The organism is Bacillus sp. BS98, from assembly GCF_008432245.1.
Classification (GTDB): domain Bacteria; phylum Bacillota; class Bacilli; order Bacillales; family Bacillaceae_G; genus Bacillus_A; species Bacillus_A toyonensis.
The window spans coordinates 2311929-2427271 of sequence record NZ_CP043830.1 but is presented as its reverse complement, the minus strand read 5'-3'; the positions used below and the strand labels follow the sequence as shown (position 1 = coordinate 2427271).

The following is a 115343-nucleotide window of genomic DNA, read 5'->3' as shown; positions in this document are numbered from 1 at the left end:
ATTTTTTGATACATGTTAGCAGTAACTAGCAAATAAGTGTGATGATTCATATTTTATGCTACTCCCCAAAACTATTACCTGTATATTCAAATAATATGTGCTATTCATGTTAAATTATGGTATTATTCTTAGAAGTTTATAATTTTTATTGATAAAGTTTTTCCGTTTCTACTTATGAAAAAAGGAATATGTGTTTATTCAACTATCACGCACAACTGTAAGGAGGAAGAATATGACTAAAAAGCTCAGTCTAGTTGAGATAGAGTACATTTGCAATATGTTTTTCCAATCTTTTGAAATTCCAGTTTGTTTTTTAGATTGCGACAAAAATATTCTTTTAGCTTTTACATCAAAAAATGATTCACTTTCATTGTATACATCAAAAATAGAACAGTTACATATGCTTTATCAGAAAAATGATTCATATAATTCTCCCATCTTCAGAACTCACCAACAACTAGGGCACTTCATTTTAATTCACATAAAGAGCGATTATATGGTGAACGGCACTGTTATTATTGGACCTGTAACAGATGTAAGCTTTTCTAAAAACGAAACGGATAGCAGCTTTCATTTTATGCCGAATTATAAAAAAACAAGAGACTATTACTTTTCATTGTCACTCAAAGATCAATATTTCTTTGTAAATATGGCGATTTTGTTCCATAACATTCTTTATAAAAAAATTTCAAATGTAAGTACATTTGCAAATAAAAGTGACTCATTTCATGTAAGTCATAGCAGTATCTTAAACGAAGATGTATATATTTCAATGCAAAATAACGAATCTATCTGTCATAATTTGTATTTAGAGCAACAACTACTTGGAGCTATAGAAAACGGGGATAAAGAAACAGTACTCAAATATTATTATGTATTTCAACATGAGATTCTTTCATCCTTACCTTCATTCCATCAATTAAGAAGACATAAAAACATTTGTATTTCATCCATTACACTCGCTACTAGATATGCGATAAAAGGAGGGCTTCCATCCGGGATTGCTTACAAGATTTATGATCTACACATCCAAAGAACAGAAAATTTAAAAGACAAAGAATCTGTTTGGCATTTATTAAAAAATGTTTTCTGTACTTTTGCAGACCGTGTGAAGGCACAAAAAACACAGCAACATTCACAGACTATTGCTATTTGCAAAAACTACATTTTCAAAAATATTTACAATCCAATATCTGTTAAACAACTTGCTACATTTTCAAACGTGAATTCGGATTATTTATCTATATTATTTAAAAAAGAAGTTGGTATTTCATTAAGTGAATATATTCAGCGTGAACGAATCGAAGAAGCAAAGAAATTATTAACTTTTACAACCTATTCTTTATCTGACATCTGTGCTTCACTCAATTTTACTGATCAAAGCTACTTCACTAAAATTTTTAAAAAATTCACTAACGAAACGCCTGGTAAATACCGGAAATCTCATCTTGTCATATAGGTGAAACTTCCATTAATACAAAGTGTTTTCAGTAATTAATGAATGGCTATTTAAAACTACTCTAACATTCATGAACTTTACGATTCAGGCTATTTTTAAACAACAAAAACACGTTACTATTTTTAATGAGAATAGTAACGTGTTTTTTACGTAATATATTTCTGTAGACAGAATCACATCCAAGCGCAAAGTTTTATGGAAGCCAAATGTACCACTTAGCTACTAACATCTTAGTAAGTAAAAACTTCATCTAAAAATTATTGTGTGTAAAAAAAAGCCAAACTATTTTTCAGTTAGTGATATTCGCCCCTCGGTACCAATAATATAATTTACGCTTAAGACAAACTGCCTTTTTTGTTTTACTTATTTTTCACTTTATTTTTTCTGGATTATGAATTCTTTTCTTCAAATGAATGATGCCTATGCCTGCCATTATTTTTGTATCTTTCTACATTTACGAACCAAAGTGAGTACTGTTGCTGCAATAACCATCAACATGCCCATTATTGCACTGTTAGTTGTACTTGCACCCGTTTTTGGAAGCTCTTTATATGTATATTCTTTTTTATCATAATTACTATTACTAGCAAGACCATTAGCTTTGCTAGTGTCTTTATCTTTCACTAGTACTTTTTGTATTGCCTTTACCTCATTACCTACGGAATCTCTGACACTATATATTATTTCATAAGTATCAGCTTTAGATGTATCTACTTTACCATCAACTTTTACTTTAGAAGTAAGGTCATCATTCTTTTTATTAGTAGCTGATACTCCTACCATTGGGTCAAATTGATCATTCTCATTAATTGTAGTTGTAGCAGGTACTTTTAGTATTGGGTTGTCATTTTTAACTTCTTCTCTAACTTTAACCGTTACAGTTTGTTTTGCAGTTACTTCATGACCTTTAGAGTCTGTAACTGTGTATGTTAATACGTAAGTACCAGCTTTAGATGTATCTACTTTACCATCAACTTTTACTTTAGAAGTAAGATCGCCATCTTCTTTATCAATAGCTAATACTTCTGTCATCGGAACAAATGAATCTCCTACATTAATAGTCACTCCAATAGGCGCTGTTAATTTAGGCTCTATATCTAATATTTCTTCATTTTTCTCTACAATTACAGTCTGCGTATCCGTTGCATTCCCCCCTTGGGAATCGACAACCAAGTAGTTCACAATGTATTTACCTGGTTTAGATGTATCTACATCGCCTTTATGCTGTACACTATTTGTTAAATCACCATCTTCTTTATCAGCAGCTGTTACATTTCTCATCGGGTCAAACGTATCACCTACACGTAGTGTAATTGTAGACGGTACAGTTAACTCTGGGACTTGGTTTTCGGCAGTTTTTTCGTTTTCTTTCACTGTTCCCTTAATTTTTGCTGCATCAAAAGCTTTTTGGACCGCTTGAACCTCAATTGAGTTCGCTCCATATTTGTTTGTTGCAACTTTAAGGCACGCTAATCTCAATTCTGAGAAATTAGAAGTCATGTTCAATTCATCAGTATTTGCATAGTAGAAAATATCAAACATTTTATCTTCACCAATACCATTTACAGTTACACCGTTATGAGTACCACCTTGAGCAATTAAATACGCAACTTTATTAATAATACTTGAGTTGAAATGAATGCCTCCATTATCCTCTCCATTTAAATCATTATATTTACTATAATCATCTGGATATGGTACTCCATTTGAATAATTGATTGAAGATGGATTTTTCATATTACGGAAAACCGATCCAGTTTGTTCTCCTGTTGTCCAGTTAAATTTTCCGTTATTTATGTATTTCTCAATAGCCGTTCCCATAATATCAGATAACGCTTCGTTAATTGCACCAGATTCTCCGAAAAATTCAAGGTTAGATTCGCTAGAGGTAACCGCATGTGTAAATTCATGGCCCACTATATCGAACGATTTCACCATGGGGTCACCATATATAAGCATACTAATATTATTAATATTAGCACTAAATGCATTCTCCCAATTTTTAGGGTTATTTGTTCCTCCAGAATCCCATGCATGTACAACTGATACTACTTTTTTTCCCTTATTATCAAAACTATTACGCTTGTATTTATCTTTATAAAAATCATATACCTTTGTTGCTAAAAAATGAGCACTTACCGCCTTTGGATCAGTAAATGTTGGTGAAGTGCTAGTTACTAATATACCAGGATAATATTTTTCTTCATTTGTAATATCTCTATAATTTACATCATATGTCTCAATTCCTTGCCCTCTTGTGTAATCAGCAAGAGCATATTTCCCATTACTTTGTTCAGAAATACCAAAAGTGCGAGTTATACCTAAATCATCTTTCCCTGTTCCAGTTAGTGATACGAAATTGTTTTTTTTACTTTCCTTTAAAGGTTCAACATGCTCTTCACTTACTTTTAAACCTGATTCTTGTACCATATTTTTCAACATTTCACCATTATCGGCATTCACTAAATAAGTTCCAGATACATAGCTTGGTGTTGCAGCAGCAAATGTAACTTGATATGCATTTGAAGCTTGTCCATTATTTTCATCCACAAAAATAACTTCCTTAACTTCTGGTTCAGAAATGAACTTGATATTGCTCCCGTACTTCGTATAAATATATTGTTTGGCTTCTTCTTTTGATAGCTTAATAGGCTTTTTCAAATCTTCTTGTTTTAAATTTTGCGCGCTATCGCCTGAAACACTTTTAATAACACCCTTATTATCTACGTGTGCAGTTAATTGATGGCCATATACTTCTTTTCCTTCGTATGTTTGCTGCATACGTACGAGTGTAGTCCCATCATACGAACCACGTTTTTGAAAGACTTTATAATCTACTCCTGTTTCTCCATTGACTTGCTTTGGAGAAAGCGCTTGTTCTGTTTTCTCCTTAAGTGCATCCTTTACTACATTTTCTGGTGTCTTTTGTGACGGTTGAGTAAGTTCACCTGAGCGGAACGATTCCTCCTGCATTTGAACTTGTAGTTGATCTGTTTCCTCTGCATGACCTATTCCGTATGGCGCTACAGCTGTTAAAGCCAATCCTGTTGTTAATGCAACTATAGCTATTTCTTTTTTATTTTTCATGATATTTACCTCTTATAATTTCCTAAAATATAAAACTGCTAAAAATTATACTATTCATTCGTATCAAAAAAAAGAAAATAAAAAGTATATAAAATTAAACAAAATCGTATAATTCAATGATGTTAATTCATTATTTAAATATAGTTATTCTAGAAAAATCACTACTTTTAATGAACTTTTCTTTTATAGATATATATAATGGCTGCACTACATCGCTATATATAAGATTCGATAAATTAAATTTCACGTGTAAATTCTCTTTTTTTAAAGATCCAGTTTGAGTTTTCTAAAGTTATCATAGCAAATAAGCCTTAGTAGGTTTCTATTTGCAGATCTTTCTATTTTAATTTTCATCAATAAATGAAGTCATATAAAAGTAAATTGTGTAACACAATATATTAATTACAGATATAAAGCATATTATAAAAAGGTGACTTCTGTAATCAACAAAAGTCACCTTCTTACAATAGATTCGCAATACATATTATCCCAAAAATGTTTATAATGTATAATTTCTATGTAACAAAGAAAAATAATTTATTAACGAGCATTTTCCAAAACTTTTATTAGGTCATTTATATTTTCAATTTTCTGTTGAAACTGATCAAATTTGCTATGTAGCAATGAAGGATTTTTATCTTCTCTTGAAATAACTTGTTTTAATTCGTGTTCTAATTTATCATACGCATCAAAGAAATTATCAAATTCTACACTTACAAGCTCGTCATTTTCACGATAAAATCTTTTTGCTTCTATATAAGTCATATATGATTTATTCAAAAATCCTAATGAAATTAAATATTTAGAAGTGTTTTCTTGATAAATAGCAATATCACATGCTGTTTTAATATCAGAATAAGTCTTTTGAATGAAGCATTGTAATTCAAGAATCTTAAACTTTAAACCATAATTCATTTCATTCCCTCCCATCCTATCTATTCTACATAAAATAATAATATTTTACAAAATAAAATATTATTATGAAAGTGACATTTAAAAAGATAACGAAAGAAGAAACAAATTCAAACTTTTCAATCCTTACTTTTAATCTTCAAATAATCTCTTAATTGTTATATAATAAACTAAATATATAATTAGGAGTAGATGTAATGCCAGAAACATTAGAACTCATTCTTTTCATACTTATAGCAATTAGTGCTGTAGGTTATCTAATAAAAGAAATTCAAAAACCTAAGAAAAGAACGCTTGGAATTTCACTAGAATTTTTAGTTTTTTTCTGGTCAATATGGAGAATATCGACTATCATAATTTAATTTATATAATTCCTCTTCTCTCGATAAACCTTACTATTCAATCAATACTGTAAACAAACCATTGCTTAACCATATGCCTTTAATGGAGCAGATAACTTTTGCTAGCTGCTCTTTTCTTTGTAACCATTATACACAAATTTTCATATAATATAGTCATTCCTTTCTTATAAATTAAGCTCGTCACTTCGGTTATAAAAATGGGATTATATCCTATAACTTTTTTTAGAATCATCCATAATTTATTTCTGAAAAAGTGCTTTGTTTTACTGAAAGGTGGTTGCGGAAACAACCGCCTTTTTATTTTCAAAAAAATCTAATTTCCAAAAAACTATCCACTGCTTTCTGGAACAGTTTTATAATTTCTAACCTGCTTCCTCGTTTCTAATTCAATATGTAATCTCTCGTTATTTTACTGTCACTTTATAAATAACCTTCTAATAAAAAGACCTCCACATATAGTATGTTGGGACTTATTCACGGATTATATATGAGAAATATTTTACGCTCATAGTGCAAAAATAAAAAGCGCAAAGAATAATTCCTTCCGCTTTTTATAACAATAAATACATTTCATATTGTGCTAAAGAATTCTTTTTAAACCCAGATTTCTTTAAAAATCCTTCTAGTAAACTGTTGTTTGGAAAACCAATAGATAAACTTGATAAATTTGATTCTACTCTTGCTACTTGTAATAATTTCATCCCAATCCCAATATTTCTATAATCTTTATCTACGAAAATATAACTAATTTTACCTTGTTCATTTACACATACAGAGCCTTTTAAATCATTATCAACATATGCACCGTAATACGTATTATTTGTTTTTTCAATGTAATCAATATCATTTTGCCAATTTATATGGAAGTTAAGCCATTTCTGAATTTCAAGTTTAAATGTTTGAAATTCTAATCTTTGCACTTCAATATTTTTATTATCTTTATTTGTTAATTTAGTTACATCATTTAAATTATAATAAGAAAGATCATACACTTTTTCATAACCTAATTTGTTATAAAAATGAATCGCCCTATCATTACCTACAATAACTTCAAGAAAAAGTTGCTGGCATTCATTTTGTATCGCTTCTTCTTTATGTAGCTCAAATAACTTTTGACTTACTCCAATGCCGCGAAACTCTGGATGAACAGCTAATGTTCCACAACGCATTGTTTTTATAGTTTCATAAACCTTTATACCACCAAGTATTATGCCAACAGATTTGTCACCATCTAAAGCAAGAAAAGAGTGTTCTAGCGAGTTACCTTCTGGTCCAAAAAATCTTTGTATAAAATCTTCTTTTGAAACATCCATTTTAATAATGTAATCTGAAAATCCATCCTTAAAAGCTCCATACACTAAATCTATACTTACTTCACTACATCTTTTATATTGAATCATATAAATATAATCCTCCGCTTTGGCTTGTTATATACTACATTCAAATACATGAAATGAATTCCTTTCACCTGAATCTTTTAACTATCTATTATTTACTACAGTAATCTCATAAACACGTAAAAAAGCAATTAAATGCTCACATGCTCGTTCACATGCTAACATTTTAAAAACCTTTTGTTCTTCTTTCGTTTTATCATTCGCTTGATCTGAAGCAGCTTTTAAACATAAAAATGGTTTTTTATTTATATGACATACGTAAGCGAAAGCAGCGACTTCTTGATCAACCGCCAATGCTCCGTATACAGTATGCAGTAAATATCTCATTTCGGAACTACGAATACGCTGATCTCCAGATAAGAACGTACCGAAGTGAACTGGATCATAAGATCTTATTTTTTTTATTTTTCTTACAATTGACTTTGTTGTTTCAATAGGTGCTGTTCTACCATCATATAAATTAAAAACATCTTCCCCTGAACCAGCAGCAGTAACATCGTGTTGTATTGCATTAAGTGCTACTACAATGTGACCATTTTTCACCTTATTTGATAAACTTCCGCATATTCCTGTCATAAATAGCTCGTCCGGCTGAAATTCACTTATTAATAATTGTACACAACTAGCACAACTTACTTTGCCAACACCAGTTATTACTGAAATAATTTCCAGATCATTTATATAATGAAAATGAAATTCCCAAGCTGCTCTTTTTTCAATGCGTTCACTCGGATAATGTTGATGCAAATACGTAAGTTCTGGTTCCCATGCGGATACGATTGCGATACGTTTCATTACACACTTCACTTCCCCTACTGTCATTTAAATAAGCTATCTATACTTTCTCGTTCATAATCTGGAATCCACTCTTTGTATTTTTCATATAAGCCTCGTATTATTTCTTTATTCTTCGCAATGACTTCACATCCTCTATCATCATAAATAAACATGACAATATCTTTCGTTGCGTTAATGAGAAATACGTCTGGATAAAAAAACTCTTTTTTGCGTCCAAAACGAGGATAAAGATCTGGAAAATCCTCATGATTAACAGCTTGAATAAGTGGTTCATATTTAATATCTTCCGCAAGACATTTTAAAGAAAATTGAGATGTACAATATAAATCTGCTTCTTCATCTTCAAATAGAAAAGGTAACGTTTCTTGTCTTATACGAAACTTTAAATCTCTCTTTTTAATATATTTATTGTATATATTTATTTTCTGTGGAGTTTTTATATTTTCCTTTTTAAACCGATAAACATTTGCTACTACAAACACTACATCTTCTTTTAAAAATATATCTTCAAATAAGTATTTATTATATGTATATAGTTGAGAGAAGTATTCCATATTTAAATCGTCGGTTCCTTCTACAATTTGATATTTATCTTTCCCAAAATCAAAATGTAGATGATTTTCCCACTGAGAGTATATGGACGGTACTAACGTAACTCCTGGGAATATTTGATTCATATATTCTTTTAACTGCATTTTCATATCCTTTCTACTCTACAAGTTCTTTTAAATACCAATAAGCTTCTTCTAGCCACGGATGTATAACTTTCAATGTATCTTTTCTTTCCCACAAATATGAAATATATACAAAAGCAGCATGTTCTAAAGATTTTTCTAATCCATTTTTTATACCTACTAAGTATGATGGTGTCCCATTTTGATCCCATTCTATTTTATCTGCAACAAATAACACTAAATCCATCTTCGTTGCATGTTTACGCAATGTAGTATGGCAACAAATTGCATCTAAAATCTCTTCATCTTCCACTTTAAATATCTCTTTTACGATTACTCTCGATAGTTTTTGATGAATAATCATTGGAAATTTCCGTTCTTCTTGTAATATTTCGATTCCAACTGCTTCAGCAACTTTAATCCGTTCCTCATTCGGAAAGATTGCACTTATATCATGTAAATACCCTGCAATTTCTGCTTTTTCTTCATTTTCATGAAACATTATCGCTATTTTTCGCGCTTCATTTGCCACACGAATTGAATGTTTATATGTAAATTCTTTATTGTATTTTAATAGAAACTCTTTTATATCATGTTCTATTTTCCCAGTTGGAGTAAATGAACATATTTCATTATATAACACGTTAATCTCCTCCTTATTACGTCCCTTCAATATAATAGGAAATTCAAATAATTCTTCTATTTTTAATTCGTTATGAATGCTTTAATTCCTTTTTAATACGTTACATGAAATTTTATATAAAATCATTGCTACAAAGTACATAAATGTTTGTTATTATAGTAGTGTTGATGATTTGTAAGGAAAGGAACTAACTATATAATGAATAAAAGCATATTAATTATTGATGATGATAAAGATATTGTAGAGTTACTCGCTGTTTATTTACGAAATGAAGGATATAACATTTTTAAAGCTTATGACGGTGATGAAGCAATACAAATGATATCTGCATATGAAGTTGACCTCATGATTTTGGACATTATGATGCCAAAGCGAAATGGATTAGAAGTTTGTCAGGAAGTGCGTGAAAATAATACTGTACCTATCCTTATGCTGAGTGCAAAGGCTGAAGACATGGACAAAATATTAGGGCTTATGACAGGTGCAGATGATTATATGATTAAACCGTTTAATCCACTAGAATTAGTCGCTAGAGTGAAAGCTTTGCTGAGAAGATCCACTTTCCAAAACGCTGCTACTCAAAAGAAAGACGATGGTATCATTCGTATTCGAACAGCTGAAATCCATAAGCATAATCATACTGTTAAAGTAAATAATGAATATATTAAACTTACATCTATTGAATTTGATATTTTATATTTACTAGCGAGCAATACAGGAAGAGTATTTAGTTCCGAAGAAATATTCGAACGTGTTTGGAATGAAGATGGTTATGGTTCAAATAAAACTGTAATGGTTCATATTAGTAATTTACGGGATAAACTTGAAACAGTAATGAATGGAGAAAAATTTATTCATACTGTATGGGGAGTAGGCTATAAAATTGAGAAATGAAGCATTTGATATTTTAAAAGATATCCCAAAATGGAAGATAATTTTTTGGTTTTTATTAGCTATCACTCTTACACCTATTACTGAATTAATTATATATCGCCTCATTACGAGTGTAATCGAGAGTTCACTTACTCTAACCGAACTCGGTAAAGAATTCATTCGGATTTTTGGTTATGAAAAGTATAAAGGGATTAAAGAATCTTTATGGATGATGATTGTTTCTTATTTATTTTTATTTTCTATTTTTTCATCCTATCTATATATTTTTTATCGTCACGAGAGAAAGCTTTACTATGAAACTTGTATAAAAAAAATGATAGAAGAGATTCGTTATATTGCAAATGGAAATTTCAATCATAAAGTTTCCATCGTAAATCATAATTATTTAGAAGAGTTAGCGACTGGGGTCAATCAAATTGTTGAACAATTAAAAGAGTCAATTGACGAAGAAAGACAGGCAGAACAAGCAAAAAGCGAACTAATTACAAATGTATCACATGATTTACGTACTCCCCTTACATCAATAGTTGGATACGTGAATTTAATCCATCATGATAATTATAGAGATGAAGTGGAATTACGTCATTACATACAAGTCATTTATGGTAAAGTAACACGTCTAAATGCATTAATGAATGACTTGTTTGAATACACCCGTGTTCAAAATAAAGAGTTAAGTTTATATTCTGCTCCCATTGATATTGTAGAGCTACTTGGACAATTAACTGTTCAATTCCGAATACAAGTGCAAGAAGCAAATATTCAATGCCGTCCTTCTTTCCCCTCTCAAAAACTCATGGTATTAGCTGATGGAGACAAATTAGTGCGTGTATTTGAAAATCTTATTATAAACGCTATCGCTTATGGAAACGAAGGTGGTTATATTGACCTTACCGCTTATGAAAGCAATAATATGATTACAATTGATATAACAAATTACGGACAACCTATTCCTAGTACAGATTTACCTCATATTTTTGAACGTTTTTATCGTGTTGAAAAATCACGTTCAACAAACACTGGTGGATCAGGACTCGGATTAGCAATTGCAAAAAGTATTGTCGAACTGCATAAAGGAACGATTGAAGTATATAGTGATGACAAGAAAACAACTTTCACTGTAAAACTACTACCATATAAAAATTAATACACCATAATTTTAGGTTCAATTTCTAATATGATAAGAAATTGAACCTTTTATTTTCCATCAATATCCAAAGTTTAATAATCTTTTATAATTCTTTAGAAATTCTTTACCTTTTCTTTCTTCCTAATTAAGCATTCCTTTTTACAATATTATTATTGATGTCATAGTAGGAGGATCGCTTATGCAATTCTTGAAAAAATTCACAATTTTATTATTATCTTTTATTATTACTGCACTTATCGTTTTATATTTTTATCTTTATGTAAATGGTCCAATTATTCAAGCTAAATCAGCTATTTTAATAGATGCTAATTCAGGTGAAGTTATTTATAAAAAAAATGAAGAAACCCCTATACAATCAGCTACTTTGTCTAAATTAATGACAGAGTATATCGTATTGGAACAACTAAATGACGGCAAAATACAGTTAGATGAATCCGTAAAAATAAGTAACGAATTATTCCAAGCGGAAACGACTCCTATGCAAGTAACAGCAAAGGATAAAACGACGGTTCGTGATTTACTTCATGCATTGCTTTTAACAGGAAATAATCGTTCTGCACTCGCACTGGCAGAACACATTGGTGGCAATGAAGATAACTTTACAACGTTAATGAATGAAAAAGCAAAACAGCTACAGTTATCACAGCCATCTCCTTTTCTAAACTCTACTGGAGCTAATCAAGATACAAATAAACAATCGAATACAACAGCGAAAGATGCAGCTAAACTAGCAACGCATTTAGTAAAAGATTTCCCTAATGTACTGAATATGACGAAACTAACCTCTTACCAATTTACCTTCAAAAATTTTCAAGTTTTCAACACAAATAAAATGATTTATTCCCTCAATGAAAACATTAAATTCCAAGGTGTTGATGGCTTGCAAACTAGTTTTTCAACTAACGGTAATAATAGTTTTGTCGGTACTGCAAAACTAGGAGATACTAGGCTTATTTCAGTAATATTAGAATCCGATGAAGAAAACACTACTTTTATTGAAACAAAAAAATTACTTCAGTACGGTTTTGAACCTTCCTCGTACTCTGCACTCCAAGCTTTTAAAGATACTCTTACATCTTGGGCAATATTGCTACAGTTTAAAAATTTAATCATACAAACGATGATGATCTTTTTCATTATTACAATTTTAATGTTTTTACATTTACGTCAAAGAAAATCCGAGGATTTCAACTAAGAAATCTTCTTACATATAAAAACCGACTTGCGTTTACAGTACAAGTCGGTTTTTACGTCTATAATCCTCTTCCAATTAAATTCGCTGAAACGGGCTGAAGATTTAACTCTCTTGCCCATATTGATAGCTGACCTATATGATGAATTTCATGTACGACAACATGTCGTAACACTTCACCATACTTGTACTCTTTATCCGTCCATGAAACTTTTAATATTTTATTCTCTAAGTCTTCTGTCCACGATTGTAAAAATCCCTCTAAATCCTTATTATACAAATGAGATAATGCTTTCACTTTTTGAATAGATTGATAATCCTTAAATTGCGGCTCATCTACTTCTTTTCCTTTCAAATCACAAATCCAGCTATACTCAACATCTACAATATGAAATAATGTTTCTAATATACTTCCAACACCACCAACACGTTTGCGAAGTAATTCTTCCACTGTAAGTTGTTCACACCACTTAAACCAATCTTCTCTTACTTGCCAGTTATATTGAAATACAGTGTACACATTTATCTCTCCCCTACCCCAAGTATCCACTTAACAGCACCTATAATATAATGTGGCTCATCCTTTTGAATATAGTGACCGCTATGTTCTGCAATTATAAATTTACTTTTACTGGATAATTGTAATAATTCTCTTTGTAATTGTAACCATTTCAGTTGTGCAGCTTGCGAATAAAAAGCTTTTTTACCAGCAGCTAGCACGACAAGGGGAATATCGTTCATTGATTTACAATGTCTATCTGCTTCACCTAGACTAAACATAAACTCTTCATATGAACTTTCATATGCAAATTGTTTATAGTAAGCTTCTTGAAATTCTGGAGACATGATTGGCAAAAATACTTCTTTATAATTTTCTGGTGTCGAATCAACCAAAACTGTTCCCAACATATCCTCGGGATAAAAAACCGTAAATAACCGTGCATTTATACCACCAAAAGAATGCCCTACAAAAATATAAGGTGGCTTCAGTTGTAAAAGATTTAAACATGTTCTTAAATCTTTGACCATTTCAGAACTAATACGTTGCTTGAAACTCTTCCCACTTTTCCCTAATCCAGCTCGATCATATGTAAGTATCGTCCCAAATTCCGTCAGTCTTTCAGCAATATAATCCCATGCCTTTGAATAATCCCCGTAGCCTGATTCCATTATAATAACAGGCTGCCGCTTTTTTCCTTGAAATACTTTCGTATACATTTTAAAATCATCAACTTGTACATATTCCTCTATACATTTAACCATTGACAATCACTTCTCTTCGGTCAAGTTCCTCAACAACATGATCAATTATTTCACTTACAGAAAAAGATCCATCCAATACGATATCTGAATTCGGTTTAACAGTATGAATTGCCTCTAAATAAGCTTTTCTCGCATGTGCCATGTAATGTTTTAAATCATTATGTATTTCACTCATAGTATCTTCTTTAAAATCTCGTAAAATTCTTCTAGCCATTGCAATATCTAAAGGTGTGTCAATAAATATAGTTACATCAATGAACTGCCCCATTTCTCTATTTAAGTATGCAAAAGGATAATCTACAATAATATAGTCTAATTTACTATCTCGTATAAGATGCTGAATATCATGAATTAATGGTGTAAGTACCCACTCGTCATAATTCGCTCCATCATCAATCCATTTACAAATATCAGCAGGACAGTTATCAAAGTTATAACTATCAAAAAATAGCGCTTTTGAATTTGTTAACTCATGAGTTAAACTTTCTGTAATAGTAGTTTTACCTCCCCCTGAAACAGCTGCAATTGTGATTACTATAGTCTTTCTATTCATAATTTCCCACCAATCCCTTTTAATTAACATAATAAAATTATAAGAAACTATTATTTTTTATTATTCCATTCATATTCTAGCATACTCATTTCCCATAAATTCCAATACGTTTCTCCTACTTTTTTTGAATCTCTTAATAAACCTTCTTTTACAAATCCTATTTTTTCATAACAAGAAATGGCCGACGTATTAAAATCATACACGCCAAGAGTTACTCTATGTAGTTTTAATTCTTCAAACGCAATATGAAGTACTGCTTTCATCATATGTTTTCCTATTGAACGCCCTCTCATTTTCGTATTACCAACTAACACTTTTCCAATTCTCGCAGACTTATTTATATCGTCTATTTGACCAAGTGAAATATGACCAAGTACTTCTTCAGTCTTTTCATCTATTACTTTGAAAGCGAGTGTATTTGCACTTTCTATATATTTCTCTAATTGCTGTTCGTTTAAAGGATATGTAAATGCATTTCCTGACCACTGTATTAAAAATTGTTCGGAATGAATCCAATTTATTAATTGTTTGAAATCAGATCTTTTAAAGGGCACCAATTTAATCACTCTCATTCTCCTTTCGTACATCACTCTTTATAGCCTCAAACTTATTTCTATATAAAGAATATATTCTCCTTTTATACGAAATTAAAATAAAGCCATTCATCAGAATGGCTTTACAAACAAAGCATAATTATGCTTTATTTGCTACGTCAACACCATTAAAATCAAACTCTGCAGTAATCGTTGTAACAGGAGGGAAAATTGCTTCAATTTTGCAAATGGAGATAATTACTGCAACAGATCCAGGAATAGCTGCAAGCTTAACTACATCGCAACTTACAGACGCAACAGTACCTACATAAGTACGTCCCTCTGTATTAATTTGAACTGTTCGATTAATTAATTTCTTAAGCTCATCTCTAATTCCTTGTACACAAGAATTATCACATTTCTCATGCTTTTCCTTTTTACACTCTTCGAATATCTCCCAACAATCATCCTGTTTACATGTACATTTCTTTTTACAATTATTAAATCGAGAACCCAAAACCTCACCCCCTAATCCTTTCTATTAGTAAAGTATGTCCACTAGCTTAAAAGTGTACGAGGCAAACACATAGAAAGAAAAAAACAAACAATTGTACTAAACATTTTTTTCTTTATTAATTATAAAAACAATTCTTTAACAGTTAGCGGCTTGTTTAGTGAGGGGACTTGGATTTAATTCTGCTGAATTTAAAGTTTAGATAACCTCTTTATCAAAAGAATCTTTTTTTCTTTTAATAAGCCAGCTCCTTTAAGAGTTAGCTGTTTTTCCTATTACTTTACATATACATAGGCTTTGTTTGTAGCAATATAGTATATTTTTTCTCCGCTGTTTTGAAATATACATTCAGAAAAACGTACTCCAAAATAAGATATTATTTATAATCAGAATGTTTTCTTCAACATGTGTTTATTGATAAATGTCATAACCAGTAATTCTCTTCACTATCTCTTGGAAATTAGCATAGTTTTTATGAATTCTATATGTAGTAGAAAGCACTCTATCATATAAAGGTAAAATAATAGGTTTATAAACAAGCCATTTCTTCACTAAAACATAGAATGATAGTAATCCTATTGAAGGGAGGTATAAAAAAATGTCCTGGAATAATGATTGCTGGAGTTCTAAGAAACAGCATTGTTGTGATGACTGGTGGAAGTCTAAAGAAAAGCATCATTGTGATGATGATTGGAGTTCTAAGGAAAAGCATTGTAATGATGATTGGTGGAAATCTAAAGAAAAGCATCATTGTGATGATGATTGGAGTTCTAAGGAAAAGCATTGTAATGATGATTGGTGGAAATCTAAAGAAAAGCATCATTGTGATGATGATTGGAGTTCTAAACGAAATAAGTGTCGTTGTAAATGTTTCTTTATTTGTTGTCATTGTAAAAGAAAACATTGGTAAGATTTTAATGTCAACTTAACGGAAAGAATATGTCTTTTGGGATCGATAAATACTAGAATATAATATACAAAAAGCTGACTGAGTATAGTCAGCTTTTTGTATATTAACACATAAAGATTTAGACTGCCATCTATAGTTACAAGTTGAGTGGAGTGTCGAAATATAAGCTGACTCTTATAAATCGACTTTGTAATTATTTCACATACACTTTATTTACAGTAGTAAGTTTTCCTTTTGTTATTGATGCAAAATTAAGTCCTGTAACACTTAATTTTGCATCAATAACAAACCCTCAGCATACTCACTTAATCGCTGCGACAACATAGGGTTTATCATTTCACGTTTACTATGAGTTACCCATATCTTATATTTTGTGTAACTAGCCCAAACGCTAAATTCCTTGTTATTCATAGCATCATAACATTTTATCTTTCTAGTTACACAATGCATTAACAATGAGCAACTAGAAATTAGCATCCGTGTCATTCTTCCCTGTCTATCGCATGAGCTCTTCTATGTAACTAAAAAATACACCTTAAATGGGTGGTCTTTTATGTAAGTGAATAAAAAGATTACATTATCCCTCCAAATGTAATTGTTCCTAGTAAGCCTAATAAAACAAATCCTGTCAAACAAAATCAGCAAGACAAATGGAAGACTGTGATAAAGGAACAAATGACCTACTTGTATTAGATCCATAATGTTTTATTTTCTCATAATTTATTTCTAACATTACGTGTAGACATGATACACATTCTTCAGTTGTTTGAATAGATTCATCTTCTAATCGCTCCAATAACCTACTATTAAGAGCAAACGGAAGAGAATACTGCTTGTCTAATTTCATATTTTGGTACATTAATTGTAAACGGGATAACATATTATTTTTCTTTTTGTCAGACTTCAGTTTACTTTTCATATTATTAAATTCATTTAATAACATCGTCAACTCATCTCTGCTGCCATATAAATCTTTAGCTATTCTTCTTTTTAGTTTGTACGAATAAATCATAGATTTAATCTCAATCATTGTATTACACTTCCTAATTAAATTTTATTTAACCCAATATGTTAAAAACAGTACTTTCAAATCCTATTAAAAATACACTTAAGTATCTTGATTTACTATCGATTAATATTACATTAACCTTACACAGTTGTAATAATTTCTTTAACACCCCTCCCGAACAAACATACATTTCTTTCCGGTCAGTTTTAATTCGGAAGTTAATTGCGTCATTTATAAAAATAACCCTGATCTATTTTGTTAATAAAAAATAAAAAAGTGGCCACCAAACTACAGAGTAATATAACAACTCCCTTTTTAGTTTGATGTCCACGGATTCTTCCAGTAGGACTAAATTTATAATTATTATTATAGCCTTTTCTCATATTTTAGTATATTTCTCATTAGAAAAAGATTATTTTATATAGATTACTATAAGCATCCATAAAGCCAAGGCGCCAATGATAGCGAGCGCTATACGTGTAGATAGTATCCTTAATTCAAAATCAGTTTTCTTGGAGGGTTCAGGATATGCAATTATGTAAATTCCCTTTAATAATGCAAGCCATGCAATAACCGTTAGGAACCCCTGCCAGTTGAATGCCCATACATTATGTAAGATTACAGTGCCTAGCCCTAGGAAAATCGATAAAAAACCGTACATAATACCAAACCCTCTGTCTTCAACCACTAATTTTTTCAATTCACGTAATACCGATGGGCGTACGAAAAGTATTCCCGATACGATAACCGTGATCCATCCCCAAAACAATCCTAAAAAAGTGCTAGTTTCCATTTTTAGTTCACTCCCCTCAATTATTTATATTTCAGATATCCCTACCTTTAGAACAATTTCAGCACCTATATATTGGCTATATTCTGCTCTTTATTCATACAAATATGGCATATTCAATACCTATCCTTAATCATCTCATTCTTCGTCATTATCTATCCGAATCAACCGAAGTCGCTTTATACTATTCCCGCACACTTTTTCATAACTTGGAGCTATCATGCACTGGAGCCAATATAATGATTTATTTGCCTTTTCACTAACCTCTACAATTGTCCCCTCTGTAATAAAATGATCACCTTGATACAATGTATACTCGCTTATCCCATGGAATCATCATTATTCCCTTCCCTATTAAAATAGCGTTTTTATTTCAAATGATACTCCTATTAATTTAAACGGATTTTTCAGTGTTTTTACCCAAAAATTCGTGATATCGTTAATTAGTCGAGTACTTCATTACTTGATGATTATCCTTAGGAGCCTCGCAGACAATCGGTGTTTCTTTTATGTAAATAAGGATTTTGTTTAAACTTTACGATATGCAACTATATTAAAATATCTTCTAAAATTCCCATTAAACATTTATAATACTTTTAAACGGTTTAAATTCTACAATCAGTAATGGAGGCATTTTAATGGGAAACATCCCAAAAGTATCATCACACCAATCAAGTCCTAATATACCCTCACAGCAAGTGAACCCTAATACACAACAAGGCAATAGAAAAAAAACAAGACGCCGTATTATAACTACTTTGGCTATTATGGTACCTATAATTTTTGTCCTTCAATATTCTCTGAATAACCAACAAGAAATGATTAAAGAAAAACAAATCACGCTGAATACGGAACAACAAAAATTATCTTCTGTAAAGAAGGATGGCCATTCCCTTAAGAATGATGTTAAAGCTTTAACAAGTAGTGAAGAAGAAATTTTAAAATTCGCAAGGAAATTGTATGGATTTTCTAAACCGAATGAAACTATATTTCAAATAACTGAATAAAATTACACTGCATTACCCAAAAGGCGATTTGAAGATAATCGCCTTTTTATATTTAATTTCTAAAGGAATCATACTACTCTCTCTTTCTATCAAATAACTATTTTGTTTAATTTATTAAAATACAACCGCTTGTCCATTTCAGTTTGCTCTGTCAGTACATTTACTAATAGTAATACAATTTTTAGAGGTGATAAATTATGGACGAGTTTTTATCTTTTGTTGCACATAATCCCGGTTCTATTGGACCTACACTTCCACCTGTTCAACCCTTTCAATTCCCTACTGGTCCCACAGGTTCTACAGGAGCTACTGGTTCAACTGGACCAACCGGATCAACCGGACCAACTGGACCAACTGGACCAACTGGACCAACCGGACCAACCGGACCAACCGGACCAACCGGACCAACTGGATTTAATCTTCCTGCTGGACCTGCATCTATTACCTTGACTTCTAACGAAACCACAGCATGTGTATCCACTCAAGGAAATAATACTTTATTTTTTTCGGGGCAAGTATTAGTAAACGGTAGTCCTACTCCAGGGGTAGTGGTCAGTTTTTCATTTAGTAACCCTTCTCTTGCTTTCATGGTTCCTCTTGCTGTCATTACCAATGCTTCAGGTAACTTTACCGCTGTATTTCTAGCCGCTAATGGGCCTGGAACAGTAACCGTTACTGCTTCACTTCTTGATTCTCCTGGAACAATGGCTAGCATCACTATTACCATTGTGAATTGTCCGTAATGGTTTTGTTTTTAAGGACTAAGCAGTTTCTGATAAGATGAGCACTGATTTACAGTGCTCTTTTTTATCATTGGGATGTTCTTTTTAAATGAAATTTCGTAACACCCTACTAAAATAATGCTTTTATTAATCACTAATGATCTTTATATTTCTTCAGCTTGTCATCACAGGTAATTTTTATAAGTAGTTAACTTCTCAATGTAGTTTGTGTATATAATTCCATTCAAAGATACATAATACCCACGTAACTATTTAAAAACACTTCGTTTTTATATCAAAGTTCAAAAAGGAGCTACATAACATGGATAAAAAAGATTTATTAAGTCAACAACTTGATCATGTATCATCTGATGCGCTGAATACTCCTAGTAAAGCCCAAGAGCAAATGCAAGAAACATCTCAGAAGGCACATAATTCAAACAAAAAGGGCAATACTCAATCTTTACATGTTGAAGATTTACCAAATTAAGACGTATATAGAATAACGAACAAATACTAAATTTTAAGGGGAAAAATTCTTAAGAACGAGTGAACTTAATTTTTTCCCTTTTCCTATTTACATAACACTTTAATAGGAAATACGTACACATTTTTGACACATTCCCTATTACAATCTCCTGAAAATTCGTGATAATATTAATTTGTCGAATACGCCAAATTTCGACATCGCACGACAATACTATCTCCCTTAGTGAATCCCTGTCCCCCAGGGATTTCTCCTTTTATTCATTACTTTTCGCTTCACTAAATTTTCATCCTTAACACAATTCAATCACTCCAATGAATAGACACGCCACAATCCTATTTTGATAAAAACTATAAAACAAACATACGTCGTAATAATACAAGTAGAATTTTACTACTTCAAATTTACTTCTTCTCTTTTTATAAACATGAAAAATGAGCTCCATTTACATAGAGCTCATTCCTACATTTATAATTTACTAGACTGTAGACCCTGAATATGTGGAACTACTTCTGGATTTACAAGTGATGATAAATCTCCTAATTCTTTTCCTAAGTAAGCCGCTTTGATGACGCGTCGCATTACTTTAGAATTACGTGTTTTTGGCAAATCCGCTACAACGTGGATATCCTTTGGACATAATGCTTTTCCGATATGAGAATTTACTAAACTCATTAATTCTTTCTTTAATTCTGCTGTAAATATTACACCATCTCGTAATACTACAAAGCAATGACAAACCTCACCTTTTACATCGTCAGGTACACCAATGGAAGCTGCTTCTATTACATTAATATGTTTCACAAGAATAGACTCATATTCAGCAGGCCCAATACGTTTACCAGCAATATTTAGCGTATCATCTGAACGCCCTGTAATGATATATTGTTCACCATCATAAATAACCCAGTCACCATGAACCCATTTATTTTCAAATCGTGACCAATATGTGTTCACATAACGCTCATCGTCTTCCCAGAAACTTTTCGTCATTCCAACCCAAGGTTTCTCTAAACATAATTCTCCAACTTCATCACGGATTGGTTTACCTTGATCATCAAGTACAACCGCAGCCATACCTGGTAACGATGCGTTAAAACTAATTGGTGCGATTGGCTTAATCAGAACATTACCGAAAATCCCACCAGAAATTTCAGTTCCGCCTGAATAGTTACAGATTGGCACTTTTCCTTTTCCAACTGTTTCAAACAGCCACATCCATGGATCAGGATTCCAAGGCTCTCCTGTTGATGCGAATACTTCTAAACTCTTTAAAGAATGTTTATTCACATACTCATCACCTTTTGCCATTAATGCACGGATTAACGTTGGCGAAATACCGAGATGAGTAATTTCATATTTATCAACCGTCTCCCATAAGCGATCTGCTTCTGGAAAGTCTGGAACACCTTCGTACATAACCATCGTTGCACCATTTATGAGTGAACCGAATAATAAAAATGGCCCCATCATCCAGCCCATATCAGTTACCCATAATACACGATCACCTTGTTTAATATTCATTCCAAATCCTGCATCAAAAGCTGCTTTCAAAGGAAATCCTGCATGCGTGTGTACCGTTCCTTTCGGCTTACCAGTCGTTCCTGATGTATATATGAGCATTAAAGGATCATCACTATGCATTTCTTCGGCATGTATGAATGGTTTTTCTTTTTCTAGCGTACTCCATGAAAAGTCATAATGATGCGGTGTAAAATTATTTCCTGCATGACGAACAATTACCACCTTTTCAACAGTCGGGCAATGTTCACAAGCTTTATCTACTTCATCCTTTAAAGAAACAATTTTCCCGCGGCGTGAAAATCCATCTGCGGTAATAATCATTTTTGAACCAGCTGCTTGTACGCGTGTCATAACTGCATCCGAAGCAAATCCCGAAAATATTGGTGAAATAATTGCTCCGATTTTCATTACAGCTAGCATCGCAACAACTGTTTCCGGAATCATCGGCATATAAATTGTTACACGATCGCCCTTCTCAATACCCGCTTGTTTCAAACCATTGGCCACACGGCTTACCCAATTGTCAAGCTCTTCATATGTAAATGATTTTGAAGTTCCATTTTCCCCTTCGTACTGAAGTGCTGGCTGTTTTCTTGTCACTTCATCCGCAATCCAGCGGGATAAAGCTGATTCTACAACGTTACATGTTCCATCATTATACCACTGTGCAAATGGCGTACCATTTTCTAAATCTAACACTTCTGTATAAGGTTTCATCCATTGATAGCCAACTGCTTTTTCTGCCTCTCCCCAAAACCAAGCTGTTTCCTCAATAGATTTATTATAAAAAGTTTCATAGTCTTCATATCCCAATGATTTCATCCAACCATATAAACGTGTTTTTTCCTTATACTCTTCTGTTGGAAACCAAACTGCTTGTTTCAATGTTTTCCCCTCCTTGACTTTTTGAGCAAGAAAGCCCTAAATAGGGCTTTTAAACTGGATATACAGGATGTTTACGATCCGTGAATACTTGATATTTACTCATATACATTTCGAAACGCCCTTTTAACTCTTCACGTAAATTGTTTGGATGAACAATACCATCAATCACCATCTCTGATGCTAAATGATAAATATCAATATCTTTCTTATACTCTTCACGTTTTTCAGCTATGAAGCTTGCACGCTCTTCTTCTGGTAAAGCCGCAATTTTATTTGCATATACAGCATTGACCGCTGCTTCTGGACCCATTACAGCAATAGAAGCTGTCGGTAATGCTAAGCAGCAATCTGGTTCAAATGCCGGACCTGCCATTGCATATAAACCAGCTCCATATGCTTTTCGAACAATGATAGAAATTTTCGGTACAGTTGCTTCACTCATTGCAGAAATCATTTTTGCACCGTGACGAATAATACCAGCGCGCTCTACTTTTGTACCAATCATAAATCCTGGTACATCTGCAAGGAATAATAATGGAATATGGTATGCATCGCATAAATTAATAAACTTCGCTGCTTTATCAGCTGAATCGTGGAATAAAACGCCACCTTTCATACGCGGCTGATTTGCAATAATACCTATTGGCTTACCATCAATGCGTGCTAAACCTGTAATGAGTTCTTGAGCAAATAATTTTTTCACTTCAAAGAATGAGCCGTCATCTATAATTCTGTTAATCAGATCTTTCATATTGAAAGGAGCATTTTGATTTTCTGGAATGATTTGTTCTAACGTTTTATCGAACTGTTTCGGTTCTTGAGGTGTCATCAATGGAGTCTTTTCTAAGTAGTTGCTTGGAAAATATGAAATGTATTGTCTAGCCTGTGTAATTGCATCTTCTTCTGTCTTACATAAAACGTCTCCGCATCCTGATACTGAGCAATGCATACGAGCCCCGCCCATTTCTTCTAAAGTTACCTTCTCACCGATAACCATTTCAGCCATACGTGGAGATCCTAAATACATAGATGCATTACCTTCCACCATCATAACAACGTCACAAAAAGCTGGAATATATGCACCACCAGCAGCAGAAGGACCAAATAATAAACAAATTTGTGGAACTTTACCTGATAATTTCACTTGGTTATAAAAGATTCTTCCCGCACCGCGGCGCCCTGGGAACATTTCTACTTGATCTGTAATACGCGCTCCAGCAGAGTCAACTAAATAAAATAATGGAACACGTAACTTTTCAGCCGTTTCTTGAATACGTAAAATCTTTTCAACTGTACGAGCTCCCCATGATCCGGCTTTCACAGTTGAATCATTTGCCATTACGCACGCAGTACGCCCATGTATTTTACCAGTTGCAGTTACAACACCATCAGCCGGTAACCCTGTTTGCTCACAATTTGCAAATAATGCATCTTCTACATATTCGCCATTATCAAATAGAAGAGCTAAACGATCTCGAACAAAGAGTTTTCCTTTTGCTTTGTTTTGTTCATGATATTTCGGTGCTCCCCCTTGTTTAATCGTTTCAACTCGTTCTTCAAAATTATTTGATTGTTGTTTTTGTTCTAACACATTTACTCCCCCTTATACATCGGTTTGCGTTTTTCCTTAAATGCCTGTAATCCTTCTAATCTATCTTCCGTATGGATTACACCCTCGTACGCCTGTTTTTCCATTTGTAATCCGGTATGTAAATCTACTTGAACACCATTAGAAATTGCTTCTTTTGCTAATCGAACTGCAATAGGACCATTACTAGCAATTTGATTTGCAATTTCAATCGCTTTCTCTTCTAGTAAATCAGCTGGTACGACGAATTCTACTAAACCATATTCTTTCGCTTCTTGCGCCGAAATACGTCTTCCTGTATAAATTAATTCTTTCGCTCTACCAACACCAATTAATCTCGGTAAACGCTGCGTACCACCTGCTCCAGGTATAATTGCAAGGGTAGTTTCAGTCAGACCAAGGCTTGCATTTTCAGAAGCGATTCTAAAGTCACAGGCTAAACTCAATTCCGTACCACCACCAAGAGCAATTCCATTAATAGCTGCAATAACTGGTTGTGGTAATTGTTCCACCATTTCCATAGTAGTACGAATCATACCAACCGCATGGCGAACTTGCTCTTCATTCATACCAGCTCGTTCTTTTAAATCTGCGCCAGCACAAAACGCTTTTTCACCAGCCCCTGTTAAAATAACTACACGTGTATTTGACTCTTCACTTATTTCCGTTAATATTGTTTGCAATTCTTCTAATAACGCTAAAGATAAAGAATTTGCTTGTCTTTCACGATATAACGAAATCTTTACAACATGCGGTGTTACATAGTCAACTGAAATATTTTGTAATTGTAGCATCTTCTCACCTACTTATCGTTTTATGTTGAAGCGCTCTATACACATGACTCGGTAATTGGATATTTAACTTACTTTGAATAAATTGACTAGCTCTCCATAACTTTTCTTCGTCTATATTTGTTTGGACACCTAACTTATGGAGCATATGCACTAAATCATCAGTTGCAACATTTCCTGATGCTCCCGGTGCATATGGACATCCCCCGAGTCCACCACAAGAACTATCAAACGTTGTAATACCGTGTTCTAAAGACTTCACTACATTTGCAAGTGCCATCCCATACGTATTATGAAAATGCATTGCAAACTGCGAAGCATCATATTTCTTTAATAGATGTTCTAATACTTGTTCTACTTGTAATGGATTCGCTACACCAATCGTGTCACCGAGAGAAACTTCATAAATGCCGTATGAAAATAGTTGATTACATATTTCATCAACTGCTGCGGCACTTATATCTCCCTCATACGGACATCCAAATACAGTAGAAACATAACCTCTAACCTTTTTCCCTTCGAATATTGCCTGTTTTGTTATATCTTCAATAACAGTTAATGCTTCTTTAATTGATTTATTAATATTACTTTTATTATGAGATTCACTCGCTGATAAAAAAACATTCACCTCATCTACATTTTGCAAAAAAGCTCGTTCCAAACCATTTTGATTTGGAACAAGCGCAGCATATGTAACATTGGGATCCCTTTTTAGCTCAGAAAAGACATCATTTGCATCCGCTAAGGCAGGAACCCATTTTGGGTGAACGAATGAGGAAACTTCAACGTACGACAATCCGGCTTCTGTAAGTAGTTGAATCCATTTTACTTTATCTTTTGTGCCAACAATCTTTTTTTCATTCTGTAAGCCATCACGTGGCCCTACTTCTTTAATGACAGCAAAATTAGGTAGTTTCAATTCGCTTCCCCCTATATCTCCCTATTCAATTTCTAGTAATACATCTCCTTCATTTACAAAATCGCCTTCTTGCACATTAATTTTCATAACTGTGCCAGCTTCTTCTGAAATGATTGGAATTTCCATTTTCATAGATTCCAAAATGACGACATCCTGCTCTTCCTCTACTGTATCTCCTACTCCTACAACTATCTTCCAAACATTTCCTGCCATCGATGCATATACTTTCGTCATCATTTTTTCCCCCTTAATATTCATAAATCTTATTTTTTAACAAGCTGTTTCGTTACGAAACCCGTTGTATAAATACCACTTTTGAACACATCGTCTCCGAGCACTTGCAGTAGCATCGGTGTATTTGTTTTAATACCTTCAATTTTCAACTCCTCTAGAGCATTTTCTAATTTTGAAATTGCCTCTTCACGAGTTTCACCATGAGCAATGACTTTTGCAATCATTGGATCATAAAACGGTGTAATTGTTACATGATTCTCTAAAAAGTGATCCATACGTATATTTGATGGTAATGTTAAATCTGTAATTTTCCCAGGTGACGGGAAGAATGTTTTCGGGTCTTCTGCATAAATACGTGCTTCAATGGCATGACCACTACGTTTTACATCATCCTGAGTAAATGATAGTTTCTCTCCACTTGCGATAAGAAGTTGTTGTTCTACAAGATCTAACCCCGTAATTTCTTCTGTAACGGGATGCTCTACTTGTAATCTCGTATTCATTTCTAAGAAATAGAAATTTTTCTGATCATCTACAAGAAACTCAACTGTACCTGCATTTGTATACCCAAGAGCTTTAGCAGCTTGTACAGCCACTTCTCCCATTGCTTTTCGTGTACCTTCATCTAAAAAAGGTGAAGGTGCTTCTTCGATTACTTTTTGATTTCGGCGCTGTACGGAACATTCACGTTCCCATAAGTACACTGTGTTACCATGTGTATCTGCTAAAAGCTGAATTTCAATATGATGCGCGTCTGCAATATAACGCTCTAAATACATTTCTCCATTACCGAAGAAATTTTGTGCCCTTGTTTTGTTACTTTCAAATGCTTTGGTGAGCGTTTGCTCAGTTTCCATCAACTGCATTCCAATGCCTCCGCCGCCCGCGGATGCCTTAAGCATTAATGGATAACCAATTTGTTTTGCAATTTCAATTGCCTCTTCAGCAGTTTCAATATTTGTAGTAATACCTGGAACTACTGGTACATCTGCTGCTTGCATTGCTATACGTGACTCAATTTTACTTCCCATCTTCGTAATGATTTCTTCTGAAGGACCAATAAATACGATTCCTTCTTCTTTACAGCGAATCGGAAAAGATGGATTCTCTGATAATAATCCGTACCCTGGATGGATTGCTTCAACATTTGTCTTCTTAGCTATTTCAATAATTTTTTCAAGGTTTAAATAGCTTTCTTGAACTCGTGGACCACCTACTAGATAAGCTTCATTTGCCATTTTTACATGAAGGGCATTTTCATCAGCCTCAGAATAAATAGCGACGGTACGAATTCCAAGTTTTTGACAAGTTTTCATAATGCGAACCGCGATTTCCCCGCGATTGGCAATTAATATTTTTTGAAACATAGTGATTCCTCCTTTTTATCTACATCCTAAATGTCTAGCAATTACGAGACGTTGAATTTCAGAAGTTCCTTCACCAATTTCTAACAGTTTTGCATCACGAATATGTCTTTCAACTTCATATTCACGCATATAGCCATAACCGCCATGAATTTGTACTGCATGATTCGCAATACGACTAGCTGCTTCAGATGCAAATAGTTTTGCCATAGCCGCTTCTTTACCGAAAGGTTTATCGTTATCTTTTAACCAAGCTGCTTTATGTACTAAATTACGTGCTAACTCTACTTCAGTCGCCATATCCGCTAATTTAAATTGAATCGCTTGGAAATTAGAAATTGTTTTTCCAAATTGTTGACGTTCTTTCGCATATTGCAATGCACGTTCAAATGCAGATTGTGCAATACCTACTGCTAATGCTGCAATTGAAATACGTCCTCCATCAAGTGTATATAAGAATTGTTTAAATCCTTTATTAACATCACCAAGAATATTTTCTTTCGGTACACGCACACCATCAAGTACGATTTCACAAGTATTAGAAGCGCGAACACCCATCTTATCGTAAGGACTTGAGATCGTTAATCCTTCACTTGTAGTCGGTACGATAAATGCAGAAATACGTTTTCTACCATTCTCTTCAACACCGTTGATAGCGGTTACAATAATTGTATTTGCATACTCTGCGTTTGTAATCCAGCACTTTTCACCACTGATTACATACTCATCACCATCTAATACCGCTTTCGTTTGTGTGCCTCCTGCATCTGATCCAGCGTTTGGCTCCGTTAATCCGAAAGCGCCTAACGTTTTACCTGATGCCATTGGAACTAAATATTTTTGTTTTTGTTCTTCTGTACCGAAATAATAAATTGGAGAAGCACCTAATGAAATTGTTGCAGCGTAGCTTAATCCTGTACCACCACAAGCACGACCAATTTCTTCAACTGCTAGCGCGTACGATACTGTATCGCCACCTGAACCTCCATACTCTTCTGGGAATGGGATGCCTAATAATCCTAGTTCGCCCATTTTTTGAAATGTTTCATATGGAAACTCTGCAGTTTTGTCATAATACACAGCTTTCGGTGCGATTTCCTTTTCAGCAAAGTCACGTACCATTTCTTTAATCATTTGTTTTTCGCGAGTTAGAGTAAATTCCATTCCGCTACACACCCCTTATCGAATATTGAGTTTCGACAGCGTGCGAGTTTCTACTACAAACATTACTTCTTAAAAGACAAGAATATTAGTTAGACAATTGCTACAATTCTGTCATAACTTAATTTTAAAACAGATTCTGTGCTAATGCACAAAAAACTTCCTACATTGTTCTACAACAACATAGGAAGTTTTATGTCGAATTATGTAATTTATTGTTTAATAATCTCTACCTTTTCCCGAATCAGAAATTTCTACTAACGCTTCAGGATATGGCTCAAAATATGTTTGTCCTAATAAATACTTTTCATCAAACCGAATGGCCCATGATTTTAAAATTGCAAGCAAACTACTAAGTGGTATTTTCTTTTCTGCATACTTTTGTATCAGTTCTAAAAAATAATCTTTTTCTTGTTTTTTTAATTTCGTTTTAAAATATCCGAAAATATGTTCACATACATTTACATTCGATGTATAGCGGGGCGCGCGCAAAAATAATTCATATAAAGTCTTCTCATAATTATCAAATACAATTTCAATCGTTTCATTTTTTTGATTTGCAATAATACGCCCTAATTCTTTTTGTTTTACCTGATTATATGCCATAAATAAATATTTATTGTCCGACTGAAACGATACAAGGTCTTTCATATTTTTATTATGTTTAATCATTTTGTAATATGCGATTGTAAATAACCTTGTAAAGAAATGTTCTCTAATAATAAAATTCGACAATCTACCTTCTTCTTCAATTGGAAGGTGCGAAAAATTTTTTAATACTGCTCCGCCAAATAAGCCTGGTCCCTTTCCTTTTGCTGGCGCTTTTTCAAAACCAGAATAAATTTTCACATCACGCGTACCACAACTTGGCGAGCGATTCTTTAAAATAAATCCATCCACATCGGATATCGTTTGTAAAAATCCATTTGAAAATTGCTCCATTTTTTCAGTAACGTCTTCTCTTGTCGACGGTTGCACAAGTGTATTCACACCATTTTCTTCTACGATTCGTATCGTTTCACGAGGAATTCCCAATCCAATCTCGACTTCTGGACAAACAGGTATAAATGTAACAAATGGCTGCAAATTTCGTATTGTTACATCCGGAATCATTTCTCCATTATAACGACAAGCATCAAATTCTAAACATTTACTTACGACGATTGTAGGTTTTGCAAATTGTCGCATTTCATTACCTCCGTGGCGTTAGTCCGTACAAAATAAATTGAATCGTATTTTCAATTTCCAATTCATCATCCCAATTCTCTTCAGGTAATAATAAAAACCGAGTTAATAGAAATCCTAAAACAGCTGATAATGTAAGCCGTAACACGGAAGGTGGTGGCATCTCAATAATTCCCCCTTCTTCTTGAAACTTTACAATTAACTTTTTAAAATGTGAAAGCAGTTCTGTTTCTACTAATTGTTGTATTTCACTTTTTAGCTCTGGCTGAAACGGCACTTCTTGAATTAATATTTTAATCATTGGAAAGTGCTTTTTGGCAAATTCAAATCGATTATGAATGACTACCCTTAAAAGCCCTTCATACGATTCATAATCAGTTTTAAATATCTCTTTCGCAAAAGCTTGTACGAAAAATGGTGCAGCAAACTTTGTTAAAGTTGGCATTACGACCGCTAACAATAAATCTTTTTTCGTCTTATAGTAGCGGAAAATCGTTCCTTCCGCTACACCAGCACGCTTTGCAATTTCACTTGTTGAAGTTGAAGCATATCCTTTTTCTCCAAACATATCAACAGCTGCTTCTAAAATACGCATTTGACGTTCATTTCGATTATCAGTATTAGTTGCAGCAATCAATTCCTCAAGCCAATCCTTCTTCATGTACAAAGCTCCTTTTTGTCATTATTATATTTTGCGATGTTTCTTTAAAGCAAATACATTCCCTACTGCAAATAATAGTGAAAAAAGTAGTAATACAGTAAGATCCAATGCAATTTCTGTAAATCCTTGATTTCGAATCATCACTTGCCTCATTGCATCAGCGCCGTATGTGAGTGGAAATAATTTCCCTAACATTTGTAGCCACTTATTCATAGATTCAATTGGAAACAAGCCAGAAAAGAAGATTTGTGGCACAATAACTAGCGGTATAAACTGGATCATTTGAAATTCATTATTTGCGTATGCTGATAAAAACGTCCCTAATGTTAGTGCCGTTAAAGAGAGCATACATGTAATAAGTAGCGTTAGCCATATAGAACCTGCTACATATAAATCTAAAACATAGACTGAAAAACTTACAATTATAACAGATTGTATGAATGCAAAAATTCCAAAACCAATTATATATCCAACAACTATTTCCCATCGTCTAACTGGTGTGGACAATAATCGCTCTAATGTACCACTTAAACGTTCTCTTACGAAAGAAACTCCTGACAAAATGAATACAAAGAAAAATGTAAAGAATCCAATTAACACGGGACCGAGCCCATCAAACATCGTAAAGTCTTTAGAGCCATGTAAATAATTCACTTCAGGTTTCATAATCGATACATCATTCTTCTCTGTGCTCTTTTGCAATACTTGGAGTACAGCACGGTTTTTCGACGAATCACTGCCTTCTAACAAAAGATTTATTTTTCCATTCTCTAAATGAATTACTGCATCGATCTTTTGTTTTTCCAACTCAGAAATCGCTTTCTTTTTGCTATATTCATAAATTGAGGCTTCTTGATTTTTCATCACTTTTACTATAGAAGCGGGCACATCAACTACAGCAATATGTGGTTTATAATCTTTTTGTGTAAATACTAAAGACAATAGCCAAAGTAATAACATTGGTGCCCCAAACATCATGGCTAACGAACGTTTATCTCGAAAAAATTGACGAATAATACGAATGATTACACCATTAACTCTCACGATTCAACCCCCTCTTCTAACAAAAAGACATCTTCAATTCGTCCAGATGATACACGTTTTTTCAATTCCTCTGGCGTTCCAACCGCAACTAAGTTCCCTTCTCTAATCAACCCTAGACGCTCACAAAACTCTGCTTCATCCATAATGTGCGTCGTTACAATAATAGTTGTGCCTTTCTTTTTAAGTTCATAAAATTTTCCCCAGATTGTTTTTCTAAGAAGCGGATCTATCCCCACTGTTGGCTCATCTAAAATTAATATTTCAGGTTCATGAAGAAGTGCTATTGCTAATGATAGACGCTTTTTCATCCCACCTGAAAAATGCTGTACTTGCTTTTTCATATGTTGTGATAATTGTACCAGGTCAAAAACCTCTTTGATTCTTTCCTTTTTATGCTTTCCCTTTAATCCATACATCGCTGCAATAAAATCTGCATTTTCATATGCTGATAGTTCTTCGTATAATGCATCAGCTTGAGCCATATAGCCAATTCTTTTCATCTCATTTAAATTTGGCATGTTAATGTTGTATACAAATACATCACCTTTAGATGCCTGATTAATACCTGCAATCAATTTAATAAGCGTCGTTTTCCCTGATCCTGAAGGCCCAACTAAACCAAATATCTCTGCTTTTTCAATTTGTAATGAAAGATCGTGTAAAACTTCTTTTTTCCCAAAACTTTTCGATACATTCTGTAAAACAATTGAAGGTTTTTGCATGTATTATCCCTCTTTTCTATAAAATGAGTGAGTACTCACTTTTATTTTACTCTTGCGTAATTATATGTCAAACTTCATTGATTAGTATTTATTTTCAATCAACAATATTAAACAATGAAACAGAATCGACATTAGAATATAATTTCTTAAAGTCGACTCTGTTTCATTTAAACTATGCATTTTACTTTATGTTTCTAAATTCATATACTTCCTAATTCTAGCAAGGTCTAAAGAATATTCGATAACTAATTGCTGTAACGGTAAAATAACTGTATCGGGATATAAATGTGCATATTGTAATGTTTCTGCATATTTTTCTAATCTTTTTTCTAAATATTTTATAATTTGCTCAGGATGGCTCACTAATAAACATTGACAATAATAATGTATTTGTTCCTCAATCGCCGTATACTCTTCAATTTCATATTCTTTATGCATGTGTACACCCCTTTAAGTTTTTTACATAAATTCCTTATCACACTTTTCACTCGACTAATTTTTAAGTTTTTTGATTATTTACACTATAACAAACTCTTCAGGTCAAATTTTGTTACTTTATGTAACGTAGAAAATTTTTAACAAAATTGTAATGTTAACTCCTGCAAAATACATAAAGCCCCTTTACTCATTCTGTACATAAAAAGTCGCCCAATTTAATTTAACTGGGCGACTACAATTTCTGGCCTATTCAAAATTCTTTGCGGAATGATACTATTGCCTAATCCTCTACTAACCACCATTGATGTATTTTGTTCTTCATATAAACCTGCTGTATATTTAGGTAAAACACCTTGTTTTGAGCAACTAATCCGCTGATAAATGGTAACCTAACTTGCCCACCATGAGCATGCCCTGAGAAAACTAAATCTATTCGCTCCTCTGCATACTCCTCAATAAATTCTGGCCTATGGGATAATAATACATTATATCTATTTGGTTGCGTTTCAATTTTCGCTTTTACAATTGCATCTTTTACAATACTTCCTTCATTAATATCTCTGTTATTAAATTCCGGATCATCAATACCTAACAAGTTTATTTCTTGTCCGCCTTTTTGTATTATTACATGTTCATTTCTCAAAACAGTAACATGGTTTTTCTTTAATTCTTTTTCTAAACTGTTATATTTTCCTGACCATTTTTCATGGTTTCCTGTTACAAAATATACCGGATACTCCTTTACAAGTTCTCGTATTACTTGCATACTAATTTCTTCATCGTACGATTTACTGTCTATTAAATCACCAGTAATAGCAATAATATCTGGATTTATGCTTTTTACTTTTTGAATTAAAATGTCTTGATTATCACCAAATTTTTTATTATGTAAATCTGAAATTTGTAGAATTTTATACCCTTTAAAAGCGGAGGGAATTTTACTAGAGGTTATTTTAACCTCAGTTATACTTATTAAATTGTTCTGTAAATATAAAAAGATGCAAATACCTACTATTGTACCGATAAGTAATATGATTCTTTTAGTCTTCTTGTTCATTTTTCCTCCTAAAATCTTAATCAGAACTACAATTCTAATAAACATTCCGTGCCCTTTGAATTCAAAAAACTGAAACTTTCCAATTAATTTGAAGTATTTTTCATAGTGTTATACGTCTCTAATAAACACTTACTGCTGTTTCCAATCTCCTTCGTATTAACTTACTATAAAGTGGAGCTTTAATATCCTAGGCGTCCTGCATGAGTGTATGATATCATGCTCATTCTCTAGTGAATTTATAGCGAATCCCTGGAAGCTCTTCATCATATTATCATTTATCTTATTTAGTTAATAACGATATAATGATAATTCCTAAAGTTTTTTATAAAAAAATTGTGTATTTTTCTCGAAGTATATATGACATTTGCTTGCAAATATATTATTACCACTACGATTTTAATTTGTTTAAAGCGTATATAGAGAGAATTAAAACATTAAATTCCCTTATGAAAAGTTATTATTATATTATTTATTAGAAAATTGAAAAAATGTGTGTAGATAGATATCATTGTAAATGAATATATAATTAACTTTAATTTTCTGACATAGTTTCACATAATTCTTAAACTATTTTTTGCGTGCATTATGAAATAATATATTGCACCGTGTCAGTCTTTAAAAGATTATATATCATAACTTTAAGAGAGGAAGGAAAACTATGAAGATGAAAAGAAAAATCATGATGACAACAGCACTTGCGGCTACATTAGCTACAGGTGCACTACCAACTACATCGGTGTTTGCTGCTGAAAAAGAGGCTCCTATCCAACAAAAAGAGGCACAAGTGAGTATTCAACCATTTGCACAAAATAATTTGGAAACAGCCGTTAATGCTGCCTTAAATGGCCCAGAAGTCAAAAAAATAAAAGTATTTGAGCATGAATTTAATGTAAAAGAAATAGAAGTAGTAAATCTAGGTGCTGGAAAAAAATATGTTAAGGGACAAATTTCTCATCATTTAAGTTTTCGTCCAGATGATCAATTTTATTATGAGTTTACAGTGCAAGATGGAAAGGTAATAGATAAGCCTGTATTTAATATTGATAGAGGTGGTTGGACACCATTTGCTGCTCCACTTTTATCAATTCTTGCTGCCTATAATGGGATTCCAGTTAACCCAAATGATTTAAATGCACTTGGTCAGCAGCTTGGAAAAGTTATAGATGGAAGCTGGGAACATGCAGCCCAATCTATCGCAACTGTAGTTAGTTTAAGTTTTAATGAGTAGAACTTTTTAATTTTTATTAGCCTTGCAGAGGCCCATTTTTCGTAGGTAACCTTGTTATAAGAGATTCTGAAACAGCTATAAATAGATTTTTACCACTCAGTCACATTATCTTGATTTGTTAACCACCTTATCATTCATTATATGTCACAGAATAGAAGTCTTTTTTAAGGCTTCTGTTTTGTTTGTATACAATAAGATAAAAGGTTGTTTTTTCGAGTCTATACTTCGATTCTTTAAGAATCCGTTTGGTTATTAAGTACAATTCATAACAACAAATTATTAAAGTCTCAAATAAGTTACTCCCCCTATTTTTAATTATTTTCAAACACAAAAATTCATTACTTTAAAAATGAAAACAATAAATATAGTGCAAAATCATCTTAATCTATTGTTTAAAGGTCTGGAGAGATAAAATGAACAAAATAAAAATGAGAAATTTCTTTAAAATTAGCATCCTCACATGTTTTACACTAGCAAGTTTAAGTACACCATCTCCTATTTTAGCTGATAGTCATCCAGGTTATTCCTATGAATCCAATATAGGATATCAAAATCCATCGTGGATGTCGAAAGTAGAAGATTCAACAAAACTAAGTAAAATATCTATTCCAGGGACTCACGGTACAATGGCTTTACATGGAGCAAGTTTTCTTGATGAAAATTTGACAAGAAATCAAACTATGAGTCTACCCCAACAATTAAATTCTGGAATTCGATATGTAGATATGCGTGTTAAACGTGTAAAAGATTCTTTTGCAATGTACCATGGGATTGTAAATCAAAAAGCAATGTTTGAAGATGTATTAAAAGAGGCAATTCAATTTTTAAAAGATTATCCGACAGAAACAATTTTAATGCGCTTAAAAGAAGAAACTACTCCTGAAAATGGATCACTATCATTTGAGGAGATATTTTTAAAATATAAAAACGTTAATGCTTCATATTTTTGGGATCCTAATTCCGTACCAACTTCAGATAGAAACAACCCTACTTTAGGAGATATCCGGGGTAAAATTGTAATCTTACAAAACTTTACTTCCTCTCAATTGTACGGTATTGATTACGAAAGTTTGAATATACAAGATAAATTTGAAATTGGAAGCGGTCCAGACGAAATATATGGAAAATGGAATGCAGTAAAAACACATCTACACAACGCAAATACTAACTTTAATAACGGAAAAATATATCTCAACCATTTTAGTGGTACAGGTGGTGCAGCAGCATTTTTAAATAATGTATATCCTTGGTTTGTTGCAAGCGGAAAAGAGAATAGAAATACTGATAGTAGTCCTAAGTTGATTCAAACGAATTTCACTAATGAGTGGAGTGATTTCCCTCGCGATAGAAATGGGCAAGTATATTATGGTGGGATGAATACACTTGGGACCGAACTCTTGCATCAAGGTGAAATAAAACATGCTGGTATTATCGCAGCTGATTTTCCTGGACCAGGTTTAATTGATAGTATCATTAAATTAAATGGTACACATTCAAATGAAAAAGAACTATTAATTTCGCAAATTTCATCCGAATCTAGTCCTTTATCCGGACAACAAAATCGATCCAGTCAAAACTTTAAAATTGATAGTTTACCTGTAGGTACTAAGGAATTAAAATGGATTATTGAGCCTTCAGAAAAAGATCATCCTTCTACTATTTCTTTCAATGTAATGATTGATGTTTCCCTAGGTACAGATTCTACTCGTTGGAAAAATATTTCACATGGATCTAGGACCGAAGCTTACACGAATACTAAATATTATATTGCAAGTCCAATTGGTGCCACTAACAAATTTACAGTGAAAATATACGCTATTACAAATTAGAAAATAAAGAATCCCAACTGAATTCCTTTTTGATGGAATACCATTGGGATTCTTTTTTGATTTCATTTCGTAAACATTAAGTGATTAAATTTATTCACATATCATTTAAACCATTAGATAATCCATACTTAAAACGACCCTTACTTTTCAAAAAGAAGTGCAAAAATGTTAACTACCTTTTCCCGCTTATCATTTATTCATAACTGGCTTCCAAAGCGATAGGGCAAAAATCCAATTTGAGTCGCCATTTCCTTGATGATCTTGAACCGCTTCATATACTTTTCCCTCATATACTACTCTATCACCTTTAGTATATGCTTTTCTTGCATCCCATTTTTCATATGTGGACTCCGCTGACTTTGTAGTTACATTCAAAACATCACTTCTACTAGATTCATTTCCAGCTAAATCAACCGCCGTCACTACATATTTGTACGATGTATTAGCCTTCAAATTTTTATCCATAAAGGATGTATTATCCGCTGTCCCAATTTTATTCATAACCCCAGCGCTTTCTCTATATACAATATAATGGTCAACACCTACATTATCTTCAGATGGACTCCACATCAAATCAACAGTTGTCGCTGTTGTACCCATACTATGTAATCCTTTCGGTTGAGTCGGAGCCTCTATATCTGGAGTTTCATTTGTTGTCTTAACTTTTAGTTTTTCACTTTCTTTTGATATGTTTCCAGCAGTGTCTAATGCCTTTATTGTATAGGTATATTCCGTATCTGCTTTTAGTTTTTTATCAATAAAAGTTGTACCTGGTACCGTATCAATTACTTCTCCATTGCGTAACACTTGATATTCTTTTACACCTATATTATCAGTAGAGGCCTTCCATGTTATTTCAACACTATTGGCAGCAACTTTAGACGCATTTAATCCAGTTGGTTGACTTGGAGCTACTGTATCAGGAGTTTCATTATTTACTAAATTTACATCAATTACATTATAAAACGCATTTGACGTATCTGCTACATCCCATACAGCTAAAATAACATGATAACCATTACGATCAGTTGGTACATTAATTGTATGTGTTAAATTATTTGATGCGGCCGAGCCGTCATGTTTCACAGTTCCAATTGGTTCTAATTCAGCACGTGTTAATGGTTTATTAGGATCCCATCCCTTTTTTGTAATGTAATAATGCCATTTGCTTGTAGAATGTGCCGCTGTATATTTCCATGTAAATGTATTTGCTCCACCCTTAATTGTGTTTTTGAACCAGCGACTTGATGTTTGTTGGTCAAGAGTTCCTCCAAACAATCCTCCTGCCGAAGCAATTTTTCCATCAATCGGTCCACCATTTGGGAATTCTTTAGGTGCTTCTAGACTTTGAGGTTCGTACATTACATTTCCACAATTTAAGTTTAATGCCCCATAATTCTGACTACATAAAGCAGCACGACTACTTGGCTTTTCAACAAACCCATGTGCATACGCACTTTGAGGAACCATTGTAATTGCCGTCACCCCTGCAGCCAGAACAAAAGCACCAATTCCTTTTTTACTTTTTCTTAATCTTTCTAATTTAGATATTAATTTCAAATTCATTATTGTCCCCCCAATATATTGTTTATGCTAATATAATAGCAATATAGGGATAAACGAACAAATCGCTAATTAATATATTAATATCTCTCATAAATTGGTACATTTATTAATATTTTTAATCTCTTATAAAAATAAAGTAAATACAATAACTCTATTTTGTAACATTATGTATTAAAAGAAGAATAAAAACTTTGTTTAATTTCACAAAAAATTCAAATATTATTTTAGAGAATTATCTCATGTAGGAAAAATTTAACTTTTTATGTTACCAAAAAGTAAAAAAAGTCTGGAAGACACCGATTATATCAGTTTCTTCCAGACTTCACACTTCTGTTATACAACATACAAATACGACATTACCAATGTTAAGTTGACACATAGTTGCTGAACCTTAAAAAACACCATAAATAATATGGTTTGATTTATATGGTTAATGCACATAGATCGTTTAATCTTAGACATATCCCCCTACTAATTCAAACTAAACCTTAACTATCCATAAAATAACTTAAAATATTCATCTTAAAATATTCATCTTAACATAATTTCTTGTAATACATTTATAGACATTTCCTATCAAATACCACTAATTTATTATATTATTTTTATCTAATAAGGTACAGAAACAAAGGGTAAACTTCAGTGTGCTTGAAATATAAAAAAATAAACGTTTTTAGGGTGAAACGTTTAAAGGGTACTTTAGTACTGAGTTTTTATTAAATGTTCCTGTACCTAATATTTAAATTAACGTATGTCAAAATATTTTACAATACAAGTGTTAAACGTTACATCTTTCTATATAAAATGATACATTTCATCAACACGTCTCTCCTAATCCATATGCTAAATATAGAAAATTCAGCTCGTTAGGATTTAATTTTAGAATTCTCATAATAGCAAATAATAGATCAGGCACATAATTGTCACAAATTAATAGTTTATCTATTTATTGATTACCTTTGAAAAACTTTATTACCACTTCAATCTTTACTCCTAAACTAAAGTGCATCTATACCAACAATTACTTAAAACTCTTTTAAATAATCTTTCAAAAGAGTCGATAGTTTTATATTTTTTATTTTTTTATTGTACATTTGTACATTTGATGTTAGGATTATGCCTATTAAAATTGAATCCTAATGATTCTTCTTTATAATTTCCATATTTTAATTGTTAAATAAAATTATAGATTCTGAAATATATTCAAAATCAGAACGGAAATGTCATTATTTTATAATAATGTCGTGAAATACCTTTAGAATGGACAGATGTATGCAACAACGTGTTAAGGGGTTACAGGGGGAACAAAAATGAGAGACTTTTTTGATGATAAGTATAAGAATATTGAATTAAAAAGGAGGTTAATACATTTAATAAGTGAAATTAGCGAATTGAAAGGAAAATTAGCTGCTTATCAGGAACAAAACCCTGACATATTTAATAGTTTAGAAAAAACTATACCACTACATTACATAAAAAATTTCACTACTATTTATGAGGATATAAAAGTTCCTAATAAAAGATTAAAAGAACTTATTTTAGATGATATAGTACCTCAAAATATTTCGGAAGATGCTATTTTTTGTTATTATCAAACACTTTCTTTTGTACATAAAAATTCCTGTACTTTATTAATCAATCCAGCAACTATACAGGAATTGCATTTTCAACTTATACATTACATTACCTCGGACAGTGCCAAATGGCGTGAAAAACCTTTTATTATTCCAGGAATTCCAGAACATGGAATGCACTTGAATAGTTACCGCATTCTTCCGCATGAACTTATTCCACAGTTTATGGAGCAATTATGTGATCAATACAACTCATTAAATACTAGTAAGGGGCTCCATTCGCTTTTATTGATAGCTCGTTTTATATTAAATTTTTATTGCATAGTCCCTTTCAATCAAGGTAATGGTAGGCTGGCATTTATGTTAATGCAATTGCTGTTAATTAAGAGTGGACATACATTTGTAAAATATGTATGTTTGGATAAATATATTAAGAAAAACGAATCTGAATATTACAATTCGATTTATAAATCTTCTGTGAATTGGTATTGCGAGGAACATAATAGTAGCTTTTGGTTAAAAACGTTTTTAACTATTATTTTAGAGGCTTACAAAGATCTTCATAACACAGTTCTAGATTCTATATGTAAACATACTAAAGTTGAGAGAATTCAGGGTTATATACTTAAACAAAAACAACCCTTTACTAAGGAGAGTATTCGTAACACATATCCAGACATTGCAGAGAGTACAATCAGTAAAGCTTTAAATTCATTACAATTATTTGGCCATATTAAGCTGGTTACAAAAGGGAGAAACGCAAAATGGATTAAAGTTTAAAACACTTGGGGTCCAAAAATAAAAATTATAACTTTATCACAGAATTTCATTTTAATTTTAGGCTATTATTACTACTTTAGTTATTTCTAATTCTAACAATACATTTTATAGGAAAAGGTACGTTTCCCTATGCCTTTTCCTATAAAAATATTATATAAGTAAAGAATAATTGTCGAAAAAAGTCGTATTTTACTATTTTTTCTTTATTTTCTGGTTGTAAACGTTTCAATTTCATGTTAACATCTTAATCAAACAATAGATGGTAATAAAAATGATAGTATTTCTTTCCCTTAGAAACATATAAACGTACGGTACTTTCAAGAAAATAAGGCCAAAGAAATATTTGGTACTTACCAAAATAACCAATAAGAATTTTGTTGCGCTAATTTTTCTGATAATTAAGAAAACACATTTTGTCCCTAAACAAAATTTATTAGCACGCAAAATTCAAATACACTAGAACACCCAAATAAATGAAATGTCCTTTTTTATTGAGCATTGAGGTATGAAAAAAGAATTCTTCCTACAAAATTCAGCTGAGTAGCATAAAAACATCTAAATTACTTCCTTTAACGCCATCTATTGTTGACAATATATTTACCAACTATAAAAAAGAACCTATCGAAGGTTCTTTTTTATTATAATGATTCAAATTTCAATTCTATCTTGATACTTAGATTTCCACACAGATTACATCTACTTTTTGGCTCTCAATTATTGCATTTATAATATTGCACATCAAATTTAGTTATTCTTGTTCCCAATCAGTTTAAATTAGTGAATAAAATTCAATCATATAAAAATAATAAATACAACTAATCGTTATATATTAAAGAGGTGTCAATTTTGTCCTTAAATGAAGAGACCTTAGAAACGAAGACAGATAAAACCATTGAAAAGATCCAAACGAGTAACTTACAAAGACTTAAAGATACACTAAATACCATCTTTGATATTAGTGCAGATTTGATTGAACATCCTTTGCAATTAAAAACAAAAACGAATATTTTATTATATTATTTTGAAGGCCTTACAGATGGTGTCGCATTAAAAAGCAATGTTGTTACACCATTATTACAAGAAGTAAAGGAAGACAGTCAAATATTTAATTCTAATATTATTGCTACTCATACCAAAATAGTATATACATGGAATGAAATTAAAGAAGGATTACTTGAGGGTCAATGTGTACTGTTTATGGAGGGAGAAAAGCGGTCACTTCTAATAAATACAAAAGGCTGGGCAGAGAGATCCATTCAAGAACCGATTTCAGAAGTTACTATTAAAGGCTCACATGATGGTTTTATTGAGAATGCCACAAAAAATATAGGCCTAATTCGTCGATATATTCCTTCTACAGAGTTAAAAATCAAAAAGCTGACGATTGGAGAACGAGCCACTTCTTTAGTCTATTTAATTTACTTAGGTGATGTAGCAAGCGTAGACGTAGTCCAAGAAATAGAAACTAGAATCTGTAATATTAAAACGGATGCGGTATTGAGCATTGGAGAACTATCTAATTATACAAAAGATCAAAATTGGACTCCTTTTCCACAGGCCTATTTAAGCGAACGCCCAGACGCGATTTCAAATCATATCCTTGATGGAAAAGTAGCAGTCTTAATGGATAGATCCCCTGGTGCAATGATTGTTCCAATGAATTTAATTGCATTTTTTCAAACCCCCGATGATTATAATATTCATTGGCTCATTGCATCGTTTTTTCGTTTATTACGATTTGCTGGTTTTATTATAGCGATTTTTTTACCCGCAATTTATATTGCTATCGTCTCTTTTCACTTTGAAATCATTCCTTTAGATTTATACACTTCTATTGCAACGTCAAGAGTCAAAGTCCCTTTTTCTCCCCTGCTGGAAGCATTTATAATGGAAATTACACTTGAAATGCTACGTGAAGCTGGTATTCGCTTACCACAACCAATTGGACAAACTATTGGGATCGTTGGAGGAATTGTAATTGGGCAGGCGGCTGTTCAAGCTGGTCTTGTGAGTAACGTTATGGTTATTATCGTATCTATTACAGCCATTGCATCATTTATTGTTTCTAATTACGATTTATCAAGTTCTATACGCCTTATTCGTTTTCCAATGATGTTATTGGCATACTTTTATGGCATTGTAGGCATTGTTAGTGGATTAATGCTCTTATTTGCTCATTTTGTTTCACTAACTTCCTATGGTTCACCATACGGATTGCCAATAGCACCATTTCGTCTCCAAGAGTTAAAAGATTCATTTGTAAGATTTCCTATTTCTATGATCACCACCCGCTCGAGTACTGGACAGCCGAAACAAAAAAAGAAAAAAGAAGGTGGTTCGCATGGGGAATCTTAAATTCCAAAACATAACTTTATTTGAATTTATTGTTTTCATTCATTCACTGCAACTAGCCTCAGGTATGTTAATTATGCCGAGCCCACTTGCTACTACCGCTGGCACAGATGGCTGGATTTCTATCATTCTGGGTTGGATAACTACTTCTATAATTGGCGTATTTATTATATTAATGTTACAAAAAAATCCTAACAAAAATTTCTCACAGATTTTAAAAACATACTTTGGTAAATGGCTAGGGACAATTTTTTTTCTTTTATATGCTTTTTATCTATTTTTTGCTGGCTTTAATACTTTATTAAAGGCAACTGATATTGTAAAAGTGTGGATATTCCCTTCCACTCCTGCTTATCAAATCACCATATTATTACTATTGCCTTTTATTATTTTAGCCCTAAGTGGGTTAAGGGCCCTTACTAGTTATTCTATGCTTGTTTTCTTCTTCACTACTTGGATGCCACTATTTCTTCTTTTTTCATTAAAGAGTATGTATGCTCCTTTACATCTACTACCTATTTTTAAAGATGGCTTATACCCTATTGTAAAGGCAACAAAAGAAACCATTACCCCTTATGCCGGCTTAGAAATTGCATATTATATATATCCATTCTTACAAAAAAAACAACAAGCTATAAAGGGACTACTAATAGCGAATACTGGAACCATGTTTTTCTATCTCTATGTGACTATTCTTTCTTATATATACTTTAGTCCTGAGGGGATAAAAGACGTAATTTGGCCAGTATTTCATCTGTTAAAAGGAGTTCGTTTTTCTTTCATAGAACGATTAGAAATTATATATATCGCTTACTATTTAATTGTATTTTCCACTACAATATATCCATATTTATTTTTCAGTTTTGAGTCTGTGACCATTTCACTTCAAAAAAACGCTCGCAATTGGGCGTTGGTTGGTTTTATGGTATTAATAGTCGGCTTATTTATTTTTCTAAATCCAAATGTGGATCAATATTTATTTATATATTCTCTTATGGATATCTTAAATATCATTTTCTTTATTCTATTACCAATCTTATTTTTCGCTTACAGCATTCTTTTTGCTTGGGTTACTAGGGGGAAACAACTTTGATTCGAAAATGGATATGGATTGTAATTTGTTGTGTATATTTGATTGGTTGTAGTCAGAGAATTCCTCTTGAGAAGGTTTCATTAATCCTATTAATTGGCTTAGATAGAACCCCTAATGGAGACATAAAAGTTGGCACAAGCATCCCACTCTTTCATCATAAACAGCAACAAAGTACTATAGAGCATTGGACACAGGCATCCACTGTATATAATGGATTCAGTAAGATAGATACGAAGTTAACGGGCTATATGACAGCCTCAAAAGCTGAAATTATTTTAATTGGGAAAAAATTAGCACAAGAATCAAATTGGTTACAGGAACTTGATTCTTCTTACCGTGATCCTTACGCTACCATTAATGCTAAAGTAGTACTTGTAGATGGACCTACAGAAGAAATTTTTAAAGTTCATAAGCCTAGTAAACCATCACTGCCATCTTATATAAATGGTGTAATTGAATCTTCAATTCAAAATAATCAATCCGTCTCTTCTACAATTCAACAATTAATGAGAGAACGAAATGAAGAAGGAATGACACAAACTGTTCCGATTATCAAGAAAACAAAGAATGAAATCGACACAGTAGGCATTGCATTTTTAAATCGACAAGGAAAATATTTAACTCATATCCCTAAAAAAGACGTTAAATTTTTCAATCTTATAAATAAGTCGAAAAATAGCGGCCGAATGATACTACACCTTGTGCTTCCTCCTAAAAAATCCAACAAAAAACCAAACACTTCTATCTTGGTACAAAATGCGACACGGAAGGTGGATGTTAATTTTCAAAACGGAAAGTTTGTATTTAATCTCCATATAAATGCTAATGTAGCTTTAATAGAAAAAACCAATGTGAATTTAATTAAGGAGCATTATGATAATAAAAAAAATATAAATAATTTAGAAAGTGCTATTCAAAAAGAAATTAATAAGAATTTACAAAATATGTTGAATGAAATACAGCAGAATAAAATTGATCCAATCGGATTATCCCTATATGCTAGAGCATTTCAATATAAAGAGTGGAAAAAACGAAAAGAAGATTGGTTGCAAGCGTTAGCAGAGGCTAAAATAAATGTAAAGACACACGTCAAAATAAAAGATACTGGGACCATTAGAAATTAGACTAGCCTATTCAAGTACAAGTTTCTAATTTAAGGAACTGAAGAACTTTTAACTCTAGTGCAGTATATATGCCAGATTCCATTCCAATTGTAACTCCATGACATAATAGCCGAAATTCCTAAATTAAGGAATTTCAGCTTTTCGAGTTCGTACGAATATCTTAGTTTTTGTTTTATGTACCTTGATATAATAGATACACATTAACATATTTGTGCATAATGTTTTCGTTTAATGTGACTTTAATAAATCATTGTTAGTTTAAATATCCTATCCTGTTATCAATTAAATTTTATTACTTTTCCCCTTAGATTATTTCAAATTTCTTGCTTTTCTATATCAATAACTAATTATTATCAGATATCATATCCATAAAAAGTTACAAAAAATAATAATCAATTATTAAAAAACAAAAAGTACTGCCCTTATGCCTTACTGTTGTCCCCCTTATTACGTATCAGATTTCTATCTAAATGTGGGTTTCATCTTTTTCAATAATCAACTATGTATAAAATATTTAACTTTGTTAATACCCTTAATGGATATCTTGCTTTTTAAAGTTTTCTCCTTTTACTTCCGCAACATCATATACAGTGACAAAGGCATTTTCATCAATTTCATGAATAAGTTCCTTCATTTACCTTATTATTCTGTTTCTTTTTTCTCAAATTTATAGCTCCTAGACATTGCTCTATTCTCCAACATAATTTTTAGCTATTTTTCCTCTTATAAATTCAGTTTACCCTATGTATCTATCCAAACTTACCTAGTTTTATATTTATTTAAACCAACTATCCGTTTAATTCCCTTTTGGTTTATAATAAACAGCTTCAAACTTTAGCGTTTTCTTTGTACTACTTCGTTTTTTTGGAAATAATCCTCCAATTAATAACAACATCATCCATGCCAATATAAGCATTATATTTATTCTATTGCTTACACTTAAACTTAAAGTGCTCCAAAAGCCAAATAGCCGTTCATAATGAACGACTATTTGGCTTCTTACTAATAATTTAAATGTTCTTCATGTTAATCTATTTTGTTTAATCCCGTTGAAGTAACTTGATAGGTTCTTTTTTTGCCTATATATTCTTGTTTATTATTCTCAAGGTTAATAAGTGTAGCGCGTGTCTTTTCCTTTACTGCTTCCCCTTCTATATGGGTAAACTCAATGTAATCTCCCACTTTTACGGGCACGGTTTGGCTTTCGGCAGTTTGTTGTCTATTTCCCACTATTTCCTTATTGTACACAATACTACCGGATGAATTTTGTACTTTAATACTTGCATACGTATTATTAAAGTAAGAATGTGGTACGCCTGCTTCTAACTTCACCTGCATTTTCTCAGTTGCCCTATTATAATCTACTTTTGCGATTTCTCTATCACTATATCCTTTTAAAGACCAACCAAATTGATTTCCGTCTAAAACCGTTGTTTCTGGCATTTTTTCTACTTTCTTCATGCCTTCTTTTGTAACTTCGTACATAACTTTTTTTCCAAAGCTTTCTTGTTTACTGTTGTCTACATTTGTGAAAGTAGCTCTATGCACACCTTCTAAATGTGTTAACTCAATATAATCTCCTACTTTGACTGGAACTTTTTGCGATTCAGCATTTTGTTGTTTGTTTCCATAAATGTCTTTCTTGTATACTACTTTTCCTGTTGTATTTTGTACTTTAATACTCGCATATGTTTCATTAAAATAATGATGCGGTATGCCTGCTTTTAAGTCAACTTGCATTTCTTCTGTCGACTTATTAAAATTGATTTTAGCAAACTCGAAATCACTAATTCCTTTTAGTGACCATGCAAATTGATTTCCATCTAAAATTGTTACTTCTGGCATTTTTTCTACTTTTTTCAAGCCCTCTTTTGTAACTTCATACATTGCTTTTTTTCCAAAGCTCTCTTGTTTACTATTATCTACATTTATGAGAGTAGCTCTATGCACACCTTCTAGATGTGTTAACTCAATATAATCTCCTATTTTGACTGGGACTTTTTGCGATTCAGCACTTTGTTGTTTGTTTCCATAAATGTCTTTCTTGTATATCACTTTCCCTGATGCATTTTGTACTTTAATACTCGCATATGTTTCATTAAAATAATAATGTGGTACGCCTGTTTTTAAGTCAACTTGCATTTCTTCTGTCGACTTATTGAAATTGATTTTAGCAAACTCGAAATCACTAATTCCTTTTAGTGACCATGCAAACTGTTTTCCTTCTAAAATATTAATTCCATTAGGCATATCTGGTTTAATTGGATTAGAATCCGTACCCTTCCAAATTTCTGCTGTTAAAACTGGATATCCTAATGCAGTCACTTTTTGAATGGTATCGTTATTTGGACGTAATCCCCACTTCTCAAAGAAAGGAATCAAATTTTGTTTAGCTACTTTTGATGCTGAAATCATAAATAATTGTTTTTTAGTTTCATCAGTTTGTGGAAGTTCATTTGAAGGCATGTCTCTATACAATTGATGCAATTTAGGATAGAAATCCTCTCCATATGCTAACTGTAGTTGCCAAAGCATAACAAGCTTAACAAAAGCATCACTAATTTCATCATAATTTTTATTAGATTGTTCTAAGTATTGAAATGCCTTAGTATAAGCACCCTCTTGTTGTAATCTAAAAGGTTGATTAGATGTAAATGCTTTTTCTACAGAAAGGCTGTAAATATTATTTTGTACTTCTGTCATATTATAAAACTTCCAAGGTGATTGCTGTCTCAAATGCCCTGCCTCATGCCATGGACCCCAACCATCTTTTATAAATTTATTAATATCTAACACGTATTGGATTGCGTCTCCTACATATGCGGTTCGATAAGAAGTTGCATACATATAATAATCAGGAGAATGATTTTCTTCTACGTAATGAATATAATGTTTATCTACTTGTTCTTCAGATAATCCAGCCACTTTGTCTTGAATTCGAGTAGCTTCATCCATCTTTTTTAAGAGTTGTACAGGATCTGTATTAGAACCTAACAAATATCTCTTAACACGTGCCGGGCTGGCCGTAATTAATACACGTTCTCCTTTTAACTCCACTGCATGTGCATTTGGATATTGGTCCAGCATGTTTATTAAATCTTGTTTCGTATGCTTGCCTAGTTCAAAGAAAGGAGTAGTCGTTCCACCTGTTGTGACTGTTGTTCGAATAGTGCCACCTTGTTGTTTATTATAAAAATAAATCATCCCCCCATTTGGAGATTGGATTGTGTTTGTACCAGGTTTTAATGTAAATGATTTTATTTTAGAATCTTCTCTCCAAGAAGCATCATACGAATACGTTCCAATGTATGCTTGAATATTTTGATTTCCTTCTACATTTATCGTTATTTGTTCATTTGGCTTTGCATATAAACCAGTTGGTTCATATGGGCTAAATGCCATACTTTTTCTTTCCTGTTGTTTTAGTGCCTCAACATCCCCTTTTCCTGGGACTGTATATGTTCTATTTTCTAATTTAACTGATTTTTCTTCTTGCAGTGATGTTGATATTTTTTTTTGCTGCTGCCTTTCCTCTGCAAAGACATCCGATGAAGAAATCATTCCAGTCGCAAGCATAGTTACTGTAGCAGTAGCTGCAAGTATTTTTCTAGTTTTATATTTTGAATTATTCCCCATATTATCTCCCTCATTTTTCCTTAGTGCATGTAAGGATTATTATTTTATTTATTATTTTTTTACACCAAAAATTATTTACGCTATTTATGTTGTATCTAATACTCTATTTTTTCTCATACTAATCTCCTTTTCTTTATTTCTAATTGTTTATAAATGTTATTTGATGACACATAAAATAACAACTTTGCGATAAACTCATCAATAACAACCTATTATGTTTTGATTCAGTATTGTTAACTTCCATCTAATTGTATAAAAGTATTCAATTAGTAAAATAAGAATATAAAGCTTACTAATCATAGATTATTATTTATGGAAAAATTCATAAAAATCATTTACCTTAAAAGTTTAAACTTGTATAACTACTTTTTACATATAGGATAGAGTTATACATATATTTATTTACTCTTAATGTAAGAGCCTTCACTACACTAAGAAATATTTCAATAAAAATAGAAGACAGAGGCCCAATTACACCTCTGTCTTTTCAATTTATAAAGAACAAAAAATCATTTTATGACTGTATAAATGCCATTGAAACAAAAACCGTATTCCCCTATTTTTTTGAAGAAACAGGATCCATTTTTAATGTTTTTATACCTTCTTTTAATGTAAACGCATCTGCTTTTAATGTTTTCCAACTGTCTTTCGCTGCATTCAGATTTGGTTTTAAGAATTTAAATTTATTTTGATCTGCTTTTTGGGACGCTTTGTCAATATGACTAAGCACTCCTGAATATTGAGAATCTAAATCATGCCATTGTGCAGACATATAGGTAAGAGCATTAATAGCGGATCCAATTGCATCGTGCATTTCATTAATATTATTATACGCAACACCAACTACGCGGTTTAACGTTACTTTATAGTCTATAGTCTGACGTAATTGTGCTAACAACGGCTCTAACGTACCTAAATTATCTCTTGCTACCCCTATCATAATACCGCCAGCAATCCATGTAGGGATTGAAGGAACTGATACAGTTATTATTCCATCTGATTCTACTTGTTTAAAATGTCTTACTTGCTCTAAAACATCATTTAGGCGTTTTTCATCTTCATCTATTCCAGATGCTTGGTTTTTTAAAATCGATTGCAAGATATATTTATGACCTCCAAATGCTCGAACATCTTCTCCAATACTATCTCTTAACTTAGCTAGTTCTTGTATTAAATTCTGTGTATATGCTTGATTTTGTTTAATCTCACCTTGTAAATCTGTAATGCCTTCTTTTAATGTATCTGCATCTCCTTCATTAATCGCTTCTACTAATGTATCGTAATAATTGTCGAATTTAGTATCATACTCTACAATCCCCGTCAGTGTATCTAAAAGTTGTTTTTTTATGTGTGAATCCCATTTTGAAGCATGCTCTCTAGCATTCTTTTGATCTTGTAGAATTTGTCTAGGTAGATTTGTATATCCTTTAATATCAATTCCTTCAAAGTTAACATCTGGATTATTAATTAACAAATAAGAGTAATCATTCATGGATTTTGCAAATATCCCAGCATCTTGCAAAGCCTTTTTCATCTTTTCGCTGTTTACAGAAAGAGATATATCTTCAGCACTCGTTTGTTCTATTTTACTTTCACTTGCAAAAGCTGCTACTGGAGAAACTACAGTAGTTGTTGTCAGAGTTAAAAACGTCGATACAGCAAGTAGTTTATATGGAAAATTATTATTCACTTTAATTCCTCCTATACATATATATTTTTAGTTTGTTTTTTCTTGTTTAAATGCAATGTCTTTTGAAATGAATTCTGCATCCTTATGAATATCATTCCAACTTTGTTTTGCAGCCTTTAAATCGTCAGGTATTAACGAAAGTTTATGTTCTTGCATTTGATCGATATTATCATATAAATCTTTATAATTTGCTCCCATTGTATTCCATTGTTGCTGAATACTTGTTAGAGACATAATTGCTTGATCAACTGTTTGATACAAATATGTTAAAGTGTCTTTTGTATTAGTAAGTGAAATAACTGCTTGGTTAGCTAGATCCGCTTTCATACTTAATTCTCCAATTTTATTCGAAATTTCATTATAGGAGTTCATATGATTCGATGCCTCAACACCAGCTGCTGTTCCTAAACCAATACCAGCTGCCCCTAGAGCTGCTAGACCACCAACAACAGCTGGTGTCGCTGTGCCACCAGTCACAACAATTACTACCGCTCCTGCAATCGTTCCAATAACTAAAATAGCTGCTCCTAATCCACCACCAATTGACCAGGCTAATACATTATCAAAATGTGCTTTCTGCGTAGAACGTAAATTCTCAATTTCGGCCTGAAGTTGTGGGACTAACGCTTGTTTTCCCGCTAATATAGCCGTTAATCCCCCCTGTCCATCTGGACCTCCAACATTATTTTTAAAATCTACAGTATTTGTATACAACTTTGTTTTAAAAGCTTCTAACATCTTAATAACTTCCGTAACTTCATTTGAATTTGTATGAATTGTACCGATTAAATCCCCTATTCCTTCTTTGAGGCCTGCCTTATCTTTCTTTTTTACAGTATCTACTAGTGTGTCGTAATAATTTTGAAATTGTTCATCATAATTTACAATATTACGTGCTGTCTTTTGAATGTTTGGCTTCGCTGTATCTAACCAGTAATTTGCATTGATTCGTGACAGTTCCTGATTCAGGTGAATGTTTTTGATTAATTCTCCCCCTCCTGAACCTAATTCAATGTTGGATAAATTTACATTCGGTTGCTTAATCATTGTTTTTGCGTACAAATCCATTACAAGAATATGAGAGCCTGTTTCAGCCAACACTTTCTTTAACCCTTCAGGTCCTAACGCATAATTTTCTATTTTCTGTTCTTGTGCTGTCTGTTCTTGTGCAAGTGCATGAATAGTACTACCATTCGTAGCAGTTATAACCGTTGCTAACGTGGCCAAAGTTATGACCTTAAATGGAAATTTCATTATTTGATTCTCCTCCTTATTTTCAGTTGCATTATAATTTTTTATTAAATTTAATTTCTTAATATTAAAATTTATAAACTTGTTCTTCGAGTTGATTTGTTACATTTTTTAGTCGTCTTAATGTATCTTTTTGAGACTGAGTGTTATTAGTATCAACTTCAGTCGATAATTTTGTAATACTATTACTTATTAAATTCAAATCCTCTTTATAACGTTTCATTAGCTCAATTTCCCCATCTACTTGATTAGCAAATGTATGCAAATCATTTTGCATGAAAAGAATCATTGATTTTTGTAAATCTGCTACTGTTAATTTAGTTGTTAATTCATATAATTTCTGATTTTGTTTCTCTAAATCATTTAAATATGCTCTTTGCTCTGCTGTTAGTTTATTAATTTCGGCAAAGGTACTATATGTTTTTTTAATTTTTTCGGGATCAATCACTTTCATAAGATCATACTCTTTCGTTTTTGTAACTGCAGCTGCAGCAATTTCACCTTTTTTACTTTTCTCTATCGCTTCACGTGCTTCTTTTTTTGCAGCTTCAATTTCTATAGCTGATTTTCCCTTTTCTGTTGCTTCCTGCTCTGCTTTCTTCTCTGCTTCTACAATAGCATTGTTTATTTCTTTTCCTTTGTTATACGCCACTACTGCGGTTTGAGCAGCCGGTTCAATGATATCTTTTGATAGACTATAAATTTCTTGGAATACCTTTAGCCCTTGTTCATTTAAAGCTCCTGGTAATAATGCTATTTGCTGTAAATCATTTTGAATTGATTTTTTGGTATTTAGCATTTCATTTTTTAATTTGTCTATTTTTCCTGTTCCCTCTGAACTAAGTACACTTTGTGCTTTTACCACATCTGTATCAAGATTTTTCAGTTTCTTATCTACCTGTAGTTTAAGATCTGTTAACTCATTAATCTGACGTTGCACGTTTTCTTGGTTTGTTATAGTCATATCTTGAAGAACTTCCAGTCTATCTAAAAACCCTTCTTTATCTTCCTTATTATCTACAAATCCTTTTAATGTTGGATAATAGCTATTAAATTTGGTTGCAAATCCTTTACTTTTTGAATTTAGTAGAATTAATTTTGGATATAGTTCTGATGACCACTCTTTCATATCTTGTTTAATTAGAAATTGAGTTGTATTTAAAGATGGAACTTCTTCAAGTTGCACATTCGGATTTGCTAAGGCTCCATCTATAACGGTTTGTGTTAATTTGGAGTGTGCACCTATTTTTCGTAATGCTGAGGAAATATCTATATTTTCTTGTTTCGTTTCTGCCTGAACGGTTGGCGTTGCGAGAGTATTGATAGGAATAGTCGCTCCAGTAACGATTGATGTTATTAAAAATCCTGTCATAATTTTATTCTTCATTCCGTACACCTCTTCACTATTGTTTTTTACAGTTTTAATCGTAAATGTTGTACAACATAACGTTAGGATTTCTTCACACATACTTGAGGATTGAGATTTTTTCAAAAAAGTAATTACATCTCGTTTTTTATTTATTTTTGAAAGAATATAAGGACCTTACTTCCCCCTCATTTTAAACACTATGTTTTTCATAAGTAAACCAGAAAATCGCTTTTATTAAATTTGATTTTTCAGATATTCATTGTTCAAATTATAAAATATTATATTTAAAAAAGTTAAATCCAAATTTCATTTCATAAAGTGAAATAATTATACTATGATAATTAAACATAAAAATCCTTTTATTCCCTAAAACCTATATGAATCCCTCATCCGAAAATGATTTTAATATAATTTAATAGTGATTGACGCATATGTGTCTTTTAGATGGATATGTAAAATTACATATCCATCTAGGAGTAACTAGCATACATACGCCAAAAATATTATTATCGTATAAATAATATTTTTGTTACTACGAACATCACAGGAGAAAACTCCCCTCATGCACTTTAGGGGATAAATTATCCATGAAATAATAATTTTTGCTTATATACTTACTATTCATTCTAGGAATACAAAAAAGCGATTCTTTTCACATGAAAAAGAATCGCTTTCTAGGTTCATATTTTCAATTACGTTACATAAAGAATTGAGGAATTATCATTTAAGAGACTTTACTATCACTTCAGTTGCCTCTGCAATTAGTTGATTATCATAGGTAGCCTCTTTCTCATCTTTACTAGATAAAATTGCGATGATAATAGGTGCTCTATTTGGTGGCCATACGATAGCAATATCATTTCGTGTCCCGTAACTTCCAGCTCCTGATTTATCCCCAACTATCCAATCAGTTGGCATGCCTGCACGAATAAGTTTGTCTCCTGTAGCATTTCCTTTCATCCACTCTGTAAGAATTTTACGTTTTTCAGCCGGAAGTGCATTTCCGACCGTAAAAGCTTTAAGATTCGAAGCAATTGCTTTTGCTGTACTAGTGTCACGAATGTCTCCTGGAATAGCTTCGTTTAATTCTGTTTCAAAGCGATCAGACATAGTAACCCGATCCCCGATCTGTCTAAGCGCTTTTTCATATCCTTTAGGTCCGCCTATTTTATGAAATAAAATGTTCCCTGCAGTATTATCACTTGAACGAACAGCAGCCTCAGCAATTTCTCCTAGTTTCATTCCAGTATCTACATGTTTCTCTGTAACAGGTGAATAATCCACTAAGTCTTCTTTCGTAAATTTTATGACTTCATTTAATGTATCAATTGAGTTTTGCTGTAGTAATACTCCTGCCGCTAAAGCCTTGTAGGTTGATGCGAAGGCAAATCTTTCGTTATGTCGATAAGAGATTGTTTGATTTGTACCAGTATCAATCGCATATACACCTAATCGAGCATCAAATTTTTTCTCAAGTTGAGAGAACTCTTTATGCGTCGCCTGATTTTTATGTTTCACTTGTCCAGTCTTTTCCTTCGCTTCAACTTGCAATGCCCCTCCTGTAAAAGCTTCTAGACTTGTAACACTTAAACCTAATATACCAACGCACATTCCTATTTTTAGCATCCTCTTGTTTTTCAAAATCATCATTCCTTTCAAATTTTCAGCACCTTTTTATACGTACACATAATAGACAATCACGGAACCAAATTTGTTCCATAAACCGAAAAAAATTTATAGCTAGTATGAGAGTTATTAACAAATAAGAGATAGTAGCTATGATCGCCGCTATCTCTTATTTCACATTTCATTTTTTTACTTATAAATGGCTTTATATAAACAGGGTCTCTTCCCTGAGAAAAGTACTCTAATTTTGCTTAGAACTATCTGTATTAGTAGCTTCACCATGTATACGTTGCTTTTTTAAATCAAAGTATACATCTAAAACTTCCTTTCCAATTATAGAATTAATTCCACTTTTATCATCATGAAGCCATGGGACTACTATAGAAAATGCTACTTCTGGATTATCATATGGAGCATATCCAACTAATGTTAAATTGTAACATTCCATACGTTCTCCTTTTGCATTTCTACCAATTGGATCATCTCCTCCATATACAGTTTGAGCTGTCCCTGTCTTTCCTGCTGGTTTATATGGAGCATTTTTGAAATGTTTCACGCCAGTTCCATCACCTTCTTGGAATACCCATCTAAACCCCTCTTTTATCCGATCAATATGTTCTGTCTTCATATCAACTCGATTTAATACGACAGGCTCTATAGAGCGTATAACTTTGCCAACCTCTTCTTCTTTTATTGATTGTTCTCGTATTTCTTGTACAATTTGAGGTTGCATTCTATAACCGCCATTCGCAATTGTTGAAATATATTGTGCCAATTGCAATGGCGTATACGTATCATACTGACCGATAGAAAAATCTAGTAAAAACCCAGGTTGACTATCTACCGTTCTCGTTTGTCCGGTTATTTCATTCGGTAAATCAATACCTGTTGGGACACCTAAACCAAATTGTTTAAAATAATAGCGCATCGTATCAAATGCTTCTTGTTTAATATCCAACGTACCATTTGGTACGTAATTAACCCCTGCGATTTGTAAAGCCGTTTGGAACATGTATACATTCGAAGATACTTGTAAAGCTCTTAAATCATTTACATTACCAAATCCAGATACATTCCACGATTTCTTAGCTTGTGTACCTTTAAATTTCATCGGTGCATCATAAAATTGATCTCCTGGCTGTATTGCCCCTGTCTCATATCCAGTTAATAAAGTAGCACCTTTTACAGCTGACCCTAGCTCATACGAAGTTGTCATGTTACCTAAAGCCAAATCCTCAATCTCTATTTTCCCTTCTTTTTCTACAATCTTTTTGCCTGCCATAGATAAAATCTGTCCATTATTTGGATTCGTCATGACGACAAAAGCTCGGTCCAACAGTGGCTCTGAACTCTTAAAAGCTCTCAAGTTTTTCTCTATACTTTCTTCCACTTTTTTTTGTAATTCCATATCAATCGTTAATGTTAAACTATTACCACTTTTTCCTTTAGAGATTATTTCTGTGCTAACAATATTTCCGGATTTATCAGTAATGTTTTTCACTTCTTCTTTTGTACCGTGTAATGCATCTTCATATCGTTGTTCAATATAGCTTTTTCCTACACGATCATTACGGTTATATCCACGTACCAAATAAGAATCTAAGTTTTCTTTCGGTAATCCTTCTTCACTGCTTGTAATATTACCTAACACGGAACGAAATAAATTACCATTTACATAATTACGTTCCCAATCAACCGTTGCATCTACTCCCGGAAACTCCTCAAGCTTTTCACTTATCCGCGCATACTCTTCATCTGTTACGTCTTTTTTGATAATTTGTGGTGTCAATTGATAACCTGCATTCATTTTGCTTTTAATAGCTAACACCTTTAAATCTTGTGCTGTTAATTCTGCCAATTCTACTTCTGTAACGCGACTTCGTCTTAAGTCATCAATTTTTTTATCTAACTCTTTTCCCTCTATTCCCTTTTCTTTAAACTTTTCTATATCTTTTTTAGTAACCTTTGTCTCCGCGCGTTTCTTATTCAACTGCATCCAGAAATCTTTTTTATCGATTTCGGTTAACTTATTTATATCTTGTTCGGGCATTTCAAGTACTTTCGCCAAGTCTTTTGCTGTTTTTAAAATATCTTCACTCGTAATCCCCTTCCCCCTTGTATACGTAATTGTGCGAAGAGATTTATTATTAACGACTGCTTTCCCTTCTCGATCTAGAATTTGTCCACGTGGAACGGGTATACTAGTTGTTTCATTTTGACTGCTTTCCACTTGGTTCTTATAAGCCTCTCCCTCAACGATTTGTACTTTTCCTAGCTGCATAATAATGGCTGAGAATAGTAGAAATATGCAAAGGAACATTATATTCAATCGTATAGATATATATGTCTGCAGCTTCTTTTCTTTTTGTTTTTTCATAAACCCTCCATATAATTCTTCCGGAACTCCTCACTAATACTTAGTAAATAAATACGTTCCCTATATATTAGAAACCACCATTCAGTTATAAATAGTGCCTTATCTTTTTTTATACATCCTTGTAAGCGTCAAGTCCCTTTCGTTTAGCCGCGTAATTGATACATCTCCTTTCCTGTTTTCTATCTTTTTTTATCACTTGCATTAGAAATGCTAAACTGTATAATGACTCATATTAAGCTTACACATAGACTTGCTAGTAACTTTTCATACTAATTATTCCTTTCTTCATGCTGTAATACTTAATAGACAACCTAAATAATAAAATTGTTCCACATTTACAAAAAAAATAATTAACTATAAGATGAAATAGGCTACATAAGGGAGGGTTATATGTTACATATAAAAAGATGGAGATTTTTTGCGGTTCTTTCTATTGTAGGTTTGATTTTACTACTTTTAGTAAAAATCAACTTCATTTCAATTACTATCGCAACTTCTTCAACTGAAAGAGGAAAAATTTTCGATCAAAATGGTGTAATACTAGCTACAAATAAGAAAGTTAAGTCTATATATTGCACTTTAAATGATGAAAAGCTATCGAATCAAGATACATCAAACACATTAGCTTTTTTCAATCAATTTTCAAACGAGTTTCAACATGACATTTCTGCAGAGGACATAAAATCACAATTACAACAATCTTGTAAAAAGCAGACTATGAATGATATACCGTTATACTCTGACATAAATGAGAGTGAACTTACATTCATAAACAAGAACAAACCCAATAATGTAATAATTAAAGATGAATGGATTCGATATTATCCAAAACACGAAATTGGTTCACAGCTAATTGGATATGTAGAAAATGACCTTAATTCTAAGTATGGACCTGTCGGAAAAAGTGGGGTTGAGCTTCAATATGAAGATGATTTAAAAGGAAAACCCGGAAAAACTCTGATTTTTAAAATGAATAATAAAAAGTTCTCATGGAACATTCAAAAAGTACAAAGAGGAAAAGATGTCCGGCTAGCTTTAGACTCGAAATTGCAGCAAAAAACTGAGGAAGCATTACGATCTCAAATTAAGAAAACACATGATGCTAAAGCTGGTTATGCTGTAGTAACTGATGTAAAAACTGGCGCAATTTTAACTATGGCCAACTCGGCAGTTTTTAATCCAAATACATTATATACACATGTATCATTTAGAAATGAAAACATTAAATCACTTTCGCAAAATAAAGCAATTCAAAAATTAAAGTATGGTGAATATTATGTAAATATGGCCTCTACTATAAAGCCACTTACTATTTTAATTGGATTAAACGAAAAGCTTTTTCAACCTGAAGATACTTATTTAGATAAGGGTACTTTTCAGTATGATAATCAAAATAACATTACGAATGCACCTGGAACGCCAACAGGTGAGATTACACCGAGGCAGGCTATCATTAATTCATCTAATACATTTATGACAGCAAAAGTAGCTCTGCCCTTATTCAACCAAAATAATGGGAATATAGAAAAAGTGGCACATATATGGACAGATTATTTAATGCAATTCGGCCTACGTTCTAAAACCGGGATTGATTTACCCTTTGAAGAAGACGGACAATATGAATTCCATCCATCTAATAAGTTTGAAAATGGAATCTCCGCTTTATTAAATGCCTCTTGGGGAGGAAATGAAGTGCATACCCCTCTTCAACTCGCTCAATATGCAGCAACTTTGGCGAGTAAAGGTGATAAATATAAACCTCAAATCGTAAGTGCTATTATGAGTCCAGACGGTAAGGAAACAAAAAAGTTTAAACCAATTTTAGAAAGCTCAAATCGTTATCCTATGAAGTTTTGGAGTGTCGTGCAAGGCGGAATGAGTCAAAATATAGAGGAGATTAAAAACTTACCCTTTCATGTCGCAGGTAAAACGGGTATTACAGGTTTTCCGAATGAGCAAGAAAAAATGATAAATCATTCTCTTTTCATTGCATATGCTCCTACTGAAGATCCACAAATCGCCATTTCTGTCGTTATTCCTGGTAGTAATTCAGAAAAAAACATCGCTGCTCTCGTGACATCAGAAATTTTAGATTCTTGGCATACACTTCAAAAAGAAAATAATAGCAAAGAGGAAGGTTCATTAAAGTGAACCTTCCTCTTTTACCATATAGAATCTATATTTATTATTTTCCATTCACCATTATCATTCTTTTCGAACATAAATGAATACTTAATATCAGTTAAAACATACTCTTTTTGCACATATCCAGTATTGCCGTTAATTGTCGATATTTTTATATATCCATCATTTTGCACTTTTTCTGGAATCCAAGCTTTTACCATTTCATTAGATACTTCATATAAAACTTGTGATTCTCGTTTTGGTTCAGCAAAAATTTTTGTTTTATTTCCAGTAATAGTTGCATATATAAAATGCGCTTGCTTTGGTTGGTTACTTTCTGTCAATCCACTTGGTACTTTGTATACTTTTTTTGTATCATTTGCAAATTCTCCTCCCATTGTAAGAGCGACTTGCAACTCATGAAAAATATCTTCATCAAACTTCAATTCATCCTTCTTATAACTCTTCCCTTTAAATAGAACTTCATCATTTAATGCTCTATACAAATCATTTTCATTTTTTGAATTTGTGCTTTGATATAAATCATTCATAAATGGTTTTAATGATGGATCTTGAGCAGATTCATCTTTTGTTTTCGGCTTAATTTGAGTACTACTTTGTACCGGTGATTTATTATCATCAAGCCAAGGTTGTTGAACAATAAAAAATAACATTGTACAAACCAAAACAACTACAACAGGCAATGCTTTTTTACGAAATGGTCTCTTATTTGTTACAGAATCTACTTCACTATTTTGATATACCGATTGCTTAATTTTATAAATAAATTCTTCTTCATCTTTCCGATGCTCCATTGGGCCTTTTTTCAATTTACTATACCAGTCAGGATTTTTTTTACTGTTCATCACTTCTACCCTCCCCTATTAGTTTTGAAACTTTACTTCTCGCTCGGCTTAATCTAGATTTTACTGTTCCAATTGATACACCTAATGTTTCAGCCATTTCTTCATAAGATAATTCATATTTCGCGTCCAATATTAGTATTTCACGGTGTTTTTTAGGTAGTTTTAATACAACTTCCCACACTTCATTTAGTTCCTCTTGCTTAAAAAACTCTTGTTCTGCCGAGGCAGACTGCTTATCGTCACTAAAAAACCCCACTAAAGATATCCTTTTAAAATAAGAGGATTTCAAATAGTTTATTGCTGTATTTCTTGTGATTTTTAATATCCACGTTTTAATAGATGACTCCTTTCGAAACGAATGCCAATGTTTAAAAACCTTTATAAAGACATCTTGTGTGATGTCATCTGATAAGTGTGGATCTTTCGTAATAATAAATGAATAATTCCATACATCTTGCCAATAGTCTTTAATAACATAGTCAAGCTCATCATGATTACATTTTTCAATAAACTTCTGTTCCATTTCCACACCTCAAACTTATTTGAATAAACATAAAACTGCCCTCACTTTTAATATGGTTTCAATATATAGACATGATACAAGATTCATTTGTTCCATTGTTTATCTTTTTTTGATAGAAGAATTCTCCTGAAAAATGTAAAGGTGTGCAATACATTTCATTACTTAATCACCTTTACATTCTTTTTTATGACAGGCTCCAAAAAACAAGTAATGCATACAATGTTAAAAATTCACTCGTAAAAATCTGATTATGATTTTTAAAATTTCACGCAACACCCGATTTGTATCACCTATTTTTTCTAAGAGCATACTTATTGGTGTGCTCTATTTATTTTTTTCTAAATAACTCTTTTATTAAAGCTTACAATCATCCTCGTTTGTCTATTTCAATTTGTTCTTCTCTTATATTTACTATTAGCAACACCAAGATTTCAAATATGAAAATAAAAATGAACAAGTTTTTTATCACCAGCTGTATTAGTACCTGTCCCAATCAGACTTGCACTTCCGACTGAATCCTCTAGTTTTAAATCAGTATTTAGGGCAAACTACCAATCAGCCCGTACTTGCAAACAATGAAAATGATGCGCTATCAACTTTCTAGAGCCACATTAACATAGAAAAAGCATTCTCAATTAGGGAGAATGCTTTTTTTGAAACTTAATTGTTCTTTATTTTTCCTAATTTATACCTTTGAGTTAGGCATACATATAATAAATGTAGTAATAGATTTCACCTTATACTTAAGTGTTATTTCTGAAAAATATGTTTTATTTTTTCGCCTGGAACGTTACTCCCCCCTCTTCCTTTTACATCTTCAATCATCATGGTAACAATCATGTCTGGTGCATTTGCATCAAAAGCTGCAAACCATCCAAGTTCTTTTCCGTCTGCTTCTTTCGACTCCTTTAGTTCCGCTGTACCGGTTTTACCAGCAAGAGTTACACCATCAACCTTAGCAATTCTCCCAGCGCCATCAGGGTCATTAATGACTTTTATTAACGCACTCTTTACTATCTCTTGATTCTTTTTAGAAAGCACATTCTCTTTCCAATTCCCCGCTACTTTTGCTTCTTTTAACAGATGAGGTGACGGAATATTCCCTTCATTCACAATCGGTGCATATGTTAATGCTAAATGAAGTGGCGTCATTAATACTTGTCCTTGTCCATATCCCGTGTCTGCTAGTTGAATATCATTTTTTATCCCATCTTTTGCAATTGTTGAAATAGGAAATTCGTATTCGATTGGTAATTTTTCATGAAATCCGTATTTCTTAAATTCACTTACATACTGATCTTTCCCCATTTTCAAAGCTTGTTGAGCAAAATAAATATTATCAGAGTACTTCATTGCCTTATCAAAATCAATTGGACTAGCTTCCTTCACGCGTGTTATATAATAATTTCCCCACGATGAATCTTTTGTCCATTTTAATCCTTGAATTTTAAATTCTTCTTTAGGATTTATAGTTTTCGTTTCCAAACCAATTGCACCTGTAATCGTTTTAAATACAGAACCTGGTACAAATGCTTTTGTGAAGCGATTCATCATTGGCAGTTTCGAGTCGTTATTCCATGCTTCTCTTTGGGCTTTTGACGCTCCTCTAACTATTATATTTGGATTATAAGCAGGACTACTTACAAGTGCGATTGTTTCACCTGTTTTAGGATTGACCGCTGCACTAGATCCTGCTTCATTTTTCATCTCATTAAAGATTTTTTCTTGAATTGCAGCATCAATTGTTAACGTAACATTTTCCCCTTCTTTTGCTTCTTTTTTTGCTACGTTTTTAATCTCTTTCCCGTTCTCATCTTCCATAAATACGCGTCCACCCTTTTCACCACGCAATTTATTCTCTAATACTTTCTCTAAACCAGTCTTACCCACTAAATCATCTGCTTGATAACCTTTTTTTTGAAGCGATTTTAACTCCTCTGCATTCACCTTTCCTATATATCCTGTTAAGTGTGCCGCTGCTTCTCCTAATGGATACGTACGAATATTTACTGGGCGAGATGAAACTCCTTCTAATTCAATATAATCATTCTGTCTCGTTCCCTCTTTTAAAATACCAATTGGTACAAAGGAGTCTGGTTTTATCCATTTCGCTGCGAGCTTCTGATCGATCTCTTCTATAGACATATCAAGTAATTGTGCTACTATTTCTTTCGTTTGCGCTGCAGTTTCACCTAGTTTCTCTGGAATAATTCCAACCTCAGACGCTTTACCATTCGTTGCAAGCCCTTTTCCATTTCGATCATATATTTCTCCGCGTTTTCCTTGTTCTATTTGCATACGTACTTTGTAATCTTTTTTCATACCTGGGAAAATGAAGTCTGGCGTCCAATCTATTTTCCAAGATTCCTTTTCTTTCACAAGTTCTGCTTCATGGATGAATGAAACTGTTCCTCCATCCGTATCCATTTTAACTTCAAAAAGAAAACGTTCTTTATCTTTCGTATTCTCTCCTTTCGTTTTAATTTTTAAATTCTGAACTCCAATACCTTCATAGATTTTTTCATATTTCTCGGTGAAATCCTTTTTAGAGATCGTCTTTTTTGCATGTTCTGATAAATGTTCATACATATTTGCAAATTTTTTATCATTCCATAAATTAATATATTCTTCAAACGCCTGTTTTGGCGGTTCGTTTTTATTACACCCTACTAACATAACTGCGAAACAAATAAAAAACAGCATCCATAATTTTTTCAATTCAATCTTCTCCCTTAGTTAAAAATGATTATTCCTTTCTTAAAATATTAAATAAAAAATGTTTTATCGCTTAATAGACAGTGTAAGTAATGAAATAGTTCCACATTTGCAAAAAGAATTAACTTTATTGTTAAACTGCATTCAAAAAAGGAATCCTTATAGCAAGGATTCCTTAGCAGAGAATAATAAAAATATAAACAATAAAGTGAAACGTTAATCAGTGGGGGTTTTGTTCATCCCTCACTGATTATTAGCCTTCACCAATCGGGCTTTTACGGGCAGCCCGCCCCCCACCTAACTTCTTTGCTTCCGCTGAATTTTGAGGTGGGGGTCTTACTGCCCGTTAATGCGGGTAAGTATAATTTATAGGTGCCCTACATCCTTCTTTTTCTCATTAAAAACCCCTGCGCTGTATGCGACAGGGATTTCTGACGGTATCATCATAGTTCATTCTATAGCTTATTTAGAAGAGTCATGTACATGCAAACTACTAAAAATCAATTCAGCAACTTTTACATATCCTTTTGAGTTTGGATGAATGAAATCCGTAGACCAAAGCGTATTGTCATTAACTAAATGATGATTCCAAAAGTCAACATGATGAAGCTTATACTCTCTACTCAGTGAAAGTATAACTTCATTTGCCTCTAATAATTGTTCTTTTACTACTTGTTTTTTTTCAGAAGGAAATGGAAGCCTAACAGTAAAATCTGGAAGGTTTGCTATCATAATATCAGCGCCTGTTTTACTTAATGTGTCTATCATAAATTCCATATCGTTCTTATATGCATCATGATTCCAACGTCCTTTTAAAACATCATTTGCACCTGCAATGAGACTAACCAAATCTGGATTAAAAGTTAATGCCTTTTCCAATTGCTGCGAGCGAATTTCTTCAGTTACTAACCCACGCTTTGCAAAATTAGCATATTCTATATCGTTTTCACACAGTTGAAAAAAATGATCTACCCAGCTTTTTAATGCTATTCCCTCAACTTCATCCCCTATCCCTTCTGTAAAACTATCACCAATTGCTACAAATCGCTTCCACATATGTATTCCCCCTTTATTATTAACCATATCTATACTATACAATAGCTCACACCGTAATTGTTATTTCTAAGTGGTTTTCGTTTTCGTTTTCGTTTTCAATTATATTCCACTTTACTATATTTACATTTAGAATCCAAAATTGACCGATTCCTAAGTATACTTAGGAATCAGTCATATTCGTATATTTACTAAAGAAATAAAATCTCTCTAGGAATTATACTTTTTTCAAAAAATTTGTTGTTCTTTGTTTTGCCCAGTTGATACATTTCTTTTCGATTAAATGATACGAAACTATAGAAAAAAGTAGTGTCATTATAATGCACAAAGTGAGAAGGAAAAAAATAGGTATCTTTGTATACAAAAGTTTAAATAGTACCATCATGATTGGAAAATGACACAAATAGATACTGTATGAAATTTCTCCTAAATATACAAATACACTCTTATTTAAAAATGCTTTTATTTTTAGGTTACTCATAGCCATTATAATAAATATACTAACCCCCATTACGACACCCCAATCTTTGAATAAGAAAGTAGTATCATTACGGAAAAAACCATAAATTAAAATGGAATATAAATATAGAATAATCCCTAATGCAATAAGAAATCCTTTTTTATATTTTTTCATATTTTGATATAAGTAAATAAGTTTTTCCTGATACTTAAAAAGTAACATTCCAACCATAAACATAGATGTGAAATGCAGTGTATCGGCATAACCATTATAAAATCCCTCTGCTTTCCCAATATGCAACATATTAAGGAAAACACTAATTAAAGAAAAGCTCAAAGCAATTAATATCGTTTTCTTCCAACTCAGTTTATAAAAAAGAAGGAATAACAAAGGAAATACAATCGATATACGCATTTCTTGAGCCAATGACCAAATAACTGGATTGTAATTTTCCGTAAAAAAGTTATTAAGAAGCACAATGTGGTTTATAATATCTATTTTTGTTATAGACCCTTGCCACCTATCATAGAACCAATCCCGTAGCCCGGCCACCTCATACGGTGAAAACAAAATAAATAACGCAAAGGTAATGATTATCCAAAAATAGTAAGGAATATAAATTCTTACAAATCGCTTAATTAAATATCCCCAATAATTTGTTTTTGAATGATAAAGTGCCATAGATAACACAAAACCACTCAGTACATAAAAAACGATTACCGCTTCTCCACCCGCCCATAAAAACCTAAGCGGGGAAAATTTAATAGAATTAGGCAACGATGGTAGCATTAAACAAAAATGTCCAAATACCACTGTAAGTGCCGCTAACCCTCGTATGGAATCTAATTCTTTTATTCTCTTACTCATAAAATATTCTCCTTGTAAATTGTAAATTTTGCTGTTAATAAAGGCCACTATACTAGTGTAGTGGGAGAATCGTACATATTTTTTCTTTAAATCTCTAATATAAGCAGTACAAACTCAATCTATGCATCTATTTTCTAGCCTCCATTTCTTTATATAATTAATTTAAAACAAAATATTTAATAGAAAGAAAAGATTTTATTAAATTTTTATAAAATTTAATAACAGAAATAAGTACCAGGTGTCAATTTTTATTTTCACTTGATGGAATAATGAATGTTCTTTCATCATGTAACTTTATTAAACTAACCTTGCATCAGAACCCTTTGAATCTAAATATTCATAATAAACGCCATCCTTCCTGTATGGAGTGAACCCTGGGAATGAGACGATAAAAAACACCTCTCTAAATCGTAAGTATCAGTTATGATTTTAATGGAGGTGTTTTTCGTATGGGGAAAAAGGTGCATTATCCCGCCGAAATAAAGTGGAAAGTAGTTGAAATGAAACACCAAGGATTCAAAAATAAAGAAATTATGGATGCCTTAGGAATTAGACATGTGGCTCAAATTAAAACTTGGATGAAATGGTATCGTGAAGGCGAAACCTATCGGTTTGAACAATCTATTGGAAGACAATCTGCACATGGAAAAGGCTTAAAAAGGTTAACAGAACTTGAACAAAAAGAATTAGAAATACGTTATTTAAAGGCAAAGATTATATTGCTGGAAAAGTGCCAAGAAATCTTAAGGAGGTGGGAGGAAAAGAAGAAATAATGAAAATGATAAAGGAATGGCAATCAATTTTTACAATTGCAGAACTGTGTTCCATATTTAATATTTCACGTGCTACTTATTATCGTTGGAAAAAGCAGGAGAAAACAGTAACTAACCATGAAGAAAAAACTGTAATAGAAATATGTCAACATCATAAATATCGGTATGGATATCGTCGGGTTACAGCTTGTCTACGTGATCAATTTAGCATCGTAATGAATCATAAAAAAGTATTACGTATCATGAGAAAATACAACGTATTATCTCGGGTTAGAAAAAAGAAAAAGATATTTGTACTCGGTCATGAACCAGTGGTAGCTAAAAATAGAATACAACGGAGATTTAAAGCTACCAAGCCTAATGAAAAATGGTTCACTGATATCACATATTTGATGTTCGGCAATAAGACTCTTTATTTTTCATCTATTATAGATGGGTTTAACAATGAAATTGTAAGTTATAAAATAGCTGAGACACAGGATGTTTCTCTTGTATTAGATACTCTAAAAGAGGCTTTAAAAAAGCGAAATGTGATTGATACGATTTTACATTCGGATCAAGGAAAGGTGTATACATCAAAACAATTTCAAACATATGCCAAAGAAAAAGGCATTATCACAAGCATGTCTCGTACAGGAAACTGCCATGATAATGCCCTCATAGAATCCTTTCATTCTCATTTGAAATCCGAAGGATTCTATGCGCAAAATATAAAACAATCGAATAATGCTAGTATAATACAAACTGTGGATGAATACATCCACTACTATAATAATGAACGGATTCAGAGAAAATTAGATAATATGTCACCTATAGCTTATAGGAAACATGTTATCTAGGTGTTTTTTCTTTGTCTCACCAAATGGGGCCAGACCAATTTTAGCTTAATTGCAATACGAAAAGTTCCGAAGAACCAAATTTGAGAATTAATACAATCTTCCATTCCAAGCTACCCTCATAAGAATCTATAGTACTTTGAAACTTTTTGTTCCAGATTACTATTTAGTTTTATCCTATAAAGTTAGCTTTTTACTATATCAACCGCACTATCCCACATACCACTAAAGAAAGATCCGATTTGGCGCATAAAACGTGTAAACCAATTTGCTTGTTCTACATCAGATTTTGTTACAAGGTCTATTTGTAATGATTTACCTGATAAGAACCCAGGATCTATATTATCTTTAGGCGAGATAATCATTTTACTAATTGTTACACCTTTTTTAATAGGCGCTTCTTGTTCTTTATTCGATACTTTAAATTCTTTTTTATAAACGTCATTGTTGCCCTTCGGCATTGGAAGTGCAACAGCTTGTTTCGTTTGAACTACTACATCTTTATCTTTTGCATTTGCTACTCGAACTGTTTCATGTCCTTTTACTACTGCATCTTTTCCGTAGACATTCTTCACTTCAAAATTCGCAAATCCATAATCGTATAATTTCTTTGTTTCATCAAAACGTGCTGTATGAGATTTTGCTTTTATCACTACAGAAATTAGGCGCATACCATTTCTTTCTACTGTACCAGTGAAACAATCTCCCGCTTCTGGAGTCGTTCCTGTTTTCAAACCATCTACACCTTCATATTGCTTAATTAAACCTTTTAACATCCAATTAAAGTTCGCCATATCAATTGGATATTTACCACCCTCTTGGAATGTTTTTTTAGGAATTTTTGCTGTATTTAATATTTGGGGGAAATCTTGAATAAGACGTTGTGCTAAAATTGCACAATCCCTTGCAGACATTTTATTTTTCTCGTCTAGAGTTGTCCCTTCTGGGTGATATCCTTTTAAATCTTGATTTGTTAAGCCTGTAGAGTTTACAAATTTATAATCTTTCATTCCAAACTCTTTTGACTTATCGTTCATCATTTTTACAAAATTGACTTCTTTACCAGCAATCTCTTCAACTAAAGCAATTGTTGCACCATTTGCAGAGTAAATTGCCATTGCCTCATATAACTCTTTTACCGTATAAGAGCCACCATTTTCTAATGGAACGTTTGATAATGAACGATCTTGCGAAATCTTATGTGCATATTCAGAGATTTTAACTTTTTGATCCCATTTAAGTTTTCCTTTATCTACCGCTTCATGCACTAAGTATTCGCTCATCATTTTTGTCATACTAGCAATTGCCAATGATTCATCTGCATTTTTTTGATATAAAATTTTTCCGGAATTTGCCTCTATTAAAATTGCTGATCCTGCTTCAACGTCTATAGCAGGAACTGTTTCCGCTGATGCTCTTCCAGATGTAACAACAATGCTACAAAATAGTGCAAGCACTGTTACTATTGCAATAAATCTCTTGCAAAACATACCTTTCACTTCTGTTACCTCCAATATCTTTGTACTCAAAAAACGTTCTTCTAACATAATCCTCAAAAAATAGACAGTGTTATCAAATTCTATATACATATAAGACGTTAGGATAACTTTCATATAGACCATCTCATCAAACCCTTTTAGGACAATGACACTTCGTACTCCCACACACATCCCTCTTTTTAATACCTTCGTATTTTTCAAAATGATCCGTACTTTCATATTTTTTAGGATTACACTTAATAGACAATCTAAATAATACATTTGTTCCACATTTACAAAAAATAAAACAAGTGTGTCCCGATTAAATATCGAGACACACTTGTAATCAAGCATTCGTTTATTAGCTATCAAGGATTTTAATTATTCAATTCAGCTATTTGCTAGACTTATATTAGAGATAAATTTCCTTTAGTCTAAACTATTAGTTTTTTGTAATAAAAAAACTACACCCTATACTGGATGTAGTTTTTCTAACTGATTTATTTATTTTTCACTTCATTTTTATAAAAAGCAAATAATGGTTCGATGGATGGACTAGATAAAAGAGGAATTGCCTTCTCAATCAATTCCCTATCCCAATCAAACCAACGCATTTCCATTAACATGTTTATTTCTATATCAGTGAATCGTTTCTTTATTTCCTTAGCAGGATTTCCACCAACTATTGTATACGACGGAACATCTTTACTTACGACAGATCCTGCCGCAACAATTGCACCTTCACCGATTGTAACGCCAGGCATTATTATAGCATTCATACCAATCCAGGCATCGCTTTTAATGACTGTATCACCCTTCGGTTCATATGATTGTTCTATTTGCTCAATGAATGGATAAACTGTAATCCATTCAGGGTGATGATTATGATTCCCACCCATTAAAATGACAACTCCACTTGCAATACAAACATAATTTCCAATAATGAGTTTATCAAGTTGCCAACCCATCTGTTCAATTGGATTGAACAGTACTCGAGACTTAGCATCGCCCCATAAATATCTAACGCAACCATCTTCAAAATTTTGATCGCCATAATATCCTGAATAATAGGAGTACTCTCCTACTTCAATAAGTGGATTTGTTACTATATCTTTTAAATACTTCGTTTCAGACCAATGATTATATAATGGATGCTTCATAATTACATTCCTCGCTTCTAAGTATGGTAGATTTAATAATTTACTTAGAAGCTTAATACGACAGCTACATTTTTAAACTTTTTCAAACGACGAATCATTATCTTCAAGCCTTTCTTTTATACTAAAAAAAGCATACCGCAATACATTACACTAGTCAAATTGTTTAATTTTGAACACATCTTAAACAGCGTAATACTGTAATAAGAACATTAAAACACTCTGACTTTGATACAAATAATATATTGATTACATTTAGTTCATATTTTGTAAAAAAATTTTAATTGCCATGACAAAGCAAACAATAACCACTATTGGTCGTATTAATGACGTCCCTTTTGTAAGCACCATCTTTGCCCCAATATATGACCCTATAATTTGACCAAGCATCATAATCAGCCCAATTGTCCAATCAATTTGGCCAAAAATAATAAAATATAACAAAACAGCGAAATTACTAGTAAAATTCAAAATCTTAGCATTTGCAGTTGCTCTTGTAGCACTATATCCACATAAAAGAATGAAAGCTAAAGCAATTAAGCTACCTGTTCCTGGGCCGAAGAAACCATCATAAAATCCAAGGAATGGAGCCACTGTTAACGCAAATAACAACATACTTATTTTTCTCGGTCGATCTTCGTTTGCTATATTTGGAGATAATAGAAAATAAAGACCAATAATAATAAGTAAGAAAGGTAATATCATGATTAAATATTCTGCTCGTATCTGTAAAATAAGCCATCCACCCAAAATAGATCCAAAAAAGGTCATTAAGATGGACAAACGCATTTCTTTGAGATTAATTTCTTTCTTCTTAATAAAAATCACAGTTGCCATGAGGGTTCCGCTACTCCCTTGTAGTTTATTAGTTGCTATCGCTACAGAAGGAGACATACCTACTAATAACATTACTGGGATAGTTATCATACCACCGCCCCCAGCAATTGTATCTATCCATCCTGCTAAAATAGCTACTAAAAATAGTAATATGAGTAATTCAATAGTAAAATCCATATAAAGGAAATGGGAAGGTTTGAGCTATTACAGCCCAAACCTTCCCATTCTCCCTCCTCTCTTTAAACTAGTTTATGATATCTGTAAAGTAACTCTCTTTCTGGTCGCGTAATCGGCTGGAAACGTATTGCCTGCAAACAATTCTACGTCCATACTTATTATCACCAATCGGAATTTTATATTCTTCCTCCGATAACCTTTCTCTACCATGGGTTACATTTGTTTGCTTACCATAGTATGAATTTGGCATAATCAATAAATCTTCAGATGTAAGCGGGACTTTATAAGTAGGCATTGTCCGTAACAGTTCCAAAAACATGTCGAATTTTAACTTTTCTTCTTCACTTCCTCCCACATAAATCAATCTATTTTCTGCTCCATTCAAACAAGTTGCAATAATATCACCATTATCATCCAAAAATATAATTTGGTTTATTTCCCCTACGAATCCCGATATTTCACCATCCGCCATTCCTGCGATATGAGCAATAGGCATTTTACTTATCGCCAATATATCATCTTTACTGAAGTGATTTTCTTCAAGATGCTTTTGAAGTAATTTTGGTGTTCCAATATGAGTATTGGTTTTTAAATTTAACACTCCTTTTAATAAAAGAGCATCAACCCTCGTAAATTTGCCGCAAGTAATTTCCGAAACTATTAGTTCGACGGATTTATTAAGTCTATTCGATACAATGTCTAAATTCGTATTGAACGATTTCAATCTTTCTTCAATATGTAATTGATCTTTCATATCTGTATACACTGTCGCATCGTTATGTTGATAAAAGTTTCCGCCACCAGTGCTTGCACCGACATTTCGCAAAACTTCATCATTGTTTAAAGGGGAAATGAGATGAAATCTATTTTTCCCTGCATGTTCGGACGGATGAATCAAAGCATCATAATTAAAAAGTGTGGCAAAAAGCCATGTGACCCATTCAGCATAAAAATATTTTTTCATTCTATCGTGTTCGTTTTCACCATAATTAAAGCCTTTGCGATTTTCTCCAGGTAATAGGGTTTCCATAGGATCACACGGAATATTTTTAATAAGGATAGGCGGTACGTTTCCACCACAATTCGCTTCTTTTATCATATGAAGTAGTTTTTTTACATCTGAATTCGGAGTTTTCTTTGAATAGTCAATCAAACAAATGAGCCACTCTTTTGAAAAGCTTGCAGCTATTTCTTGATCACAAGTATAAGGATTATGAGTTTTTAATTCATTGTCTATCAGATTCTTGATTTTATCCTTTAATACATTAGGAATAGTAATTTCTTCAATTTCCGTAATCTGCAGTATTCCTTTATTCATTATAAAACCTCCGTTATTTTATTTTTCTACACCATATCTCCTGTTAAATGAACTACCCACTTCTTTTTTGCTCCTTTGCTTTTCGTCAGAACTATTAGAACCACCAATTTACAGATACTAAACGTGAATGATACGAGATTTCCTCTTAGTTACATTTCTCCAACGAATTCCCCTTGAATTAGCATATTTAATTTAAAAATCTAATTCATTTTCTAAAACTTTCCGAAAATCGAAATCAGAATTTTCTTCATACTAACAGTAAAAATATAACACGAAACCAAAAAATGTAAATAGTTAGGATTTTTTATAAAAAATAGTCAGACTACTTTTAGGATAATTCGCATTTCATTGGACCAGCTATTCCCCTCTATTTTATTTATAACAATTAAACAACCTGTCTTTGCAATAAAAAAAGTCCCCTGAATGATAGAGGACCTTCTTTACAAGTATATTTTATTTTAAAGTTCTTACTTATCTTTTATTTTAAAAGATATTGCTGTAACTTCTTTATTAACAGTTCTGTTCCCTCTGGACTTACAATAATCTTCCCATTCGCTAACGAAATATTCTTATCTGAAATATCACCTGTAATTGCACAAGCTTGCGAAGATTGATATTTCCGCAAAATAATCTGATCATCTTCCACAAACATTTCTAGCGCATCTTTTTCTACAATTCCTAAACTCCGTCTTATTTCCATTGGAATAACAATACGCCCCATACTATCTGCTTTACGAGTACTCCCTCTTGATTTCATAAAATGTCACCCTTTATTTTTATCTACTATTACAGGACTTATTTTAGCAATAAACAGCAATAAGGAATAGTTCGTATTACAGCACTTATTTTAACAGGAAATTCCAATAAGGAATAGCTCATATTAAAGCTTTCTCATGTTTATTTCTGGTTTTTAAAATATTTATCCTTGATTATCTTAATATATTGTTTTCTTTCTGTTAGTTCAAAAATAAATAAAGCCTTATTAATATAGTTAAAACCATCTTCACTAGATTGCTGAAGTTCTAATAAATTTGAACCTTTTTCGAAATTTAGTTCCCCTAATAAGTATAAACTATTTATATTAATGGCTAATTTAATACCTATATCACTGTACTTTATTGCTTCTACATGTTCATATGTAAGATGTAAACATTTTGTTAAGTTATAAATAATTCTTAATTTAATTTCTTTATTTCTAGGAAATTCTATCTTATTAAAATTACTTAAACATTTCTTTAATATGCCTATACTTTTTTCATATTCTCCATTTTCCGCATAGATTACTGCCATTGTATGCATAATATCTATTTCTCTTTCTGATAAAAAATCAGCATTGGTTACAGTTAGTTTTAATGCATGATTTAAAAGATTTAAAGCAGTTTTTGTTGATCTGTTCACCATAAATATAGCAATTGCTTCATGCCATAGTAGAAATTGTTTATTTTCTTTTGACTCGAAATTATTTTCGTTTTTCTCTTTTTTCACTATTTCATAAAGTTCTTCATATTGTTTTTGTTTTATGCAATCTCTTATTACATATTTTACGTTTTCTACATATTTTAATTTTTTATTTTGAGTTAGCGCAAATATATAATTCGGATCAACACCAAGTCTTTCAGATAATTGATACAACAATATGCTAGATGGATAAATAATACCTTTTTCTATCTTACTAATCTGACTTTGTGAACATATTCCCCGACATAGTTCAGATTGTGATATATTTTTTTTCTTTCTAAGTTCTTTAATAATAATACCGAGATTATAGAATTCCATTTCTCCCCCTCAAATGTAACAATTTATGAGTATAAGAATATTTTCCAACTTTTAATGTGATGTAAAATTAATATAGTTACAATTACTAATTATATTGATTTATAGTTTCTTTTACAAACTTGTATTAAAATGAGAGAAATTATTACAATTAAAGGGAATAAAGAGTATTGGATATGATTTTTCAGCTTTATTTCAAATAATAGTTTCTTTTGATTTTTATATGAATAATTTCGAAGGAGCTTATTTTATGAAAAGAATGTTAACCGAAAGAGAGTTAGAAGTGGCTATTTATGTAGCAAAAGGATTAACAGATGCAGAAATTTCCAAAAAGATATATATTAGCCCTAGAAGAATTTCAACGATAATTAATCATATTAAAGAAAAATGGCGTATTCATTCTAGAGTGGAATTAGGTATTTTAGTTTATCATTTTGGGTTTATAGATGCACCCTTATTTTCAAATAAAGAAAGTCATTTATTTGAAAAGATTGCACAATAATTGTCCAAGTATAATTCGTTTAAGTTACAAATAAAAACAGAAAAACCGCTGAACTTTTATTATTTATGGTAATTCTGCATTCTGAAGTTGATGGGCATGTATGGATTGTTAAAAAAAACATATAAATCTTATTCTTATAGATATTTTAGTAAGAATGATTGTACTAGAAACTTTTAAAAGGTGAAAACATACCTTTAAACAATGTTTCTTCCGCAACAGCAAGTATAGCTTTTCATTTAAAAAACCTATCATTTTGATTAAGATTTTTTCAAAAAGGGTAGGTTTCTTCAGTTTATAGGAAAGTTATACTAAACTCATAAAAAAATACAATAAAATAGGTAAAAATGCTATCGCGTCTTTACCTATCCTATGGATAAACAGATTCTCATAAGAAATAGACAACTTCCCAAAGAATTATAAATATATTATTTTAAATTAATTGGTTGTTGTTGAGTAATACAATGAATCATACCACCATTTTTATACAGCTCTCTTACATCTATCCCCAACACTTTACGATCAGGATAAAGTTTTTGAATCATCTCATTTGCTATTTTATCATTAGGATCATTATAGTTTGGAACTAAGATGACTTCATTCGCTATATAATAATTAATATAGGAACCTTTATAATCAAGCTTCTTCCCATTTTTTAATGTAACATTATTCTTACTTAGCGGTAGATATACATACTTGTACTTATTACCTGTAGCATCTTTTGCCTGCAGCAACTTGTTAATATCTTTGCCAGACGCTCCCCATTCAGCCAAATCTTTTTCTTTTAACGTTATAATAGTAGATTTATCGTGGAATTTGGCAAATCCATCAATATGAAAATCAGTAATATCTAAGTTAGGTGCTCCATCTAACCAAATAAAATTTGTTACCCCAAGTTCACTAAAATATTTTTCAATATCCTTTTCTAACAATTTAGCGTTCCTATTTTTATTCGTCACAGCACTTCTAGTTAATAAAACAGTTCCATTACCATCCAATTCAAATGCGCCACCTTCAAGAACAAATTTATTCCAATTTATTCTTTCAATGCCTAACTGATTGCTAAGATTCTCACGAAGACGAGCATCTTTCTTATATGGCGTTTTCTTTCCCCATCCGTTAAAGCCTGGATCTAATATCTTTAAATTTTTGTCATTATCGTAAACAAAAATTGGTCCAGTATCTCTAGCCCATACATCGTCAGTAGGTGCGATAAAGAAATCAATTTTCTCCATATTTACCCCTTGATCCGTTAGAACTTCAATAATTCTTTCTTTCTCTTCTTGATCATATGCAACAATATGAACTTTTTCTCCTTTGCTTAAAGATTCTGTCATTTGAATCCAAATCGGTTCTACTTCTTGCTGATATTTTGACCCGTATGTAAGTTCATGAGGCCATTGTAGCCATGTTCCTTCATGTTTGCTTTTTTCATCTGGCATTGTATACTTTCCTACTATTTTTTGCGCCTCTACTTTCTTCCTATCTTCTCTCTGCGGTTTTTCAATTTCCTTCGCCTGGACTTTCTCAATTCCCTTAATTTGAGCATAACCACTAATAATAGATGTGGTTAGTACAGCACTCATACACAATTTCGTTATTTTTTGCATTTCTTAACCTCCTTTTCTGTTCCACTGTAAACCTTTACATAGTGTTAAGGTCAAGCTTTTTTAATTAAATTATTACGTATGAAGCACGATTTAAATCGAACAATATCTTTCTGTGCAAAATGCAAAAAATCCACTCCGGGGGTGGTATGAAATGTTAACTTGATGAGCATGTGTAACTCCACCATTTATAAAAACTTTGGAATGCATATAAAAAGGTTTGAGAATTAGCTTCTCTAACCTTTTTATATGCACTATTATGTTTATACCTCTAACATCAATCCTTTTGCCTGTTCCATGTTCAACCTCATATAAATAACAAATAAGAATCAACAATTCCTACTATAATCACCATTGACCCCTATAACATCTCGCGCTTTTTTTCACTTGTTATCTTTTCTGCTCCGTCTACTGTATTTTTTATGAATGTATTCATTTCTAAAACTAATACAGTACATGAAATTTCATATTACATACGTATATATTTATTCAGTTTATAATTAACTATTCAAAAGCAGTTACGATTCTCTCTTTCATTTTCTGTATTACTTCACTGCTTACTATTTTTTGACCAGCAGGAAGTTTTAATATAGCAGCAGCACCCTTACTAAGATACATTTCTTGGTCATTATTTTGATTTACTACCAATATTCCTTGCCCTTCAAATTCAAAATAACTAATATTTTTTGTTTCATTTGTATTATTTTTTATTGCTTTATATAACCCATATAAATCTTTACTTCTATTTTCTCCACCCGTTCGAATCGGTTCAGTATCATTCGCAACAATTAGTCCCTCCGGCTGCTCACCTTTCATAATAAACCACAACTTTTCATTTGTTGGTAATAGTATATGCTTAAATTCAGAGCTATTTAACATTTGCTGTGCTGGAATTGTTTCATAGATTGGTAACGAAAATGGTGAGGTTGTTATTTTTTCAAAACTTACATTTTCAGAAGAACTACTCTTACTATATTGATAATCTTTTAATGCGATCGATTGTACTGGCTCACTTTTATTTTTTGATGCATAACTAATTTTACTAGCGAAAATAATAACAGTCATTAAACAAATGCATGGTATCACAAGCCTAAGTAGTTTTCCCATTCATGAACCCCCACACTTTTAATATTATTAATTTGCACGGATATTATAAACAGTTTCATTCCACCAAAAATTATTATTGTTATGGAACGTACTGAAATTATGATTATAATGATCACCATACCAAGGGTCCATGTAAGTTATATAGTCTGTTCCATTTGTACCTTTATAGAATCCATCAAGTACTAGAAAGTGTCCGATGTTAGCTCCATTTTGCCACATAATGAGTGCAATCATCGGTTGATTACTATTAATTTGATTTTTGAACCAATCATACGATTTTGCTCCAGAACTTATAGCTGAGCTAACACCATATCCTGATAATCCATATTGTATTTCACGTGAAGTTGCAGGATTATTATATGATCCACCTTTGACATACCTAACATACTGATCTTGTGAAGGAGTTTTCCCAAAATAATTTAAAACTGAAACCGAAGTGCCCGCCCAACACCAATTTGATCTTTCTTGTAATATGTTAGGAACAGATAATTTACGATCTGTTGATGTATTTGGAGGATTCCCATTAATATAAGCTGACGTTACATATACTTTTTTCCCATCTTTAAAATAATAAAACCAACGATTATCTAAATTTCCTGTCCAGTAATCTTTAACCGCTTCACCATACTCCCATCCTTTAAAGGATACTTTTGTATTTCCGGGAATCACCTCTACAATATTTGCATTCAAGCTTTTTTCTTCTCTAACATTTACATTCAATGGAGCAGTTGTTCCTGAAAATTCAACTTCTTCTGCTATTATTTTGTGAACACCAATGAAACTAAATGTAAAGAACAATAAAAACATACAAACAATACATTGCTTTCTTCCCTTCATTTTTTCACCCCTTCATAAGTATTAAAAAACATCAACAATTCATCCTTATTAATTGTTCAAGCTTAATATTACATACTAACGAAAAATGACTTCTCATAAAGTGAAACTTTAATCAGTGGGGGTTTTATTCATCCCCCACTGATTATTAGTTAAACCAATCGGGCTTTTATGGGCAGCCCGATCCCCACCTAACTTCTTTGCCCTCGCTGAATTTTGAGGTGGGGGTCTTACTACCTGTTAATGCGGGATAAATTCCAACACAAAAAAAGAGCCTATAAATTTTTATAGGCTACTTTTCATTTTATCGTTATTATTTGGCTAATTCTTTCATTCCCTGCATTACATCAACGAAGAATCCCCAGTTGTTCACAACAGAAGAAATACTAATATGCTCATCTGGAGTGTGGACGTTGAATATATCTGGCCCGAATGAAATTGCATCTAATTCAGGCATCTTTTGAACGAATACACTGCATTCAATCCCTGCATGTACAGCGAAGATTTCAACATCTTTGTTGTATTTTTCTTGATGTACTTTTTCAAACAAATTACGAATTTGTGAGTTTGGATTGTATGGCCACTCCGGATATTCTGACTCTAATTCAAATGTTGCTCCAACTAATTCAGCAATATATTTAATTTCATCTGCAATATGTCGTTTTAAACTACTTACAGAACTTCTTACTTCGTTTCGCAATTTAATTTCATCTTGCAGCGTTTCAATAACCCCTAAATTTGTTGAACTTTCTACAAGGCCTTTAATATCCATGCTCATACTTTGAATGCCATTTGGAATTAAGAATAATGATGAAATCAGCTGTTTTTGTGTTTCTTTAGCAAATACTTTTTCTACTTTCTCATCTAATTTTGTCAGTGTAACATGAACATCTGGATCAACAGCACGCATTTCTTCTTGTAATACTCGTGTCCATGATTTTAACTTTTCTTCAACTTGCTCTACATCTTCTTGACGTAATAAAATTGTAGCTACACTTTCACGTGGAATTGCATTCGTTTTTAATCCGCCGTGAGCCTCACATATATCAAATTGAATATTTATTGATAAATCACGTAAAACTCGTCCTAGTACTTTGTTCGCATTTCCGCGTTGTTTATCAATTTCCATACCAGAATGTCCGCCCTTAAGTCCACCAACATATAGACGGTATGCGTCCATATGTGCAGGTGCCTCATCCCAAATTACTGCAATTGTTTCAACTGCTTTCGCACCACCTGCGCTACTTACAAGTAATTTATGATCTTCTTCAGAATCAATATTTATAAAGATCTTTCCATCAAAGTGGTTTGCATCAACAGCAAAAGCTCCGCCCATTGTCGTTTCTTCTTCAGTAGTAATTACTACTTCAAGTGCTGGATGCGGAATATCTTTTGAATCTAATAAAGCTAATGCATATGCAACAGCAATACCGTTATCAGCACCTAAAGTTGTTTGATTCGCATATAGCATGTCTCCAATAATTCGTAACTCAATTGGATCTTTTTCAAAATCATGTACTGTTGCTTGATTTTTTTCACAAACCATATCCATGTGACCTTGAATGATAATAGCTGGTACACTCTCATAGCCAGCAGTTGCGTCTTTTTTAATAATGACATTCAATGCTTGATCTTGAATCACTTCTAAGTTACGCTCTTTTGCAAAGCGCACTAAATAATCACTAATTTCCTTTTCATTACCTGATCCTCTAGGAATCTTTGAAATTTCTGCAAAATGATAAAATACAGGGTGCTTTGTTAATTGTTCTAAAGTAGAATACATTTTTCAAGCTCCTCTCAAAATGAAAAAATAGTATGTAAGTCTTTTATCATTATACCATGATTCATTATTTTACCTTTCTTTAAACGTATTAAAAATTTATTATGAACAGTTCAATTTAATCCTTCTGCGCTCTATACCTTATACTCTTACATCATTGTAAGAATGTTGTAATCTATATCGATTTTTCTAATTTAACAATAGTTGTATACTTTTTAAAGAAACAAATTGAAGGAGATAAATAATATGAAAAAGCTTTTTGCTGTTATGACACTATGTTTATTATTTTCAAGCATTACTATTGGATGTGAGAGAGCATCACTAAATAGAATTGGTAAGGATGTATATTACGTACAGATAAAAGGTGAAGGCGCTATTGAAAAAGTAGAAGGCAGAAGCTTACGGAACTATACGTTGCCCGCATATGATGAAGACGGAGAAAAAAACAAATTACATTTAGAAGTATAAAAAAAGAAAACGACCATAAATTAAATGATAATGCGTTTTTACGTCTTTATGTAGATCAAGATGATATAGATAAAAATGAAATATCATCTTTTGAAGTGAAGTCCTATGAAGAAATTCAGAAAGTAGATTTACCCGGAAAAGTAAAAGAAAAATTAAATGTTAACTAACTTGAAACTAACCCGCAAATAACGGAATAAAAAACAAAAGAAAATGCTCTATGCATTTTCTTTTGTTTTTTGTACTCGTATATATTTTGAACTGCTATTATTCATAAGTTTTTCTAACCGATTTATATTTTCCGTTAATGCACCTTTCACTAGAGAGAAATCTGTATTTGATTCTTCTTTTTTTTCTTTAAAAAACGAAGACTTTTGTACATTTATTTCAGCCATCTCTTCTCCCCCTTTTCAAAAAGATACAACCTTCTATTTATATTATATAGCAAATAAAGACACAGTGTACACGAATCATTTTCTTTTTAATTCTTCTTCTAACTTTTCTACTTGCTGCAACGTATCTCCTTTGATTAAAGAGAAATCTGTTGTATCTTCATTTTCTTCTTTAAAAAAATCATTGTCATAATCTTTTATCACTACAATCACCTCTACCTGCTAGTGTAGGAATGATTGTCCTATTTTATTCAACTTTGTCGAATTTTGTTTTGAATTTATGTATAGAAGAAAAGGACAGAAAAACGATTCTGTCCTACTTACTAAAATAACTATGATGTATTGTTAAATTATATACATTTTCAAAATCTCGATCTTGCAGGCTATTCTTCTTCCCATCAATAACGATAAAAACATCATTCATTATTTTTGCTGGTATAATTCCCACGTTTTCTACTTGTACTGCTTTTTGTTCATTCAATTGCTCTATATGCTCTATAGGTATTGTAATACTAAATTGAGAACGAATACCACGAAAGCCCGTATTTAATTCATTCGCTGCTTCAAATACAACAATTTTCGCTCCGATTTTTTCCCCATATGAATCTAAAAATGTGTTTAAGCTTTTTGTATATTCCTCTTCCGTATGCCATTCCATCGTCCCAAATGCTGCTGGATTAATATTTTGGATAATGTTCGTATATATTTCCCCTCTTGCTTTTGAAGCGATTAATGACCGCTTTATGGATTGAACAGTTTTACCGATATCGCTAAATTTCGCTCCCCATATTTCCGAAATGTTAGGTGTTAAAATAAATGAAATATCAACGAAAATGACCATCGCAGTGAACATTAATAAATTTTTCCAGAGGGTTAAATCGATTCCTTTAATCATGAAATAAACTGTGACTGATGTTATGAATAATCCATACCAAGTTTTTCGAATTCGCTGCTTTTTCTCTTCATACAACTCTTCATTTCTCCAATAAAAGAAAACAAGAACTACAAAAACGATTGCTAAAATAAATAAGCCAATTCGAATGTTAGAGATCGTCAATTACATCACCCTCCATTCAAAAACTACTCACGATATCATTACATGCGCAAGCAGCTCTCTTTATGACAAAAGACGTGGACAAGCTTCTAAATTTAGCTACATCGCATATACATTAGAAGGAGGCCACGTCTTTTATCATGAGTCTACATTGTATATGTAGACAAGCATGCATTTCAAATTTTCATGTTAAAAAGAAATATGTTTCGGAATTTCCCCTTCAGGTACTTCTCCATCCATACTTAAATAATAATGGCGAATCGGACGTAAATTTTCGTCTAATTCATAAACGAGCGGAATGCTAGTTGGAATATTTAATGAAACCACACCATCATTTGAAAGGTTGTCTAAGTATTTCACTAGCGATCGAATTGTATTACCATGCGATGAAATAATTACTTTCTCACCACTTTTTAATGATGGTGCAATTTCTGAATGCCAATACTCCAGCACTCTCTTCTCCGTATCCTCTAAACATTCTGTCAATGGAAATTCACCTTTTTTGAGTGTTTTGTATCTCGGATCATTCGCTTCATATCTAGGATCTTCTTCAGTAATAGCCGGTGGTCTTACATTGACACTTCTTCTCCAAATATGAACTTGTTCTTCACCGTATTTTTTTGCAGTTTCTTCTTTATTCAATCCTTGTAGCGCTCCATAATGCCTTTCATTTAGTTTCCATGATTTATGTACAGGCACCCAAGTAAGATCCATTTCATGAAGAACAATCCATACAGTCCGGATTGCTCGTTTTAATACAGATGTGTAAGCAACATCGAAAGTATAACCGTTTTCCTTTAATATTGCTCCTGCTTCTCTTGCTTCACTTAATCCATTCTCTGATAGATCTACATCCGTCCATCCAGTAAAACGATTTTCAAGGTTCCATAAACTTTGTCCGTGACGAATTAGTACAAGTTTTATCATTATAATTCCCCTCTCGGAAATGTGAATTTTATTGTTCCATCGCGTACACGTATAAAGTATCTAGTAATGCACCTTTTTATCCATTCACTCTATGATTTATCCATAGTTGCCAAATGCATGGATAAAATTCTTTCTTTTTCAAACTATAAAGAAAGGCCTATTTCTCATTATTTTTGATCAACTGGAATTTCTCTTTTCGCTATCCATGCATCATGACCTGAACGGCTATTCGCCATTTCGTTCATAACTTGATGCCAATTCTCTTCACATGATTCACCAAATTTTGAAAAAATAGCACCCATTTGCTTTCTTTGAACATCACTTAGTTTTTTCTCTAAATCTGTCCCTTCTTCTGTTAAGGATAATTGTTTTACTCGACGATCATGAGTAGCTTCATTACTTTCAATTAGTCCCTTTTCCACAAGTTGACGCAGTGGTCCATGAAGAGCTTGTTTACTTATTTCTAATAGCGATAGTAACTCATTTACACTTATCCCTGGAAAACGTGCGATAAAAAATAAAATTCGGTGATGCACTCGTTGTATACCATATTCTTTTATAATTTCATCTGGCTTTTCAGTAAATGTCTTATATGCAAAATAAAATAATGCCAATGCCTCATTCATCTGTTCTTCTTTATGTTGTGTCATCTACTTTCCCCCTATATGTAAATTATACCACAATCCAGTAATGAATATTTTAATCAACGCACTTGAACTTCTGTAGTCCATTGAAGCATTCGCTACACGAACTAAAATAATTAGGAGATGATTCTCTTGAAAACGCAATATACTGTAAGTACATATTTATTAGATCGATTATACGAATTAGGAATTGAGCATATATTTGGTGTTCCTGGTGATTATAATCTTGCCTTTTTAGATGATGTGATTGCACATAAAAATTTAGAGTGGATTGGCAACTGTAATGAATTAAATGCGGCATATGCAGCAGATGGATATGCTCGCATAAAAGGTGTTGCTGCTCTTATTACCACTTTTGGTGTGGGGGAATTGAGCGCCATAAACGGCATTGCCGGCTCATATGCCGAAAACGTACCAGTTATAAAAATTACCGGTACACCAGCAACAACTGTAATGGAAAATGGAGAACTCGTTCATCATACATTAGGTGATGGAAAGTTCGATCACTTTTCCAATATGTATCGAGAAATTACTATAGCACAAACAAATTTAATCCCTGAGCATGCCGCTGAGGAAATTGACCGTGTACTCCGTGCATGTTGGAATGAAAAACGTCCAGTCCATATTAATTTACCGATCGATGTATATAATAAACCAATTAATAAACCTACGGAACCAATCTTAAATCATCCCATAGTAAGTAATAAAGACGCATTAGATAAAATGCTTCTACATGCCATTTCAAAAATAAATAGCGCCAAAAAACCGGTTATATTAGCTGATTTTGAAGTGAATCGTTTTTATGCTGAAGAAGATTTACATCAACTCGTAGAAAAAACTGGCTTCCCTATCGCTTCACTAAGTATGGGCAAGGGCATATTCCCAGAAAAACATCCTCAATTTATAGGAATTTACACTGGCGATGTTAGTCCTCCATACTTGCGAAAAAGAGTTGATGAATCTGACTGTATCATTAGTATCGGTGTGAAATTAACTGATACTATTACCGGTGGCTTTACACAAGGTTTTACGAAAGAACAAGTTATAGAAATCCATCCCTATACTGTGAAAATTATAGATAAAAAATACGGACCGGTTGTAATGAAAGACGTATTACAATATTTAATTAATTCAATCAAGCATCGTAATGAAGAAACGTTTGAAATTAAGCCATTTATTTCAGAATCATCATCTATTACTAAAGAGTTCAATCCAAAAGCACAAATCGTTACACAACAACGTTTTTGGCAACAATTGTACCACTTCTTACAAGAAAACGACGTCTTAATTGCAGAGCAAGGAACACCATACTTCGGTAGTGCCACTATCCCTTTACCTAATAACGCTTCATTTGTAGGACAACCGTTATGGGGATCTATCGGATATACACTTCCCGCTCTATTAGGAACACAACTCGCTAATGTAACACGGCGTAACATTTTAATTATTGGTGATGGTTCTTTCCAGTTAACTGTTCAAGAATTATCCACTATGTTACGTCATAATTTAAAACCAATCATATTTTTAATTAATAACAACGGATATACTGTTGAACGAGCGATTCATGGACGAGACCAACCATATAATGACATACAAATGTGGGATTATAATAAACTGCCAAATGTATTCGGATCAGAAGAAAAAAGTCTCACATTTAAAGTAGAAAATGAAATAGAGTTAGCAGAAGTCTTAAATAAAATAAGTTTTAATATGAATCGACTTATCTTTATTGAAGTTGTAATGAGCCAAGGGGATCAGCCTGAATTGTTAGCTAAACTTGGAAAAAGATTCGGCATCCAAAATTCTTAAAAAGAAAAAGCGTCGCTATAAGTAATAACAGGTTCAGCTAAAAGTTGTAAAACTTGTTTTGCCACTCAAAATACACAAGGAAAAGGATGGTAAGTGCCATCCTTTTTGACATACATTGAACTTTTACTATTTATAAACCCCTTCTTCGATTAACACCCTGTGTAACAAGCTAAAATTCTTAATCAACCTTTAACTTTATAGCTTTTGTAGCAATAAAGGTTTTAATATGCTTATCTAATATCCTTGTTCCACCAAAATCATCCTCATAAAAACCCACTATAACAAAACCAGCTTCAATTTGACCTTGGATTTGGTTTTCTAAAGTATGTGCGTATTCTATTGTTTGATTTGAATTGATGTAATCTTGAACTTCATCCTCTGGTAAATAATCCAATGTTGATGAAGGTATTGAATGTTTAACATCAAGAATACCTTTTTGTTCTTGGTTGTCATCAAAAATCCATAGTAAAGGATTTGTAAATCCAGAAATAAGAATACCTTTATTCTTTAAAACCCTTGAAACTTCATTCCATACAAGATTAACATCTTTTACAAACAAATTAGAAACAGGATTTACGACAATATCAAAATATCCATCTTCAAAATCACTAAGGTCTGACATATCTCCTTGTACTGTTTTTAAAGTCAAACCCTCCCGTTTTGCTACCTTTTCATCTTGTGCCAATTGCTTCTTAGATATATCAGTAACTGTTACATCTGCTCCAGCAGCAGCTAGAACTGGTGCTTGTTGTCCGCCACCTGATGCTAAGCAAAGTATCTTTAATCCATCTAATGACTTTGGAAACCACTCTCTAGGAACTGATTTTTCCGTAGTGACTGTAATCTCCCATTCACCTGATTTGCTTTTCTCAATAATCTCGCTACTTACAGGCTGCGTGTATCTAGAACCTTCTTCCACCTTCTTATCCCATGCATTACTGTTTTGTTGTGTAGTATCCATTGCGATTTTTCCTCCTAACTACCTAGTTGCAATTTAATTGTAAGATTATTAACTATTTATACATTCCTTTTTTTATTAACCTACCAGATAGTAAATACTTAGTTGTATATATTTATCTTAACAGATAATCGACCGCAAATATAAAAACATTCTAAATAAACACGAAATTAGACAACTATTCAATTCATTTAAAATAAACGATATTAATTAACAATTCCCCAAAAATGATATACCAACAAAAAAGGCGTTCCAAACCTGTTGACAGTTGGAACGCTTTTTAAAGTTATTTAATTTTTCAAACTCTTAACTGAACACATTATACAAATAAGTGATGCTTCTTTTTTATTCAGCAAGAGTTAACTGCCAAGATACACCATACTTATCATTTAACCAGCCAAACTTTTTACTAAACGGATAAGAACCTAAAGGCATAAGAATTGCTCCATCCTGCGCTAGTTTATGAAAGACCGTTTCAATTTCTTCTTCTGTCTCACAAGTTACATAAAGAGACATAGCTGGAGTGAATGTAAAATTATGATTTACATAACTATCAATACACATGAACTCTTGTCCGTTTAGCGTAAAAGTTGCATGAATTACAGTTCCCTCTTTACCAGGTCCATTTTCATCGTAGCGAGAGATACTTACAATTTCTGATTGATCAAATAGGGATGTGTAAAAATTCATCGCTTCTTCAGCTTTTCCTTCAAACATTAAAAATGTAGTAATTTTTTGATTTGTGTTACTCATATAGAGACAGCCCCTTGTTATGTATTTATGCAAAACATACATCGTTCAACAAAACCGAACGTACATTCTTATAAATGTATTGTCTATAAAAACGGTAAATTTGTCAATTATCTAATTTTCATTTCTTCTTAAACAATGCTGTCCAAAGAAATGATTCCCCAAACATATCATTCGGTTGTTTCATTTGTTTCATCTTCCTAATTTCAATTACTTCAAACTCTTTAAATATCTCTCTCAATTTTTCTTCAGAATATGCAAGACCACCTTGTAAACTCCAACCTCTATATACGTCCCAATCTGTTATTTCTGATCCATTTCGTTCATCCAAATCACCTGCTGCAAAACATGTTAATCCGAAATAACCACCTGATTTTAAATATCTATCAATTAACTCTATATAATTCATTCTTCTATGTGGTGGAATATGATGAAGGCAACCAGAATCATATATAAAATCAAATTCATTTTGAACCTCTAAATTGAAAATTGAATCACAAATGAAGTGAATTTGTACCCCTTTTGCCAACGCCCTCTCTTTTGCCCACTGAATGCCTTCTGCAGATAAATCCACTGCTGTAACATCAAATCCTTCATTCGCTAAATAAATGGCATTTCTACCTGGACCACATCCAAGTTCTAATACTTTCCCTTTTGAAACTCTCTCTTTTTGTATATACGAAACTAGATTCTCATCTGGAATATTTTCAAAAAACGGAACATCCTTTTCTCTATTGGCATAAAATTCATTCCAAAATGGTTCTGCAGGTCTTAATAATGAATCAAGCATTTTTAAAATGTCTTCTTGTGTGTGTAACGTTTCATTTTTCATTTGCACTCCTCCATATTTTAATAGTCAGAAAATCATTATATAACCTCCTGAACATTCAGACAAATGAAACTCCACATTTTATTCTTTCTTTATTTTTCAATTCACTTTAAATACGGTAAATGAAATTATCAACTTTACTCGCATTGAGCAAATGCATACCAACCTAATCTTAAAATACAAAAAGAGCCACAAATTTTTGTGACTCCTTCTGCATTCATAATTGTATCAGGATTTTTTTATTATATATCGATTTCTCTATTAACAAACAATATATCTCTTCATCCCAATTACCACTTCATATTTTAACGCCCACGTCTTTTCTGACCTTGATTTGTACTACTTTTCTTATTGCTTGGCTTATTAAATGATTGATTATTTTCATTTCTCGAACCATTTCTCGAATCACTTCTTGAGCTATTTCTCGAATCACGTCTTGAACCTTCACGGCTATCTCTTTGACGATTTTGACCTGATTTCTTTGGAGCCGGCTTTGGTACCGGTTTTCCATTTTCATCTACACGTTTTATCTTCGGTTGTTCGATTATTTCTCTTTGTATTGGTGCACCAAGCGTTTTTTCAATTTCTTCTAAATGTTTTTCATCTTTCGCTGCAACGAACGTAATTGCAAGACCTGATCCACCTGCACGTCCTGTTCGGCCAATGCGGTGAATATAACTTTCTACATCTTCAGGGATATCATAGTTAAATACGTGCGTTACACCATCTACATCAAGTCCACGAGCTGCTACATCCGTTGCGATTAAGTACTGAATTTTAGCTTCGCGGAAACTCTTCATGACTCTTTCACGTTTCGCTTGAGGTATATCACCATGAAGTTCAGCACAATTATAACCTAGTCCTTTTAAATTATCATACAACTTACTTGCTCTAACCTTTGTACGACAGAAAATAACTGCTAAAAATGGCTGATCACGATCCATAACAAAACGAAGTGCATCTGGCTTTGCACGATCTGTCGTCTCAATGACACGCTGTTCAATTGTATCTACCGTTACTTCTTCACTTTGTACTTGAATCATTTGCGGCTCATCCATATAACGTTTCGCCAATTTTTTAATATCTTTTGGCATCGTTGCTGAGAATAACATCGTTTGTTTGCTACCAGGTGTCTCATCTAAAATATCTTCAATATCATATAAGAAACCGAAATAAAGCATTTGATCCGCTTCATCTAGTACAATCGTTGAAAGATTACTTAGATCAATTGTTTCACGTCGTATATGATCTAATAATCGTCCTGGTGTTGCTACAACAATATGTGTATTACCTTTTAACTTTCTCAATTGTTGTGCTACATCTTGCCCGCCATAAATCGCTAGTACATTAATATCTTCTCTTTGAACAAGCATTTTTTTAATTTCAGTTGTAATTTGCAATGCTAGTTCCCTTGTTGGTGCAACAATTAAAGCCTGAACATCACTAGACTCTGGATCGATTTTTTCTAAAATCGGTAAGACAAATGCTAATGTTTTACCCGTTCCTGTTTTCGCTTGCCCAATAATATCTTTACCTGACATAATAACAGGAATTGCTTTTTCCTGAATTGGTGTTGCTTCCGTAATTCCATTTTCACGTAATGTATGATTAAAAGTTTCACTAATTCCTAATTCTAAAAAGTTTTTCAAATAGACCACTTCTTTTCCTTATTTTTCACATTAGCTTTCATTGTACCATTTGTTTCGCCAAATATGAAAAATAAAAAAATTCTTACCTTCTTTTTTTATATTCATCATGTACTAGGTGGACAAATTCTTTTTGTTTTGTCTCGGAATTTATTAATGCTTCCATGTTAGTAGTAGACAAAATGAACTTTTTAATTTTTCTATTACTCCAAATTAGTCTTGTATACTTTGTATCTTCGTCTAGCTTTCGAAACCACTCGAATTCACTTAACTTTGCAATATGATGTTTTAATTTCATATCATTTCGAGGATAAAATGTAATTATAGCTATTATTACATCAAGCAATAAACTCATCTTTTCCCCTCCTATACATATATATTTCAATGTTAAGGAAACATAGTTACAAGGTGATAAAATTGACCAATACATTCATAAAGATATTTTGTATATTGTTCTTACTATATTTTCATTCGACCTCAATTATTATGGCGAAATCTCAAACAAATGTGATAAGTGAATTTAAACAAGCTTTACTCCAAAATGATAAAAAATTAATGCGGTCATATGTAACAGAAGGGATTGAACTACCTACATTCCCAAAGGAAAAACCTATTCATGAAATTAAAATAATACCATCTCCAAAAGAGGATACTACAATTCTTATTTCCTATTTCAAAGACACTGATGATGAATTTACTATCGGTTACATTTTAGAAATAATAACAAAAAACAATAAAATATCTCAAATTAATCAAATTTATGATGGAACTAATCCTCTAATGAGAGAAGCTACTATTGTAAAAAAATATGAAATGAAGTGTAAGGAACATATACTTACTCCTACAAAATTCCCGTTCGAAATTCATGAATTTCAAGGGTACATCTATAACGATTACTTAGAACTACGATACTACAATAAAGATAGTAATGGGATTTTTAAAATCACTGTTTTACCAGTTCAACATAAATTAGATCAATATGTACATAAGGGCACTAAATTTTACATTTTAAAACATAATATAAAGGCAGTATATAATCCTCATTTTGATTTAGCATACGAACTTATCTTTCAGAAGGACGGTTTTCAATATAAAATCGCCCTTGGTAACAAACTATACATAAAAAGAAAATACAATGTTACTGATTTAATAAGAATTGCGGAATCTATGAATTAAAAAACCGATCTTTTCAATATAAGAAAGATCGGTTTTTTTATATATTTTATATAATGAGTTTTCCTCCATGATAGCAATAATAACTTGCTGCTTTAAGGTTTTTAATTCTCTTTAAAGATTCTTCCGCTTTTTCTATATCTAAGCAAAAATTTGGATTAGCTATTACTAGTTCATTATTATCTTGAACGGCCGCATCCCCTGTAATTACACAGTCTAAGTCCGGAAAATATAATGAAATATGCCCCGAAGTATGTCCTGGCGTCGCTACTATTTGACATTTATCATTCAAAATCATTTGACCATCATATACTTTTTCATCGACAGAAATATGTCTTATATTTTTTAACTGTTGTATAAACCATTCACTAAATTCTTTCTCTTCAATTGGCATATGTTCTAACATTTCTTCAGCTTGAACTAGTCTCTCTGATTTTATTTCACCATTAATGTAGTTGGATTCTATTTCACTAGCAATAACATGAAGTTGAGGATATTTCACTTTGAAATCGTATAAAGACCCTATATGATCATCATCAGAATGAGTAATAATTATATTTTTTAAGTTTTTCATCTCATATCCATGTTTTAAAATTTCATTTTCAATTAAAGGTAAAAAATTTTTATAACCTGTATCTACTAAAGTTAATTCATTGTTTAATACAATTAAGCTCGGATAAATCCATTGTTTTCGCCCGTTACATTCAAATTCAATTGGTAATTCTATTATCTTCATTTCCCTTCCCCCATACCGTTTATTAAATGTTTAATAATAACTGCATCATCCACATACATTTTACTATACATATCACGAATTGAAGTATGGGCTTCTTTAGTTTCTGTACAAAATTCAAACTTGGTCTCACTTCCCATCAACAGATTTCCGACAAGCTTCTCGATTAAATCCGTCTGGGTATCTTATTGCTAATTTAGATATATTCATTTGAGCGATGTCATCTAACGTATATTCCACCTCATGAGCCGTGATAGAGATTATAGTACATAATGTCACCCAATTCTAAAGCTAACCTATAAGTATTGCCGTTCTCTTCTCATAAACAATGAACCGGATCAAATCCATGCCCATGGAAAATAGCCTTTCTTACAATATCAGCAACCTCACCATTTTTGACTACATAAATTTTATTATCCATACTATGTAATGAAACACTGTAGGTCGTTGCATCATAAACATTATATTATTTTGAACAGGTAATTTCCTATTCTTATGGAATTATAAATTAAGAAACAAAAATAAAATGGATTATTCCCTCACTTCTTTGTCCATCCTTTTAAAAAATATATGTTTTTGTAAAAGGAGTGTTTATATGGAGAAACAGACGCTTTGGAAAAAATTCAAAAAAAGCTCCGCAAACCTTGGAAAATCCAGCGTATATGAAAGTATTATTTTATTTTACACAATGAAAAAGAAAACGTTACCTACTAAAGCAAAACTCATAATATTAGCTGCTTTATCCTATTACGTATTAACAATCGATTTCATTCCAGATATAGCTGCTATTATCGGGATTGGCTTATTAGATGATGTTTTAGCAATTGCTGTAGCGCATAAATACGTTATGAGGCATGCAGACGCTGAAATTCGTGAAAAGAGTAAAATTAAAATGGAGTCCTTGTTTACTTCAGCACACATTTAACGAAGAAAGATAGGCTCTCACTTGTCTTTGTTCACTACTTATCCATCTTCTATAGCTTTTAATCCAATGATTTGAACAGTGTTAAAACAGAAAAAAGAACTAAAATAATCTTTAGTTCTTTTTTTATCAAATCAATTTATTTTTGAACAATCTTTAAAAAGAGCCTATTTTAGTGTACCAACTAATACAGGCTCTTTTCTAATTCAAATTTGCAAAATCCGCATCATTTTACGCTATACTTTGTTACTTCAACAACATTTCTCTTTCATCGCTTTCATCATAGACATAGTTGTCTTCATCATTTCATCACATTCGTTCATTTTTACCATCATTGCCTTATCCATTTCTACATCCATTTGCATCATGTTATTCATCATCATTTTCATACACTTCATTTCACACATCATTTTTTCCATAGACATCATCATGTTTGTTGTTTCTACCATCATAGTTTTTTCCATATTAACATCCCCCTAGAATTTTTATGTTACAAGTATAAAAATTCCTTTTTGTTTTTCTAAAACCTTCTTAGTTTACCTCATACAAATATTTATCAATATATTTTCCTCTCTATTGATTATTGATTCGCTTTATTTATTGTCACGCTGAAAACGTACATATAGTAAAAAGCATCTTATTTTAGATGCTTTTTATTATATGATTGACACTATGAGCCCATTTATTTCGTGAACATAGGTTAAATCTATTATTTTTCATAAAATTCATGAATCTGACTATAACGTATTATAGTTTTATTCATATACTGTAGTAGATTACTAGAAAGGAGGCGTATATATGGAAAGTTGTATCGTGTTCGTAAACGGCCAACCTTTTTTAGTACTCACAGTTGCTGGCATCGAAATTGCTAGATTGGAAATTACTCTTCAAGTAGCACTAGCTTTGAGAGTTCTCGGTATTCCAATCTGTGAGTAGTCCATTTAAGTAAGTTTAAAAGAGGGCTTTCGCTCTCTTTTAGACTGTTGTCAATACATGTACTTCTATTCGCTTAGCAAGTGTAAATTATAACTTTATAAAATTTATAAATAATTATTTACGCTAAAAGGACTTTCTGTAACACACACCTGCAAACAATTCAACATCCTCTTCCTATCACGTTCTTTATAATGATTTAAACATGCAATTTGGATCCAATTATTTTTTTGCAAATAAGATGACTCATAATGAACAATGTATCCTTGCAATGCTAATGCATCGCCTACTGTTTTAGAAGAATACCCTTCATTTAACTGAATGGTGAGTATAATTTGCGCGGTGTGCTCTTTAGGTGAAACAAGCTTTAAACCCATATTAGTAATAGCTTCTTCCATATAAGCATATGTCTCTTTTATTTTTACAAACGCCGTTTCATCCTCAAATTTCTTCAATGCTTCTTGCAGTGCGTAAATTAAATTCCATGAATGTGAATATGGAATGCTGTCATTCATTTCATACATACCAATGTCCATATACGCAGGTATTGCTTCGTTTTTCTCTATATTGTGATTATGAAAAACGAAAGATAATCCTGTAAATGATTTAATCGCTTTCCCGCTAACGCCACTTGCAAAATATACATCCTTCAAATCTATCGGTATTGCTCCAATTGAACTAATACAATCTACACATAGTTTCATATGATACTTTTTACAAAAGACATTTAGCTCGTCCAAATTATTTAACATTCCAGTTGATGTTTCATGATGAACAAACCAAAGCCATTCATAATTTCCACTTACAATTATTTTTTCTAATTCGATTTGTTTAAACGACTCTCCCATTTGTTTTTTATACGTATCAAAATTTAAATGTGCCCGTTTTGCCTGCTCAATTAATCTATTACCAAACTCTCCATTCGCTAAAACTAACCCTTTACCTTTTAAAGAACGTATCTGTAAAGCAATCGCATCATTCGCTAACGTCCCTGTTCCTAACATAATTTGTACATGTTTTGCTTTTGTCATTTGAAGTAATCGTTTCTTTACATTGTCCATTGTCACTTGAAATGACTTAGAACGATGCGAAATAGGCTTAGTAGAAAACGCCTTTTGAACATTCTCTTCCATGTCTACTGGACCAGGTAAAAACGTAAATTCTTTCGTCATAATACCTCCAACACTCGATTCTTCGAACATAGTAGGTGTAACATACATTGGCTGAAAAGCTGCTTCTTCTGTTCCAACTAACGTATGGAAAGATTTGAACCCCATTTGCTCATATAAAGGCAGCTCACGTGTTGTAGCTGAAATGAGTGCCAATTCATATCCATTTAGAAGCAAATAACGATGTAAAAAGCGAATTAATCCTAACAACGCTCTACCATTTCTATATTCACGTTCTACTGAAAGCAAACGAATTTCATATACGTTTTCACCATGTTTGTTTAAATATACATCTAAATTTGAGATTTTATTATGTAATGAGAATGGGCGTTTTCCTCTTACCGCGACCATACCTACTAACTTCACACCGTCTAAACAAATTAAATATGTATTTTCTTCATGAAATCGATCTATACGAAAACGTTCCTCCGTTTCTTCATGTTGCGAAATTTCTTCTACAAATGTTTTATAGTTCAATTTATGTATACTTTCAAATTCCCAAGCTTGATCAGCAATTTTATAAATTATCCCCATGTCCTATCCCCTTTCTATCTACTTATTGCTCGTTGTTTAATTCATAAAAATTATAAGTGGAGATACCCCCACTTATAAAGTGAAACTTTAATCAGTGGGGGTTTTGTTCATCCCCCACTGATTATTAACCTTCACCAATCGGGCTTTTACGGGCAGCCCGACCCCCACCTAACTTCTTTGCTTCCGCTGAATTTTGAGGTGGGGGTCTTACTGCCCGGCAAATAGCGGGATAAAAGGTCCACTTTATTCTCGATTTACATATAAAATAAGAACAATAATAAGTACACTTAATATATTCGTACCAATAGAGTAAGAATAAAAAACCATACAAATTGGTAAACAAGCGATTGTAATTAACCCTGGCTTTGTAAATCCTTTAAATATTAAATAAAAAACAATAAAAATACCTATGAGAGTAAGCGCTATCAAATAATCAAATGCGATGAGTCCTCCGATAAATGTTGAAATGCCCTTTCCGCCCTTACCTTTAAACAACATTGGGTAAATATGTCCAATAATAACGACCAATAATGTTAACATTACGAATGTAGCATCTTCAAAAAGATATTTTGCTATACAAACTACAATTGCACCTTTAATGGCATCACCTAAAAATGTAGCGACGAAATACCATTTTCCATATACGCGCCCCATATTTCTTGCGCCAGGATTTCCGCTTCCTTCATCCCTAATATCAACATTATGTCTCAACTTTGTTACTATATAAGCGGTCAAGATGTTACCAAATAAATAAGAAGCCACCAAATACAAAAACTGCATACTATTAATCATGTAATCATTCACTTTCTACATGGGAATACATATACACTATTCAATTACTACGTATATTGTACATTTTTTAATCTACATCCCTTTGTACATTTTAACATCATATTTTTACAAATCATACAAAAATTCTCATTTATCTATTTACACTTTAAAATATAAATCCTTCATTAAATAGTATGTTCCTTTCACTGCCATTTCTGATTGTGATACAAATGTAAGTTCTTCAATCCTTTCCTCACAGCACTTCTTAAATACATCATATATTTCAGGAACTAAACGTAATATGCTACCACTTACTGCAATTGGAGTTGAAAACTTACATTGCATCTTATTATAAACATCTACTGTAATTCTCGCTAATTCCTTACCAGCTTGCATCATAATTTCATGTGCACCCTCATTCCCATTTCTCGCTTCCTGAATAACTAATGGTGCGATTGCTGCAACTTTATCTTTTGAAGAAGTATATACTAGGCTTTTTATATGAGACGGTGTCAAAAGTTGAAACTGCCTTTGAATATTCAAGCTTAATGGACAAAGGCTAACTCCTTGATCGAATTGTAATGCCATTTTCTTTAAAGCTTGTAATGCAATCCAATATCCGCTTCCTTCATCCCCTAAAATATGTCCCCATCCACCGCTATACTCGTATACTGTCCCTTTCTTTCCTAGGCAAATCGCACCTGTACCGCCAATTGTTAAAATTCCTTCCTTCCCTTTTAAAGCAGCTGCATGTGCAATCATTGCGTCATTAAAAACTTCAATTTGTGTTCCGTACTTCTTTTTTAGACGTATTGTTAATTCATTTGTATTTGCTCCACTTATACCTGCTAATCCTAAACAAATACAAACGCAATGCTCATTTATTAAACGTTCCCAACATTGATTAATCGCATCTATAATATGTGTGAGTGCATTCTCATAATTTATTACTATATTTCCAAATCCACTTGTACCTCTCGCAAGCTCATTTCCGTCTTGATCAAATGCAATTGCTTCTGTCTTCGTCCCCCCACCATCTACTCCAATCATATACTTCATTTACTTGCCCTACTTTCATCTTCTAGTCGTATGGAAAGTTATATTCCCTAAAACAACCGGTTCCTTAGCACCTGTAGCACTCGGCACATTACTCGGATTACGATGGTACGTTTCGTTTGCTAAAACTGCAAATGCGATTGCTTCTTTCGCCGCTGAAGAATACCCAATATCTTCTTGAATACATATTCTGCATCTTTCTTCTCTTAATTTATTCTGTATCATTTCGACAAGTGTGTCATTATAGCTTCCGCCTCCACCTAGAACTACCTCATCAATTTCATACAATGGAAAAATAAACTCCTTATAATGCTGAACAATTGAACTTGCTGTAAACATCGTGACAGTCGTCAATATACTTTCTTTACTATACTTTTCAAATCGCTTTAATAATTCACTCACAAACTCTTTTCCAAATTGTTCTCTACCTGTTGATTTTGGTGGTTTCATTTTTAAGAATGGATGGTTCATACAATATGTTAATATTTCATCTACAACTACCCCCTGTTTTGCAATTTCACCCTTTCGATCATATGGTAAATGAAATAATCTTTGACACACTTCATCAATTACCATATTTCCTGGACCAGTATCAAAAGCAATAACACTTTTATTACTTCGTTTACTTGGTATGACTGTAACATTACCAATCCCACCAATATTTTGCAGTATCCTATTTTTAGTTTGATGCTGGTATAAAATAATCTCTGAATATGGTACAAGTGGTGCGCCTTGTCCTCCTGCTGCCATATCCATCGTTCGAAAATTAGAGATTACTGTTGTTTCCGTTTCATATGCTATAACTGCTGGTTCTCCAATTTGTAATGTCGAAGAAATAAAATTGCCTTCTTGTTTTGGCTGATGATAAATCGTTTGTCCGTGAGAACCTATTAAATCTAATCGTTCCAATGACAAATTAGCCTTTTTACAAACTTCCTTTACAGCATTAGCAAAACATAAACCAAGCTTAAAGTTCAAACTGCATATCAATTGAACATTAGATGTATCAATTGATAAAGCCTGCTGTATCTCATTTTTTATATCCTTACAAAATGGAACAGTAGTAAAATGAATGAGTTCAACTTTAGAATCTACACCGTTTCCTTCAATATGAACGAGCGCTACATCTATTCCGTCTAACGATGTACCGGACATTATCCCTGCAATATACATACTATGCATGCCCCCTATTCACTAAAAAACAATTATGTAAGTAAACAACGTACAACCTACAGAAAACAATACAAATCTAATAAACAACTGGACTTTCGATACAAATGTGCCATCAATAAAAGAAACAACGATCGTAAGCAAAACACTTGCCGCAATACTTGTAACGAGCCATATACTATGCATTTGTGATAGATTTAGTATTCTTAATACAGGTACTAAGAGTAAATTTGCACATATTACTCCAAACAATAATATAAATACACCTTTATAACTAAATTTTATATTCATTCCTTTACACCTTCTCTCAGTTTAATACGAAAGAAGTGATAGACATAAAGTCTATCACTCAAAATAACCGTATAAAGCTTAAGGACTAACAGATTCCCCGTCACCATTCTTTTCAATTTCAATCATATTTTTGTCATACATTTTAAAGAATGGTAGGTAAATAAGAAATGATATTGCTATATTTATAAAAACTAATACCACTGCACGCCAATCCCCACCTGTGGCTAAATACGCGCCAATTGGAGCTGGTAATGTCCACGGCGGCATAATATGTGTTGGCGTTACAAATCCCATCGCAGTTGCTGAATATGCAACAGTTGCTGTTACGAGTGGTGTAATGATAAACGGGATAATTAAAATTGGATTTAGTACAATCGGTAATCCAAAAATAACAGGTTCATTAATATTAAAAATACCAGGAACAATACAAGTTCTTGATAATGCTTTCGAATATTTTGATCGACCAAATACAATCATAGCTAATACAAGCCCTAACGTCGCACCAGAACCGCCAATCCATATAAACCATTGATATAACGGTTCTGGTGATATGAATGGCAACTGATCTGCTCCACTAGCAATTGCTTCACCATTTTTCCCTAAGTAAACTTCCCATAATGGCCGAGCAACAGTTCCAACAACCGACACACCATGGATTCCGAATGACCAAAAAAATGTAATTAAAAACACTGGAATGATTACACCGAAGTAACTATCACCAGCTTTTACTAATGGTGCTGCTAATTTATCAACAACATGGTGTAAATCAATGCTAAAAACGACAGTTACTAGACTCATTATAATAATAACGAATGCAGCAGGTATAAGTGCTTCAAATGAACGTGATACAGATGGCGGTACTTGTTCTGGCATTTTAATCATTACATTTTTCGTCTTACAAAACCTTAATATCTCTACGGATAAAATAGAAACAATCATCGTCACAAATAATCCATGACCTCCGAGATTTGTCATCGGAAGCATAAATCCTTTTTTATCAATTAATTCAGGGGTTAACGTTAATAGCAGTGAACATACCCCAAGCTGTGCTCCTGATAAAGCATCTAACTTATAACTTTTTGCTAAATTATATCCTATTCCAAATGCTATATATAAAGACATAATAAACATCGTTAACCGATATGGTATTAATATACTTGTTTGATTTTTCAATGCCCATACTGATATGAAACTATCTTTCGGTAATGGGGGAAATGCTACTATTAAAAAGAAACTCCCTACAATAATAAATGGTAACGCCGAAATAACTCCATCACGGATTGCTTGTAAATGCCTCTGTTCAGAAAGCCTTGCCATCGGTCCAGATAAGTTTTTATCAAGAAACGTGACAAACTTATTCATAACGCTTCCCCCTAACTAATTAATTCATTTACAGTTTTCAACAAAGTCGGTCCACCAAGCGGTGTGTATGCTTGCGGTGGAATAATACCGCACGGAATGGATTCCTCTTCTGCAAATTTTTTTACAGAATCGAATCGGTGTCTTATTTGAGGTGCAACCATTACAACATCCCAACCATTCTTCACTTCTTCCTCTACCTCATTCGTTCCAATTGCATGCACTTCCATGCTCACACCTTTTTTCTCCGCTTCTTTTTTTAAAGCGTTTACAACAATTGCGCTGGACATTCCTCCAGAACAAACGAATAAAACTTTCATTATTGAAGCCTCCTATACTTATAAATTATTTCCTTCAAATGAAAGAAAGTTTCACTTTACTAACAAGCATATGAAGACATGAAACGATTTAGTTATACTGAAAGTAAATTTCACTAAAAATATTTTTCCTATTAAATTAATGTTTCAATATTTATTTTTCTCAATTGCAAGGCCAACCTCACATCATATATTATTTTAAATAATCGTATAATAGGGAGGCGTATAAATGATTATGAAACGTTTATTAATGATGTGTTGTATCATCATCTTGTTTACTCCTTTCTCTTTCATTTCCCCTCACTCTACCTATGCTGAAGTAAATACTACTTACAAAAAGCATGAATTACGCGCTGTATGGATAGCATCTGTTCTTAATATTGATTGGCCCTCAAAAACTGGCTTACCTATCGAAAAGCAGAAACAAGAATTTATAAAATTATTAGACGATGTAAAAAACACTGGTATGAATGCAGTCGTTGTACAAATAAAACCAACCGCTGATGCTTTTTATCCTTCAAATTACGGTCCTTGGTCTGAATACATTACAAGTACACAAGGAAAAGACCCTGGATACGACCCGCTCGCATTTATGATTGAAGAAGCACATAAAAGAAATATAGAATTCCACGCATGGATTAATCCATACCGAATAACGATGAATCACACTGATATAAATCGACTATCAGAAAATCACCCTGCAAGACAACATCCCGATTGGGTTGTACCTTACGGCGGGAAGCTATATTACAACCCTGGTATTCCAGAAGTGAAAAACTTTATAACAGAAGGCGCTTTAGAAATCGTAAAAAATTATGATGTTGATGCAATTCATATGGACGATTATTTTTATCCTTATAAAGTAGTTGGCGAAGAATTTCCTGATCAAAAAACATTTGAATTATATAATAACGGGAATTTTTCAACTATCGAAGATTGGCGTCGCAATAATGTAAATGAACTCGTAAAAGGTTTAAATACTGCTATAAAACAAGAAAAATCATACGTAAAGTTTGGCATTAGTCCGTTCGGCGTATGGCGAAATATAGCTGACGATCCAACTGGCTCTAATACAGCCGCAGGTCAAAGAAACTACGATGATCTTTATGCTGACACACGTGAGTGGATACAAAAAGGGTACATTGATTACATTACACCGCAAATATATTGGAATATCGGTTTCACACCTGCTGCATATGACATATTAGTAGATTGGTGGGTAAAAGAAACAAATAACAAACCGATTCACCTTTACATCGGTCAAGCGGCTTATAAAATTAATAACAACTCTGTCCCTGCTTGGTCTAATCCAGAAGAATATCCGAAGCAAATCGCATTAAACCATCAATATCCACAAATAAAAGGTAGTATGCATTTCAGTTTAAAAGATATAAATAACAATCCACTTGGAATAAAAGATAGACTCTCCAAAGACATATATATACATCCTGCATTAATCCCGCCCATGCCTTGGCTTGATCATGATCCACCAAAACAACCTACTTTAAAAGGTGCCATTCCAAGAGATGACGGTATTGCTGTAGGAATAATTGACAATAGAGATAATGACTCTGCTTATTACGCCATTTACCGTGTGAATGGAAAAAATGAAGTGGATATACACAACCCAAAACATTTACTTACCACTGTAAGAAAAACAAAACTTGGAGAAATTTACGTAGATAAAACGGCTATTTCTGGAGAAACTTATACGTATGTGGTAACTGCAGTTGATCGATTGCATAACGAAAGTGGTGCTTCTAGTTATACTACCGTTAAGGCAAAATAAAATCTCAAAAAAACGCCTTAAAGCTGAGAAACACTTAGCTTTTAAGGCGCTTTTTCTATTTATTCTTAAACTTCTCAGTCGCTGCTCTCATCTTCACATTCAAATCATGATCAATGGAGTCCCGAATATCACGCTCTACTACTTCCATTTCTTTTTTGAAATTTTGCAAGTAGACTTTTAACTCTTCTTCTTTTTCTGGTCGTTGTGACGGAGGTAATTGCACCACTAAAGATAACATCGCAGTTAAATCTTTCATTAAGAACGTTTCAAGTTTATGTTGTTGTTCATACATACGCTGCTCTTGATAATACGGCAATGCATTTAATACTGAAATTGTAATATCATCAACTGTTCTTTGTAATGAAGGATTTATCGAGCGTTTATACGTTTGAATTGTATTCAATGCATCTGGATATCGATCATAAAAATACAATTTATAAAACGATAGGTCTGACGGTTTTACAGTTTGCTGCGTTTCTTGTCTTAAGAAATCTTTCACTTTCATCGCGGCCACATCGATATCTTCATTTGTAAGCTTTTTCGTTGTTTTTGCCATTACATGCACTTTTTTCTGTTTTTCTTTCGGTAACATTGAAAATACTTGCTCTCTCGTACGTTGACTTGATGTACAGAAAAGAGTATTCAATGTATGTTGTTCTTTCTTTCCTTCTGTACGAATCCATCGATAAAAGAGTGGATGTTGCGTAAACTCTTGTAAAAACGGTGTCGATTTATTCGATAACTTTTCTATAGAATCTTGCGCCCTCTTGTATGGTTTCGTCCATGAAAAATACAGTTTACGTCCGAAATATACTACTAAAACAACGACAGTAAATGCGATTAAAAGTAATGTACCTAATAGTACTAATACTGTTTGAATGAAACTCATTTTTTCACCTCCTCTAATAATCTGTTATTTTCTTGGACGTTGAATGAGTTTCTGCTTCATCTCATCATTAAATGTGTCTAATTCAATGACAAATTTCTTACTAGACTCAATAATACGTTCTGACGATTTCTCAGAAGCTTCAATCGCTGCGAATACATTTTGGAATGACTCACGTAATTTATCCATGCTAATAGCAGGATTTTCAAGCAACTTTGTTGTTTCTTCTGTATTTTGTTTCAATGCTTGAGAGTTACTTAATACCATTGATTCAATTGCTTCATTTGTCGCATTAACAGCATCAATTGTTTTACGTTGATTCGTTAATGCTAGCTGAATAGCAGCTGAAACTGTTACAACGTTTTGCGTCATCGTAATTGCATTACGAATTGCCTCTGTTAACTTTTCATTATTTTTCTTAATGATATCTACAGATGCAATCGATTGTAATAGTACACTTTTCGCTTGCTGCATATTACGTGTACGTACAAGTATCTTTTCTAATGCATCGTTTATTAATGGAATATCTCTTTGACGCTCTGGGTTTTGCTTCTCAGCTTCAAGCATCCCAGCAAGTTTTTTCCCTAAGTATACTTGTTTATCAAGAGCATGAATTTTATCATGCGATTGCTCTTTTAACATTTCAAGGCCAACCGTATCTTCTTGCAAATTGTCACGGCCAATTAGAAGGGATCTAATAATCTCCTCGATTTGCTTATCTATAGATTGGTATTTATGCACATATGTTTCAAGTGGATTTTTTTTGAATACTTTAAACATTATTTTCTTCATACCACTTGCTTTTAATGAATTCGGATCAAGCTCTGATACCACTTTTCGTAACTCTAACAATGTATTTGGAATTTCTTCATTTTTCCCATTCATCATCGCTGTTACAGGACGTTTTAACGCCGATAACGTTTGTCCTGCCGCTTGTTGCTCTTTATCCCCTAAATCTCCTAGCTGAGACAATACTTTTGATAAATCTGTATTTTGCTCGCTATTTAACTTGTGTACATAAAGATCAGCTTCTTTATTCAATTCATCAAGTTCTTCATCTTTTATAACTGTATCAACTACTACTCCTACATTATTATCTTTCACAATTGATACAGGTTCTTTTTTCTCGAGTTCAGTCAACAAAATCGCTCCTTTATTTATATGTGCGAATTTATATGCACTATTTTTCATTTCATTTATCGTATTTCATGTACAATCAGTCTGTTTGAAATCGATTTTTCAAGAAATATCTGCTTATGCAGTCATTCCCTGTTTCTTAGTATAAGTATACCTGTTATCCACATTATTTTCCTCAGACTTAAGACCTAGAGAAGAACATGCTGAAGGCGGATTCTTCGTATGTTATCTATATAATTTACATTCTTTCTGTCATGCTGTAGTCAATCTTTTGACATTTGCCCGCTTTCAATGTGATAATTATATTACGTTCACTTCTATTTATTCTTGCGCGCTACAAATGCCCCCTTTTGAAAAGCTAATAACACCGTTTCAAACGTATCATCTTCTTCAATCATTTTTATAAACTCACCTAATTCACTCGCATGAGAAGTTGCATTATCAACAACAAGAAAACCTTTTGGTTGTAACATACGTTTTATATGCTCAAACCACCACATGTATTGCGTACGCTCTGAATCTAGGAAAATAAAATCAAATGAATGATCTAATTGCAAATCTAAAAATGCCCCTGCTTCTTGATTATGAATATCGATTCTTTGTAACAGGTGTGCCTTTTCAAAATTGGCAAGTGCCTCTCCAACTCGTTCTGAAGAAAGCTCTACAGTTGTTACATTTCCATTTGTTTCTTCTACCGCATTCGCTAACCACAATGTAGAATAGCCATTAGAAGTTCCAATTTCTAAAATTTTTTTTGCATTACACCCTTTTACTAAAATTGATAAAAATTGCCCCATTTCACGAGAAACATTCCGTAATTTTTCTTCCCTTGTTTTTTTATTTCGATCATGCTCTTCTCCATATTGTTCAAGTTGAAATAATAATGAATTTAACGTATCCATTCTTTTCATCGCCTTTCCAAGCAATATGATGAAAAAGCTCTTGCTGCCCGTCTACTTTTTATTATATGCGAAACAAAAACCTTTTTCCTGTTATATGACAAAGATTTATAATTTTTTATAGCATATTGTTTCGTTTTTTGGTAAAGTTAATTTCTACGTGCAATTATTCCATTCATATTATTTCACATTAAAATTGCAGTTATTAAATTATATAAACCCCATTTAAATGAATCGGTATTTCAAATTCAATTAAGCGCCCTTTTCGGACGCATTTTCTTTGTTTATATATTTCCAGAAGAAAGGATGCTTACAAATGAACGTGATTAGCTTAGATGCTGCTCGAAAACGAAAGCAGCATAAAAAATTAATGATTACTATACCGATTATTACACGTATTTATGAAGAAGACGGGGAAATTAAATTTGAGGTAGCTGGCGAAAAAGATGTACCTCTTGAAATGTTAGAAAAATAATAAAAAACGCATTTCTGAAGAAATGCGCTTTTTTATATTTTTACATTTAAATGCATAAGTTTTTCAGGGTTAACCATCATATAAATATTTGAAATTTTCTCATCCTCAAATGCAAACGAAAGAACATAAGTTACTTTATTATTTATTGTAACTATAACTCCTGGTATACCATTTACCATTTTGAAATCAACAGTGTACTCTTCAGTCAATCGTTGTGCAATTCCAAAGAACAAACGTATAATTCGATCCGCAGAATAAATCGGATGGATCGCAGTCGTAACTTTACCACCACCATCAGCTTTGAGTATAGCATCTGTTTTTAATACTTCTAGCATGCCTTCCGCATCCCCACACTGTAATGATGATACAAACTTTTCAACATAAGCAGCCATTTTCTCTGTGCTTAATTTTGATTGCTTCGGTTTCTCCAAAATGCTTTTTCGTGCACGTTGAAAGATCTTCCTGCAGTTCACACTACTCTTATCAACAATTGAAGCTATTTCTTCATATTCATAACTGAAAACCTCTCTTAATATGAAAACAATCCTTTCTACTTCAGACAGTTGTTGTAAAAGTAATAAATATGCTGTGGAAAGGGATTCTTTCATTACAAATGACTCTGATGGCTCATCACTCTCTTCTACAAGTGGCTCTGGTAACCACATCCCCACATACACGTTACGTTTATGCGCTGCCGAACGTAATTTATCAATTGAACGATTTGTTGCCATCTTACACAAATATGCTTTCATATTTTCGATAGACTGAATATTCTCTATATTATTCAGCGAGATAAATACATCCTGAACGATATCCTCGGCATCCATAACACTCCCAAGAATTCTATATGCTAACGAAAATAATAATGGTTGATACGCTTCATATAACTGCTCCGTTTCCATGATGAACACCCTCACTTTCTAATTGCTTTAAAATGTGTAACGCTGCACGTTTTCCGCTTGCTACTGCAGCATCAGCTAATAATTCATCCTGCCCAGTCCAATCACCTGCAACATAAACACCTGGCATTTCAGGGATATTAGGACCTGGAGTTTCAACTCGTTCAATATGAGGAAAATCATATGCTACTGTTATTTTCGGTAAATATTGCTGTGCAACAACTTCTCTTTTCCAATTTGGATGTAACAACTCCATCGTACTTTCTAACTGTTCTTTATCTTCATGAATATGATTCATCTCTAGCACAGTATTATGGTACTTAATTAGACTCACTGCAATGGATCCATCTTCACTTAATTTAGCTGCTCTCGATTGATTTGTGAAAAATATAGGTTGATCTAGTCCTATTACAAATTGATGTGTAGGATTGGGTAATCGTCTCAAGCCAATATCTAATGCAGCAACAGTAACCGGTACCGATTGTTCACTCCATCTATGCAAACTTGTTCCTTCTGCACCTTTTATTATTTTACAAGCTTCTTTCGGCGGAGTCGTCACGATGACTGTGCCTACTTCAAAAACCTCATCATCAAAACAATGTATTCTTTGTTTATCTTCGTAATGCTCTATTTCCAAAACATGCTTTTTAGCCAAAAATTGCACCCCGACATTATTCGCTATATCTCTTAATTTTGTTATAATCGTCTCCCAACCACCATCTACATAAAGTACGCCTTCTTTCATAGATAGTTGTATTTGCTTTAATACTGAAGAAGCTAATTGTATTGTAGGAGCAAACGTATATGTTGTTGTTCGGCATAGCGCATAAAATATATTGCGAACCATTGGATCTTTTATTTCATTTTCCGCCCATGCAGTTAGGCTCATTTTTGGAACTTCTCCTACATCTAAATTCCCTAAACGAATCATAAGACGTGAGAATTGTACTTTTGCAGACCACGAAAGTAGTGGTGTTGATAAAATAGAGCGAAAATCTGTTGGGATAGTGAATATATCCCCTTTCCATATTCCATGTGCTTTTGTAGTCGGTATTCCACCCGGAAGATTCATACCGAGCTCATTAAAAGTTAAAAATGCTGCTCCTCCTCTATATAAGGCATGTGCACCAAGATTCATGCAGATCCCATTTTTATTTATAGTCATCCCTCGACCACCAAATCGCCTGGACTTTTCTAATACAATCACTTTCTTTCCAGCTTTCGCTAAATATATAGATGCTGTTAATCCAGCAAGCCCACCGCCAACAATTGCTACATCAAATTTCTTCATAATAAAATCCCTCCTTATCGTTCTACATACAAGACGAACGATTAAGGAGGGATGTGACATGAAAATATATTTTTATTTATCTACTTACTTTCATTACTTTTTTATTCGGTCATATTGCATTCGAAATAACTCAATTGCAAATGGAATATCCTCTTCACTCTTTATATAATAACTGATCCATCCTGATTCAGGTAATACGTGATGTGGTTTTACCAATCCTTGCTTCACTAATTCATCTCGCTTTAACTTCGGAAATGGTAAATCAACTAATTTATCACCATGAAGATGACCAAGTTCCTTCTTACCATAATTTATTTCAATACCACCAAATCGATGCGGTTTTTCAGAAACACCCGTCCAGCTGAGCACTTCATTTCTAATCATTTCACTAAATGACATAAACATTCACTCCTTATAAATGATTGATGTAATTTAAAATTAACATTTTCATTACTTTTTTCTATCAATCAAAAGTATGAATGAGAATACGAATATAGTTTAATCTCAACACCTTTATTTTTTACATATTTAAAACAATTTTAAAGGAGGTTTATTCTATTGAAATACGTTATGAACTCAGCCCCATTTACTCTGCCTACTCACAACTACAAGAATCTCAAAACGTATCAAGTGTTTCACGAATATGTATCACCACTACAAGTGTGTTAGATTGCTATAAAATCCTTGGAATGATTCATCAATTTTACAAACCAACTATAAACGATTTCGAAGACAATATAGCACTTGAAAATGGCCATTTTAATAACAATTTATTAACTACAGATCCAATCGCTTTCCACAATCTAGTATCGTATGAACTATTTGAAAATATCATTACGGCTTATACTTCAGATTTATAACCCATTTATTTACCAGATGGTGCTACAATTATTGATTTTACTTTCTCTGCATTTCCAAGAATTGCATATAACATGAAACAAGTAAAAGTAATTGGCATACCTGTTACACTTAAAACAACGGTATCCCATTTTGACGTCATAGAAATCCATTTTAGTTTAAAATAAAACTTGGCATTATTGTGGCTAAATTACGCCTATACCGCTAAAGCACAATTAATTATTCAGCAATAACCTATCTTAAATACAAGACCAATTCCTTTCTAAAAGGCATTGGTCTTTTCATATAACGTAACCATTAAAATATACTTTAATATTTTTACTCCTTACCTAACATCACGAATTCCGTCTTTCATTCGTTCACTCTAATTTTTATCCGTATTAACATTATGAGAAATAAGAAGTACAGGCCATATTGTTTATAAAATAAGTGAATGTATTACGATATAAACAAATGCACATAACTAACACTAGGCACATATCCTAAATTTGTACCCATACTTTCCAATAGAAAGGCAGGTAATACAATTGACTTCCAATATCGACTACACCTCTCCTTCAACCAATTTCACTCATGATGTAAGTAAAAGTAATTTTTTTCAGAAAGATGCCCAAAACTATATAAACGTACTTGGCATAAAACAATTAAATACTTTAGAAAATACTTCTTTACTAGATATTTATTTAAGTACAGGCAATGTTGTAGAACCACATATTCATCAAAATGCAGCTGAACTTGTTTACTGCATTTCAGGATCTGCTGTTGTTTCTTTACTTAATCCATTTACAAATCAAATATTAAACTTACCGATAAAACCAGGGCAAGTTGCCAACATTCCACAAGCATGGTGGCATTACGAAATCGCTTCAGCGGATAATACTCATTTATTAGCTATTTTCGATGCCCCAACCCCAGAAGTTATTTTTGGTTCTGATATTTTAAGATTAACTCCAGCCAATATGATGGCTCATACTTATTGCCTCAATGAACAACAATGGAAACAAGCGCTATCCCCCATTCAATCTACTACAGTAATTGGTCCCCCAGCAAACTGTAATCAAAACCGAGGAATGATAAATCCACCGACTCCACACCCTAATCAAAAACAAAATTTATATTACCAAGATTCATATTATTTCCCTCTTTACTGGGGATATTAATTTATACCATAAAGAAACAATCATTTATCTCCTTGGAAAATACCTAGGAGATTTTTTATCGTAACAATTAATAGAGTACATACATATAATAGTTATATATTTAATTGGAGGTGATAGTACTATGAGTAATTATAATTATCGAAAAAACTACTCTAATAATAAAAATAGTAGTTCATCAGCATCCTCTCAATCTTCCAATTCTCAGTCTTCCAATTCTCAGTCTTCCAATTCCCAATCACAAAGAGATTTAGCCGAGCAAGGCTATGTAAAGAAAAAAGGATGTAACTGCAATAAAAATAAATAAAATCTTTTTTAGCTATACAAAAAGGAATACTCTTAAAAAGAGTATTCCTTTTTTCAATGGTCACCATTTAAGACGCGATGCTTAGACGAATGTTATCCCTGCACTTGCGAATCCTGTAATAGCAGTAGCTATATCAAAACCTGGTGTAGTTGATGAAACAACAAGTAATATCTTATCTTGTGGAGCGACCGCAATTGCTTGTGCGCTAATACCACTCGCGGTATTACCGATAGCAATAAGACCACTAAATGCTGGTGTTAATAGTAACGGTGTACCTACTGGAGTGAAAGTATTACTTGCTGCTGGTGCGCTGTACAACTGCATTTGAATTTGTATGCTTCCTAACGCTAAAGCAACCGCTACAGTTACACTAAAGAATCCTGCTAACGAAGTAATTGTACCTGCGCGAGGAGCTACAAATGCGAAATCAAATACTGGAGGTACAGGGCCTATAGTAATCGGGCCACCAGGTGGGACAATTACAGGGAAGAATGAACTTCCAAATCCAAGAAGTGCTCCTGTGTTTGCTAATCCACCTAAAACAGTTGCTAATGCTACTGGTCCACCTGATGCAAACGGAATAACCGCTCCAGCTCCTGTTGCTCCTGTTGGACCTGTTGGGCCTGTTGGACCTGTTGGACCTGTTGCTCCTGTTGGACCTGTTGCTCCTGTTGGACCTGTTGCTCCTGTTGGGCCTGTTGGGCCTGTTGGGCCTGTTGGGCCTGTTGCTCCTGTTGCTCCTGTTGCTCCTGTTCCTGTTGGGCCTGTTGGGCCTGTTGGGCCTGTTGGACCTGTTGCTCCTGTTGGACCTGTTGCCCCTGTTGCTCCTGTTCCTGTTGGGCCTGTTGGGCCTGTTGGACCTGTCGCCCCTGGAGTAGCATTGATTAATTGAATTAATAAATTAAAAAGAAGTTGTAAAGTTGCAGAATCAACATTTGAGTTGCAGGATATAGGGATAAGATCTAAAGCGAAGAAGAATTGTGCAAGGGCGCTATAAAATTGTTGCAATAATGTTGACAATTGTCCTAAATTAGGTGCTGGAGATTGTAATAAAACTATAATACTTTGAGTTAATTGTTTCAAAAAATTAACTTCTGGGGAAGGTAATAAGGAATTTAAGAAAATTAAAAATTGATTAAATAAATCGAGTAACACTAATCTGTTTGCATTACTTGGATTTGCAAAGAATGCTGAAATAGCTGATACTAATGAGTTTAGTAAAGTAATTAATTGACTTAATTGTTCCCTAGTAATAGGAACTGACTGTGGATTTTTACAACAATCTGCTGAAAAAACAATCGGATTGCAGTTATTATGATCAAAACAATCATTATGTTTCATTTATTTCCTCCTTACTTTTCTTATAGTTGAGTGTTTTCCTATTCTAAGTAATATAAAAGATGCGATTGAAAAAAGTAGTTGAGTTATATGTTTCTCTTAAAATAGGAAATATGAATGATAATCAAACTTGAAAACGTCATTTAATTATGTTCATGACTCACATATTAATTATATGTTTTTAATAATTGAGTGCTTAGATTAAACACCTAAACTTAAGAGTTTATTTTATTTTTCCACGTTTATCTCTTACCTCCAAAAATATCTATTAATTCGAATACAAAAATTCAAATTAACCCTTAGCATATATTCCATAAATACCAACATCGCTTTTTAATTGTAGTAAAAGTTATACCTTTAATAAAATTATGCTACTCTTCTAATCCTAAAGCCGTTTCTATTCTAGAAAACTCTCATACAATATAGTGGACAAGTTATTCAATACTTCGTTCCAATAAAATATGAATAGGAGTGAGAATTAATTGCCTATCATTCAACCATTTATGGCATCTAGAAGATTCACATCTACACTAGGAGCTGGGACTGGCACAGGCGCAGCCTTTGCGGTTGCTGCCACAGCTTGCTTAAACGATGCGGGTACTACTGCAACTGCATTTCCGACTTTCACGTATTACAACCTATATGTAAACGGTATCCTTCAGCCCAGTGTGAACTCCAGTGTTACTACTGGCCCTACTGGCGCTATTACAATCCCTGGTGGAGATGCATTAGACGGCGGAATTCCAATCACAATCGAATTTATCGTCACTTAATGTTAACGAATGTAATTTAAAACAAAAAAGACAGATTCCTTTTATAATAAGAATCTGTCTTTTTTAATTAATAATGATAAATTGCAAAATAATTGAAGACCCTTGCGATGGTGGTTGATTATCCAATAAAGTTAGTTTACCTGTACTAACTTCATAAAATGGTTGTGGTTGCAGAATCCCATTAATAAACAAATTAATATATGAAACCTCACTAGGTGATAATATATTCGTTGTACCATATTGAGCTATCCCATCTGCGTTTGTATATATAAGTTTCTCTCCATCTGAAAAAGTATAATATAACAAATTTGTTGTTGTTATGGGGCCAATCCCCCCAGTAGGACCTGTTGCTCCTGTTATCCCTGTTACTCCCGTTGCTCCCGTTGGCCCTGTTGCTCCTGTTACTCCCGTTGGCCCTGTTGCTCCCGTTGGCCCTGTTACTCCTGTTGCTCCGGTTGCTCCGGTTACTCCTGTTACTCCTGTTGCTCCTGTTACTCCTGTTGCTCCCGTTGCTCCTGTTACTCCTGTTGCTCCTGTCGCTCCTGTCGCTCCTGTTGCTCCTGTTACTCCTGTTACCCCTGTTACTCCGGTTGCTCCTGTTACCCCTGTTACTCCGGTTGCTCCTGTTGCTCCTGTTACTCCTGTTGCTCCTGTTACTCCCGTTGGCCCTGTTACTCCGGTTGCTCCCGTTGGCCCTGTTACTCCCGTTACTCCGGTTGCTCCGGTTACTCCTGTTACTCCTGTTGCTCCTGTTACTCCTGTTACTCCCGTTGGCCCTGTTACTCCGGTTGCTCCCGTTGGCCCTGTTACTCCCGTTACTCCGGTTGCTCCGGTTACTCCTGTTACTCCTGTTGCTCCTGTTACTCCTGTTGCTCCCGTTGCTCCTGTTACTCCTGTTGCTCCCGTTGCTCCTGTCGCTCCGGTTGATCCCGTTACTCCCGTTACCCCCGTTACTCCGGTTGATCCCGTTACTCCCGTTACTCCTGTTACTCCTGTTACTCCTGTTACTCCTGTTACTCCTGTTGCTCCGGTTGCTCCTGTTGATCCGGTTGATCCGGTTGCTCCTGTTACCCCTGTTACTCCGGTTGCTCCTGTTACCCCTGTTACTCCTGTTGCTCCTGTTACCCCTGTTGCTCCCGTTGCTCCTGTTACTCCCGTTGCTCCTGTTACTCCTGTTGCTCCTGTTACCCCTGTTGCTCCCGTTGCTCCTGTTACTCCCGTTGCTCCCGTTGGCCCTGTACTTCCAGTCGGAACATAAATTGGTGGAAGAACTGGAAATGTAGGTCCAATATTCTCAGGTCCTATCCTACCTTTATTCATTGATAATTTATCATTCCGCTTCAATTCAATACCTCATTCCACACGTTTTTAACTAACATACATTATTATGACTCTATTATTAAGAAATAACTTCATAACTATTCTTTTTCTTTCCAAATGATTCATATATTTATTAAACATTTTACCGTTACTATAAACTACTACTATTAATAGAATAAAATGATAGTTCCATTCTAAAAATACTACACTTATTGGTATCTAATTTAAAAATGAGGTGATTTATATGCAAGATAAAAATGAAAAAATAAAAGAAGAACTACTATCAATGGCTCTTGAAATAATTCTTCCATACAGACTTACAGGACCTACTGGGAATACTGGGTCTACCGGAAATACTGGACCTACCGGAAGTACTGGACCTACTGGAAGTACTGGACCTACCGGAAGTACTGGACCTACCGGAAGTACTGGACCTACCGGAAGTACTGGGTCAATAGTTACAACAAACTCTATGTTCGCTAATAATACATTAGGTGGTCCCATCTCAGTTATATTAGGTGGAACTAATATTCCACTTTCTAATAACCAAAGCCTCGGTAATTTTACAGTTAACGCTTCAAACGATGTATTTACAATTCCTGTAACCGGAAGATATCATTTAACCTATCAAGTTAATACGACAACTTCTCTACTCGCTGGAACAAGGTTACTATTAAACGCTTCAACTCCACTTTCTGGCTCTATTTTTTCTCCCGCTATATCAACTTCAAATTATAATAATAATTTAATTACTAATTTAATTGCTGGTAATACAATTTCACTTCAATTATTCGGTATATTATCCATTATTAATTTAGTTGGAGGTGGTTCAACAGGTGCCTCTCTAACAATTATACGAATCGATTAAAAAATGATTCATTCTTTTTCTAATACACATTATTAAATACCAAGTCTGTCATAATAATAAGAACCACTCAATTATTTCATGGCGTTGATTACGTAACACAGAACAAATTGCACTATATTTATAGTAGAAACTATCTATACTAAATTTTCCGTATATACATTATCAATTTACACTCACCCTTACCGATGTTACATTAAATATGAAGACAGTTTCTCCTTTACGAACCATCTCTCAATACGTATTTGAGAAACGTACTCCAATCCTATACGCGAGAGCAATACTATGTTGACACTCAAACGAGTGTCTTTTTTTGTAATTTAACACAAAATAAAAACCACCTTGTATAGATGGTTTTATCTTTTATATATATAAATGCACACTTATGTAGCTGGGTAATAAATTGTCATGCTTAATCGAGTCAACGATTTCCCTAAATTATGATAAGAGTGTGATCTATCGGCCTTAAAACGAATGGAATCTCCACTATTTAATTTATACTGACAATTATTCACTTTTATTGTCAATTCTCCTTCAAATACCGTTATAAATTCTTCTGCTCCTTCTTTATGCCCTTCTGAACTCAGTTCCCCTTCTGTTTCTATTTCAACTGTATACATTTCAAAATTTCTATCATCTTGAAAAGGAAAAGAAGGATACACTTTATATCTCCCATTATCTTCAGACAATACTTGAACATCATCCCGTAAAACAACTTTTATATCGGGTTGTGGATTATTGATTAAAGAAGTAAAAGACACTTTCAATCCATTAGCAATTTTCCATATTGTTGTTAGTGTCGGACTTGATTCTCCTCTTTCAATTTGTCCAATCATCGTTTTACTCACTCCTGTTAATTGAGAAACCTTTTCTAAACTTAATTTTTCTTTTTCTCGTATTGTTTTTAAATTTTTCGCTAGAATAAGTTGAATTTCTTCCATAAAAAAACACCCCTACACTATATACAATATAACGACCGTTATGTATAATAAAAAGTACACGTTATATTGTTCTTTTCGGTCATTATAACACACAAAAATAATAAGGGGGTTTTGAAATGCCTATATTTTCTTTTTTATTATTTGTTTTTATAAGTAGTTTCACACCCGGCCCTAACAATTTTTTAGCTATGACATACGCCAATCAATACGGGTTAAAGAGGAGCATGCAATTTTGCTTTGGAGTAGCTTTCGGCTTTTTCATCCTCACTTCTTTATGTAGTTTCTTTAATGTAGTATT

Annotated in this window: 104 protein-coding genes and 8 pseudogenes (1 of these 112 only partly in view); 32 read left to right on the top strand and 80 right to left on the bottom strand. The window is 32.8% G+C overall.

Annotation, left to right across the window (positions count from 1 at the left end; all coding sequences use genetic code 11):
- Positions 1-232: 232 nt before the first annotated feature.
- Complete coding sequence (locus tag F0362_RS12520) at positions 233-1459, top strand: AraC family transcriptional regulator (protein ID WP_000162824.1); 1227 nt, start codon at positions 233-235, stop codon at positions 1457-1459.
- Between the two features lie 432 nt (positions 1460-1891).
- Here the strand turns inward: F0362_RS12520 and F0362_RS12515 are convergent, their stop codons facing one another.
- Positions 1892-4546, bottom strand: coding sequence for a M4 family metallopeptidase (locus F0362_RS12515; protein ID WP_149889790.1), 2655 nt, complete (start codon positions 4544-4546; stop codon positions 1892-1894).
- Positions 4547-5086: 540 nt separating this feature from the next.
- Complete coding sequence (locus tag F0362_RS12510; RefSeq protein WP_001106151.1) at positions 5087-5461, bottom strand: hypothetical protein; 375 nt, start codon at positions 5459-5461, stop codon at positions 5087-5089.
- A 194-nt stretch (positions 5462-5655) separates the two neighbouring features.
- On the opposite strand from F0362_RS12510, the gene F0362_RS30540 reads away from it, so the two are divergent.
- Positions 5656-5820 (top strand): hypothetical protein, encoded by a 165-nt coding sequence (locus F0362_RS30540; protein ID WP_001115306.1) that lies wholly within the window; start codon positions 5656-5658, stop codon positions 5818-5820.
- Positions 5821-6371: 551 nt separating this feature from the next.
- On the opposite strand, the gene F0362_RS12500 is transcribed toward F0362_RS30540, so the two are convergent.
- The 4 genes from F0362_RS12500 to yqeK form a co-directional block, all read right to left on the bottom strand.
- Complete coding sequence (locus F0362_RS12500) at positions 6372-7220, bottom strand: GNAT family N-acetyltransferase (RefSeq protein WP_000617087.1); 849 nt, start codon at positions 7218-7220, stop codon at positions 6372-6374.
- Positions 7221-7301: 81 nt separating this feature from the next.
- A complete protein-coding gene (gene mtnN, locus F0362_RS12495; RefSeq protein WP_000215738.1) occupies positions 7302-8039 on the bottom strand; it encodes a 5'-methylthioadenosine/S-adenosylhomocysteine nucleosidase in 738 nt (245 codons plus the stop codon).
- Positions 8036-8710 (bottom strand): DUF3885 domain-containing protein, encoded by a 675-nt coding sequence (locus F0362_RS12490; RefSeq protein ID WP_001176113.1) that lies wholly within the window; start codon positions 8708-8710, stop codon positions 8036-8038. The genes mtnN and F0362_RS12490 overlap by 4 nt, the downstream gene beginning before the upstream one ends.
- Positions 8711-8723: 13 nt before the next feature.
- Positions 8724-9332, bottom strand: a complete 609-nt coding sequence (yqeK, locus tag F0362_RS12485; protein WP_000966606.1) for a bis(5'-nucleosyl)-tetraphosphatase (symmetrical) YqeK — start codon at positions 9330-9332, stop codon at positions 8724-8726.
- Between the two features lie 198 nt (positions 9333-9530).
- On the opposite strand from yqeK, the gene F0362_RS12480 reads away from it, so the two are divergent.
- The 3 genes from F0362_RS12480 (at position 9531) to F0362_RS12470 (ending at position 12571) form a co-directional block, all read left to right on the top strand.
- Positions 9531-10226: a response regulator transcription factor gene (locus F0362_RS12480; RefSeq protein ID WP_001043192.1), complete on the top strand. Its 696-nt coding sequence runs from the start codon at positions 9531-9533 to the stop codon at positions 10224-10226.
- Positions 10216-11373, top strand: a complete 1158-nt coding sequence (locus tag F0362_RS12475; protein WP_001243280.1) for a sensor histidine kinase — start codon at positions 10216-10218, stop codon at positions 11371-11373. The genes F0362_RS12480 and F0362_RS12475 overlap by 11 nt, the downstream gene beginning before the upstream one ends.
- 181 nt (positions 11374-11554) lie before the next feature.
- On the top strand, positions 11555-12571 hold the full coding sequence (locus F0362_RS12470; protein ID WP_001160069.1) for a D-alanyl-D-alanine carboxypeptidase family protein: 1017 nt from the start codon (positions 11555-11557) through the stop codon (positions 12569-12571).
- Between the two features lie 58 nt (positions 12572-12629).
- On the opposite strand, the gene F0362_RS12465 is transcribed toward F0362_RS12470, so the two are convergent.
- The 5 genes from F0362_RS12465 to F0362_RS12445 all read right to left on the bottom strand — a co-directional run bounded on the left by F0362_RS12465 (position 12630) and on the right by F0362_RS12445 (position 15434).
- Positions 12630-13088: a DinB family protein gene (locus F0362_RS12465; protein WP_000288861.1), complete on the bottom strand. Its 459-nt coding sequence runs from the start codon at positions 13086-13088 to the stop codon at positions 12630-12632.
- Between the two features lie 2 nt (positions 13089-13090).
- Positions 13091-13831, bottom strand: coding sequence for an alpha/beta fold hydrolase (locus F0362_RS12460; RefSeq protein WP_000237661.1), 741 nt, complete (start codon positions 13829-13831; stop codon positions 13091-13093).
- Complete coding sequence (locus F0362_RS12455) at positions 13824-14384, bottom strand: nucleoside/nucleotide kinase family protein (RefSeq protein ID WP_001080627.1); 561 nt, start codon at positions 14382-14384, stop codon at positions 13824-13826. The genes F0362_RS12460 and F0362_RS12455 overlap by 8 nt, the downstream gene beginning before the upstream one ends.
- 50 nt (positions 14385-14434) lie before the next feature.
- Positions 14435-14974 carry a GNAT family N-acetyltransferase gene (locus F0362_RS12450; protein WP_073990635.1) on the bottom strand — a complete coding sequence of 180 codons (540 nt, stop codon included), beginning with the start codon at positions 14972-14974 and terminating at the stop codon, positions 14435-14437.
- A gap of 103 nt (positions 14975-15077) precedes the next feature.
- Positions 15078-15434: a hypothetical protein gene (locus tag F0362_RS12445; protein WP_000535569.1), complete on the bottom strand. Its 357-nt coding sequence runs from the start codon at positions 15432-15434 to the stop codon at positions 15078-15080.
- A gap of 641 nt (positions 15435-16075) precedes the next feature.
- Between F0362_RS12445 and F0362_RS12435 the strand changes: the two genes are divergently transcribed.
- On the top strand, positions 16076-16360 hold the full coding sequence (locus tag F0362_RS12435; RefSeq protein WP_172624224.1) for a hypothetical protein: 285 nt from the start codon (positions 16076-16078) through the stop codon (positions 16358-16360).
- 553 nt (positions 16361-16913) lie between these two features.
- Here F0362_RS12435 and F0362_RS12430 read toward each other — a convergent pair.
- Together F0362_RS12430 and F0362_RS12425 are read right to left on the bottom strand one after the other, a co-directional pair.
- Positions 16914-17371 (bottom strand): annotated as a pseudogene (locus tag F0362_RS12430) (homoserine dehydrogenase).
- A 391-nt stretch (positions 17372-17762) separates the two neighbouring features.
- Complete coding sequence (locus tag F0362_RS12425; RefSeq protein WP_000450239.1) at positions 17763-18143, bottom strand: hypothetical protein; 381 nt, start codon at positions 18141-18143, stop codon at positions 17763-17765.
- A gap of 635 nt (positions 18144-18778) precedes the next feature.
- Between F0362_RS12425 and F0362_RS12420 the strand changes: the two genes are divergently transcribed.
- Positions 18779-19147: an FtsB family cell division protein gene (locus F0362_RS12420; protein ID WP_000526889.1), complete on the top strand. Its 369-nt coding sequence runs from the start codon at positions 18779-18781 to the stop codon at positions 19145-19147.
- A gap of 197 nt (positions 19148-19344) precedes the next feature.
- A pseudogene (locus tag F0362_RS31240) lies at positions 19345-19401 on the top strand (exosporium leader peptide); the annotation flags it as partial.
- A 17-nt stretch (positions 19402-19418) separates the two neighbouring features.
- Here the strand turns inward: F0362_RS31240 and F0362_RS31405 are convergent.
- Both F0362_RS31405 and F0362_RS30920 read right to left on the bottom strand, forming a co-directional pair.
- Positions 19419-19613 (bottom strand): hypothetical protein, encoded by a 195-nt coding sequence (locus F0362_RS31405; RefSeq protein WP_000254007.1) that lies wholly within the window; start codon positions 19611-19613, stop codon positions 19419-19421.
- A 15-nt stretch (positions 19614-19628) separates the two neighbouring features.
- Positions 19629-19874, bottom strand: coding sequence for a hypothetical protein (locus F0362_RS30920; protein WP_000237355.1), 246 nt, complete (start codon positions 19872-19874; stop codon positions 19629-19631).
- Between the two features lie 317 nt (positions 19875-20191).
- On the opposite strand from F0362_RS30920, the gene F0362_RS30535 reads away from it, so the two are divergent.
- A complete protein-coding gene (locus F0362_RS30535; RefSeq protein WP_000358199.1) occupies positions 20192-20359 on the top strand; it encodes a hypothetical protein in 168 nt (55 codons plus the stop codon).
- 465 nt (positions 20360-20824) lie between these two features.
- Here the strand turns inward: F0362_RS30535 and F0362_RS12405 are convergent, their stop codons facing one another.
- The 13 genes and pseudogenes from F0362_RS12405 to F0362_RS12345 form a co-directional block, all read right to left on the bottom strand.
- Positions 20825-22765 (bottom strand): AMP-binding protein, encoded by a 1941-nt coding sequence (locus F0362_RS12405; RefSeq protein ID WP_000806475.1) that lies wholly within the window; start codon positions 22763-22765, stop codon positions 20825-20827.
- A gap of 49 nt (positions 22766-22814) precedes the next feature.
- Positions 22815-24356, bottom strand: coding sequence for an acyl-CoA carboxylase subunit beta (locus F0362_RS12400; RefSeq protein ID WP_000893092.1), 1542 nt, complete (start codon positions 24354-24356; stop codon positions 22815-22817).
- Positions 24357-24358: 2 nt separating this feature from the next.
- Positions 24359-25147, bottom strand: coding sequence for an enoyl-CoA hydratase (locus F0362_RS12395; protein WP_000939822.1), 789 nt, complete (start codon positions 25145-25147; stop codon positions 24359-24361).
- A 4-nt stretch (positions 25148-25151) separates the two neighbouring features.
- Entirely contained in the window at positions 25152-26063 is a 912-nt protein-coding gene (gene mvaB, locus F0362_RS12390) for a hydroxymethylglutaryl-CoA lyase (RefSeq protein WP_000775419.1), read from the bottom strand.
- Between the two features lie 21 nt (positions 26064-26084).
- Positions 26085-26300, bottom strand: a complete 216-nt coding sequence (locus F0362_RS12385) for an acetyl-CoA carboxylase biotin carboxyl carrier protein subunit (RefSeq protein WP_001987345.1) — start codon at positions 26298-26300, stop codon at positions 26085-26087.
- Between the two features lie 26 nt (positions 26301-26326).
- Complete coding sequence (locus F0362_RS12380) at positions 26327-27664, bottom strand: acetyl-CoA carboxylase biotin carboxylase subunit (RefSeq protein WP_000486760.1); 1338 nt, start codon at positions 27662-27664, stop codon at positions 26327-26329.
- 15 nt (positions 27665-27679) lie between these two features.
- Positions 27680-28825, bottom strand: coding sequence for an acyl-CoA dehydrogenase (locus F0362_RS12375; RefSeq protein ID WP_000397277.1), 1146 nt, complete (start codon positions 28823-28825; stop codon positions 27680-27682).
- Between the two features lie 216 nt (positions 28826-29041).
- Positions 29042-30010: a YbgA family protein gene (locus F0362_RS12370; protein WP_001248628.1), complete on the bottom strand. Its 969-nt coding sequence runs from the start codon at positions 30008-30010 to the stop codon at positions 29042-29044.
- A gap of 4 nt (positions 30011-30014) precedes the next feature.
- The gene (locus F0362_RS12365; protein WP_000711180.1) at positions 30015-30668 is read right to left on the bottom strand and encodes a TetR/AcrR family transcriptional regulator; all 654 of its coding nucleotides are present in this window, start codon (positions 30666-30668) and stop codon (positions 30015-30017) included.
- A 24-nt stretch (positions 30669-30692) separates the two neighbouring features.
- Positions 30693-31712: an ABC transporter permease gene (locus tag F0362_RS12360; RefSeq protein WP_001265602.1), complete on the bottom strand. Its 1020-nt coding sequence runs from the start codon at positions 31710-31712 to the stop codon at positions 30693-30695.
- Positions 31709-32434, bottom strand: a complete 726-nt coding sequence (locus F0362_RS12355; RefSeq protein WP_149889788.1) for an ABC transporter ATP-binding protein — start codon at positions 32432-32434, stop codon at positions 31709-31711. The genes F0362_RS12360 and F0362_RS12355 overlap by 4 nt, the downstream gene beginning before the upstream one ends.
- A 186-nt stretch (positions 32435-32620) precedes the next feature.
- Positions 32621-32872 carry a hypothetical protein gene (locus F0362_RS12350; RefSeq protein ID WP_000548627.1) on the bottom strand — a complete coding sequence of 84 codons (252 nt, stop codon included), beginning with the start codon at positions 32870-32872 and terminating at the stop codon, positions 32621-32623.
- 215 nt (positions 32873-33087) lie between these two features.
- A pseudogene (locus F0362_RS12345) lies at positions 33088-33929 on the bottom strand (metallophosphoesterase).
- Between the two features lie 658 nt (positions 33930-34587).
- Here F0362_RS12345 and F0362_RS12340 point away from each other — a divergent pair.
- Positions 34588-35157: a hypothetical protein gene (locus F0362_RS12340; RefSeq protein WP_000782800.1), complete on the top strand. Its 570-nt coding sequence runs from the start codon at positions 34588-34590 to the stop codon at positions 35155-35157.
- A gap of 413 nt (positions 35158-35570) precedes the next feature.
- On the top strand, positions 35571-36986 hold the full coding sequence (locus F0362_RS12330; protein ID WP_098628220.1) for a phosphatidylinositol-specific phospholipase C: 1416 nt from the start codon (positions 35571-35573) through the stop codon (positions 36984-36986).
- A gap of 189 nt (positions 36987-37175) precedes the next feature.
- Here the strand turns inward: F0362_RS12330 and F0362_RS12325 are convergent, their stop codons facing one another.
- On the bottom strand, positions 37176-38552 hold the full coding sequence (locus F0362_RS12325; protein ID WP_149889787.1) for a lytic polysaccharide monooxygenase: 1377 nt from the start codon (positions 38550-38552) through the stop codon (positions 37176-37178).
- Positions 38553-39862: 1310 nt separating this feature from the next.
- Here F0362_RS12325 and F0362_RS12320 point away from each other — a divergent pair.
- From F0362_RS12320 to F0362_RS12300, 4 genes are all read left to right on the top strand, one after another.
- A complete protein-coding gene (locus F0362_RS12320) occupies positions 39863-40906 on the top strand; it encodes a Fic family protein (RefSeq protein ID WP_001204202.1) in 1044 nt (347 codons plus the stop codon).
- Positions 40907-41752: 846 nt separating this feature from the next.
- Positions 41753-43261 (top strand): spore germination protein, encoded by a 1509-nt coding sequence (locus F0362_RS12310; RefSeq protein WP_149889785.1) that lies wholly within the window; start codon positions 41753-41755, stop codon positions 43259-43261.
- Positions 43248-44351: a GerAB/ArcD/ProY family transporter gene (locus tag F0362_RS12305; RefSeq protein ID WP_149889784.1), complete on the top strand. Its 1104-nt coding sequence runs from the start codon at positions 43248-43250 to the stop codon at positions 44349-44351. The genes F0362_RS12310 and F0362_RS12305 overlap by 14 nt, the downstream gene beginning before the upstream one ends.
- Positions 44348-45475 (top strand): Ger(x)C family spore germination protein, encoded by a 1128-nt coding sequence (locus F0362_RS12300; RefSeq protein ID WP_061530677.1) that lies wholly within the window; start codon positions 44348-44350, stop codon positions 45473-45475. The genes F0362_RS12305 and F0362_RS12300 overlap by 4 nt, the downstream gene beginning before the upstream one ends.
- A gap of 532 nt (positions 45476-46007) precedes the next feature.
- Here the strand turns inward: F0362_RS12300 and F0362_RS12295 are convergent.
- From F0362_RS12295 to F0362_RS12275, 5 genes and pseudogenes are all read right to left on the bottom strand, one after another.
- Positions 46008-46109: pseudogene (locus tag F0362_RS12295) on the bottom strand (DUF2179 domain-containing protein); the annotation flags it as partial.
- Between the two features lie 392 nt (positions 46110-46501).
- On the bottom strand, positions 46502-49111 hold the full coding sequence (locus F0362_RS12290) for a putative mucin/carbohydrate-binding domain-containing protein (protein ID WP_098156740.1): 2610 nt from the start codon (positions 49109-49111) through the stop codon (positions 46502-46504).
- Positions 49112-49667: 556 nt separating this feature from the next.
- Complete coding sequence (locus F0362_RS12285; protein WP_001063465.1) at positions 49668-50801, bottom strand: hemolysin BL binding component B; 1134 nt, start codon at positions 50799-50801, stop codon at positions 49668-49670.
- A 27-nt stretch (positions 50802-50828) separates the two neighbouring features.
- Entirely contained in the window at positions 50829-52058 is a 1230-nt protein-coding gene (locus F0362_RS12280) for a hemolysin BL lytic component L1 (protein WP_080119703.1), read from the bottom strand.
- Between the two features lie 61 nt (positions 52059-52119).
- The gene (locus tag F0362_RS12275; protein ID WP_000791006.1) at positions 52120-53439 is read right to left on the bottom strand and encodes a hemolysin BL lytic component L2; all 1320 of its coding nucleotides are present in this window, start codon (positions 53437-53439) and stop codon (positions 52120-52122) included.
- A 576-nt stretch (positions 53440-54015) separates the two neighbouring features.
- Here F0362_RS12275 and F0362_RS30915 point away from each other — a divergent pair.
- Positions 54016-54134: pseudogene (locus F0362_RS30915) on the top strand (undecaprenyl-diphosphatase); the annotation flags it as partial.
- A gap of 7 nt (positions 54135-54141) precedes the next feature.
- Here F0362_RS30915 and bla read toward each other — a convergent pair.
- Complete coding sequence (bla, locus tag F0362_RS12270) at positions 54142-55068, bottom strand: class A beta-lactamase Bla1 (protein ID WP_061530550.1); 927 nt, start codon at positions 55066-55068, stop codon at positions 54142-54144.
- A gap of 220 nt (positions 55069-55288) precedes the next feature.
- Positions 55289-57424, bottom strand: coding sequence for a peptidoglycan D,D-transpeptidase FtsI family protein (locus F0362_RS12265; protein WP_097860014.1), 2136 nt, complete (start codon positions 57422-57424; stop codon positions 55289-55291).
- Positions 57425-57814: 390 nt separating this feature from the next.
- On the opposite strand from F0362_RS12265, the gene F0362_RS12260 reads away from it, so the two are divergent.
- A complete protein-coding gene (locus tag F0362_RS12260) occupies positions 57815-59575 on the top strand; it encodes a peptidoglycan D,D-transpeptidase FtsI family protein (RefSeq protein WP_097936212.1) in 1761 nt (586 codons plus the stop codon).
- Between the two features lie 11 nt (positions 59576-59586).
- On the opposite strand, the gene F0362_RS12255 is transcribed toward F0362_RS12260, so the two are convergent.
- The 5 genes from F0362_RS12255 to F0362_RS12235 form a co-directional block, all read right to left on the bottom strand.
- Positions 59587-60414, bottom strand: coding sequence for an SH3 domain-containing protein (locus F0362_RS12255; protein ID WP_001086152.1), 828 nt, complete (start codon positions 60412-60414; stop codon positions 59587-59589).
- Positions 60404-60937, bottom strand: coding sequence for an RNA polymerase sigma factor (locus F0362_RS12250; protein WP_000435490.1), 534 nt, complete (start codon positions 60935-60937; stop codon positions 60404-60406). Before F0362_RS12250 ends, F0362_RS12255 begins: the two co-directional genes overlap by 11 nt.
- A gap of 750 nt (positions 60938-61687) precedes the next feature.
- Positions 61688-63655, bottom strand: coding sequence for a penicillin-binding transpeptidase domain-containing protein (locus tag F0362_RS12245; protein ID WP_097859843.1), 1968 nt, complete (start codon positions 63653-63655; stop codon positions 61688-61690).
- Positions 63656-64114: 459 nt separating this feature from the next.
- Positions 64115-64735 carry an SGNH/GDSL hydrolase family protein gene (locus F0362_RS12240; RefSeq protein ID WP_141485847.1) on the bottom strand — a complete coding sequence of 207 codons (621 nt, stop codon included), beginning with the start codon at positions 64733-64735 and terminating at the stop codon, positions 64115-64117.
- A 187-nt stretch (positions 64736-64922) separates the two neighbouring features.
- Positions 64923-66032: an acyltransferase family protein gene (locus F0362_RS12235; protein WP_097936209.1), complete on the bottom strand. Its 1110-nt coding sequence runs from the start codon at positions 66030-66032 to the stop codon at positions 64923-64925.
- 449 nt (positions 66033-66481) lie between these two features.
- Between F0362_RS12235 and F0362_RS12230 the strand changes: the two genes are divergently transcribed.
- Positions 66482-67644, top strand: a protein-coding gene (locus F0362_RS12230; RefSeq protein ID WP_149889783.1) for an IS3 family transposase whose coding sequence is annotated in 2 segments (ribosomal slippage) — positions 66482-66749 and positions 66749-67644 — 1164 coding nt in all. Because the reading frame shifts where the segments join, the coding sequence is not laid out codon by codon here.
- A 182-nt stretch (positions 67645-67826) separates the two neighbouring features.
- On the opposite strand, the gene F0362_RS12225 is transcribed toward F0362_RS12230, so the two are convergent.
- The 6 genes from F0362_RS12225 to F0362_RS12200 all read right to left on the bottom strand — a co-directional run bounded on the left by F0362_RS12225 (position 67827) and on the right by F0362_RS12200 (position 74384).
- On the bottom strand, positions 67827-69140 hold the full coding sequence (locus F0362_RS12225; protein WP_033658416.1) for a D-alanyl-D-alanine carboxypeptidase family protein: 1314 nt from the start codon (positions 69138-69140) through the stop codon (positions 67827-67829).
- A 479-nt stretch (positions 69141-69619) separates the two neighbouring features.
- Complete coding sequence (locus F0362_RS12220) at positions 69620-70279, bottom strand: CatB-related O-acetyltransferase (RefSeq protein ID WP_000682552.1); 660 nt, start codon at positions 70277-70279, stop codon at positions 69620-69622.
- Between the two features lie 252 nt (positions 70280-70531).
- On the bottom strand, positions 70532-71290 hold the full coding sequence (locus F0362_RS12215) for a TSUP family transporter (protein WP_149889782.1): 759 nt from the start codon (positions 71288-71290) through the stop codon (positions 70532-70534).
- Between the two features lie 67 nt (positions 71291-71357).
- Positions 71358-72608, bottom strand: a complete 1251-nt coding sequence (locus F0362_RS12210; protein WP_001032371.1) for a hypothetical protein — start codon at positions 72606-72608, stop codon at positions 71358-71360.
- A 478-nt stretch (positions 72609-73086) separates the two neighbouring features.
- A complete protein-coding gene (locus F0362_RS12205) occupies positions 73087-73365 on the bottom strand; it encodes an AbrB/MazE/SpoVT family DNA-binding domain-containing protein (protein WP_000842219.1) in 279 nt (92 codons plus the stop codon).
- Between the two features lie 140 nt (positions 73366-73505).
- Positions 73506-74384: a helix-turn-helix domain-containing protein gene (locus F0362_RS12200; RefSeq protein ID WP_000397971.1), complete on the bottom strand. Its 879-nt coding sequence runs from the start codon at positions 74382-74384 to the stop codon at positions 73506-73508.
- Positions 74385-74631: 247 nt separating this feature from the next.
- On the opposite strand from F0362_RS12200, the gene F0362_RS12195 reads away from it, so the two are divergent.
- Positions 74632-74883: a response regulator transcription factor gene (locus tag F0362_RS12195; RefSeq protein WP_000827556.1), complete on the top strand. Its 252-nt coding sequence runs from the start codon at positions 74632-74634 to the stop codon at positions 74881-74883.
- 425 nt (positions 74884-75308) lie between these two features.
- Here the strand turns inward: F0362_RS12195 and F0362_RS12190 are convergent, their stop codons facing one another.
- The 4 genes from F0362_RS12190 to pepD all read right to left on the bottom strand — a co-directional run bounded on the left by F0362_RS12190 (position 75309) and on the right by pepD (position 80211).
- Entirely contained in the window at positions 75309-76490 is a 1182-nt protein-coding gene (locus F0362_RS12190) for an agmatine deiminase family protein (protein ID WP_001169635.1), read from the bottom strand.
- A gap of 501 nt (positions 76491-76991) precedes the next feature.
- Positions 76992-77594: a hypothetical protein gene (locus F0362_RS12185; protein WP_097895978.1), complete on the bottom strand. Its 603-nt coding sequence runs from the start codon at positions 77592-77594 to the stop codon at positions 76992-76994.
- Positions 77595-77621: 27 nt separating this feature from the next.
- Positions 77622-78431: a papain-like cysteine protease family protein gene (locus F0362_RS12180; RefSeq protein WP_000678381.1), complete on the bottom strand. Its 810-nt coding sequence runs from the start codon at positions 78429-78431 to the stop codon at positions 77622-77624.
- A gap of 310 nt (positions 78432-78741) precedes the next feature.
- The gene (gene pepD / locus F0362_RS12175; protein WP_000287565.1) at positions 78742-80211 is read right to left on the bottom strand and encodes a beta-Ala-His dipeptidase; all 1470 of its coding nucleotides are present in this window, start codon (positions 80209-80211) and stop codon (positions 78742-78744) included.
- A 243-nt stretch (positions 80212-80454) separates the two neighbouring features.
- Here pepD and F0362_RS12170 point away from each other — a divergent pair.
- Positions 80455-80843, top strand: a pseudogene (locus F0362_RS12170) (YxeA family protein).
- Between the two features lie 48 nt (positions 80844-80891).
- On the opposite strand, the gene spoIISB reads toward F0362_RS12170, so the two are convergent.
- The 5 genes from spoIISB to F0362_RS12145 all read right to left on the bottom strand — a co-directional run bounded on the left by spoIISB (position 80892) and on the right by F0362_RS12145 (position 83696).
- The gene (gene spoIISB / locus F0362_RS12165) at positions 80892-81068 is read right to left on the bottom strand and encodes a stage II sporulation protein SB (protein WP_000808012.1); all 177 of its coding nucleotides are present in this window, start codon (positions 81066-81068) and stop codon (positions 80892-80894) included.
- A gap of 75 nt (positions 81069-81143) precedes the next feature.
- A complete protein-coding gene (locus F0362_RS12160; protein WP_000588713.1) occupies positions 81144-81269 on the bottom strand; it encodes a hypothetical protein in 126 nt (41 codons plus the stop codon).
- Between the two features lie 112 nt (positions 81270-81381).
- On the bottom strand, positions 81382-82122 hold the full coding sequence (locus tag F0362_RS12155) for a type II toxin-antitoxin system SpoIISA family toxin (RefSeq protein WP_000155917.1): 741 nt from the start codon (positions 82120-82122) through the stop codon (positions 81382-81384).
- 186 nt (positions 82123-82308) lie between these two features.
- Positions 82309-83046: a 2,3-diphosphoglycerate-dependent phosphoglycerate mutase gene (gene gpmA / locus F0362_RS12150; RefSeq protein ID WP_000594132.1), complete on the bottom strand. Its 738-nt coding sequence runs from the start codon at positions 83044-83046 to the stop codon at positions 82309-82311.
- A gap of 167 nt (positions 83047-83213) precedes the next feature.
- Positions 83214-83696, bottom strand: a complete 483-nt coding sequence (locus F0362_RS12145; RefSeq protein ID WP_000191892.1) for a MarR family winged helix-turn-helix transcriptional regulator — start codon at positions 83694-83696, stop codon at positions 83214-83216.
- A 126-nt stretch (positions 83697-83822) separates the two neighbouring features.
- Between F0362_RS12145 and F0362_RS12140 the strand changes: the two genes are divergently transcribed.
- Entirely contained in the window at positions 83823-85499 is a 1677-nt protein-coding gene (locus F0362_RS12140) for an alpha-keto acid decarboxylase family protein (RefSeq protein WP_141770324.1), read from the top strand.
- Positions 85500-85677: 178 nt separating this feature from the next.
- Here F0362_RS12140 and F0362_RS12135 read toward each other — a convergent pair whose 3' ends face one another.
- The 5 genes from F0362_RS12135 to F0362_RS12115 form a co-directional block, all read right to left on the bottom strand.
- The gene (locus F0362_RS12135; RefSeq protein ID WP_098628224.1) at positions 85678-86460 is read right to left on the bottom strand and encodes a class I SAM-dependent methyltransferase; all 783 of its coding nucleotides are present in this window, start codon (positions 86458-86460) and stop codon (positions 85678-85680) included.
- A gap of 342 nt (positions 86461-86802) precedes the next feature.
- Positions 86803-87210 (bottom strand): VOC family protein, encoded by a 408-nt coding sequence (locus F0362_RS12130; protein ID WP_000072495.1) that lies wholly within the window; start codon positions 87208-87210, stop codon positions 86803-86805.
- 118 nt (positions 87211-87328) lie between these two features.
- Entirely contained in the window at positions 87329-88039 is a 711-nt protein-coding gene (locus F0362_RS12125) for a class I SAM-dependent methyltransferase (RefSeq protein WP_000787488.1), read from the bottom strand.
- A 302-nt stretch (positions 88040-88341) separates the two neighbouring features.
- Positions 88342-89694, bottom strand: coding sequence for a DEAD/DEAH box helicase (locus F0362_RS12120; RefSeq protein ID WP_002038674.1), 1353 nt, complete (start codon positions 89692-89694; stop codon positions 88342-88344).
- Between the two features lie 73 nt (positions 89695-89767).
- Positions 89768-90037: a hypothetical protein gene (locus F0362_RS12115; protein WP_098644388.1), complete on the bottom strand. Its 270-nt coding sequence runs from the start codon at positions 90035-90037 to the stop codon at positions 89768-89770.
- 62 nt (positions 90038-90099) lie between these two features.
- Here F0362_RS12115 and F0362_RS12110 point away from each other — a divergent pair, with 62 nt between their 5' ends.
- Positions 90100-90858: a hypothetical protein gene (locus F0362_RS12110; protein ID WP_149889781.1), complete on the top strand. Its 759-nt coding sequence runs from the start codon at positions 90100-90102 to the stop codon at positions 90856-90858.
- Between the two features lie 46 nt (positions 90859-90904).
- Here the strand turns inward: F0362_RS12110 and F0362_RS12105 are convergent, their stop codons facing one another.
- Positions 90905-91591, bottom strand: a complete 687-nt coding sequence (locus F0362_RS12105) for an MBL fold metallo-hydrolase (protein ID WP_149889780.1) — start codon at positions 91589-91591, stop codon at positions 90905-90907.
- Between the two features lie 126 nt (positions 91592-91717).
- Positions 91718-91979, bottom strand: a pseudogene (locus tag F0362_RS12100) (hypothetical protein); the annotation flags it as partial.
- Positions 91980-92183: 204 nt separating this feature from the next.
- Between F0362_RS12100 and F0362_RS12095 the strand changes: the two are divergent.
- Complete coding sequence (locus tag F0362_RS12095) at positions 92184-92513, top strand: YkvA family protein (protein WP_000415068.1); 330 nt, start codon at positions 92184-92186, stop codon at positions 92511-92513.
- Between the two features lie 248 nt (positions 92514-92761).
- On the opposite strand, the gene F0362_RS12090 is transcribed toward F0362_RS12095, so the two are convergent.
- The gene (locus F0362_RS12090; RefSeq protein WP_000416118.1) at positions 92762-92974 is read right to left on the bottom strand and encodes a hypothetical protein; all 213 of its coding nucleotides are present in this window, start codon (positions 92972-92974) and stop codon (positions 92762-92764) included.
- 334 nt (positions 92975-93308) lie between these two features.
- Between F0362_RS12090 and F0362_RS12085 the strand changes: the two genes are divergently transcribed.
- Positions 93309-93446, top strand: a complete 138-nt coding sequence (locus tag F0362_RS12085; protein ID WP_000443202.1) for a DUF3956 domain-containing protein — start codon at positions 93309-93311, stop codon at positions 93444-93446.
- Positions 93447-93550: 104 nt separating this feature from the next.
- Here F0362_RS12085 and F0362_RS12080 read toward each other — a convergent pair whose 3' ends face one another.
- From F0362_RS12080 to F0362_RS12050, 7 genes are all read right to left on the bottom strand, one after another.
- Positions 93551-95146 carry an aminotransferase class V-fold PLP-dependent enzyme gene (locus F0362_RS12080; RefSeq protein WP_098628226.1) on the bottom strand — a complete coding sequence of 532 codons (1596 nt, stop codon included), beginning with the start codon at positions 95144-95146 and terminating at the stop codon, positions 93551-93553.
- A 243-nt stretch (positions 95147-95389) separates the two neighbouring features.
- A complete protein-coding gene (gene plsY / locus F0362_RS12075; RefSeq protein WP_000610842.1) occupies positions 95390-95938 on the bottom strand; it encodes a glycerol-3-phosphate 1-O-acyltransferase PlsY in 549 nt (182 codons plus the stop codon).
- Between the two features lie 138 nt (positions 95939-96076).
- Entirely contained in the window at positions 96077-96976 is a 900-nt protein-coding gene (locus tag F0362_RS12070) for a BadF/BadG/BcrA/BcrD ATPase family protein (RefSeq protein WP_000876608.1), read from the bottom strand.
- 15 nt (positions 96977-96991) lie between these two features.
- A complete protein-coding gene (anmK, locus tag F0362_RS12065; RefSeq protein ID WP_000274948.1) occupies positions 96992-98146 on the bottom strand; it encodes an anhydro-N-acetylmuramic acid kinase AnmK in 1155 nt (384 codons plus the stop codon).
- A gap of 21 nt (positions 98147-98167) precedes the next feature.
- Positions 98168-98434, bottom strand: a complete 267-nt coding sequence (locus tag F0362_RS12060; protein ID WP_001021949.1) for a hypothetical protein — start codon at positions 98432-98434, stop codon at positions 98168-98170.
- A 78-nt stretch (positions 98435-98512) separates the two neighbouring features.
- Positions 98513-99796, bottom strand: coding sequence for a PTS sugar transporter subunit IIC (locus F0362_RS12055; RefSeq protein WP_149889779.1), 1284 nt, complete (start codon positions 99794-99796; stop codon positions 98513-98515).
- Positions 99797-99807: 11 nt separating this feature from the next.
- Complete coding sequence (locus F0362_RS12050) at positions 99808-100113, bottom strand: PTS sugar transporter subunit IIB (RefSeq protein ID WP_000865901.1); 306 nt, start codon at positions 100111-100113, stop codon at positions 99808-99810.
- A gap of 226 nt (positions 100114-100339) precedes the next feature.
- On the opposite strand from F0362_RS12050, the gene F0362_RS12045 reads away from it, so the two are divergent.
- Positions 100340-101899 carry a glycoside hydrolase family 10-like protein gene (locus tag F0362_RS12045; protein ID WP_149889778.1) on the top strand — a complete coding sequence of 520 codons (1560 nt, stop codon included), beginning with the start codon at positions 100340-100342 and terminating at the stop codon, positions 101897-101899.
- A gap of 55 nt (positions 101900-101954) precedes the next feature.
- Here the strand turns inward: F0362_RS12045 and F0362_RS12040 are convergent, their stop codons facing one another.
- The 3 genes from F0362_RS12040 to F0362_RS12030 form a co-directional block, all read right to left on the bottom strand.
- Entirely contained in the window at positions 101955-102788 is an 834-nt protein-coding gene (locus tag F0362_RS12040; RefSeq protein WP_000008389.1) for a DUF3974 domain-containing protein, read from the bottom strand.
- Positions 102789-102812: 24 nt separating this feature from the next.
- Positions 102813-103925, bottom strand: a complete 1113-nt coding sequence (locus tag F0362_RS12035; protein ID WP_000137413.1) for a toxic anion resistance protein — start codon at positions 103923-103925, stop codon at positions 102813-102815.
- Positions 103926-104239: 314 nt separating this feature from the next.
- On the bottom strand, positions 104240-104833 hold the full coding sequence (locus tag F0362_RS12030; RefSeq protein ID WP_002105252.1) for an O-methyltransferase: 594 nt from the start codon (positions 104831-104833) through the stop codon (positions 104240-104242).
- A 304-nt stretch (positions 104834-105137) separates the two neighbouring features.
- Between F0362_RS12030 and F0362_RS30525 the strand changes: the two genes are divergently transcribed.
- On the top strand, positions 105138-105296 hold the full coding sequence (locus F0362_RS30525) for a hypothetical protein (protein ID WP_001100984.1): 159 nt from the start codon (positions 105138-105140) through the stop codon (positions 105294-105296).
- A gap of 32 nt (positions 105297-105328) precedes the next feature.
- Here the strand turns inward: F0362_RS30525 and F0362_RS12025 are convergent, their stop codons facing one another.
- The 3 genes from F0362_RS12025 to F0362_RS12015 all read right to left on the bottom strand — a co-directional run bounded on the left by F0362_RS12025 (position 105329) and on the right by F0362_RS12015 (position 107885).
- Positions 105329-106198: a sigma-70 family RNA polymerase sigma factor gene (locus tag F0362_RS12025; RefSeq protein WP_000447155.1), complete on the bottom strand. Its 870-nt coding sequence runs from the start codon at positions 106196-106198 to the stop codon at positions 105329-105331.
- Positions 106176-107486 (bottom strand): phytoene desaturase family protein, encoded by a 1311-nt coding sequence (locus tag F0362_RS12020; RefSeq protein ID WP_000712982.1) that lies wholly within the window; start codon positions 107484-107486, stop codon positions 106176-106178. Before F0362_RS12020 ends, F0362_RS12025 begins: the two co-directional genes overlap by 23 nt.
- A gap of 93 nt (positions 107487-107579) precedes the next feature.
- Entirely contained in the window at positions 107580-107885 is a 306-nt protein-coding gene (locus F0362_RS12015; protein WP_000010329.1) for a luciferase domain-containing protein, read from the bottom strand.
- 155 nt (positions 107886-108040) lie between these two features.
- On the opposite strand from F0362_RS12015, the pseudogene F0362_RS31400 reads away from it, so the two are divergent.
- The 3 genes and pseudogenes from F0362_RS31400 to F0362_RS11995 form a co-directional block, all read left to right on the top strand.
- Positions 108041-108577 (top strand): annotated as a pseudogene (locus tag F0362_RS31400) (GTP pyrophosphokinase); the annotation flags it as partial.
- A 294-nt stretch (positions 108578-108871) separates the two neighbouring features.
- The gene (locus F0362_RS12000; RefSeq protein ID WP_149889777.1) at positions 108872-109504 is read left to right on the top strand and encodes a cupin domain-containing protein; all 633 of its coding nucleotides are present in this window, start codon (positions 108872-108874) and stop codon (positions 109502-109504) included.
- Between the two features lie 121 nt (positions 109505-109625).
- Positions 109626-109808 (top strand): hypothetical protein, encoded by a 183-nt coding sequence (locus F0362_RS11995; RefSeq protein WP_097859779.1) that lies wholly within the window; start codon positions 109626-109628, stop codon positions 109806-109808.
- Positions 109809-109889: 81 nt separating this feature from the next.
- Here the strand turns inward: F0362_RS11995 and F0362_RS11990 are convergent, their stop codons facing one another.
- The gene (locus F0362_RS11990; protein WP_216370151.1) at positions 109890-111149 is read right to left on the bottom strand and encodes an exosporium glycoprotein BclB-related protein; all 1260 of its coding nucleotides are present in this window, start codon (positions 111147-111149) and stop codon (positions 109890-109892) included.
- Positions 111150-111628: 479 nt separating this feature from the next.
- On the opposite strand from F0362_RS11990, the gene F0362_RS11985 reads away from it, so the two are divergent.
- A complete protein-coding gene (locus F0362_RS11985) occupies positions 111629-111919 on the top strand; it encodes a DUF4183 domain-containing protein (RefSeq protein ID WP_001121652.1) in 291 nt (96 codons plus the stop codon).
- Positions 111920-111982: 63 nt separating this feature from the next.
- Here F0362_RS11985 and F0362_RS11980 read toward each other — a convergent pair whose 3' ends face one another.
- On the bottom strand, positions 111983-113263 hold the full coding sequence (locus F0362_RS11980; RefSeq protein WP_149889776.1) for a DUF4183 domain-containing protein: 1281 nt from the start codon (positions 113261-113263) through the stop codon (positions 111983-111985).
- Between the two features lie 220 nt (positions 113264-113483).
- On the opposite strand from F0362_RS11980, the gene F0362_RS11975 reads away from it, so the two are divergent.
- Complete coding sequence (locus tag F0362_RS11975; protein ID WP_149889775.1) at positions 113484-114107, top strand: collagen-like protein; 624 nt, start codon at positions 113484-113486, stop codon at positions 114105-114107.
- 380 nt (positions 114108-114487) lie between these two features.
- Here F0362_RS11975 and F0362_RS11970 read toward each other — a convergent pair whose 3' ends face one another.
- Complete coding sequence (locus F0362_RS11970) at positions 114488-115045, bottom strand: helix-turn-helix domain-containing protein (protein WP_000391306.1); 558 nt, start codon at positions 115043-115045, stop codon at positions 114488-114490.
- Between the two features lie 116 nt (positions 115046-115161).
- Here F0362_RS11970 and F0362_RS11965 point away from each other — a divergent pair, with 116 nt between their 5' ends.
- On the top strand, positions 115162-115343 hold the 5' portion of the coding sequence (locus tag F0362_RS11965) for a LysE family translocator (protein WP_001121301.1). Its footprint extends 403 nt past the window's final position; the window shows 182 of its 585 coding nt (coding positions 1-182); it begins with the start codon at positions 115162-115164; its stop codon lies off the right edge, out of view.

Excerpts from the sequence above, each read along its gene's own strand:
- F0362_RS12095 (WP_000415068.1), top strand. The coding sequence starts at position 92,184 with ATGGAGAAACAGACGCTTTGGAAAAAATTCAAAAAAAGCTCCGCAAAC.
- F0362_RS12235 (WP_097936209.1), bottom strand. The coding sequence starts at position 66,032 with ATGAGTAAGAGAATAAAAGAATTAGATTCCATACGAGGGTTAGCGGCA.
- spoIISB (WP_000808012.1), bottom strand. The coding sequence starts at position 81,068 with ATGGCTGAAATAAATGTACAAAAGTCTTCGTTTTTTAAAGAAAAAAAA.
- F0362_RS12080 (WP_098628226.1), bottom strand. The coding sequence starts at position 95,146 with ATGGGGATAATTTATAAAATTGCTGATCAAGCTTGGGAATTTGAAAGT.
- F0362_RS12115 (WP_098644388.1), bottom strand. The coding sequence starts at position 90,037 with ATGAGTTTATTGCTTGATGTAATAATAGCTATAATTACATTTTATCCT.
- F0362_RS12025 (WP_000447155.1), bottom strand. The coding sequence starts at position 106,198 with ATGGAAACGGAGCAGTTATATGAAGCGTATCAACCATTATTATTTTCG.
- F0362_RS12030 (WP_002105252.1), bottom strand. The coding sequence starts at position 104,833 with ATGAAAAGAATGGATACGTTAAATTCATTATTATTTCAACTTGAACAA.
- F0362_RS12375 (WP_000397277.1), bottom strand. The coding sequence starts at position 28,825 with ATGGAATTTACTCTAACTCGCGAAAAACAAATGATTAAAGAAATGGTA.
- F0362_RS12135 (WP_098628224.1), bottom strand. The coding sequence starts at position 86,460 with ATGGATACTACACAACAAAACAGTAATGCATGGGATAAGAAGGTGGAA.
- F0362_RS12330 (WP_098628220.1), top strand. The coding sequence starts at position 35,571 with ATGAACAAAATAAAAATGAGAAATTTCTTTAAAATTAGCATCCTCACA.
- F0362_RS12250 (WP_000435490.1), bottom strand. The coding sequence starts at position 60,937 with ATGGAACAGAAGTTTATTGAAAAATGTAATCATGATGAGCTTGACTAT.
- F0362_RS12205 (WP_000842219.1), bottom strand. The coding sequence starts at position 73,365 with ATGAAATCAAGAGGGAGTACTCGTAAAGCAGATAGTATGGGGCGTATT.
- F0362_RS12050 (WP_000865901.1), bottom strand. The coding sequence starts at position 100,113 with ATGAAAGTTTTATTCGTTTGTTCTGGAGGAATGTCCAGCGCAATTGTT.
- F0362_RS12395 (WP_000939822.1), bottom strand. The coding sequence starts at position 25,147 with ATGCTACAATTACAAAATATTTCAGTTGACTATGTAACACCGCATGTT.
- F0362_RS12380 (WP_000486760.1), bottom strand. The coding sequence starts at position 27,664 with ATGTTTCAAAAAATATTAATTGCCAATCGCGGGGAAATCGCGGTTCGC.
- F0362_RS12275 (WP_000791006.1), bottom strand. The coding sequence starts at position 53,439 with ATGAAGAATAAAATTATGACAGGATTTTTAATAACATCAATCGTTACT.
- F0362_RS12220 (WP_000682552.1), bottom strand. The coding sequence starts at position 70,279 with ATGAAGCATCCATTATATAATCATTGGTCTGAAACGAAGTATTTAAAA.
- F0362_RS12180 (WP_000678381.1), bottom strand. The coding sequence starts at position 78,431 with ATGAAGGGAAGAAAGCAATGTATTGTTTGTATGTTTTTATTGTTCTTT.
- F0362_RS12215 (WP_149889782.1), bottom strand. The coding sequence starts at position 71,290 with ATGGATTTTACTATTGAATTACTCATATTACTATTTTTAGTAGCTATT.
- F0362_RS12085 (WP_000443202.1), top strand. The coding sequence starts at position 93,309 with ATGGAAAGTTGTATCGTGTTCGTAAACGGCCAACCTTTTTTAGTACTC.
- plsY (WP_000610842.1), bottom strand. The coding sequence starts at position 95,938 with ATGATTAATAGTATGCAGTTTTTGTATTTGGTGGCTTCTTATTTATTT.
- F0362_RS12200 (WP_000397971.1), bottom strand. The coding sequence starts at position 74,384 with ATGGAATTCTATAATCTCGGTATTATTATTAAAGAACTTAGAAAGAAA.
- F0362_RS12470 (WP_001160069.1), top strand. The coding sequence starts at position 11,555 with ATGCAATTCTTGAAAAAATTCACAATTTTATTATTATCTTTTATTATT.
- F0362_RS12255 (WP_001086152.1), bottom strand. The coding sequence starts at position 60,414 with ATGAACAGTAAAAAAAATCCTGACTGGTATAGTAAATTGAAAAAAGGC.
- F0362_RS11975 (WP_149889775.1), top strand. The coding sequence starts at position 113,484 with ATGCAAGATAAAAATGAAAAAATAAAAGAAGAACTACTATCAATGGCT.
- F0362_RS12185 (WP_097895978.1), bottom strand. The coding sequence starts at position 77,594 with ATGGGAAAACTACTTAGGCTTGTGATACCATGCATTTGTTTAATGACT.
- F0362_RS11995 (WP_097859779.1), top strand. The coding sequence starts at position 109,626 with ATGAGTAATTATAATTATCGAAAAAACTACTCTAATAATAAAAATAGT.
- F0362_RS12090 (WP_000416118.1), bottom strand. The coding sequence starts at position 92,974 with ATGGAAAAAACTATGATGGTAGAAACAACAAACATGATGATGTCTATG.
- F0362_RS12455 (WP_001080627.1), bottom strand. The coding sequence starts at position 14,384 with ATGAATAGAAAGACTATAGTAATCACAATTGCAGCTGTTTCAGGGGGA.
- F0362_RS12515 (WP_149889790.1), bottom strand. The coding sequence starts at position 4,546 with ATGAAAAATAAAAAAGAAATAGCTATAGTTGCATTAACAACAGGATTG.
- F0362_RS12365 (WP_000711180.1), bottom strand. The coding sequence starts at position 30,668 with ATGAAGAAGGATTGGCTTGAGGAATTGATTGCTGCAACTAATACTGAT.
- F0362_RS12125 (WP_000787488.1), bottom strand. The coding sequence starts at position 88,039 with ATGAAAAATGAAACGTTACACACACAAGAAGACATTTTAAAAATGCTT.
- F0362_RS12305 (WP_149889784.1), top strand. The coding sequence starts at position 43,248 with ATGGGGAATCTTAAATTCCAAAACATAACTTTATTTGAATTTATTGTT.
- bla (WP_061530550.1), bottom strand. The coding sequence starts at position 55,068 with ATGATTTTGAAAAACAAGAGGATGCTAAAAATAGGAATGTGCGTTGGT.
- F0362_RS12480 (WP_001043192.1), top strand. The coding sequence starts at position 9,531 with ATGAATAAAAGCATATTAATTATTGATGATGATAAAGATATTGTAGAG.
- F0362_RS12290 (WP_098156740.1), bottom strand. The coding sequence starts at position 49,111 with ATGGGGAATAATTCAAAATATAAAACTAGAAAAATACTTGCAGCTACT.
- F0362_RS12190 (WP_001169635.1), bottom strand. The coding sequence starts at position 76,490 with ATGCAAAAAATAACGAAATTGTGTATGAGTGCTGTACTAACCACATCT.
- F0362_RS12385 (WP_001987345.1), bottom strand. The coding sequence starts at position 26,300 with ATGATGACGAAAGTATATGCATCGATGGCAGGAAATGTTTGGAAGATA.
- F0362_RS12240 (WP_141485847.1), bottom strand. The coding sequence starts at position 64,735 with ATGGTTAATAATAAAGGGGGAATACATATGTGGAAGCGATTTGTAGCA.
- F0362_RS12490 (WP_001176113.1), bottom strand. The coding sequence starts at position 8,710 with ATGCAGTTAAAAGAATATATGAATCAAATATTCCCAGGAGTTACGTTA.
- F0362_RS12070 (WP_000876608.1), bottom strand. The coding sequence starts at position 96,976 with ATGAAGTATATGATTGGAGTAGATGGTGGGGGGACGAAGACAGAAGCA.
- F0362_RS12520 (WP_000162824.1), top strand. The coding sequence starts at position 233 with ATGACTAAAAAGCTCAGTCTAGTTGAGATAGAGTACATTTGCAATATG.
- F0362_RS12015 (WP_000010329.1), bottom strand. The coding sequence starts at position 107,885 with ATGTCATTTAGTGAAATGATTAGAAATGAAGTGCTCAGCTGGACGGGT.
- F0362_RS11970 (WP_000391306.1), bottom strand. The coding sequence starts at position 115,045 with ATGGAAGAAATTCAACTTATTCTAGCGAAAAATTTAAAAACAATACGA.
- F0362_RS12130 (WP_000072495.1), bottom strand. The coding sequence starts at position 87,210 with ATGAGTAACACAAATCAAAAAATTACTACATTTTTAATGTTTGAAGGA.
- F0362_RS12420 (WP_000526889.1), top strand. The coding sequence starts at position 18,779 with ATGGGAAACATCCCAAAAGTATCATCACACCAATCAAGTCCTAATATA.
- F0362_RS12020 (WP_000712982.1), bottom strand. The coding sequence starts at position 107,486 with ATGAAGAAATTTGATGTAGCAATTGTTGGCGGTGGGCTTGCTGGATTA.
- F0362_RS12355 (WP_149889788.1), bottom strand. The coding sequence starts at position 32,434 with ATGCAAAAACCTTCAATTGTTTTACAGAATGTATCGAAAAGTTTTGGG.
- F0362_RS12260 (WP_097936212.1), top strand. The coding sequence starts at position 57,815 with ATGTTACATATAAAAAGATGGAGATTTTTTGCGGTTCTTTCTATTGTA.
- F0362_RS12195 (WP_000827556.1), top strand. The coding sequence starts at position 74,632 with ATGAAAAGAATGTTAACCGAAAGAGAGTTAGAAGTGGCTATTTATGTA.
- F0362_RS12210 (WP_001032371.1), bottom strand. The coding sequence starts at position 72,608 with ATGAATAAAGGAATACTGCAGATTACGGAAATTGAAGAAATTACTATT.
- F0362_RS30920 (WP_000237355.1), bottom strand. The coding sequence starts at position 19,874 with ATGGTAATAGTGATGCTAGCCATTGTTCCAGGAGAATCAAGAAGTGAA.
- F0362_RS12145 (WP_000191892.1), bottom strand. The coding sequence starts at position 83,696 with ATGACACAACATAAAGAAGAACAGATGAATGAGGCATTGGCATTATTT.
- F0362_RS12055 (WP_149889779.1), bottom strand. The coding sequence starts at position 99,796 with ATGAATAAGTTTGTCACGTTTCTTGATAAAAACTTATCTGGACCGATG.
- anmK (WP_000274948.1), bottom strand. The coding sequence starts at position 98,146 with ATGTATATTGCAGGGATAATGTCCGGTACATCGTTAGACGGAATAGAT.
- F0362_RS12105 (WP_149889780.1), bottom strand. The coding sequence starts at position 91,591 with ATGAAGATAATAGAATTACCAATTGAATTTGAATGTAACGGGCGAAAA.
- F0362_RS11990 (WP_216370151.1), bottom strand. The coding sequence starts at position 111,149 with ATGAAACATAATGATTGTTTTGATCATAATAACTGCAATCCGATTGTT.
- mtnN (WP_000215738.1), bottom strand. The coding sequence starts at position 8,039 with ATGACAGTAGGGGAAGTGAAGTGTGTAATGAAACGTATCGCAATCGTA.
- F0362_RS30540 (WP_001115306.1), top strand. The coding sequence starts at position 5,656 with ATGCCAGAAACATTAGAACTCATTCTTTTCATACTTATAGCAATTAGT.
- F0362_RS12510 (WP_001106151.1), bottom strand. The coding sequence starts at position 5,461 with ATGAATTATGGTTTAAAGTTTAAGATTCTTGAATTACAATGCTTCATT.
- F0362_RS12265 (WP_097860014.1), bottom strand. The coding sequence starts at position 57,424 with ATGAAAAAACAAAAAGAAAAGAAGCTGCAGACATATATATCTATACGA.
- F0362_RS30535 (WP_000358199.1), top strand. The coding sequence starts at position 20,192 with ATGGATAAAAAAGATTTATTAAGTCAACAACTTGATCATGTATCATCT.
- F0362_RS12350 (WP_000548627.1), bottom strand. The coding sequence starts at position 32,872 with ATGCATAAAGAATATGAAATTGAAGAGTATACGGCGATTGAGGAACAA.
- F0362_RS12460 (WP_000237661.1), bottom strand. The coding sequence starts at position 13,831 with ATGGTTAAATGTATAGAGGAATATGTACAAGTTGATGATTTTAAAATG.
- gpmA (WP_000594132.1), bottom strand. The coding sequence starts at position 83,046 with ATGATAAAACTTGTACTAATTCGTCACGGACAAAGTTTATGGAACCTT.
- F0362_RS12060 (WP_001021949.1), bottom strand. The coding sequence starts at position 98,434 with ATGAATATAAAATTTAGTTATAAAGGTGTATTTATATTATTGTTTGGA.
- F0362_RS12320 (WP_001204202.1), top strand. The coding sequence starts at position 39,863 with ATGAGAGACTTTTTTGATGATAAGTATAAGAATATTGAATTAAAAAGG.
- F0362_RS12500 (WP_000617087.1), bottom strand. The coding sequence starts at position 7,220 with ATGATTCAATATAAAAGATGTAGTGAAGTAAGTATAGATTTAGTGTAT.
- F0362_RS12425 (WP_000450239.1), bottom strand. The coding sequence starts at position 18,143 with ATGGAAACTAGCACTTTTTTAGGATTGTTTTGGGGATGGATCACGGTT.
- F0362_RS12340 (WP_000782800.1), top strand. The coding sequence starts at position 34,588 with ATGAAGATGAAAAGAAAAATCATGATGACAACAGCACTTGCGGCTACA.
- F0362_RS12045 (WP_149889778.1), top strand. The coding sequence starts at position 100,340 with ATGATTATGAAACGTTTATTAATGATGTGTTGTATCATCATCTTGTTT.
- F0362_RS30525 (WP_001100984.1), top strand. The coding sequence starts at position 105,138 with ATGAACGTGATTAGCTTAGATGCTGCTCGAAAACGAAAGCAGCATAAA.
- F0362_RS12325 (WP_149889787.1), bottom strand. The coding sequence starts at position 38,552 with ATGAATTTGAAATTAATATCTAAATTAGAAAGATTAAGAAAAAGTAAA.
- F0362_RS12370 (WP_001248628.1), bottom strand. The coding sequence starts at position 30,010 with ATGCGACAATTTGCAAAACCTACAATCGTCGTAAGTAAATGTTTAGAA.
- pepD (WP_000287565.1), bottom strand. The coding sequence starts at position 80,211 with ATGTATTCTACTTTAGAACAATTAACAAAGCACCCTGTATTTTATCAT.
- F0362_RS12040 (WP_000008389.1), bottom strand. The coding sequence starts at position 102,788 with ATGAGTTTCATTCAAACAGTATTAGTACTATTAGGTACATTACTTTTA.